This is a genomic window from Conservatibacter flavescens, from assembly GCF_002795425.1.
Taxonomy (GTDB): domain Bacteria; phylum Pseudomonadota; class Gammaproteobacteria; order Enterobacterales; family Pasteurellaceae; genus Conservatibacter; species Conservatibacter flavescens.
The window spans coordinates 1-115,343 of the sequence record NZ_PHHA01000002.1 but is presented as its reverse complement, the minus strand read 5'-3'; the positions used below and the strand labels follow the sequence as shown (position 1 = coordinate 115,343).

Sequence of the window (115,343 nt, the reverse complement as noted above, 5' to 3'; positions counted from 1 at the left end):
ACAGATGCAAAACCGTTTTGAAGCCTTAAAAGTATTCTGTTCGCTTGCCGAAACTCTGCAATTTAAAGAAACCGCAAACCGTCTGGCGGTGTCGCCTCCGGTAGTCAGCCGTTTGATTGCCGAGCTGGAAAATTATCTGGGCGAGTCCTTATTTATACGCAACACAAGGCAGGTGAAGCTCACTGATTTCGGGCAGGCGTTTTTGCCCAAAGCCGAGCGGCTGCTTGCCGACAGCGAAGCGCTGTTTGTGCCTAGCCGAGCACGCATGGCGGATGAGATGACAGGCGTGGTGCGGATCAGCGTGCCGCATTTGCCAGGTGAGACGGCGGTGATAGAAGCGGTTGCCAAACGGCTGGCGGCGTATCCTGATTTGGTATTGGATTGGGGCAAAGACACGCAGCGGCTCAATGTGGTAGAACATCAGATTGATTTGGGCGTGCGGATTGGCACGGTGCAAAACAACCGCTTTATCGTGAAAGTTGTTGGCGAAACACAGGAAAAACTCATCGCTACCCCTGAATTTTTAGCCGCCCACGGCACACCGAAACGGTGGCGGGATGTGTCGGATTTTCCGCTGGTTGCCCATATCGACCGCAATACGGGGCGGGCTGAAAACTGGTATTTGGGCGGAGATATTCAAATTACCCCAACCAAACCTGCCGTCATCACAAACGACTATCAGGCGGTGCTGCCCTTTGTGCGGGCGGGATTGGGCATTGGTTTTGTGCTGGACGGTATGTGTAAAGCGGACTTGCAAGCGGGCAGATTGGTCGAACTTTTTGCCGACCTGCCCCGCCCAAGCTGGCAGATTTATGTGTACCGCCCGCAAAGACTGGTTACGCCGCTTAGGGTGAAAGTGGTGTTTGATGTGCTGGTGGAGGTGCTTAAAACACATATTTAAAAACAACACCGCCCCCCTTTTTTTTAAACGATGTTGTTTTTATCATCATAAACTGAACGCTTAATTCAGCCCCTTCGCCTTCACATTCTGCCAATTACCATTATTCAAAATCTCGGCATTTTGCCCTGCGAACACTTGGCGAGCCTGATTATCACCGTTTAAAGTGTACAAAAACCACGCCGTCATATAGCCGTTTGGTTGCCACAGCATAGAGCCGTGGTCTGCCGCCACTCGTTGGGCGACAACTGCTGCGCCTGAAGTTTTGGCAAAATTTTCGTTCAGCGACATAATCGGCGCAATGCCTTTGCTGTAGTCCTTGCCGTCGCCTGCGTCAGATTCGTGCGCACCTGCGTTCATAAAATACGGCACACGGACTTTGGAGACATCATAAGGCCATTTTAACAATTCCGCCAAGCCGTGCTTGGTGGTGCTGGCGGTATAGACGGATTTGACGGCAGGCGTTTGGGCGGCAAGGTTAATCGCTCCCACGCCGCCTTGCGAATGCCCTGCCACGCCGATTTTTTCTGCGTTGATTTTGTCAAACAGTACGCTGCCTTGCGTGCGGTTTTGTGTCAAAGCAAAATTCAGCGATTTGCCCGCCCCTTGTCCGCTCCATGAATTTTCTTCTTCTGAGCCAATCACCACAAAGCCCCAGCTTGCCAAGTGTTTGAGCACCGCTTCGTATTTAGAAGTTGCCATGCCTGTGCCGTTTACCATCACCACCAGCGGATAATTACCGCCGCCTGCAGGATAATAGACGGTATAAGTTTTTAACTCTTTATCCTGTGCGTCAAATTTTTGCACCGCCACGGCATATTGCCCCATTTGGCTGTATTTTTTCTCAAGGGGTGCAGTAGTTTGCACTTGGGCGATTTTTTGCTCGGTGATGGCAAGCGCTTGCTCGATGGCTTTGCCAATACCAGCACAAGCTGTTACACCGATGGCGGTACTGATTGCCAGAATGATTAAAGATTTTTTCATAAAAATTTCCTGTTTGGGTTGATTAAAATTGAGATTGAACATCAGTTGCGTGGCAATTGTTTAATCCAGTTGCCGATATACGCCTCTGCGGTGGCGACATAGGCGGACTGCTCGCTATCGCCATCAGGGGCGAATTCTTCCATAAAGGCGTGGCGAGCTTTATCCATTTCCAGCGCCGAGACATTCACGCCTTTTTGAGCCAAAAGCGCATAATAAGGACGAATGCCTTTAGAAATCGGATCTTTATTTTCGGTAAAAACAAACAGCGTATTGGTCAGTTTTTGCGACTGCGGCGGCAAGGCGTTGTAGCGTTCTAAGGCGTCTTTGATAAAGCCATACGCAATCACCTGCCCCCACACGCTTTGCCCTTGGGTAGCGAGCTTTAGCGTAGAAGCTGCCACCACATAGCCGCCTGACGAATAGCCCAGCAGGATAATTTTATCAGGATCAATGTTGTATTGATTGGCGTGTTGCTTAAAATACAAAACCGTATCGGTGAGCTCATCAACTTGTACTTGTACCAATTTTTCACCGTCTTTGCCAAACAACTTCAGTGCCGGCACCAAGGTGTAATCCAAATTATAAACAGCCGCTCGCCAATGCGTCTGCTTTGAGCGTCCAAGTCGGTCGCACTGCCTTTGACAAATGCGCCGCCATGCACATTGATAATCAGGGGCGATTTTTGAGATTTGGCGGTAATATTGGGGTAATAAATACCTTTAATTTGCGGTTTGCCTGCACGGTCAATATTCAGCCATTGCCCTTGGATATTGGCGCTTTGCTTACTTGTGCTTGTAGTGCTGTTGCAAGCAGCAATACCGCCAAGGGTCAGTACGCCAAGCATAATGGCAAGGGTGAGTTTTTTCATTAAGTTTCCTGTTTTGTTAAAAAGATTTTTAAGCGATTATCCGCCTTTCACAGGCATATATTTCGCCAAATATTCGTTTAACTTCGCCACATACAGTTTTTGCTTATCCTTATCACGGTGCATACCATGCCCTGATTTTTCAAAGATAATCACATCGTGCGGCACATTATGCGCCGCCAATGCCGTCTGAAAAGGCTTGGTGCTAAACGGCATAACTTTATCCAGTGCCCCAAAAGCTGCCAGCGTAGGCACGCTGTTTTCGTCCACCCAGCGGTAGGCCTCAATCGGTTTGATTTTATCTTGGTAGTCGCCACTTTTAAGCATTTCTACACTAATCGCCTCGCCTGACAATGCCGATAACATCGCCGCCGCTTCAGCGCTTGGCTCGGTGGGTGCGCCATCCATCTCAAAACTTGTCGGCCCGACCATGCCAAAGGTAAAGGCAATCGGCACAGGGGCGGTTTTGCCGTCTCTAAAGGCATAAATCGCCGCCAGACCATGCCCTGCCGAGCCGCCGCCGACCGCCATTTTGTCAATCGGATAGCCAAGTTCTTTTGCTTTGGCAACGACAATCGGCATTGCCGTCTTGATTTCGTCCGACATAGATTTGACCGAGGCGGTGGGATTTTGCTCGGATAACAGCGTGTAGCCAATGCCTGCGCCCACATAGCCTTGGGCGGCAAACCATTTTAAAATCTCGGTGTCGTCCGTCTTATCGCCTGCGGTAAATCCGCCTGCGTGCAGATACACGACCAGCCCGTAATGCGCGCGTGATTTGTCCGCCGGCAGATACAAATCAAACTTCTGCGCCGCCTGATCGCCATAGGCAAAATCACGGCTGACGGTACCAATCTCATCGCTCCAGTTGCGGGCTGTCATGGACGTATCACGGCTCATCACCAAATCAAGCGAAAAACCTGCGGCAAAACTTACCGCAAATGCAGACGCATACAGGGCAAAGGTTTTTAAAAATTTCATCAAAACATACTCCCGCCAAGCAATAAATCCAAGGCGAAATCTTTGATATTAAACCCAATAATAAAGGCGATGATGATAATGGCTGTTAGGCCGATTTTGTGGCGGTTTGGGGTGGTTTTCATTTGTGTAAATTAGAGTTCCTAAAAAGTAGTACACGCAATTTTTCATGAAAAATATAAATAAAAGCGATTACCAGCGTCTTACAAAAATCAGACTTAATAAAAAGCCTAGAACAAGTCCTAAACAGCTACCTATTGCTCCCCAGTAAAGCATATTTGGCATAGCGGGTTGCAAAAATGTAGGGCCTTCAACGATACGATAAGCGCTTAGTTGATCATCAAGTGGCTGAACAGACATCATCATCTGCAATTTTCCCTTCCAAAGATCCCCTAAATTATTGTCTGCTGCATTTTTGACTTGTTGAAATAAATTTCGCCATTTCCCAATTAAATCAGCATATAACAATGTTTTAGTCTGCTCACCCGCTGCACGAAGTAACCCTTTTATCATGTCTTCAGACACAGATATATTATTCGTCAAATTCTTGAGATAAATCGTCGTCACATTCGCATGCGTTTCTACATGAAATAATGCAGATACATTTTGTACCTCTTGATCTGTCGAGTTACCTGTAACTTTTGTTAGTACCTCAATAAAATCATGCTCACGTAAATAATTCTTTAATAGCTCTGATGAATTGAGTTGCTTTAGGAACTCCTGATAGACAAATTCGCTCACGGCTTCATCACTCATTTTGGCATCATCATTGACTAAACGGTATGTACTAAATAACGAAAAATAATTATTTAAATCTGCAATACGCGGCGCCTCAATTTTAGCTTCAGTCATTCCTTTGTTAGGGTGCAAATACCCAAATCCGCCCCCCACTATTCCACCTAGTAATATGAATAATACAATGAATAAACTTCGCATTCCCCAAGGCGCTTTGGCTTTAGTTTGTATGTTTTCGTTGCTTTCAATTTCTGACATAAACTTCCCTACTTTGTTGATTGTTGTGCATATTGGCGACGTAAAGATCGGCGTTTAAGTCGACGTATCCAGCGTGTTACTCGCCAAGCATGCACAATAGAATATGAATACATAAAGAATAAACCAATAAATAAGCTAAACATCACCCATTGATTAATATAATAAACTTCGCCTAATATCCCAAACCCTGCACATAATGCGGCAAAAAATGTAATCACAAAAAATGCTTGGCGATGAGAAAGACCCGCTCTTACCATTAAGTGATGAATATGCAAACGATCTGGACGAAACGGACTTTTGCCTTTTTTCAATCGACGGAAAATAATTGCGACCATATCAATCAATGGAATAGCGATAACCCATAGCGCAGTAACAGGATTCATAGGGTGTCCTTGCCCTTGAGTACTCAATAACAAGATCCAAATCATAGTAAAGCCAATTAACGTACTGCCTGAGTCCCCCATAAATACTTTACGCGCCACGCCAAAAACACTCAGGTTAAACAGCGCATAAGGCAAAATCGCCAAAATTAGGGCAAAACACCAAACCGCGAGATCGATTTGATTATCTCGAAGCATTAAAATACCAATAGCGGCAAAAGAAACACTAGACAGCCCACCTAATAGCCCGTCTATTCCATCAATCATATTAAATGCATTAATGACTGCGATGGTGGCGAAAATGGTAATAATAATCCCGATAAATCCTAGTTGCACCTGAAACGGCCCAATAACTTGCCCGAGATTATTTAAATAGATATCGCCCCAGTAGATCATTAAAATCGCTAATCCCGCTTGAATCCCTGCTCGCAAAAACGGACTGATGTCAAAACGATCATCTAGTACACCGATAACCAATAGCACAAAGATACAAAACAAATATAAATAAGGTAAACGCGTTTGTTCCCATTCCAATAAATAGAAACATAAATTACCAATAAATAATGAAATACCGCCAATTAACGGAATCGCCCCTTGATGGCGTTTGCGGTAATTAGGCTTATCAACTAGCCCAACTTTAATTGCCAAAGGTCTTATTACAATTAAAGCTAAGAATGCACATACAAAGGTCAAAATTAAGCTTAGCCACATATTCATGCCTTATATATAAAAATAATCTTGCAAAGGATACCATTAAAGATAAATAGGATCATAATTTTTTTATTAAAGAAGATGATTTTTCATTAACAATCATTCAAGTAGAGGAAAAGCAGAATGCTCGATTTGAAATCCATAAATGAATAAAGGACAACATATTTGTTGTCCCTAAATTCACATTAGCCTTGTTGATGAATATGCTTATTCTTCATTCAACAATTTAAGTTCACGCGCACGAACTTGTTTTTTCAGAATTTCAACAAATTCATCCACATCAATGGCTCCAAGATCCGCCCCTTTACGGGTACGCACGGCGATTTTGCCCGCTTCGATTTCTTTGTCGCCACAAACTAACATATATGGCACACGGCGTAAGGTATGTTCACGGATTTTGAAACCGATTTTTTCATTACGTAAATCGGATTTCACTCGTAAGCCTGCATCGGATAATTTTTTCACCACGCGGTTAACATAGTCCGATTGGCTGTCAGTAATATTCATGACTACCGCTTGTACTGGCGCCAACCATGCAGGGAAGAAGCCCGCGTATTCTTCGGTAATAATACCGATAAAACGCTCAATAGATCCCAAAATCGCACGGTGAATCATCACTGGCGTTTTACGATCGTTATCTTCTGCTACATAAGAGGCATTTAAACGCCCTGGTAACGCAAAGTCTAATTGAATCGTACCGCATTGCCATTCACGATCTAAACAATCACGCAAAGCAAATTCAATTTTTGGTCCATAGAATGCCCCTTCGCCCTCTTGGATTTCATATTCCAAGCCGTTATGTTTTAAGGCATTCGCTAAACCTTCTTCAGCGCGATCCCACATTTCGTCCGCACCGATACGTTTTTCTGGGCGAGTAGATAATTTCACTTGGATATTTTCAAAGCCGAAAGTGCTGTAAATATCATAAACCATACGGATACAGCTGGTTACTTCGCTTTCGATTTGATCTTCGGTACAGAAAATATGCGCATCATCTTGAGTGAAACCACGCACACGCATTAAACCATGCAAAGAACCTGACGGCTCATTGCGATGACAAGAACCGAATTCAGCCATACGAATCGGCAAATCACGATATGATTTCAACCCTTGATTAAAAATTTGTACATGACCCGGACAATTCATTGGTTTAATGGCATATTCACGGTTCTCTGATGAGGTAGTAAACATGAGATCACCATAATTTTGCCAGTGTCCTGTCCGCTCCCACAGTACACGATCCATCATAAACGGCCCTTTCACTTCCTGATAATCATACTCTTTTAACTTGGTACGCACAAAAGTTTCAAGCTCACGGAAAATAGTCCAACCGTCATTATGCCAGAACACCATGCCCGGTGCTTCTTCCTGCATATGATATAAATCAAGCGCTTTACCGATTTTACGATGATCCCGTTTTGCCGCTTCTTCTAAACGTTGTAAATAGTCGGCAAGTTGTTTTTTATCTGCCCACGCTGTACCGTAAATACGCTGTAACATTTTATTTTTCGCATCACCACGCCAATACGCGCCAGCAATTTTTTGTAGTTTAAAATGATGACAAAAACGCATATTCGGTACGTGCGGTCCACGACACATATCCACATATTCTTCATGATGATACAAAGCTGGTGTCGCTGTTTTCTCGATATTTTCATCAAGAATAGCCATTTTGTACGGCTCGCCACGTTGTTCAAAAGTATCGCGTGCCTCTTGCCAGCTTACCACTTTTTTCACGACGTCATAATTGGTTTTTGCCAATTCCAACATGCGCTTCTCTAAAGCCTCAATATCTTCTTGAGTCAAAGAACGATCTAAATCCACATCATAATAAAAGCCATTTTCAATGGTCGGCCCAATAGCCATTTTCACATCTGGGAATAATTGTTTAATAGCATGTCCTAATAAGTGAGCACATGAATGGCGAATAATCTCCAAACCGTCTTCGTCTTTGGCGGTAATAATTTCAAGAGTGCTATCTTCTGTAATGAGGTCGCAAGCATCTTTGCGCACACCATTAACACGTCCAGCAATCGTTGCTTTAGCTAAACCTGCACCGATATTTTGCGCAACTTCTAATACGGAGATTGGATTATCGAATTGACGTTGTGAACCGTCGGGTAAAGTAATAATTGGCATAATTTGTCCTTTTACAGTGGTCGCCCATACGCAAGGCAACTTGTGATTAATTGAATATAAACATCAAAAAATCCTACCGCACTTTTGTTACGTACTGTGCAACAAAGAAAGTGCGGTAGAAATTGACAAATATTTTAACATAATCTCATATAAAACCCCAAAATTTTGAACTAAATCACGTTATTTTTTTGCAAATTCCTTTATGATAAAGCCAATCCTTAATGCACAAACTAAGGGGGCGATTATGTGGAAAGCGATTTCTCAAGTATTAGCAGATCAATTTGGTGCCTATTACAACATCAAGCAAAAAACGCCAGTTTTGTCTGGAGAAACCCATGAAGCATGGATTATTGATGATGGTATTCAACCTGTTTTTGTGAAAGTAAATGAAAAATCCTATCGTTCGATGTTTCGTGCAGAGGCAGATCAACTAGACTTACTCGCCAAAAGCCACACCATACATGTACCTCGTGTTTATGGTATTGGCTGCTCAACTACTCATGCTTTTTTATTACTTGAAGCGTTTACATTTCAAACCTCACCTCTTTCTAGTGATATGACAGAGTTTGGAGAAAAAATTGCTCAATTACATCAATGGAAACAGCAAGATAAATATGGGTTAGATTTTGACACATGGCTTGGCAAAGTACATCAGCCTAATGAATGGAAAACTAACTGGGCCACTTTTTTCAGCGAACAGCGCATCGGTTGGCAGCTACAACTTTGCAAAGAAAAAAACATTGAATTTGGTGATGTTACCCATATTACTCAAGCAATTGCCGCTCAACTGGCTAAACATAATCCCTCCCCTGCTTTGCTACATGGCGATTTATGGGCAAAAAACTATGGTGCGACAAATCAGGGCATTATTGTTTATGATCCGGCTTGTTATTGGGGGGATCGAGAATGTGACATCGCTTTTAGTGAATTATTTTCTCCATTTTCACCGCACTTTTATGAAGCCTATCATCGAGTTTATCCCCTTGATGAAGGGTATGCGCAGCGTAAACCTATTTATCAACTTTACTATTTGCTCAATTTCAGCCATCGCTATCAAGGTGAATATATCGAAAAAGCACAACAAATTATTGATTTATTTCTTTGAATCCTCCATTATCTGTACATGCGAGTCTAAAGTGCTTACATTAGCTTAACTCGGCAATATGTCGAGAGCCGAGTTTATAACTAAAGGATTATCCGCCCATGTATATTACCGATGTATTTTTTCGTTATAACAATACCCATGCTTCCTTGTTAGCTAATCAAGCTTATTTAATTAACCAAATTATTGAGCAATGGCGTTATAATGGGCAAATTATCGGACGTGAAATTCCGCTGTTTTATGCTGAGCAAGAAGGCGAACACGGCTTTGCCGTCAGAGTCATTTGCCCTGAGCAAAATAGTTTATTACCTGACTATAATAATATCGAGGTAGATCTTGTTTTAGAACAAGCAGAGCATGCTGGATTATTATTTGATAGTTTTCAAATTGTCGCTGATGATTTTAATTCCGATACAACTTATCGTGGTAATCAATCTAGCTGGCAGATTTTATACACTACTTATTTACAATCTTGTTCCCCCTTGCACAGTGGCGATGATTTTCTCCCTATTCCTCTCTATAAAAAATTAAAAAATCAACCGCACTTAAGTATGGATATAATTAAGTGGCAAGAAAATTGGCAAGCCTGTGATCAATTACAAATGAATGGTGCAGTATTAGAACAACAAGCGCTATATGAAATTTCTCATCCTGACAGCAATTTGTTTAAACATGGCTACTATCTTGCACAAGCGATAGAAAAGCATACCAATACACCGACATACTATTATCTATATCGAGTAGGAGGCGAAAATTTACACACTGAACAACAACGCCGTTGCCCCATTTGTCAGGGGAATTGGCGTTTAGAAAAACCACTTTTTGACCTTTTTCATTTTAAATGCGACCATTGTCGCCTTGTTTCGAATCTATCTTGGCATTATCAAAAATGAATTATCACTCTCAATCCTTGTCTTATTTAACCTTAGGACAACAAACTACATATACTGAATTCTACGATGCAACATTATTACAAGCTGTTCCTCGTGCCCTCAATCGTGAACAACTGGATATTATCCAAATTCAACCTTTTACTATTGGGGCTGATATTTGGACAGCTTATGAAATCTCTTGGTTAAACCCTAAAGGACTGCCTCAAGTGGCCATCGCCGATGTAGAAATTGATCATCAAAGTGAAAATCTGATTGAATCTAAAAGTTTTAAACTTTATTTAAACAGCTTTAATCAAACCCCTTTTGCAGACATGGCCACCGTCGAACGCACTATCGCGCAAGATTTAGCACAATGTGCCAAAGGTAAAGTAAAAGTGCGGTTACATTCTCTCGATTTTTTTGATCAACACCCGATTCACCGTTTACAAGGTGAATGTATCGATCAGCAAGATATCCAAATTCAAGATTACAACTTTAATCCCGAGTTACTCACAAATTGTACTTTTGATGATCGTACAGAAGAATGGTTAGTCAGCCATTTGCTGAAATCAAATTGTCTTATTACCAGCCAACCAGACTGGGGGAGCTTGCAAATTCATTATGTAGGTCAACGAATTGATCGAGAAAAATTATTACGCTATATCGTTGCGTTTCGTCAGCATAATGAATTTCATGAACAATGTGTCGAACGCATTTTTTGCGATTTAATGCGATTTGCTAAACCGGATAAACTCACAGTTTATGCGCGTTATACACGACGTGGCGGCTTGGATATTAATCCTTATCGTTCCAATTTTGAACCAATCCCAGTAAACTTACGCTTAGCCAGACAATAAATTCATTAAGGAGTACTATGTCTATACATTATGTGAATCCCAAAGGCAGCATGGATCAGCTTTCTCATTTAGAAGTAGAGCAATTAACTAAAAAAGCAAAATCAGAACTTTATACGTTATATCGTAACTGCTCTTTAGCAGTATTAAATTCAGGCGCTGTCACTGATGATAGTCGTGAATTATTGGGTAAGTACCCTGATTTTGATGTACATCTTATCGCGCGCGAACGCGGAGTAAGCCTTGAATTACATAATCCTCCCGCAGATGCTTTTGTGGACAATCAAATTATCCGCAATATTCAATATCATCTTTTTGCCGTGTTGCGTGATATTTTATTTGTAAACGTCCTCACTCAGCGTATGAATCCTTGTAATTTACAAGACTCCAAATTTATCACCAACCAAGTTTTTTCTATTTTACGCAATGCAAAAGCGTTGATTGTCGGTGAACATCCTAATTTAGTCGTATGTTGGGGTGGGCACTCTATCAACCAAATTGAATATCAATACTGCCGTGCTGTTGGTTTGGAGTTAGGTTTACGTGAATTAAATATTATTACAGGCTGTGGACCCGGCGTCATGGAAGCCCCAATGAAAGGCGCGGCTATCGGTCATGCTAACCAACGCTATAAAAATAGTCGCTTTATCGGTATTACAGAGCCGTCCATTATAGCCTCTGAACCACCAAATCCTATTGTGACCGAATTAGTGATTATGCCTGATATTGAAAAGCGCCTTGAAGCGTTTGTTCGTATGGGACATGGTATAGTGATTTTTCCTGGTGGTCCAGGCACGTTTGAAGAGTTTTTATATATTTTGGGCATTAAACTGGATCCTGCAAATAAAGGACAAAGTATCCCCTTAATTCTTACCGGACCAAAAGAAAGCGAAGCTTATTTTGACACTATTCATCGTTTTATTGGCGAGGTATTTGGTCAGGAAGTGCAAGATTTATATGAAATTATTATTGATGACCCTGTCACTGTTGCCCGTAAAATGCGTAAGTCTATCAGTGAGATCAAACACCAAAGAGCTGAAAATCATGATTCTTACGGTTTTAATTGGTCACTAAAAATTGATCAAGAATTTCAACAGCCTTTTATCCCGACTCACGATAATATGGCCAATCTCGACCTACATTTAGAACAACCAGCTATGCATTTACTTGCCAATTTACGTCGTGTTTTTTCAGGCATTGTAGCCGGCAATATTAAACCGGATGCGATGGATAAGATTGAAAAACTTGGACCATTCAAATTACATGGCGATCCTGTGTTAATGACGAAAATTGATCGGGTTTTACGTGATTTCGTTGAACAACATCGCATGAAACTGCCTGGCGGCGATGCTTATGTGCCATGTTATGAAATAGTAAAATAACCCAAGCTATCTTCTACTCTGCCCCTCAAAAACTAAATTTAGTCTGAGGGGCTATTTTTATACCTAACTTAAGCAGGCGATCGCTTCCACATAATTAGGTTCAGATTTAATCTCTGGTACTAATTCACTGTGTAGCACAACATTATTTTCATCCAACACAATCACCGCTCGCGCTAATAAGCCGGTTAATGGGCCAGAAGTAATCGCCACGCCTAATTTTTCAGCGATATCACCATGACGAAAACTGGATAAGGTTGAAACATTTTCAATGCCTTCAGCACCACAGAAACGCGCTTGAGCAAAAGGCAAATCAGCTGAAATACAAAGCACAACCGTATTACTTAGATTGGCAGCCTGTTCATTAAATTTACGTACAGACGTTGCGCAAACCGACGTATCAATACTTGGAAAAATATTGAGTACTTTGCGTTTTCCTGCAAAGGTATTTAATGAAACATCTTCTAAATTATTTTGGGTGAATGCCAATTCTGTGACAACGTCCCCTTTTTGTGGAAAAACACCTTGAATTTCAATTGGATTACCTGCTAATGTGACACTCATATTTACCTCACTTTATAAAAAATATTTATTTAAATGTCGCCCAAATTGGCGCGTGATCCGATGGTTTTTCCATCCCTCGAATGTGTAAATCAATGCCGGCATCCACACAACGTGTTGCCAAGCTCTGATTTACCAAAATATGATCAATCCTCAACCCTCGATTATCGTCAAAGCCTTTTGAACGATAATCAAACCATGAAAATTGATTATTCACTGTTGGATTTAATGCACGAAATGTATCTACTAAACCGTAATCATACAAGCGTTGATACCATTCTCTTTCTTCTGGCAAAAAGGAACATTTGCCTGTTTTAAGCCAACGTTTGCGATTTTCCTCGCCAATGCCAATATCTAAATCTGATGGGCTGATATTCATATCCCCCATAACAATCACATTTTTTCCAAGTAATTCTTGTATTAAATATTGCTGCAAATCTTCATAAAACTTGGCCTTTGCTGGGAATTTAGTGGCATGATCACGGCTTTCACCTTGTGGAAAATAACCATTAATCACTGTAAACTCGCCAAACTCACCCTCAAAATCCGCCATAATAATCCGTTTTTGCGCATCAGAATCATCTGTTGGAAAACCCTTACGCACCGCCTTTGGCTCTTGTTTGGTTAACAATGCCACGCCATAATGCGCTTTTTGCCCATGATGAAAAATATGATAGCCCAAATTTTCAACTAAATTATAAGGAAAAGCGTCATCATCTACTTTGATTTCTTGCAAACCGATTATATCCGGTTGGTGTTGCGCAACGATTTCATGTAATTGATGTGGCCTTGCACGCAATCCATTAATATTAAAAGAAATTACTTTCATTCTTTAAACCTCTGTTATGTCCATAACGCCATTATAACAGATAATAAACGTTTGATTTATTTCAAATATACAATATCCGTAAAACCAATATACTCCCCTTTTTTAACTGGGTAAAGTGCGGTCATTATGACAAATCTTTTTCTAGAAAACGATTTTATTCTGTGTTGCCAATAAGCGATTAAATATTACTTGTTTTTTTCATTGAGATCCCGTATCTTCATGACGTTCATTTTTTATCAATGAACAAATCTCAACACGCTAACATGTTAGCGCCTTTAAAATTTGGAGAAAATATGAAAAAAATGTTTGCAAGTTTTGCGACAGGTTTTACTGCATTGAGTGTTCTACTTAGCCCAGCAACTTCTCTCGCGAATACTACCTTTAAGATTAGTGCCATTCCTGATTATAATGCGACCGAAATGACCCGCTCATTTGATAGCTTCGCAGATTATCTAAGTAAAGAAACCGGATTAACCGTCCAATATGTGCCAGTGACTGACTATGCCGCTGTGGTTACGGCATTTCGTCGTGGTGAAATTGATCTAGTTTGGTTCGGCGGGTTAACTGGAGTACAAGCACGCGCTAGAGTTGAGGGGTCTTCTGCTATCGCTCAACGCCCACAAGATGAAAAATTTCAATCTGTTTTCATCAAACAGGCGAATTTAGATGATGTGAAAGATATTCAAGATGTCAAAGGGCATTCTCTTGCATTCGGTAGCGAAAGCTCTACATCTGGTCATTTAATGCCACGTTTCTTTTTATCTCAAGCAGGTATTGTGCCTGAAAAAGATTTAGAAGCTCAACCAATTTATAGTGGCTCACATGATAAAACCTATGCTTTAGTTGAAGCTGGTACTGTTCAGATTGGTGCAGTAAATAAGCAATATTGGGATAAAATGGTAAAAGAAGGTAAAGTGAACAATGACAAAGTGGTTTCATTTTACACTACCCCTGAATATTATGATTATAACTGGACAATTAATTTAGTAGATAACAAATTTGGTGCCGGTACAAAAGAGAAAGTCAAAGCCGCTTTATTGAAAGCTGACCGTTCAAGTTCTGAAGTCATGAACTTACTGTCTGCCGAGAAATTTATCGAAACCAATAATGATAACTACAACGATATTGAGCAAGTCGCCAAAGAGTTGAAATTAATTAAATAATAATTTATCAGGGTTGGTTTTGGGGGAATTACGCCTATTAGATTCCACTCAAACCGCCCTTATTTTCTAAGGTTATTTATGTCTCAACATATCCTTTCCTTGCACAATGTTTCCAAGCGTTTTAATGAAAAACTCGTATTAGATCGTGTTTCATTGAATATTCAGTCGGGAGAAATTATTGCTTTAGTGGGCCCAAGTGGTTCAGGCAAATCCACCCTTATGAATGCGATTATGCGCACACTCCCCCTCTCAGAAGGGACTATTTTGCTTGATCAAACAAATATTCTTGATTATCACAATAATAAAGTCTATGCGCAAAAAGTAGGCATGCTGCATCAGCAGTATGATTTAGTCAAACAACTTGAAGTCGTACACAACGTCTTAGCTGGACGATTAAACCGTTGGGGAATATGGCGATCGTTATTATCGCTATTTAAACCGCAAGAGATCCCATTGGCTCAATCCGCCCTTACCGCTGTAGGATTAAGTGACAAAATCTATCGACCTACCACTGAATTATCCGGTGGCGAGCAACAACGCGTTGCTATCGCTCGTTTACTCGTACAAAATCCGATGTTGATTTTAGCTGACGAGCCGGTTTCAGCTCTAGATCCGGTAAATGCCCACAATGTTTTAACATTACTGACCAAATTAGTGCGAGAACATAACAAAACCCTAATAGCAAGTATGCATTCGGTGGAATATGCAAAAACCTATTTTGATCGAATGATCGGCATTAAGGCTGGCAAAATTCTCTTTGATCTCCAAACTGATCAAGTGACTCAACAACAACTGAATACCTTATACAAATGAGTACAAGATGAAAACCTCTTTGAATGAACGCCGCCATATTTTAACCCTAATACTCTTGTTGGTATTCTTATTTAGCTTATTTGCCATTGATCATGAAAAAGGTATTATGCATTCAGGTGGCTGGGCAACTTTACAGCGTTTATTCACCAGTCTACTTCAGCCCGATTTTTCCCCTGCATTATTAAAATTGGCATTCAAATCAAGTTTGTTAACCTTTGCCTATGCCTTACTCACCATTTCTTTAGCCTTAATAAGTGGTTTTATTCTTGCTATTTTTGCTTCAGGCGTGCTATTTCCCTCTAAGTTATTACAAACCACTGCACGAGCAATACTTGGTTTTTTACGCGCTATTCATGAATTAATTTGGGCATGGTTTTTTGTCGCAGCCGTAGGACTAAACCCTATTGGCGCGATATTTTCTCTCGCGATTCCTTATTCTGGCTATCTAGGTAAAATTTTCGCAGATACCCTGCAAACCGTGTCTTATAAGCCAATTGCAACCTTAACTGAAAATGGTGCAACCCCCTTGCAATTATTGATTTATGGCTATTTACCACAGGCTTTCCCTATGATGTTGAGTTATACCATGTACCGCCTTGAATGTGCGATTCGCTCTTCCTCTGTTCTGTCCTTTGTTGGACTGGGCGGTATTGGTATGCAGATTCAGCTTTCCTTGCAAGATTTAAGATATGATCAAGTGTGGACCTTTTTAATTTTTCTCGTTGCGATGATTATATTTATTGATCGCTGGAGTTACGCCGTCAGAAAGAGGGTGAAATAATGCATAAATTACTACAACACATCGATCGTTATTTTATTAAATATTCCTTTTGGCTTGTTTTATTATTGCTGATTTGGTCTTGGTTATATATTTTAAATGAGCAACCCAATGCTTTTTCCGATCTCTTTCAAGCAAAAAATGTCAATTATTTGATGGAATTTATAGAGGGCATGTTAGGCCTAGACGAAGCAATACCGGCTTACCTCGATCCTGAAATGTGGAAAAAAGCTTTATGGTTAACATGGGAAACCTTTGTCATGAGTATTTTAGCAACAGGGATTGCGGCTATTTCCATGTTTATTTTGGTGTTACCTTCCGCTCGTAATGTTGCACAAGGAAAATTAGGTTTTCAGGCTGGTTGGCCTCATAAAATCGCTTATCATTGTAGCCGTTTCTTATTTTTATTTAGCCGTGCAGTGCCGGAATTAATGTGGGCGATGATTTTGGTCTTTATCTTTAAACCGGGTATTGTGCCAGGTGCATTAGCGCTTGCTATTCATAATCTTGGGGTATTGGGTAAATTATGTGGCGAAGTCATCGAAGATATGGACGAAAGGCCTATCCGTTATTTAGCTCAAAATGGTGCTTCACAAACACAAATTCTGTTTTATGGGATTTATCCTACTGTCATGCATGCCTTTTTGAACTATATATTATACCGTATGGAAAATATTATTCGTGCCACTCTCATTGTGGGCTTTGTGGGAGCAGGCGGATTAGGTATGCAATTTAAATTAGCCATGAGTTTCTTTCATTATTCCGAAATAACATTGTATTTATTATGCTATCTCATGCTCGTCTATCTCACTGATTTATTATCCACTTGGGCAAAACGTTATATTACCACGCGAGATTAATCATCATGTCAGTCATAATGTTTAACCACATATGTTTTATGTGGTTATTCATGCTTCTATACGTTTTCTTTCTCAAAAAAATTGCAAAAATTCACCGCACTTTTATTTTCTTTCAGATTTACGATTCAGCTCTCATTTTTCACTTATCCATCATATTGCTAAACGAAGAAAAATCCAGATAATTGAGAACAATTCTCTTTTGCATAATTTAAGGATAATTCTATGGCAAAAAAACTGATTACAGCCGTGTCTGTCGCGACACTTTCCACTCCATTTGTGTCTGCAAATGAAAGCCAATTTGTCGATAATGCCCTTGATACGATTTATGTCAGTGGTGATTTTATTGCGAATGCCGAACAGCGTTTAAATGCCGACACTATTGCTCGCAAACCCAAAGGCAACGGCAGCATTACAGGATTATTAAAAGGCAATCCTGCGGTGCAATTTTCTGATACGGCGAATAATTCTACCAAAGGGGGAGAAATTGCGCCTGAAATTATTACTATCCATGGTGAACCCTATTATAACAATCAATTTATTCTAGACGGTTTATCTAATAATGACATTATGAATCCCGGAGCAAGCAATGGCGGCTATAAATCCGAAAAAGATTATGAAAATCCAGCGAGAATGACCTTAGCGCCTGGCTCACCTGAAGCATTCTATGTAGATTCATCTCTGCTCAAAAACTTAACCGTATACGATAGCAATGTTCCCGCAAAATTTAGCCATTTTACCGGTGGTGTATTGGAAGCTGAATTAAAAGAGGCAGATCCGACTCGCGTTAGCGGCATGATAAGCTATCGGACCACACGGGATAGTTGGACAAAGTTTCAATTAAGCGACAAAGAACAAGACGAGGGGTTTTATGAGGCGGATGCTATCCATGATATGCAGCCCAAATTTGTTAAACATATTTTTAATTTCACTTATAATCAGCCTCTTTCCGCAGAAAGTGCCGCTCTATTTAGCTATAACCGTACTCAATCCAAGATGCCTGAATATCATAAAAGTTTGCAAAAGCGACAAAAAGAACGTCGTTTGAACGAAACCTTTATGCTCAAACTCTCCCATCAACTTACAGAGAATCATCTTCTATCCGCGACAACTATGTATTCCCCCCATAGCGCCACATTCTTTCTAGATAACGTGCGTAATGGTCGCTACCAAACTGACGGGGGCGGTTGGCGCTTCAATTTAGATTCCAAATTGCAGTTAGATTGGGGGCAAATTCATTCTATCATCGGCTATCAGTATCAGCGCAACCGTATTAAATACGATGGTGGCTATCAATATCATAATTGGCAAGCACAAAATATGGATTTTGACTGGTGTACGACCTATAACAATAACACTGGCAAATGTACTTGGGCGCGAGAAGGCGGGTTAGGCGAGCTCTCATCTCAAACACAAACGAGCAGTCTTAAGCAAGATTATGATCTCAATAGCCTCACTTGGGGGACTGTCGACCATAATATTGATTTTGGTTGGCAAGCAGATATTATCCGAGCTAAAGCACAACGCCCACAAGATCTCTATTATTTCTCCGCCACCACAGCCAATGCTTATAAAAATGTTGCAACAAATTGTACTGATTGTATTGCCGGTAAACAATATGCCAATAACCTTATGCTTTATCCTGCGTATGGGGCAAAAGTCAACGTCTATAATTACAGCGCTTATGTTGCAGATGATATTTTTTGGAAACGGTTAAAATTAACACCTGGTGTGAATATTAGTTATGACAGTTTCTTAAAAAATCTCAATATCGCACCGCGCTTTGCATTTAATCTTGATGTATTCAATGATAATAAAGTTCACCTCACCGGTGGCGCAAATCGCTATTATGCCGGTAATATGCTTGCCTATGCTTTGCGTGCTAATATTGCCTGCAATCAATCTTACCGACGCACTAGCAGTACTGCCGACTGGCTAAACGGTAACTGCTCAAACCATACTTCATGGGCAAACAGTGATTCTCTTAAAACGCCACACAGTGATGAAGTGAATCTTGGATTTAGCTATCAATTAGCGGACAATATTTTGAGCTTTAATTGGGTGCGCCGTGATAGTCGCAATCAATTTACCCCTGTTAAAATCAAAAAAGCGAATAATGAAACAGAACGTACCATGAGTAATAATGGTCAAGGTACAACCAATACATTCACCTTAGATCTACGTACAATCCGACCATACCAAGTGGGATTGCTGGAATTAGGCTATCGCTTTGGCCTACGTTATCAGCACCGTAAAACTAACTATCATGGTAATTATGATGACAGTTTGATCCAAGAACTCACTACAACCACACCTTATCGCTATTACTTATTCGAAGGTAATCGTTATGATTCCATTAATGATTTTCCACCGATTAACTTCAATCGCCCGTGGGAAGGCTATCTAGAATTACAAACAGATATTCCAAGTTGGCATTTAAAATGGTCACATGCCATAAACTACAAAACAGGCTATAAGCGTTATCTACGTTATCAAGTCCAAAACTGCCTAGAATCTAGCCAACCACAAGCCTGTGGTGATTACAAAGGGGGTGTTTGGGATTATCGCCTAACTAAATACAGTGATAAAGCCACATTAGATTGGCACTTTATTTGGTCACCACCGATTAACGGTAGACAACAACTTGAGTTAAGTTTAGATGTATTAAATGTATTTAATAGTCGTGTCCCAACAAGTAGTGCAAATTCATCTTATCTTGGTGGCTCCGAAAACCAAAGTTTTGTCAGCTACGAAACGGGTAGACAATTTTGGGCAGGCATCGCCTATAAATTTTAAATAAAAACAAACCGCACTTATTATTAAAGTGCGGTCTATTTTTTATTATTTTTCTGGCTTATTTGGTGTTGTGATAAACAAACGTTGATTTTCATTACTGTAGAGCTGAGTAGCCAGTTTTTTCAAATCCTGCAATGTCACCTGCTCCAATAAATCATTCACCTCAGTCAAATAACGAGGATCCTGAAATTGATTTTCACTGTAAATCAACCAATTAAGCCATAATTCCGGCGTATTGCGTAAATTATCCTCTGTTTGCTTATAATACGCTTTTGCAGTATCCAAATCGGCTTGACTAATGGAATCCGGTAACGCCACAAGTACATCTTTAGCCATGTTAATCAAATTTTGAGTCATGGCCGGATTAGCAGAAAAAGTTAACGTTGTTTGCAATCGGTTGACTTCCGGCACTAAACGCGTATTAAAACGCTGCCCATAAATACCTAACGTTTCATCGCGCATTTTATAGCTTAATTTCTCTGATGCGATAGCACTCAAAAGCTCTGTTGCAAAAGCCTCTTTAGCGGTCCATGTATAAGGCGTATACATCGCCAAATAAACGTTATCTTTTTCTTCTTGATTAGCCGCAAACTGATCGTGTTCGTTACCTGGTAAAATCAGTAAGTGCGGTGTTTTTTCTGTCAGTTTTTGTCGTTTAATGGCACTCAGATTTTGTACTACAAGCTGTTTAACATCAGCCTCAGCCATGTCATTTACCAAAAAGAACGTTACTGGAAAATCTTTAATTATTTGCCATTGCTGTAGCAATGCTTCAATACTAATGGTATTAAGCTGCTCCGCTGTGGGCTGTGGATTTAACAATCTCCCGTAAACAAATTGTTCCCATGCTTGGTTACGCTTGTAATCAATAGATTTTTCCTGCACAGCTAAACGATGAAGAATATCATTTTTAACTTTATCAAATTCTTCTTTAATTCCCGTCTCTTGTTGATTTGCATAATAAAAACGCAATAAATCTGCTAATTTACGGTTTTCAACCGTACTTAAAATATTTAATTTTTCAAACCCTTGTCGCATAACTAATGGAATTGCATTTTGTTCTTTCCATTCAATCATTTGATTACGTGTTCGATCTAAAGGTGCATTCATTCCAATCAGCTGTAACGCCAATTTACCTTGCCAGCTTTTCACGCCTTTCCCATTAGAACCGGCCTCACTTTGTGCCACAAAATAGGTTTTATCTTTCGCCACTGGTGTTTTTAACCATACCACTTTATCACCATTAGATAAGGTCCAATATACGACATTTTGAGCCTCAAAACGCTGCTCTTCTACAATACTACCTTGCTCTAACAATGCAGGAAGTTGCATAGCCTGCAAATTGGTTTGTGCCGGTTTAGGTTGGTCAGCTTGCGTCGCCTGTTGCTGCCATTTTACAACAAGATCAGGGCTGATCGGCTCTACTTGCTCCGTTAATGGCGGCATATATTGTACAATTTGATCTCCGCTAGCCAACCAATGCTGAATACGCTGATTCACCATATCCAAACTGATCTGCGGCAAATTTTCTTTAACCAATTCTTCCACTTTAGCTTGAGGATAAAACGTTTTATCATTCAAAACGGTATTAATCATTTCCTGTACCCACTCATCAAAACTATAACGAGTTTGTACATTGCGATCGTTATCCAGTTGAGCCAATATTTTTGCCTTTTGCTTTTCCAATTCTACTTCGGTCATAGGATAGCGTTTTAAACGCTCTGTTTGAGCAATCATATATTGTAAGGCTTGATGGTGAGATTGTTTTTCCACATTCGCACTCAACATAAATACAGATGTCGTTTTGCCAATAGTGTATTTTCTACCACCTAATGAACTAATCATTGAAGGTAATTGAGATTTTTCATCTTGGAAACGCTGATTAATTAAAGCGGTCGCTAAGTTATCAATTAATCGTTGATAAAATCCTTCGTCAGTTTGCTCCTGGCTAGCTGTATCATCAAAACGCCATATATAGGCCACTTGGCTATTATTATTTTGTGGATCGCTAAGTTTATCCACCTGAATACGTGTTTTCAGTGTAGGCTCATAATAATCACGAGTTGGTAAAGGCTGAAATTTCAAATCGCCAAAAAAAGAGCGGATCATATCTTCAACTTTTTTGACATCAAAATCGCCTACCAATAATAATTGCATATTATTCGGCACATACCATTGGCGATAATAATCTTGCAATTCCTTAACCGGCATAGTGGTAATACTCTGTTCTGTCCCGATCACTGGACGATTAGCATAACGCGAATCTGTGCGGGTTGAACTTTGTCTTTGTTCATATAAACGCCGTCTCGCACTGTCACGTGAACGCCATTCCTCTAACACTATTTTGCGCTCATCTTCCCAATCCTGCTCAGTGATTTGAGCCTCAAATAGCATTTGTTTAACCACATCTAAAGTTTGCGCTAAACTAAAATGTTGTGGAGGCATATAGAGGTAAGTGGTGTGATCTTGATTAGTAAACGCATTGTAATTTTTTCCACGCAGCCAGCCTTGCTCATGTAAATAAGGCATCACGCCATTTGGATATTTTTCACTAGCACGAAAAGCCAAATGCTCAACCATATGCGCACCGCCACTTTGTTGCATGGTTTCATCAATACCACCGGCATACACACGCATAATCACATCAATACGCCCTTTCTGTTTATCCAAAGGCAACAGAGTATAGCGTAGTCCATTATCCAGCTTCCCCTGAATTGGAACGGGCTGTTGTGCAAAACTTACAGATGTCAAAAAAATAATAAATAGAGAAACAATTATACGCATTGATTATTAGGCACTTTTGAATATGTACCGCGAATCCTAAAGTCGCCAACTCCTTGTTGAGAAATAAAAAGGAAAGGGCGAATATTATCCGCCCCATAATGAAAAATATTTTCTATTTTTTCACCGCACTTTCAAGCTCTTTGACCATATTCTCAGTTGCTTCTAAGCCACCGAAAGCCAAATACCAATTAGCCGGATCAAGATAAACAATATGATCAGATTTTGCGGCTTGCGTTTGTTTGACAATCGCGTTATCTAATACTTTTTGTGCGTTATTGGTTTTATTTGTTACCGCAGCAGAACGATCAATCACTAACAAATAATCTGGATTCTGCTCCAACACATATTCAAAACCTACTTTTTGCCCATGGGTTGAACTTTTAATATGCTTATCCACAGGGGTAAAACCAAATTTTTGATAAACCATTGCATAACGAGAAGTATCGCCATAAGCACTTAAATTACTTTCATTAACCAATAATACTAATGCATTTTTTCCTGCGACACTCGCTTGCAAATGAGAAATTTGCTTATCGAGTGCAGCTAGTTTTTCTTTGGCTTGCGCTTCACGATCAAAAATTTTTCCAAGCGCCAACACATTTTGTTCTAATCCTGCATATTGATCATGATAATCAAATGTAAATTTATACACAGGTGCGATTTCTTGCAAACGCCCCCAAAGCTGTTCTTGGCGTGTTGCTGCAATAATTAAATCTGGCTTTAACTCATTAATTTTTTCAAAATCAGCTTCTTTCGGTGAGCCAATATTTTCATATTGAGCATCTTTAAATTCTGCTAAGTATTGAGGAAGCACACCACTTTTAGTTACGCCTACCACTGTGGATTTTTCACCTAGTGCTCGGATAATATCTAAGGCAGCAAAATCCAATACCACAACTCGTTTTGGCTGTTGTGGCACTGTTTGTTCACCGGAAGGGGTATGAACGTTAATTTCCGCTGCATTAAGTGTTTGTGTACTGAATAATCCCATCAATGCCAAAGCCATGGTGAGTACGCTTTTTTTCATGTTATGCTCCTTTTAATTTAATTTCTAAAGTAAATCGCTATACGCTGTTGTTCTATTTCCTGAATCGGGATAGGCATATTATAAATCTCTTGTAAGATGTCACTTCTCATCATATCCGCAACGCAACCTTGCTGTACGAGTTTTCCGTCTTTCATAGCAATAATATAATCTGAATAACAAGAGGCAAAATTAATATCATGAATCACTATCACGACCGTTTTATTTAGCTCTGTCACGAGTTGACGCAGTACTTTCATAATTTGCACTGAATGTTTCATATCTAAATTATTAAGTGGTTCATCTAATAATATATAGTCCGTATCTTGCGCCAAAGTCATTGCAATATAAGCACGTTGTCGCTGTCCACCACTTAAATTTTCAATATACTGATGGCGAAGTTCATCTAAACCCATATAAGCAATTGCGTTATCAATAAAAGTGCGGTCTATTTTGGTTAAATTTCCTTTGGAATAAGGAAAACGCCCAAATGCCACTAAATCTTCAACAGTTAAACGCAAGTTGATATGGTTGGATTGCTTCAGTATTGCTAATTGTTTTGCAATATCTGCACTTTTTTGTTGCTTCAATGTTTGACCATTTAAAAACACATCGCCACTATCTGCACTCAATAGACGACTAATAATCGCAAGCAGCGTACTTTTTCCTGCGCCATTTGGCCCAATAAAAGACGTAATAGCACCTTTAGGGATCGTCACAGATACATTATCCACTACTTTCTTATCCCCATAAGATTTATTAATTGCTTTAATTTCTATTGCCATTTTTTATTTGTTCTCAATAGTAAATAAATAAAATATATTCCACCGACAAAATTCACAATAATGCTTAATGTCGTATTAAAACTAAAAATGTGTGTCACTAAAAATTGTCCAATAATCAGGGCAATAATCGCGATACACATTGCTGCAGGAATCAGTACACTATGGCGATAAGTACGAATGAATTCAAAGGTGACATTCATCACCAATAAGCCTAAAAATGTCATTGGCCCAACTAATGCTGTCGATACAGAAGTTAATATTGCAACAATAATTAATAATCGCCATGTTAGCTGATGGTATGCAATACCTAAATTAATTGCTGAGTCTCGCCCTAATGCTAATACATCAAAATAACGCATATATTTTAGTGTATATAATATGGTGATAACCAAAATACCTAAGGCATACCATAAAATCTGTGTATTGATACGGCTAAAGCTAGCAAATCCAATATCTTGTGCCACTTGAAATTCATTTGGATCAATTAATACTTCCATAAAAGTCGTTAAACTTTGAAAAAACGTACCAAAAACAATGCCCACTAAAAGTAAAAAGAAAATATTTTGCTGTTCCTTTTTAAACAAGAACATATAAAGCCCTAGCGCAAATAACACCATCAATCCTGTGGATATAAAAAAAAGCAACACAGAATTCATAGACAATAATGTTTTTGCACCAAAACCAAAGATAATCGTCGTTTGAATTAATAAATATAATGAGTCCAAACCTAATATAGCGGGTGTTAAAATACGATTATTCACAATAGTTTGGAAAATCATTGTCCCTAGTGCGATCGCGGCGCCTGTAATCACAATCGCAATAAGGCTTAAACCTCGATGATATAGGGCATATTCCCAACGATTAGGCAGGTTATAACCTAAATATAATGCGATGGAAATGACAACACATAATAATAAAATAAGGAGCTGGGAAGCGGTGCTTTTTTTCTTAGACATTGCGGTACCTTTTTAATAATAAATATAAAAAAATACCACAGCCGACTACCCCGACAACCGCGTTAATGGATATTTCATAAGGATAAATCAGCGTGCGCCCTAAAATATCACAAGCTAAAACAAACACCGCCCCTAAAATAGCAGTATGAGATAAAATCTTTTTCAAATTATCGCCTAAATACAAAGTCACTAAGTTTGGAATAATCAGACCTAAAAATGGAATTACACCCACAGAAACAATAATAATCGCAGACACTGTCGCAACAATTGCCAATCCTAAGTAGAGTATTTTCTTATAATGAAGCCCTAAATTCGTCGCAAAATCCTCCCCCATTCCCACAATAGAAAAACGGTTGGCGAATAGATAAGCGATAACTAATGCTGGCAAGCTTAAATACAATATTTCATAACGTCCACTCATGACTAATGAAAAGTCGCCTTGTAACCACCCCGCAAGGTTTTGTAGTAGATCTTGTTGATAGGCAATAAATGCGGTAATAGAACTGATAATATTGCCAAACATTATCCCCACTAACGGTACGAAAATTGTGTCTTTAAATTTAAGTCGAGACAAAATTGCCATAAACAATAACGTACCCAAAAATGCTACGATCACCGCGATCCCGGTTTTCAGTAGTATGGACGCTGAGGGGAATAATAATATAGCAATTAATACGCCAAGGCGCGCCGAATCCATTGTGCCAGCAGTTGTAGGAGAAACAAAACGATTACGACTGAGTTGTTGCATGACTAAACCGCAAATACTCAAAGCCGCACCCGCAATTAAAATACTCACTAGGCGTGGAACACGACTAATGAGAAAAATTTGCCATTGGCTTGCATCAAAATTTAACAATCCTTGCAAATTTACCGTACTCACCCCTAAAAACAACGATGTGATCGATAATAAAATTAATAAAATGAATAAATAACGCCGCTTAATCATCCGACAAATTAGGCCAATAATTAAAATGAGAATAATTCCTATAACTATGTAATATAACAGTCTTGCGGCATGATGTAAATGTTGTTGTCAACGAGCAAATAAAGCGGCTCCACCACTCAAGGGCAAAGTGGTTCCATATAATAAACTAGCAGCGAAAAAGATCAGTACAATACCGGCTAAAAATTTACCCATTCCTTGATATTTTTGATCTACTGTGGAGTGCAGATACCATTGCCCTAAATTCACTGCGACCTTTCGAGCATATTGCACTAACAACGCAAATCCAGATAATGTCATTCCTGTTCCTAATGACATTAATAATGTTGCGCCAATTCCCCAAAGATATAAATCCAACATATAAGATAAAAACAAGATAAACACCGCGCCAGTGCAAGGTCGCAAACCGATACTCAAAATGACTAAACACTGAGATTTCCAATCTTGGACTTGTGCAAGCTGGCTTTTCGTCGGAATATGTTGATGACCACAACCGCAATCAGCCCCATGTTGATGAAAAACTTGGGGATTTTTTACCGCACTTTGTGAGGGTTGAGCATGAGAGAACGCCGGAGAATTCAAAGAAATTTTCTTAATTTTCAGTCGTTTTTTTATCTGATTACGCTTTCTCCACCATACACGCATACTCTGCCAACACCAATACAAACCAAGCAGCATCAGTAAACCAAAAGCTGCCCGTTCAAGCCAAAGCTGGCTGAGTTTAAAATATGCCGAAGAAAGGTTTAGCCCCGCAACAAGGATAGATGTCGCCAAAATAGCAACCATACCTTGTGTCAACGATGAAAGAAATGTTAAGCGCATACCGATTTTTAGCTGTGTTTGGTGAGTGGATAAATAGCTTGCGATGATAAACTTACCATGTCCCGGTCCTAGAGCATGAAACACCCCATACGCAAAACTGATCCCCATTAACCAAAATCCCGCACTATTATTTTCTTTAAGTTGGTGCAAATAGCCAGACATCAACTGATTAATATATTTTTGCCACACGGCTACTTGAGTAAATAGCCATGGGAATAAATACACGATACACAATATTAGTACAATCAATAATAAAATGTGGCTTAATTGTTTCAAGTTAGACATCTTCATGAACATACAATAACCACTTTTTGAGCAAATTGGGCCCCTAAAGAATCATCAACATTCCGTTGTGAACGATCTAAGGATTGCGCATAAACAGCAAGCTGTTCACTCACATTTGGTTCAATTATTGTGCCTGAACACCCCTTAGGCAGAGCAGAAAAATCCACTGCGTTTTTACTCGTTGCATCTTGAGGTGAATCATAGTACATCGACACATAATAAGTGGGATCGTAAGTCATTAAAGTAAATTGATTTTTTTCCAATGTTTGTGGCTGGCTCAATAAAAACTCAAAATAATATGAAATTTTTGACCCTTCCGCTTTCAAACCATAATGGCGTGGTTTTGACGTGTATTTTATTTTATGTTGTGCCTGATCATAGAGGTAGCTGAAATAATGCTCACCAACAATATTCTTCATCATTTCGTCTGCTAATTTACGCTGAGCCTGCTTATCTTCACCGGCCAACGCTAAATCGTATAACATTTCCGAAGAACTGGCTTCATCTAAAACCCAATTCATTGAGAAACCCACTAATTGATTATTTTCAACTAAAATTTTATTTTTCATTTCCACAAAAGCATGGGGATGTGCGTTTACTGCAAATGATAAACTGCTTAACGCGCCGAAAAAGAGAATATAACGCCCTATTTTCACAACCTATCCTACCGTAGTCATTTCTATTTATGAATCTCATATTATCATAAACAGATGAAGATAATCATTATCATCTTTCTCGTTTACCTATTTTTTAATCGAAAAATTTCAGCCTAACACAACTTAAAATAAGTCCATGTTTTGTGAATTTTAAAATAATAGATGTAAATTTAATCATAAAAATATCAATTATGTGATCTGCGTCAAACTTTTATCATATAGTTATTTCACATCGAAAATTAATTAGATACTATACGCGCCACTAAGCAGATGCTTGGTATTCATAAAGTTCCTAAATAAAATAATTATAATATAGCTAAACTACTTTCCTGCCCTCCTTCTCGGAGGGTTTTTTTTCGCTAGTGAAAGTCTTACAACTTCCTAAAAATTCAAGTAAAATAAACCGCACTTTTTTGACCATGATAGGATTAATTATGTCATCACAATTTGTTTATACGATGCACCGAGTGGGGAAAGTTGTCCCACCGAAGCGTCATATTCTTAAAGACATTTCTTTAAGTTTCTTCCCTGGTGCAAAAATCGGGGTGCTCGGCTTAAACGGCGCGGGTAAATCTACCTTGTTACGCATTATGGCAGGCGTGGATAAAGAGTTTGAAGGCGAAGCTCGTCCACAACCAGGGATTAAAATCGGCTATCTTCCACAAGAACCAAAGCTTGAACCACAACAAACTGTGCGTGAAGCAGTGGAAGAAGCGGTCGCCGAAGTAAAAAATGCCCTGACACGTTTAGATGAAGTCTATGGGCTTTATGCTGATCCTGATGCTGATTTTGATAAGTTAGCCGCAGAGCAAGCCGAACTTGAAGCAATTATCCAAGCTCACGATGGGCATAATTTGGATAATCAATTAGAGCGTGCCGCAGATGCGTTACGTTTACCCGATTGGGATGCCAAAATTGAGCATTTATCAGGGGGAGAACGCCGCCGTGTGGCACTTTGCCGTTTATTGCTTGAAAAGCCAGATATGCTGTTATTAGACGAACCAACCAACCACTTAGATGCGGAGTCAGTTGCGTGGTTAGAGCGTTTCTTACACGACTACGAAGGGACTGTGGTGGCAATTACCCACGACCGTTACTTCTTAGATAACGTAGCAGGTTGGATCTTAGAGCTTGACCGTGGTGAGGGTATTCCTTGGGAGGGTAACTATTCTTCTTGGTTAGAGCAAAAAGAGAAACGTTTAGAGCAGGAACAAGCGGCAGAGTCGGCTCGTCAAAAATCCATTGCTAAAGAATTGGAGTGGGTACGCCAAAATCCGAAAGGGCGTCAGGCGAAAAGTAAAGCGCGTATGGCTCGCTTTGAAGAACTTAATTCAGGCGAATACCAAAAACGTAACGAAACCAACGAACTCTTTATTCCACCAGGTCCTCGCTTAGGGGATAAAGTGATCGAAGTGCAAAACTTAACCAAATCTTACGGTGATCGCACTTTAATTGATGATCTCTCATTCAGCATTCCAAAAGGGGCGATTGTGGGGATTATCGGGGCAAATGGTGCAGGTAAATCGACCTTATTCCGTATGCTTTCAGGCAAAGAACAGCCAGATGCAGGCTCAATTACCTTAGGTGAAACGGTGGTATTAGCTTCTGTTGATCAGTTCCGTGATGCAATGAACGACAGCAAAACCGTATGGGAAGAAGTCTCGAATGGACAAGATATTTTAACCATTGGTAACTTTGAAATCCCAAGCCGTGCTTATGTAGGACGTTTCAACTTTAAAGGGGTTGATCAACAAAAACGTGTGGGCGAATTATCAGGTGGTGAGCGTGGACGTTTACACTTAGCAAAACTCCTGCAACGTGGTGGTAACGTGCTACTATTAGACGAACCGACCAATGATCTTGACGTAGAAACCCTGCGTGCATTGGAAAATGCGATCTTAGAATTCCCAGGTTGTGCGATGGTGATTTCCCACGACCGCTGGTTCTTAGACCGTATCGCAACGCATATCCTTGATTACGGCGATGAAGGTAAAGTAACCTTCTACGAAGGCAACTTCTCTGACTACGAAGAGTGGAAGAAGAAAACATTAGGGGCAGAAGCTGTCCAGCCTCATCGAATTAAATATAAGCGAATTACGAAGTAAAAATGATTTAAAAGTAAGGCGGAAATTTTATTTTTCCGCCTTTTACGTTATTTAACTAAAAACAATGCTGCTGCACCACGTACGCCACCAGAATCGCCATATTTCGCTTTTTTGATCAACGGCACATTCGCACTACGCATTAAATGAGCGGGTAAGGCTTTTGGCAAGGCTTCGTATAAATGATCAAAATTCGACAAACCTCCGCCTAATACAATAACATGTGGATCTAAGGCCGTAATAATATTCCCAATTGAAATCGCTGCGAGTTCCACAAAAAGTTCAACAAATTCGACCGCACTTTGTTCACTAGCATAAAAACGTTGAATAATCTCTTTGGCTGATAAGTTTTCACCTTTTAAATCACGGTATAACATCTCAAATCCTCGCCCAGACAGATATGTATCTAAACAAGCTCTGTTACCACAACCGCAGGAATAAATCGGCGCATTATCCCAACCAAGTAATTTTAAAGCGTGATAGTTAAGCTGTAAATGGCCTAACTCCCCTGCCATACCGGTTTGTCCTGAATGAACTTTACCATTGAATACCAGACCGCCACCAAAACCTGTACCTAAAATAAGCCCAAGTACACAAGGGTATTGTTGATTTTCGCTGTCCCATGCTTCTGATAATGCGAAACAATTTGCATCATTTTCAGCGCGTACTTCTCGCCCCAGTCGTTCTGACAAATCTCTTAAAATAGGTTGATTATCTGCCGCAGGAATATTCGTAATTTCAGCAATACCGGTCTCATGATTAACAAAACCTGGCACACCTAATCCAACTGTTCCTTTACAGCCAAATTTCTCATCCGCTTTTTCAACTAATTGAACAATTGCATTTAGCCATTGTTCATAATTTTCTTTCGGCGTGTCTACTCGCTCACTATATTGCTTCTCTAATTTTTCATTAAATACTGCTAGCTCAATTTTGGTTCCACCAATATCAAATCCGTATAACACCGTTCACCTCGTTTATCAATAAGAAAAATAAATTTATTATAACCGCACTTTATTCCAATTAGGTTGCACTTTGTCTTTTTTCAAGCCAATAAAAAATGATGCTATGTATAATAAATGCAATTAAAACACTGGCCAGCAAGTCTATCGGATAATGCATGCCCAATCGTACTCGGCTGATGGACATGCATAATGCCCAAACTGCCATAAGCGGTACCAAAACACGAGATTTTTGCCCGTACAAAGTAGAAAACCCCACAAATAGCATTAACCAAGTCGCAGCAAAAATCGTATGTCCAGAAGGAAAAGAATAACCGACTTCACTTTTTCGATGTTCAGCTAGCCAAGTAGGGACAATTGGGTTTTCTAAATAAAAATTCTCCACTATTTCTGCCCGCTCTTTTCGTGACTGTTGGTAAAAATCTGTCGGCAATGTATTGCTCAGTAATGCCAGTTCTGTCACATAAGGACGAGGCTCAGTATAAGTTTCCTTTAGTATGCTTTTCACGCCTTGTGTTAACAATAACGAACAGATACAGACGATAGAAATCCGTTTCCATTGGTGTGGTTGGCTAACAGACACACATAAAATAAATAACAAAATAACCGAAAAGCCAATACCATAAGGCATACTACCTGTCTCTGTAATCCAATACAGGATATAATCCCATTGCACTAATTCCGTTGCAGGAGTAAAAATCCAAAGAAAAAAAGGTACAAGACAAAGCAACAAAGTATATAATGATAATCTTTTTAGCATAGTTAATAACAAAAAAATAACAACAGGCGCTAATTCTAGCATGATTTACAAGGATTCTATATGCCTAAAATTCAACTTGTTACTCAAGCAAATCTCCCGACCAAATTTGGTCTATTTCGTATAGTCGGTTTTCAATTTCCCGATAGCAAAAAAGAACATGTCGCTCTCATTTACGGCGATATCAGTAATAGTGATGAACCTGTTTTAGCTCGTATTCATTCTGAATGCTTAACCGGCGATGCCTTACATAGCTTAAAATGTGATTGTGGATTTCAACTCGAAACCGCATTACGTCAAATTAGCCAAGCTGGTCGAGGTGTCTTAATTTACCATCGTGAAGAAGGGCGAGGCATTGGCTTAATTAACAAAATTCGCGCTTATGCGTTACAAGATCAAGGTATGGATACCATTGAAGCTAATCTCGCTTTAGGGTTTGCTGCTGATGAACGTAATTTCAGCGTATGTGCAGATATGTTCGATTTATTAGGAGTGAAAAAAGTTCGACTCCTCACTAACAATCCAAACAAAATTGATACCATGAAAAAAGCAGGTATCAACGTCGTTGAACGCGTTCCTTTAAATGTGGGTGAGAACCGTTATAATACGGAATATTTAGATACTAAAGCTAAAAAAATGGGACATTTTATTGTACATAATAATGAAAAACACCGTCTTCAGTGTCCCCATTGCCAAGAAGAAATTCCTCAATCCAAATAAACCTGACGACAGAGCGCATACCCTGCGCTCTTTTCTGATTATCTACAATAACAAGCCCGTCACTTATGTTTAAAAATGAATAAAACACGAAAGTATTCGCTACTTTTTAATATTCTCCAGTCGCCAATAAGCGCCATGCTCAGGGGAGATGTGGTGTAATAACTCTTGATTAGCTCGATCTATATCATTATTCTCAAGATAAACAATCATATTTTCGTGTTGCTTGTATCCTCTTTGGATATGTGAGACATCATTTTTTAAATAAGTCAAAATGGCCGCCATTCGAGCATTAATCAAGTTATAAGACTCAATATAATAACTATTATTTGAATGGGTAATAATTGTATTATGAAATTGATAATCTAAATTTATATATTCATTAATTTGAGCGTTTTCATAGCAGACTATCATTTTGTCAAAAATTAATCTTAATTGTTGAACGAGTACTTTTGTATTATGATTTTTATGTACTAATTTTAAGGCGTTACTTTCTAAACAATAACGAAAATCCAGCAACTCCTCGAGCTCTTTTTGATTAATTGTAAAAACAAAAGTCCCACTTTTCGGTTTTCTTATGAGTAACTTCTCTGCCTCCAATTTCTTTATAGCATCTCGAATCGGTGATTTTGTCGCATTTAATTTCTCCATCAAAAAAGATTCGGATATTTTACTGCCCATAGGGAGTACACCTGTAATAATCATATGGTGAATGCGATGGTAGATTATATCTTTTAGTAATATTATATTGTTCATACTTTTCTCATTATTAAATAGCGCAATCTAACAGAGTTCCCACTCTGTTAGATTATAATGAGAAAAATTATACCGTAACTGCCTTACTTAATTAATAAGTGAAGGTAAAAATAATGATAGCTGAGGAATATAAGTAACAAGGAAGAGCATTATAATCATTGATATTAAGTATGGGATAATGGATTTAACTAACTGCTCTAATGATACATTTGCAATCCCCGTCGCAATAAATAGATTTGCACCTAGTGGAGGGGTACAAAAACCAATTGCCAAATTCACGGTCATGATTACCCCAAAGTGAATAGGATCTATCCCCAGTTGCTGAGTAATCGGTAATAAAATCGGGGTAAGTATGATAATAGAAGCAATGGTTTCCATAAACATACCAACAATAAGTAACATAATATTGATAAGCAAAAGCACCATCAAAGGGTTATTAGATAAATCAATAATAAAATTCGCAACATCTACCGGTACTTTTTGCAATGTGAGTAGTCTTCCAAAAGAAGAAGCCATAACGACCATGACCAATACAGTCGCAGAAGTAATGCCTGCTTTAAGAAAGACATGACCTAAATCTTTATATTTCAAGTCTCGATAAATCCATAAACTCACAATTAGGGCATACACTACTGCCACGCCAGCCGCCTCTGTTGGGGTAAACACGCCCCCGTAAATTCCGCCTAAAATAATGATCGGAGTAATTAATGCCCAAAAAGAATATTGTCTCCATCCTGTTGGTTTTTCTTTATTAATCACCGGCTCTATGCTATTAGTTGCCCGGCTTATCGTGATTAAATTACGATTAATCGTTAGTTTCGAAACGAACATATAACCGATTCCAAATAATATTCCCGGAATCACACCCGCAAGAAAAAGTTTCCCTATAGAAACATTGGCTGTAACGCCATAAATAATTAATGGAATGGAAGGAGGGATCATCACTCCCGTAATGCCTGCCGCTGCAGTAATTGCTGCAGAATACGCGCGTTTATATCCTTTTTTCTCCATTTCAGGAATCATATTAGAACCGATAGCTGCCACAGTTGCTGGCGATGATCCCGAAATAGCAGCAAAAAACATACTAGCAAGTATATTAACATAGGCAAGGCCCGCTTTTGCATTTCCTACTAAAACATATGAGGCACTAACTATACGAGCAGATAATCCGCCACGCTGCATAATTTCACCAGCTAATACGAATAGAGGGACCGCCACTAAAGGAAATGAATTACCAGCCATAACCGCACTTTTTGCTAATAGAGAAATACTTGGCGTACCTGGCAAATATTCTAAAACGATCAGAGAAGAGACACCCAAACAAATAGCAATAGGTGCACCAAGTAGAACCAATAAAATAAATACACCAAATAATGTTGCAATAATCATAAGATCCCCCCTTTTTTAAAGGTTTGAATATCATCATAGATATTTTGCAATAATCGGAAAGCACTTAAAAAAGCACCAACGACTAATGAAATATATAACCATTTCACTCCGACTCGTATTTCTGTAAATGGATAATACAACACCACAGACTGTTGTTTCGCGACAATTGGGGTTAAAATCTGCTCATAGCCGTAAATGGTAAATTTCACCATACACCAAAAAACAATAAGGTTAATCAAAATATGAATGATTTTCTGTGCTTTAACAGGAAGTAAATTGACGAATACAGTGACAGAAATATGTGCTTTAGTTTTAAAACCGTAACTCACGCCTATCCATATAAACCAAATAAAGCACCAACGTACAAATTCTTCACTCCAAGATAACGAATTATTAAACACATAGCGTAATATCACTTGTAAAAAGACCCAAAAGACAATATTGGCTAAAAACACGTTAATTAGCCATATTTCTATTTTTTCATTTAATACTTTTAGAAATTTCATCATTCGCCTCCAAAAGCAAAAGTGTAATCATCATGACAACCACACCTTTGCTATGTATTTGGGAATATTGACAGACTATTTAGCTTTATTAAGACTTTCAATTAAACTTGGATCTGCAGACTTCAAGTATTTTTCTCTCACTGGAGCCACTGCTTTTTGAAAAGCCAGGGATTGCTCTGGTGTGAGTTCTGTAACCGTAACGCCTGCATTTCTAATAGCATTAATTTGTTCTTGCTCTTCATTAGCAATAACGTTTTGTTGATAATCAATGGCTTGTTTTAAGGCGGTTTTAATAATTTCCTTATTTTTATCACTTAATTGATTAAAAAATTCAGAATTAGCTAACACAATATGCGTTGAATAAACGTGATTTGATAATGTTACGCATTTTTGTACCTCATAAAATCTAGCAGAATAAATATGACCTAGAGGATTTTCTTGAGCATCAATGACACCTTGCTGCAACGCCGAGTATACTTCATTAAAAGACATCGGTGTCGGTGTTGCCCCTAGTGCCTTGAAAGCATCAATATGGGCATCAACTTGCATGGTGCGAATCTTTACCCCTTTTAAATTTTCAGGTTGGTTAACTGGGCAATTTCTGTTACTTGTTATATTACGAATCCCCGTTTCCATCCACCCCAATCCAACTAAACCAAACTCTTCGACTTTCTTAAGTAACTGATCTCCAAATTCACCATAGAGTGCTTTTAATGCTTCCTCTCTGTTTTGAAACATATAAGGCAATCCAGGTACAGAGAATGCCGAATCCCAACCAGACATCACTTCAGCTGTGGGACTGGTCATTTCAATAATTCCTGATTGTGTACTTTCGATCAACTCCAGATCACCACCAATTTGTCCATTAGGAAAAATATCTACAGTGATCTCATTATTTGATTCTTTTTCTACAATTTCTTTAAATTTTATCCATGCTTTGTGCATATGGAATGAATCGGTTGCTCCGTGACCAACTCGAATGTTAGTTTTTGCAAAAGAGAAATTAACCGATGAACTAATCGCTAATAAAAGTAAAGTATTAAGTAGCATCTTTTTCATATTCAACCCCTTATCAAGTTTAAATTAACATGTAAGTTTTTTGAGCATAATATTAGTTTAATATAAATTTTAAAAGTGAATTAGATCACATTTTTAACAAAAAATTATAAAATTTAACCAAATCAATTAAATTATATGATACAAATCACAAATATAGAAAAACACATCTTGAACAACAGAAACCAGTCAGATAACCTCTAATAAAACTAACATTTCAGAAAAGGAAAGAAGTTATGAAGAAAATAGTCATTATTGAACCTGGCTACCTGCATTATCAAGAGGAAAAAAGCGTTCTAGCTAAATACGATGTCAACTTTGTAACAGTGCCTATTAACAGTTCTTTGGAAAATACATTGAAGGAAGTTAAAGATGCAGATGCTGTAATGGTACGGGATACACCAATAAGAAAGGATATTATCACTGGAATGAAACGGTGCAAAATCATTGTTCGTTATGGTGTGGGTGTTGATAATGTAGACTTAGAAGCCGCAAAACAGCAAAAGATTTATGTGGCAAATGTCCCTGATTATGGTGCTGAAGATGTGGCAGAACATGCATTAGCACTGCTACTTGCTGCAACAAGACGCCTTGTTCAAAGAGATAGAGATATTCGAGTTAATGGTAAATGGGGAGTTGGACAGTTAGAACCAATGACTCGTCTTGAAGGTAAAATACTCGGTATCATTGGTTTTGGGCGTATTGCCAAAGAATTATTAAGAAAATCCAAAGGTATCGGGTTTAGCCAAACTTTAGTTGCGGATCCATTATTAACTCATGATCAAGCTAATGAGTTCGGCGTAGTGAAAGTAGAAATTGACGAACTGTGCCGTCAATCTGATTTTATCTCTCTACATGTACCACTATTGCCAACTACTCGACACATTATCAATGCCCAGCGGTTAGCACTAATGAAACCTACTACAGTATTAGTTAATTGTGGGCGTGGTGGCCTAATCGATGAACAAGCTCTAGCTCATGCCCTATCTAAAGGACATTTATTTGCAGCGGGTATTGATACTTTTGAAACTGAACCAGTACCAAAAGATAATCCATTGCTAAAATTAGATAATACCATTTGTACCGATCATACCGCTTGGTTTACCACAGAATCAGTGGTTGATTTGCAACGTAAAGCCGCAGAAGAAATATTACGCGTATTCGATGGTTTTGAGCCAAAACATTGGGTAAATAAATAGCTCCATAACCCAATGGTAAACAAAATGTGATAAAGGGCAGTTCAACCACTGCCCCTTTCTATGTTGCCTGTATTTTGCTGTTTCCTTATGAGGATTTACTACAACTTATAATTTTTCCATTTTTTCAAATGGACGTTGTTTCTCTCCAGTATACAACTGACGTGGACGAACAATTTTAAATCCGCCTTGATTATACATTTCTTTCCAATGCGCAATCCAGCCAACTGTTCTCGCTAAAGCGAACATAACCGTAAACATAGAAACAGGAATGCCGATGGCTTTTAAGATAATTCCAGAATAAAAATCCACATTCGGATAAAGTTTATGCTCAATGAAATACGGGTCATTTAAAGCAATACGTTCTAATTCCATTGCGACTTCAAGCAATGGGGTGTTTACCCCTAACTCACTTAATACCTCATGACAAGTTTCACGCATCACTTTTGCACGCGGATCATAATTTTTGTACACTCGGTGGCCAAAGCCCATTAAACGGAATGGATCATTTTTGTCTTTTGCTCGTGCAATAAATTCAGGTATACGATCTACTGTACCGATCTCTTCCAACATATTGATACAGGCCTCATTTGCCCCACCATGTGCTGGCCCCCATAAAGAAGCGATTCCTGCTGCAATACAAGCGAACGGATTTGCCCCTGATGATGCAGCGGTTCTTACAGTCGATGTTGACGCATTCTGCTCATGATCAGCATGTAAGATAAAGATTTTATCCATTGCTCGTTCTAATACAGGATTGACGACGTAAGGCTCACATGGTGTTGCAAACATCATATACAAGAAATTGCCAGAATAAGACAAATGATTCTGTGGGAACATAAATGGTTGACCCGTTGAATATTTATAACACATTGCGGCAAGCGTTGGCATTTTGGCTAATAAACGAATCGCTGTAATTTCACGGTGAGATTGATTTGTCACATCAATAGAATCATGGTAGAACGCTGCGAGTGCGCCACTTACACCACACATCACAGCCATTGGATGTGAATCTCGGCGGAAGCCTTGGAAAAATCGAGTTAATTGCTCATGGACTAAAGTATGATTTTTAATTAATTTAGTAAAATCTCTATGCTGCTCTGGTGTTGGTCTTTCGCCAAACAATAAAAGATAAGCCACTTCTAAATAATCAGCATTCTCAGCCAGTTCATCAATTGGATAACCGCGATGTAATAAAACCCCTTCATCTCCATCAATATAAGTAATCGCTGATTCACAAGATGCGGTGGACATAAATCCAGGATCATAAGTAAATAGTTTATTCTTAACTAAAGGTTGCACATCAATAGCATCATAACCTAATGTGCCTTGGTGAACAGAAAGCTCATATTGACGGCCGTCATTAAGAGAGAGAGTCGCTTTTAAATCTGACATAGCGTATTCCTTATGTTTATTTTAAGAGTAGATTGAATTCCGATAAAATCCAATATAGACGACGATAGCTGAATTTTCGCCAATCTATTTCCATTGTTTGCAACTTTTTTTTAACAATATGAATCTAAGCTACCACCTCTTTAGAAAAAATAGAAGTTTTTTTTGTTTAAAATTAGAGCTTGATCAAAAAATTTATAAAATTTAAGAAATGATGTTAGTTTTTTGTAAAAAATTAGGGGTACGTCACATTATCTATTTCATTTTTGGTGCATAATAGCATTATGTAGAAATCATTGAGTATAATGATGTATCAATATTATGCTATGATTTAGTCACTAGATCATAGGAGTTATTGGGTGATTAATCAATAAGGTTAGGTAATTATGCAACAAAATCAGCTTATGAGCGAGTGGTTGGCTTCAACAGCATTAGGCGGGGCAAATCAATCTTATGTCGAAGATATTTATGAACAATACTTAGCAGACCCTCAAAGTGTCGATGCCAGTTGGCAAGAAATCTTTAATACTTTTCCAAAACTTTCTGTTTCTGAACAACCCCATTCTCAAGTACGTGATTATTTTCGACGTTTAGCCCGTGACAACTCACCACAAGGTGTCACCGTAATTGATCCTGATGCTGGTGCGAAGCAAGTTCGTTTATTGCAATGGGTAAATGCCTACCGTTTCCGTGGCCATTTAGAAGCCACCCTTGATCCACTTAATTATTATCGTTGGAAACGCTCTACCGTTCCTGAATTAGATTACCGCAATCATGGTTTTACTGATGAGGACTTAAACGAAACCTTTAATATTGGTCGTTATGTCTTTGATAAAGAGACCATGACACTTAAAGAATTAGCGCAATCCCTTAAAGAAACTTACTGCGGCAATATCGGTCTTGAATTTATGCATGTTTCCGATATTGAACAAAAACGTTGGTTACAAGCTAAAATTGAAAGCAGCTTAAATAAACCGCTATTCTCAAAAGAAGAAAAAGTCCGTTTCCTTAAAGAACTTACGGCTGCCGATGGTTTAGAGCGCTACTTAGGCGCAAAATTCCCAGGTGCAAAACGTTTTTCATTGGAAGGTTCTGATGCCTTTATTCCAATGATGAAAGAAATTATTCGACACTCTGCCAAACAAGGTGTCACTGATGTTGTCATGGGAATGGCGCACCGCGGTCGCTTAAATATGTTAGTTAATGTGCTCGGTAAAAAACCAGCAGAATTATTTGATGAATTTGCGGGTAAACATTCTGGCAATCGTACTGGTGATGTGAAATACCATCAAGGTTTTTCATCTGATTTTGCAACGGAGCATGGCAATGTGCATCTTGCCCTTGCGTTTAACCCTTCCCACTTAGAAATTGTGAGTCCCGTTGTGATTGGTTCTGTGCGTGCAAGACAAAACCGTATTCACGATAAAGACTATTCAAAAGTCCTTGCAGTAACAGTTCATGGTGATTCTGCAGTAGCTGGTCAAGGGGTGGTTCAAGAAACCTTAAACATGTCTGATGCGCGTGGCTATACTGTGGGCGGTTCTATCCGTATTGTTATTAACAACCAAATAGGCTTTACCACTTCTAACCCAAATGATACCCGTTCAACAGAATATTGCACAGATATTGCTAAAATGATCCAAGCGCCGATTATTCACGTCAATGGAGATGATCCTGAAGCTGTCGCATTTGCGGCACAAATGGCGGTCGAATATCGTACACTTTTCAAACAAGATATTTTTATTGATTTAATCTCTTATCGTCGTCATGGTCACAATGAAGCAGATGAACCATTAGCCACTCAACCGATGATGTATAGCATTATTAAAAAACACCCGACACCTCGTAAAGTATATGCGGATCGTTTAATTCAAGAAGGTATCATCAGCGGTGAACAAGAAATTGAAATGATCAATTTATATCGTGATGCGCTAGATAACGGTGAATGCGTGGTTCAAGAATTCCGTGAAATGGATATGACCAAAGTAGACTGGTTACAATACTTAGATCAGGATTGGAATTCACCATATCAAGCTCACTTTGCCCAAGATCGTTTTGTTGCCTTAGCAAAACGTGTTTCAACCTATCCAGAAAATCATAAGCCACACTCACGCGTTGAAAAAATCTATAATGATCGCCTCGAAATGGCTAACGGAAATAAGTTACTTGATTGGGGAATGGCTGAAACGATGGCTTATGCCACTTTACTTGATGAAGGCGTACATGTTCGCTTATCTGGTGAAGATGCTGGACGTGGAACCTTCTTCCATCGTCATGCGGTTATCCATAACCAAAACGATGGAACGGGATATATTCCACTTGTCAATTTACATGCTCAACAAGGACGGTTTGAAGTTTGGGATTCCGTACTTTCCGAAGAAGCAGTACTTGCTTTTGAATATGGTTATGCAGTAACAGATCCGAAAACCCTTACCATTTGGGAAGCGCAATTCGGTGATTTCGCTAATGGTGCGCAAGTTGTTATCGACCAATTTATCAGCTCCGGTGAGCAAAAATGGGGGCGTATGTGTGGTTTAGTCTTGTTACTTCCACATGGCTATGAAGGTCAAGGCCCAGAACACTCTTCTGCTCGCCTAGAACGCTATTTGCAGCTATGCGCTGAGCAAAATATGCAAGTCTGCATTCCATCAACACCGGCACAGGTTTATCATATGTTGCGTCGACAAGCATTACGTAAAATGCGTCGCCCATTAGTCGCCATTTCGCCTAAATCACTATTACGTCACCCATTGGCCGTATCCTCTTTGGAAGAATTAACCGAAGGAGAATTCCAAAACGTGATCGGTGAAATTGATAATCTTGATCCAAAACAAGTTAAACGTGTGATTTTATGTTCTGGCAAAGTATATTACGACTTATTAGAGCAGCGTCGAGCAAATAATCAACAAGATATCGCGATTATCCGTTTAGAGCAACTTTATCCATATCCACATGAAGAAGTTAAAGCAATCTTAGCGCCTTATGCCCATGTGACAGATTATGTTTGGTGCCAAGAAGAGCCACAAAATCAAGGCGCCTGGTATTGTAGCAAGCATAATTTTGAAGCTTCGATTCCTGAACAAGCAAAATTGCGTTACGCAGGCCGTCCAGCTTCCGCTTCTCCTGCAGTTGGATATATGTCATTGCATACTAAACAACAAAAAGCATTAGTCGATGATGCATTAAATTAAGAGATTCTTTTTAATTAAAAAATAATAAAGTGCGGTAGGTTTTAAAAATTTTTTCAAAAATAACCGCACTTTAGTCAGAAGGAAAATAATATGACCATTGAAATTTTAGTTCCAGATCTCCCTGAATCCGTTGCTGACGCTACTGTTGCCACTTGGCATAAAAAAGTCGGTGATCGTGTCACTCGTGATGAAGTTATCGTCGAAATAGAAACAGACAAAGTGGTGTTAGAAGTGCCTGCAGCAATTGATGGTGTGTTACAAGAAATACAACATGAAGAAGGGGCAACTGTCACAAGTAAACAGGTATTGGGTCTCTTACAACCAGCTTCAGCGGAAGGAACATTAACTAAAGAAAGTGTTCAAAATAATGAAGCCACTCCAGCAGATCGCCACACTGCCGCATTAGAACATGATGACCGTAATGCAGACGATCAAAGTCCTGCTATTCGCCGTTTATTGGCGGAACATGGGATTGATGGCAGCCAAATTAAGGGCACTGGTGTTGGTGGCCGTTTAACCCGTGAAGATGTCGAAAGCTATATTGCTCAAAACAAAAATGCTGTTGCAGAGAAAAATGAAACAAACTCAACTGCGACATCGCCAGCGAATAATGTTTATCGCAGTGAAAAACGTGTGCCGATGACACGTTTACGTAAGCGTATTGCAGAACGCTTACTTGAAGCTAAAAACACTACTGCAATGCTAACAACATTCAACGAAGTCGATATGCAACCTATCATGCAATTGCGCAAAACTTATGGTGAAAAATTTGAAAAGCAGCATGGTACTCGTTTAGGTTTTATGTCGTTCTATATAAAAGCTGTTGTGGAAGCGTTAAAACGTTATCCTGAAGTTAATGCATCTATTGACGGAGACGATGTTGTTTATCATAACTACTTCGATATTAGTATTGCTGTGTCTACTCCACGTGGTTTAGTCACTCCGGTATTACGTGATTGCGATAAACTGAGCATGGCTGATATTGAAAAAGCGATCAAAGCCTTTGCTGAAAAAGGACGTGACGGCAAATTAACCGTAGAAGATCTCACCGGAGGCAATTTTACTATTACTAACGGCGGAGTATTTGGCTCTTTAATGTCAACGCCTATTATCAACCCACCACAAAGTGCAATACTCGGCATGCATGCAATTAAAGATCGCCCTGTTGCAATCAACGGTCAAGTGGAAATTCGTCCAATGATGTATTTAGCACTCTCCTATGATCATCGTTTAATTGACGGTCGTGAGTCTGTTGGTTTCTTGGTCACAATCAAAGAATTACTTGAAGACCCAACTCGCTTATTATTAGAAATTTAATCTTCTTTTGGGAGGCAAATTGCCTCCTTTAACCCTTAATACTTGATAAAAAACATAGAAGGACAAACAATGAACCTACATGAGTATCAAAGTAAACAAATCTTTGCTTCTTATAAATTACCAGTAAGCAAAGGCATTCCTTGCCAATCGGCTGACGAAGCAGCAGAGGCTATCAAGCAACTTGCCGGCGATTTATGGGTCGCAAAATGTCAAGTACATGCGGGCGGTCGTGGTAAAGCGGGTGGCGTAAAACTGGTGCGTAACGAAGAAGAAATCCGTGCATTTGCAAATCAATGGCTAGGCCAACGTTTAGTCACATTTCAAACCGATGCAAACGGTCAACCAGTTAATACCATCTATGTGGAAGAAGGATCCAATATTGAACGAGAACTCTATTTAGGTGCTGTACTTGACCGCGCAAGCCAGCGTGTTGTTTTCATGGTGTCCACCGAAGGCGGTGTCAATATTGAAGAAGTTGCTGAAAAAACACCGCACTTATTACATAAAATGGCCATTGATCCTCTCACAGGCGGCATGCCTTATCAAGGACGAGAACTCGCCTTTAAATTAGGTTTAAAAGGTGATCAAATCAAACAATTTGCCCATATCTTTACTCAAATGGCAAAAATGTTTGTCGAAAAAGACTTGTCTTTATTAGAAGTGAATCCTCTTGTTGTAACAAAAGAGGGAAATTTACTCTGTTTAGATGCCAAAATCGTCGTAGACAGTAACGCTCTTTATCGCCAGCCTGATTTAGTTGCTATGCAAGATCCGAGCCAAGACGATCCCCGTGAAGCATTAGCTGAATCTCATCAGCTCAATTACGTTGCTTTAGAAGGCAATATCGGTTGTATGGTCAACGGTGCTGGGCTTGCGATGGGAACAATGGATATCGTGAAACTACACGGTGGCCAACCGGCTAACTTCCTTGATGTGGGTGGTGGTGCAACCAAAGAACGCGTAGCCGAAGCATTCAAGATTATTCTATCTGATAGCGCGGTCAAAGCCGTTTTAGTCAATATTTTCGGTGGTATCGTTCGCTGTGATCTTATTGCTGAAGGCATTATCGCTGCCGTGAATGAGGTTGGAGTGAATGTGCCTGTAGTCGTACGTCTTGAAGGAAATAATGCGCCACTCGGTCGCGAAATCTTAGCTAAAAGTGGTTTAAATATTATTGCTGCCACTACCCTAACTGATGCAGCGGTTCAAGCAGTGAAAGCGGCCGCATAATAGACAAATAGCAAGGAGAAAACAATGTCAATTTTAATTAACAAAGATACTAAAGTTATTTGTCAGGGTTTTACTGGAGGTCAAGGCACATTCCATAGTGAACAAGCTTTAGCCTATGGTACCCAATTAGTTGGAGGTGTTTCACCGGGTAAAGGCGGTACAACCCATTTGGGTTTGCCCGTGTTTAATACGGTGCGTGAAGCGGTAGAAGCAACTGGTGCGACTGCAACTGTTATTTATGTACCCGCGCCAGGTTGTAAAGATGCCATTTTAGAAGCTATCGATGCGGGCATTCAATTAGTTATCTGTATCACTGAAGGTATCCCGACTTTAGATATGTTACAAGTGAAACAACGCTTAAATCAGACTGGCGTACGTATGATCGGGCCAAACTGTCCAGGCGTAATCACTCCGGAAGAATGTAAAATCGGAATCATGCCGGGTCATATTCATAAAAAAGGTAAAATCGGGATCGTATCTCGTTCAGGAACATTAACTTATGAAGCCGTTAAACAAACCACAGACGAGGGTTTTGGTCAATCTACCTGTGTCGGTATCGGAGGCGATCCTATTCCAGGCTCAAACTTTATTGATATTTTAAAATTGTTCCAAGATGATCCCCAAACCGAAGCCATTGTTATGATCGGAGAAATTGGTGGATCAGCAGAAGAAGAAGCGGCCGCTTTTATCAAAGAATATGTCACCAAACCTGTTGTGAGTTATATTGCGGGAGTCACAGCGCCAAAAGGTAAACGCATGGGACATGCTGGTGCAATTATTAGTGGAGGCAAAGGCACGGCTGATGAAAAATTTGCAGCACTTGAAGCTGCAGGCGTGAAAACTGTTCGTAGCTTAGCGGAAATTGGATCTGCCCTAAAATCAGTCCTGAAATAACGCCATACTGTCAGTATTGTGCAACATTCATGCTGATAATGCTTTAAAGAACAGAAGATCAGAAAAAATCTGATCTTCTGTTTATCGCATTTACACTTCTCTATTTATTCATCCATCTTTTTATCAAATCCATAACCCAATCTTAATTGTGAACGGGCTTGGCTAACTTGGCGACATGGATAACTCACTTCGACTGCATGGCGCGCATTAAATCCTTTCGCAGCCTGACGTTTATCAAAGCACATATTGTAATCCGCCTTAAGTTTTTCATAATTTTCCACATAGGCCTTAACCACTTCTTTTTCTTTTGTATTAAGCACTTTTTGCCATGTTAGACAAGCGGGATGGTTATAATTTTTACCGTTATCTTGGCAAAATTGCGCTTGTTGCTCATATAACGTACCAAATTCTATTTTCATTAACTCTGATTCACCTAATTCTTTTACCGCATCGCCCCATACGCTACATGTCGAACCCGGACGTTGATCTTTCGCACAAAATTGCTGTCTTTGTTCTATCAGCTCTAAAAATGGTGTCTTTTTCAATTCATTTTTTGCTGTGGCAACATTTTCATCATAAATGGCTTTTGCGGCTAAGCATGCATAATCTGATTGGCCGATAAACATTTTATTACATTCCGAGTTCACGTATTTTGTCACCGCTTCTTGCCAAGTTAAATTTTTATACTCAGCCATGATCTGCTCTTTGGCTTTTTCTAACTCCGCTTTTATCTTAGCTTCACGCTCTTGACGTTCACGCTCCATTTCTTGCCGACGCAGTTCTTTTATTGCGGCATCTGCCCCATTACATTCCACATCTGACTGAAGTTTTTTGAATTTTGCTTCATCTTTATTTTTAATAGCCGCTATAGCTTCCGCTTCGCATTGTGCCATTTTTTCTTTGGCTTTATCAGGATTAGATAAGTAATACGCCTGATCTTTCTCACCACAGGCCGCTAATAATAAAACTGAACTCACCAACATTGTCAAAGTTAACTTTTTCATTTTTCCTCCATTACTCAATATTTGTATCAGTCTTAAAGTTATGTAAATATGCCATTTCGTCTCAAATTATTCAACAGATTTTTCTTCTGTTTCAACTTTTTATTTTTCCCTTAATTCCTTATACTATAGGCATTTATTTGAGTAGGAAAATCATCATGCAAAAATCATTCATTATTGATGTCACAGAACAAAATATCACGGAAGTCTTACAAAACTCACAACAAATGCCTTTAGTCTGTGTTTTCTATGCCCCAAGTCACGAAAGTTCGGAAAAATTCACCGCACTTCTAGAACAAACAGCTGAAAAACAATCCTCGTTCATGTTAGCCAAAGTCAACTGTGAAACGCAACGCATGCTCACCGCTCAATTTCAAATTCAAGCGTTACCGACTACCTATTTATTCAAAGATGGACAAGCCCTTGATGCTTTTCAAGGTGCGTTATCGGAAGAAGAATTACAAAACCGTCTGAGTGTGATTTTACCCAAAGAAGAGGAAATAAAATTTAACCTAGCACTTGATTTATTGGCCTTAGAAGATTACGAAGCTGCTTTACCATTACTAAAAGAAGCATGGAATGCCTCAGAAAATAAAAACAGTGATATCGCGTTGCTCTATGCAGAAACCTATATTGCGATGAAAAAAATCGAACCGGCTCAAGACATTTTAAATCAAATCCCGATTCAAGATCGAGATAGTCGCTGGCAAGGATTACAAGCTCAAATAGAGTTATTAATTAAAGCGGCAGATACACCTGAAATTCAACAGCTACAAGCCGACTTTGCCAATAACCCGAGTGCTGAAATTGCATTAAAATTAGCGGTACAATTACATCAAGCCAATCGAAATGAAGAAGCTTTACAATTGTTATTTGATATTCTCAAACGTGATTTAGGTGCTGCAAATGGTGAGGTAAAAAAAGAATTTTTATCCATCTTAGCGGCTATCGGGAATAACGATCCTATTACCAATAAATACCGTCGCTTAATGTATTCATTGTTATATTAACTATTAAAACAATTAGTAGCGCCACAAGGCGCTGTTCTCTATAATAGAGCCAATTCAGAAGAAGGAGAAAACAATGAGCGAGATTAAACATAGTCAATTATTAATTTTAGGCTCTGGCCCAGCGGGTTACACAGCGGCTATTTATGCGGCTCGTGCTAACTTAAAACCTGTGTTAGTAACAGGTATGCAACAAGGGGGGCAGCTAACCACCACTGACGAAATTGAAAACTGGCCTGGCGATTTTGAACACACCACAGGACCCGGTTTAATGGATCGTATGTTACAACATGCTGAAAAATTTGATACCGAAATTGTCTTTGACCATATTAATCGTGTTGATTTGTCTTCCCGCCCATTTAAATTATATGGAGATGTGAACACGTTTAGTTGTGATGCGTTAATTATCGCAACAGGAGCTTCCGCAAAATATTTAGGTCTCCCTTCTGAAGAAGCTTATAAAGGACGTGGCGTTTCTGCCTGTGCCACTTGTGATGGTTTTTTCTATCGTAATAAACCGGTTGCAGTTGTCGGTGGTGGTAATACCGCTGTCGAGGAAGCATTATATCTTGCCAATATTGCGTCACAAGTGCATTTAATCCATCGTAGAGATAGCTTTCGAGCAGAAAAAATTCTCATCGATCGCTTATATAAAAAAGTAGAAGAAGGAAAAATTATTTTACATACTGACCGCACTTTAGAGGAAGTATTAGGCGATGATATGGGCGTAACGGGTGTATGCTTAAAAGATACACGCTCAGAAAATACCGAAGAAATTCAACTTGATGGTGTCTTTATTGCTATTGGTCACGCTCCAAATACCGATATTTTTGCAGAACAACTTACCCTCAATAATGGTTATATCGTTGTAAAATCGGGCTTAGATGGTAATGCAACAGCAACAAGTGTTGAGGGCGTATTTGCTGCAGGTGATGTGATGGATCATAACTATCGACAAGCGATTACTTCCGCAGGGACGGGTTGTATGGCCGCCCTTGATGCTGAACGTTTTTTAGATGCACAAGCATAATATTTTATCGATCATATGGGCGGTACTCTACCGCCCTAGCTAACCCTATCGTATGCAATAATTAAATAATGAATAAAACTCGCCAAAAATATTTACAAAGATGGCTTCGAGAACAACAAAAGCCAATCAAGAAACTATTAAATCTCAATGTATTACTGGCAAGTCTTTCCGCTGTAATACTTGTTGGACAAACATGGTTACTCGCCACTCTCCTACATAGTCTGATCATACTTGATACGCCCCGTGGAGAACTCATTCCCTATTTTATCGGCCTAATTTTAACTTTTGCTATTCGTGGAGCAATTTTGGCTATACGTGAGCGAATTGGCTTTAAGTGCGGTCAATTTTTACGCAGTTTTATGCGTAAACAAATTTTGGCGAAAATCAATCAAGTTGGCCCTGCTACCATCAATAATAAACCCGCTGGCGCGTGGGCGACAATCATGCTAGAACAAGTCGAAAATCTGCATAACTTCTATGCTCGCTACGTACCTCAACAAAGACTTTCGGCCATTGTGCCCATTATTTTATTAATTGCTATTTTCCCATTAAATTGGGTAGCTGGGGCCATTTTATTGATCACTGCCCCTCTAATTCCCATTTTTATGATCTTAGTTGGACTTGCAGCCGCTGAAAGTAGCCAACGTAACATGGAAACCCTTGCTCGCTTAAGCGCTCAGTTTTTGGATCGTTTACGTGGCCTAGAAACGTTACGCCTTTTCAACCGCACTTCTCAACAAACAAAGCACATTGAAGAAAGCACTGAAGATTTTCGTGAAACCACCATGAGCGTGCTTAAAATGGCGTTTTTATCGTCTGCAGTATTAGAATTTTTTACCTCGATTTCCATTGCTATTATGGCGGTTTATTTTGGTTTTAGTAATTTAGGCCAATTAGATTTTGGTACTTATGGAACCGGAATCACGCTTTTTGCTGGTTTCTTCTGTTTAATTCTTGCACCTGAATTTTATCAACCGCTACGCGATCTCGGTACTTATTATCATGATCGCGCAGCGGGAATTGGTGCAGCTGATGCCATTGTAGAATTTTTAGAAACCGATTTTGTTACAGCACAAAACACCATTCAACAACCTGTTGATATACAAAGTGCGGTCGAAATTCAAGCAGAAAATTTAGTCGTACTTTCTCCACAAGGTACGCCTCTGACCGCACCGTTAAATTTCACCCTCCCCGCTCAAAGCCATACCGCATTAGTCGGACAAAGTGGCGCGGGCAAAACCTCTTTAATGAATGTATTACTTGGTTTTCTTGCATATGAAGGTAGCCTAAAAATCAATGGCCAAGAACTCAACCAACTTAACCTCACACAATGGAGACAACACATTGCTTGGGTGGGGCAAAATCCATTGCTTTTACAAGGTTCAATCAAAGATAATTTACTACTCGGCAATATTCAAAGTACAGATGATGAAATTCAACGTGCATTAGAACAAGCGTTAGCCAAAGAATTTACCGATAAACTTGGGCTAAATAGTGAGATTAAAGATGGAGGCTTAGGCATATCTGTTGGGCAAGCACAGCGCCTTGCTATTACTCGCGCGCTCTTGCGTAAAGGTAAATTATTATTACTTGATGAACCCACAGCAAGCTTAGATGCTCAATCAGAAAATCAGGTATTACAAGCATTAAGCCAAATTAGTCAACAACAAACTACCTTGCTCATCACCCATCGCATTGAAGATCTCAAACAATGCGATAATATTTTGGTTATGCAACAAGGTCACATTATTCAACAAGGCACCTTTGATCAATTACAAAATCAAGGCTTTTTTGCCGAATTATTAGCTGAACGAAATTTGGAAATTCATTGATATGCGCGCACTACTCCCTTTTTTAACGTTATTTAAACACGCTAAATTCCATTTGATTTTAGGTATTGTGCTTATGCTCGCAGGAATGATCGCAAGTATCGGCCTTATGACCTTATCGGGTTGGTTTTTAGCCGCCACCGCTATCGCAGGTATCGGCACCCTATTTAATTATTTCTATCCTTCGGCGAGTGTAAGAGGACTGGCTATTGGGCGTACCGCCGCGCGTTATGTGGAAAAAATTGTTACTCACGATGCGACCTTTCGCGTACTCGCTAAGTTACGCGTGCAAATTTTCAGTAGAATTATTCCTTTGTCTCCCGGTGTATTAAATCAATACCGTAATAGTGATTTACTTAACCGTTTAGTCGCTGATGTCGATACCTTAGATAGTTTATATCTGCGTTTAGTCGCACCATTCATTACAGCCCTTTCTATCATTGTGATCATGACCATTGGTTTAAGCTTTGTTAATGTTGGGCTTGCGCTATTTATTGGGATAAGTTTACTCGTTTTGTTATCAGTTATCCCCACGCTATTTTATCAGCTAGGAAAACGATTCGGAGCGCAATTAACACAAGCGCGTTCTCTATATCGAGTTCAATTCGTAGAATTTATCCAAGCCCAAGCAGAATTATTACTATTTAATGCCCAAAACCAAGCACAAAAAAAGCTAGAGCATATTGAAGCGCAATGGCAAAACTATCAGCAAAAAGAAGCAAATTTATCCGGATTATCTACCGCACTTCTTGTGTTTTTCAACGGATTACTTGTTGTTGCAGTATTATGGTTCGTCTCTGAAGCAGATCTCGGTACCGGTTTATATAAAGCCGCGATGATAGCCCTTTTCACGTTCTGTGCTTTGGCTTCTTTCGAAATGCTAATGCCAATTGGTGCAGCATTTCTCCATATCGGGCAAGTGATTGCCTCTGCAGAACGAGTAAGTGAGATTACTCAACAAACGCCTATGGTAAAATTTACCGGTACTCAAGAACTGTTTTTGAATAGCCAACCCCTTATTCAAGCAGAAAATATCACTTTTCAGTATCCAAATCGTTCGGATCTTGCGCTTAATCAGTTAAATTTAACTATTTTCTCAGGACAAAAAACCGCGATATTAGGCAAAACCGGAAGTGGAAAATCCACATTATTACAATTATTAGTACGGAATTATGATGCTCTGCAAGGTCAACTCTTATTAGCGGGAAAATCTATTGAACATTATACAGAATGTTCTTTACGAAAAAATATCTGTTTTCTGACTCAGCGAGTGCATGTATTTAGCGACACTTTGCGTAATAACTTGCAAATTGCAAATGAAAACACCATTGATGATCAACGTATGCAATACATTGTAGAGCAAGTTGGTTTGGGTAAGTTATTGCAAGATCAAGGGCTTGATTTATGGCTTGGTGACGGTGGTCGCCCATTATCAGGAGGAGAACAACGCCGTTTAGGTTTGGCGCGTATTTTACTCAATGACGCCCCTATTTTATTACTAGATGAACCGACCGAAGGTTTGGATCGTGAAACGGAACGACATATCCTCAATCTGATTTTACAACATGCTCAGAATAAAACATTAATTATGGTCACCCATCGCCTTACTGCTTTAGCGCAATTTGATTTATTATGTGTTATGGATAATGCGAAGTTGATTGAACAAGGATCTTATTCTGAACTATTAAATCAGGAATCAGGATTTTTCAAACGATTAGTAGAACGAATCTAACATAACAGGGACAGTTGGGTGGAAACCCTCCCAGCTGAATCTCGGCACACAAACATTCTGACTTTGGCTGCTTTCTTCCGAACCTGACCGAGTAAACCAGATGTTGTTGCGAGGAACCAAGAGGGCTTCCATTGAAATCGCCTCAGCGATGGGTGTAATTATGCTATAGTGCTGAGAAGATTGCAAAAGGTTTCATTTTAAATTAATTTTAATTGGTCGATTTTTGACAAAATAAAGGAAAAATCTCATGTCCACCGCTTTAACACAGTTAATTTCATTGCTTCAACTCGAAAAACTTGATGATTTTTTATTTCGTGGCGATAGTCAAGATCTTGGATTACGTCAAGTTTTTGGCGGACAAGTTGTGGCACAAGCTATTTCTGCTGCAATACAAGTTGCCCCAAGTGATCGTCTATTACACTCCTGTCATGCTTATTTCTTAGCACCTGGTGATGCTCAGTATCCTATAATTTATGATGTGGAAATACTAAGAGAAGGCCATAATTTTACTGCGCTACGTGTGAAAGCCATTCAGCATAATCAGTCTATTTGCCATGTCACAGCTTCTTTTCAAGTGCCTGAAGCAGGATTCGACCACCAAAGTGTTATGCCACAAGTAGGCTCTCCAGAAGATTTTTCAGCAGAAAATGAAGTATTACAAAAAATGGCACCGCTGCTGCCTGAGGCTATTCGCGCACAATTTACCGCAGAGCGCCCTTTCCATATTCGGACAAAACACCTAAACAACCCTTTCAATGGAACCTTATTACCACCGGAACAATTTGCTTGGGTAAAAGCCAATGGCGAAGCGCCACTTGATACTAAAATTCAGCAATGTCTGCTTGCCTATTTCTCTGATTTTCATTGTATTTTGACCGCACTTCACCCCCATTCTAAAGGTTTTTTACAACAGGGAATGAAAGTCGCAACAATCGATCATTCTATTTGGTTTCACCGTGAATTTGATCTCAATGACTGGTTACTCTACGCAGTAGAAAGTAATAATGCCTATGGCGCGCGTGGTTTGGCAAGAGGACAAATCTTTGATCGTCAAGGACGTTTAATTGCAACCACTCAACAAGAAGGATTAATGCGTTATTTAGCCACATAAGCCTTCTTCAATCAATCCTCTATCTCAGAAGTATAGAGGATTATTGTTTCAAAAAACCTTGCTTTTTCAGCTCTTTACTAATACGAATAGCGGTTTCTGTTTCACAACCAGAATACTCTGCAATTTCACGATATGTCCAAGGATAATTCGGATAATACTGGGTTAAATGGGTAATACTCTCCATTACACGGTCTAAACTACGCATATAAGCCGCTTTCGCTAGCCTTTGTTCTGAAAACTGCAGTTCTTCTGATAGTTGGTGTAATAGGTATTGGATCATCTGTGGGTTTGCTTGAATAAACTCCGACACATTATGTGGAGATATTCGCACGATTTCTGCCGGCAATAATACTTTCGCAGTACAATGATAAATTTGTGTCCCAAATACGGTACGAAAACCAAAATAATCTTGACTGGAATAAATTCGCAATAAACTTTCTTTGCCATTTTCTAACACATGATATAGGCCGATCAAACCGCTTTCAACATAATAAAATTCATTTGCCTTATCGCCTTGTGAATAGATGACGGTTCCCTTTTCCAATTTATGTAATCGCGTTATATGGCTATGAATCAATTGTTCTGGCTTAATTAATATCATGTTATGCATAAATGCTCTCCTTTTCATTTTATGCAAGCATATCAATACGACATATAGAATGCTATGGTGAATGCGCAATTTTGTGATCAACGAATACATTTTTATAAAAATTACTTTTCTTTATGATAGCGATCATAAGTATTTTTTCCAATAACCGCCAAAATACTCACAATAAAATTCAAATAAGGAAAAATAAATGAGCCTATCCATTATCGTTATACTCATTTTTTGTGGTGCGATTTGTAATGTGATATCTGCTATTTTTGGGATTGGCGGTGGTGTTTTAATTGTACCAGTCCTTAAAACGTTATTTCCTAATTACCCTATTCAAATGATTGCAGCAACATCATTAACGATTGTGATGGGAACAGCACTGATCAATCTTATTTTATTACGCCACCAACATATCCAAATTAATGTGAAAAATCTTCTCTTTTGGTCTGTAGGCATGATTATCGGTGTACAACTTGGTTTTCAGTGGAGTTTCTTATTACCTGAAAAATGGATTAGCCTACTCTTTATTACCACACTTTTAGTACTTGCAATCAAAACCCTGATTGCTTCTCATAATGAAAAAAAAGTTTCCCCTAGCCCTAAAAATGAATATATAAAAGGCCTATTAATTTGTCTGTTTGGCGGAAATATTGCTGGAATTACGGGTATCGGAGGCGGTTCTATTATGGCACCATTAATTAATCAGCTACATTCCGTTAAGGCCTCTCAAATTGCGCTTTATACCAATGCAATGATGGTAATTGGTGGTTTAGGCAACTTATATGGTTACTTAAGTAAGGTTCCTCCACATACCCTACATTCATGGCAGATTGGCTATGTTGATTTTATGATCGTAGGGATTATGGTGTGCAGCTCTTTTGTGATGAGTTTTTTCTCTATGAAATGCCGAGCCGTTTTATCACCTGCAATGATCAAAAAATCACTGGCTTTTATTTTACTGTTCATCGCAGGCTATATGTTTACGATTAGTTTTATTGGATAACGGAATCAATCAATACTTTATTTCTCAATAATCCGTACCGCGATACTTTCCCCTTGCGCCAATAAGCGAGAAAGACGAGCGGTCTCGACACACAGCATCGTTTGATAACCCGTATTGCTCATACCGCTCGTAGTCGTATGCCATGGGTTCCAAAAGACAATCTCACTCGCATTATTATGTACAATATCAATACTGCGTTTAAAACCAGGATCAACGATGGTTTGAATTGGATATTCTGCTTGATAAATACAATCTACATGCTCAAACACTTTACGAGGGCTTTCTACATTATCTGTTTGTTGGGTTAAAGAATTAAAACACTCCGTTGGTAAATTTTCTACCCAAATGTCCGCAATATTACTCACATTAAAATAGCTATGTAACGCAACTTGTGCCGGTGTTTCTCCATAATGCGTAAAACGAATTTCACAACTAGTCGTAAAATGGAATTGTATTTTGGCTTCCATTTGTTGCTTCTCATTTAACAATGCTAATTCAATCAACACCGCTTCATCAGAAATATCTTGCCCACTGAGTTCCCATAATCGCAAGCGAGCCGTGCCATGTGCTGGCTCTTTTACTTTACCAAACCAAGGGTAGCAAATAGGTACTCCGCCACGAATCGCATTGCCTAATTTAAAAGGTTCCACCTCACTTAGCCATAACAGATCTTGCTTAGCATTCGCTGGTTTCCAACTAAGTAACTGTCCACCTTGCAAACTGATTTTTGCTGAACCAACAGAATGTTCAAGCACTAATACTGGAATATCTTGATATTGCACGAGTTTCAAGTGCGGTGAAAAAAACGGAAGTTTTTGTGTAGTCATTACATATCCTCAAAATAAACAATTTTATCCAATAATACCCTATAAAATTCTATTCACACCAGTAAAATAAGCGATAACGTTTGAAATAATAACTAGACTCCCTGCCGAATTCTCTCTTCTGCGTTTCGCATAAATTCAGCAGTATGTTGAAAAAAGTAACGATAAGAAGCACATAAATAGTTGTGTTTGAATGGGCTCTGTTCGATTTCCATAATACGATGTTTGGGGCAACCACCATGGCATAGGGAGCGATATTCGCACTGTTGGCAAATCGTGCTAAGTTGCGTATATTTTGCTAAACCAAAATCTCGTTGCTGTTTAGAAAGCACTAAATCATCTAGAGGTTGTTGATTGAGATTGCCAATTTTGTATTCTGGAAAAACGAAATGATCACAAGAATAGACATCACCATTCGCCTCCACAATGAGTGATTTACCACAACTTTTTTGAAACACACAGCTACTTGAGGGATAGCCGAGATATTGCCCTAGTAGATTATCAAATTCAAGAATGAATATCTTACCCTGATCTGCGATTTTCCATTCATTAAATACATCAACTAAAAAGCATCCATAACCTTCAGACGGCACAGAGAAAGCGGTTATTTTTCCGTGAGAAGTTTCCACCACGGGAATAAATTGCATAAAAGTCGAACCAAGCTCTTTTAAGGCTTGATAAGTCGCTTTGCCCTTATCCCAATTCTGATCATTAACAACGGTCAGCGTATTAAAATTCACTTGATAGGTTTTCAATAATTCTAATGCTTTCAGTACACGCTCAAAAGTTGGCTGGCCATTGCTATTAATTCGGTAACGATTATGTACCGCACTTAGTCCATCAATTGATAGCCCGACTAAAAATTGATGTTGTTTGAAAAATGTTGCCCACTGACGATTTAATGCAATGCCGTTAGTTTGAAAAGCATTGGTGATCGTTTTGCCATTGGCAAATTGTTGCTGAAATTCGACCGCTCTTTTAAAGAAATCTAATCCTAATAAGGTTGGTTCTCCGCCTTGCCACGCAAATTCTACTAGGTTGGAGGCGGTGGATTGGATATAATTTTTGATATAGTTTTTTAATGTGTCTTGCGACATAAACGCACGCTGTCCAAAATCCTGCTCTTTATCCAAATAAAAGCAGTATTCACACTGAATATTACAGTGAAAACTGCTTGGCTTTGCCATAAGGTGAAAATGCGGTTTGAACATAAAACATCCCTGCTTTATTTGAGGCTATGCCCTAAAATAACCGCTAACAGGTTGTTAGCGGTTAATATTTAAATTTCATCAATAATCCGATAAACCCAGTTTTCGAGTGGATCGTTAAGACGTTTCATCTCAACACGCATTTCTTCTAGCATTTCTTTTTTGATTGCGGTATAGCGTTCGTCATAAAAAAGATTATGCATTTCTTCTGGGTCATTAACAATATCATAAAGCTCGCATACATCTGTCGCATTGAACACAAGTTTGTAATCTTTTCGCCGCCACATTCGTTGCTCAAAATAGACAAAATGTCCAGCCAGTTGCCCTAATATGCCTTTACGTTGATTAGCATAATTTTCTCGGACAATGGGTAAGATACTTTCCCCCTCAAAACGATTTGGAATGGGTTGGTTAGCAATATCATAAACCGTTGAGGTAAGGTCGTGTAGATAGACAAGGTTGTCATCTTGTTGATTTTTGCGGTTTGAGCGGGGATCTTTAATAATCATTGGGATATTATAGGTGGTGTCAAACATAAACTCACCTTTTTCAATCATTCGATGAGCCCCCATTGCATCACCGTGATCGGCTGTGGCAACCATAAAGGTATTGTCATAGAGATTGTTTTCTTCAAGATAAGCAAAGAGTTCGCCAATGGCATCATCAATTAAGGTGATATATCCCCAGAATTTTGTAATTACCTCTTTCCAATGATCTTCACTTGCCTCCCACATTCCCCACATTTTTGAAATCGTACGAAAATGGTTAGGTTTACCCTCCAACGGAGTGAAAAAACTTTTATCTAATACGACATCTTCTTTGTTATACATTGAATAATAAGGCTCTGGCACAATGCAAGGAGTATGGGGTCCCCAGAAATTGATCCAAGTAAAAAACGGTTTTTGCTCGTTAAGAGATTGCCCGATAAATTTTTTTGCCTCATCAATAATAAAGTAAGGAATAGTCTGTTCTTTAGTGCCAGACAACTTTCCACAAAGTTCTTGTACGCGTAGGTGAGGATTATCCCCAAAATAGGCATTACTCACTTCTGGAATGTCATAGCCTTTTTCGATTAGCCATTCGTGATAGCGATTGGAATGTGTTGGAGGCTGGTTGAACACTAGATTTTTATAAACACCACTACCAGGATAGCCATAGCCATCAAAATTATGTCCTTGAATGCCATAATCCTCTGGCACAGATTTTGTCCCAACGTGCCATTTACCTACTACATAGGTATTATAGCCAGCTAATTTACCGATATTCGGAGCGGCTTGACTAATTTCGCCCGAACCACCTTTTTCCCCATTTTTAATAATACCGTGTGTGGAAGGCATCAATCCAGTAAACAAAGAGGTGCGAGCTGGTCCACAGACAGAGGCTGGAGTAAAAGCATTGTTAAAGCGAATACCATCTTTAGCTAAGCGATCGATATTCGGTGTTTTAACGATTTGATGCCCATAGGCACCCAACATATCTTTGCGGATTTGATCGAGTAAAATGTAGATAATATTCATTATTCTATCCTTATTACAACCTATGCAAATTTTTTGCAAAATCTCACCGCTCTTAGGTAAGCGGTGAGAAATTACGCTTATTTTGCAATCGTGGCTTTATGGCGAAACACAATCAGTACAATCACTTGTAATACCGCCCAGATACCTAGCACAATACTAGGATTACCATCAGCAGATGCAATGCCGAGTGGAGAGAGGAACGCATGTACCGTGATTAAACCAAGTACCAGAGAAGCAACGGTTACTTTTGCGTGTTCCCAATAAGTTAAATCGACATTTGATTTATTCTCTTTGTTCTCCACATAAGGTTCACGTTTAAGAAATTGGCCAAGCAGTAACATCAACAAGACATCAAATACAAACAACGCACCCATCACATAAACAAAGTTAATTTTAACTTGGAATACCCATACAATACAGAAATAAAGTACCACATGAGCGAATAACGCAATACGAGCTGCCAAACCTGATACCGTGCGGTTAAATAATCCGACAGCAAATAAAGCAACGATTGGGATATTCATAAAACCAGCAAAACGTTTGGTTAATAGGAAGATACCATCTGAACCGAACATTAGCATTGGTCCCATAATCATCGTGATAATCGCAAACCAAGTAGATACTTTTTTCGCATAAATAATCAACTCTTGATCGGTACGCTGTTTCTTGCTGAATGCTGGCAATAAGTCTTTACAGAAAATAGTGGCTGCAGAATTTAAAAATGAGTTAAAGGTACTTAAAATCGCACCAAACAATGCGGCAATAAAGAAACCTTGTAACCAACTTGGCAGCACCGTATTAACTAACATAGGATAAGATGCATCCGTAGGTTTAATGCCATCACCTAAAATATGGAAACTCAATAAACCCGGTAGATTAAGAATAATCGGCAGAGTAAGTAAGAATAACGCTGCAATTAAAATTCCTTTTTGACCCGCTTTCAGATCTCTCGCACCTAATGCACGTTGTACAATGGCTTGGTTAGTTGTCCAATAAAAGAAGTTCACAATTAAGATCCCTGTAAACATCGCAGGCCAAGGCACCGCATCTGTGGCAGAGCCAATTGCATTGAATTTCTCTATATGCGTGGTGGTAATCGTTTTCAAGCCTGCTGAAAAACTACCATCACCCAAATGGGCTAACGCAAAAATCGGGACTAATAAAGCACCAATCACTAGTAATACCGCATTGAGGGTATCAGACACTGCTACGGCTTTTAAACCACCGAAGATCGCATAAATCGCCCCAACTACGCCAATTGCGATAACGGTATAAACAATCGCCTCGCCATAGCTTAGCCCAAAAATCACTTCAAGGTTGAAAATCTTATTAAAGGCAATCGCCCCAGTGTAAAGTGCGGTAGGGATAACGATAAAGAGATAAAACACTAAGAAAAATACCGACATAATCAAACGTGTTTGACGGTCGAAACGTGCTTCAAAAAATTCTGGGATCGTGGTGTAACCGTTACGAATATATTTAGGTAACAAGTATAATGCCAGGAAACAGAGTGGAATGACCGATTGTACTGTCCAAGCAATAATCGAGAAATTACCAGTGTAGGACACTGCATTTACCCCAATTAACTGTTCAGTGGAAAGTGATGTTAGCACCATTGAACAACCGATTACCAATCCGCCTAAGCCACGACCAGCTAAGAAGTAGCCTTTTGATGTTGAAAGGTCATCATTTTTAGTTTTGAGGTATGAGATGTATGCTACGATCCCAGTCACCACCAGGAAACTTATGATAGTAAGAAACATATATCCTCCAAAATATTAAATATGCAAGATAAACTTTTCACTATAAGCATAGTACAGGCGGTATAAGAAACTTTATGACCTTTGTCATAATTAGACTGTGAAGTTGATCACAAGTTTAATGGAAATTTCATCACTTATAAAAAAAACCTGTGACAATCATCACAGGTTTAAAAAAAACGCTTAGCTATACGCAACAGACCGAGATCGGCGCTCAATTCGGCGTGTTGCTCAAAAGTGCGGTTCTTTTACAGAAAATTTTTAAACATTAAAGCGGAAATGCATTACATCGCCATCTTGCACCACGTAATCTTTTCCTTCTAAACGCCATTTTCCTGCTTCTTTTGCCCCGTTTTCACCTTTGTATTGAATAAAATCATCATAGGCAATCACTTCCGCTCGGATAAAACCTTTTTCAAAATCGGTGTGAATAACAGCTGCAGCTTTCGGGGCCGTAGCGCCAACAGAAACGGTCCACGCACGCACTTCTTTAACACCCGCAGTGAAATAGGTTTGCAGATTTAATAAGGCATAGCCCGCACGGATAACACGGTTTAAGCCCGGTTCTTCAATCCCTAAATCTTGTAAAAATTCTACTTTTTCATCATCGTCTAATTCAGCAATTTCCGATTCAATCGCCGCGCAAACCGGCACAACCACCGCCCCTTCTTTTTCCGCAATTTCACGTACTCTGTCAAGATACGGGTTGTTTTCAAAGCCATCTTCATTCACGTTTGCAATATACATAGTCGGCTTTAAGGTTAAAAAGTTATAACCTTTGATGGCATGTAATTCTTCTTTATCCAAACCGATTGAGCGAATCATACCCGCATTTTCCAATACTGGCAGGATTTTCTCCATAATAGATAATTCAAATTTTGCCTCTTTATCGCCACCTTTTGCCCGTTTAGTTAAACGCTGGATCGCTTTTTCACAGCTGTCCAAATCCGCCAGTGCCAATTCTGTATTAATCGTATCAATATCTTCTGCTGGATCAATTTTACCTGCTACGTGAACAATATCGTCATTTTCAAAACAACGCACCACATGCCCGATAGCATCGGTTTCACGGATATTGGCTAAAAATTTATTACCTAAACCTTCCCCTTTGCTCGCGCCAGCCACCAAACCAGCAATATCCACAAATTCCATTGTGGTCGGTAATACACGCTCAGGTTTGACAATCTCCGCCAACGCGTCTAAGCGCGGATCCGGCATGGGCACCACGCCGGTATTCGGTTCGATAGTACAAAACGGATAGTTAGCCGCTTCAATTCCTGCTTTGGTTAATGCATTAAAAAGGGTTGATTTTCCTACATTGGGTAGCCCCACAATGCCACATTTAAATCCCATTTTTTATTCCTTCTTTAATATTTATATATATGGACAGGGCATTCCGTCCCTACGATTCATTAATTCTGCGCCTTAAATCCATTCAACCGATTGGTTGCTTTGGTGATCCCGTCTTTAAACAACAGCTCCACACAATCCACTGCTTCATCTAAGGCTTTATCAATCAAAGTCCAATCTGTCGGCGAGGGTTTGCCTAATACATAAGCCGACACTAAATTTTTATCACCGGGATGTCCGATACCGATACGCAAACGGTAAAAATTTTTATTGTTGCCCAATTGCGCAATGCTATCTTTCAAACCGTTATGTCCGCCGTGTCCGCCACCCTGTTTCAATTTAGCCACACCGGGTGGTAAATCCAACTCATCGTGAATAATCAAGATTTCTTCCGGCTTAATGCGATAAAAAGTCGCTAACGCCCCCACCGCTTTGCCGCTTAAATTCATAAAAGTAGTTGGGATCAAAAAACGCACTTCCTGTCCGTTAATCAAAGTGCGGGCGGTTTTTCCAAAGAATTTTGCTTCGTCTTTTAAACTAAAATTCAATCGGCGAGCCAAGCGCTCAATCAGCCATTCTCCGGCATTGTGGCGCGTGTCGGTATATTTTTCACCGGGATTCCCAAGCCCGACGATTAATTTAATTTCAGCCATAATTTACTCATTTATCTTAAAATGGTCGGCCATTATAGCAAAAGTGCGGGGGATTTTTAGTAATTTTTTCGCTTATAATGCTAATACTAACACGCCTGCTACAATGAGACTTGCACCAATTATCAGCTTCCAACTGATTGGCTCCCCAAGAATCACTATCCCCAATATAATAGCGATCACCACACTCAGTTTATCAATGGGGGCAACCCATGAAGCTGGTGCAAGTTGTAAGGCACGATAATATAATAACCAGGATAATCCGGTCGCCACGCCGGATAAAATCAAAAAAGTCAGCGGTTTGGCGGCGATATGCTGTGGTAATTGCCATTCATTGCGTGCGGTAATAATGCCACCGGCAACCAATAGGACAATAATCGTGCGAATAAAGGTCGCTACATTGCTATTCATGCCCTCCACACCCAATTTACCGAAAATTGCCGTTAATCCGGCAAAAAATGCCGAACCTAAGGCAAACCAAAGCCAGTTTATTGATTGAAACATTTTTTTCCCTTAATTTTAACCGCACTTTTGCATATAATAGCCGAAATTGATCTTGAAAGATAAACAAAAATGCCACAAATTAACCAATCCGCTTTAGTACCCTATAGTGCAAAACAAATGTATCAACTCGTAAACGATTATGAACGTTATCCTGAGTTTTTACCCGGTTGCATCGCGAGCCGAACGCTACAACAAAATGAATATGAAATGGTTGGCGAACTTACTATCAGAAAAGCCGGCATTCGTCAGACCTTTGCCACGCAAAATACCCTATCGCCCGCTCAATCTATCGAGATGAAATTAGTCAAAGGGCCTTTTCGTTTTTTACAAGGTCGATGGGATTTTGAAGAACTTGATGAAAAGAGTTGCAAAATTAGCTTGCAATTGGAATTTGAATTTACCAACCCAATCATTCAATTTGCTTTTGGTAAAATTTTCACAGAGTTAACCGCCAAGATGATTGAAGCATTTAAAAAGCGTGCAAAAGAGGTATATCATGGCGCAAATTAATATTGAAATTGCCTATGCTTTTCCCCATAAATATTATTTAAAAGCCTTTAAAGTAGAGGAAGGAACGACTATTCAGAGCGCTATTTTACAGTCTAATATATTACAACAATATACAGAGATTGATTTACGTGAAAATAAAGTCGGTATTTTTAGTCGCCCTGCAAAATTAACAGATGTGCTTTCCGATGGAGACCGAATTGAGATTTATCGACCGTTACTGGCAGATCCCAAAGAGATTCGTCGCAAACGTGCAGAAGAACAAGCGCGAGAAGCAGAAGCGAAAAAACAGCAGCAAAAACAAAACTAACTACCACATTAGGATCCTATATGACACCTTGTTTACCTGATCACATTACTCCTGAAATTTTTCTGCGTGACTATTGGCAAAAAAAGCCGCTGCTTATCCGTAACGGCTTACCTGAAATTATTGGACAATTTAGGCCAGATGATATTATTGAGCTTGCTCAAAATGAAGGTGTTACCGCGCGCTTGATCAAGCAATATTCAGAAGATAACTGGCAATTGGAAACCAGTCCTTTATGCATGCAAGATTTTTCCGATCTTCCTACGTATTGGTCTGTACTCGTGCAAAATATGGAACAATGGTCCACACAATTAGGCAATTTATGGCAAAAGTTCAACTTTATTCCTCAATGGCAGCGCGATGACATTATGGTATCTTACGCACCTAAAGGCGGATCAGTGGGAAAACATTATGATGAGTATGATGTATTTTTGGTTCAAGGTTATGGCCATCGTCGTTGGCAATTAGGCAAATGGTGCGATCCAAGTACTGAGTTTAAACCTGATCAACCTATTCGCATTTTTGATGACATGGGCGAACTCATTTTTGATGAAGTACTGGCGCCTGGAGATGTGTTGTATGTTCCGTCTCGTCTTTCCCATTATGGTGTCGCACAGGATGATTGTCTCACGTTTTCTTTCGGTTTACGTTATCCAAATATTAGTGATTTATTGGACAATATTAACAACATATTTTGCCGACAAGATCTTGATTTAAACCTCACACCTTTTAATTTGCCACTACGCTTATCTCCAACACCGCAACAAACCGGAAAATTGGATCAGCAAATGGTGACTACCATGAAAGAGCAATTGCTAAATGTCTTGGCTAACAGTCCAGAGTTTGAGCGCCTCTTTCAACATGCCGTAGCCACAACGGTCAGCACACGGCGTTACGAGTTGCTCGTTCCCGAAGATATGTCAGATCCTGATGAAGTGCGGTCGCTTTTAGAAGAAAATTTTGTATTACAACAAGATAATAATTGCAAATTGCTCTACACAGAAAATCCATTACAAATTTATGCTAATGGTGAGTGGCTAGACGAACTAACCCTGCTCGAAGCCGAAATTTTAAAACATTTAGCTGATGGAAAAATCTTAAACCTGAAAGATTTAGACATCTTAGTTCAGCATACAGAAGATCCTGATACCACATGGCAACTATTGTTAGATAGCCTATGTAACTGGATTGATGACGGCTGGATTTTATTAAATCAAATGTAAAAATGAAAAGGACTGTAACCATTTCCATGACTCAAAATCCGTTACAGTCCTCATTATGCTAAGTTACCCGCCTTCAATCTAAGTTTTCATGTTTAGAAATTTGGCCTGAACTTATGATTTCTTAAATACTTTCACATTAACAAATCCATTGTCTTTTAAGTATAACGCTTGTAATTTACTCATTACACCACGCTCGCAATAAAGCAAATAATCCTTAGTTTGATCTAATTGGCTGAATTGTGAAGACAGTTTGTAAAATGGCAAATGAATAACGTCCTGATTTTCAATATAGAGTGGATTTTCATCAGCTTCTTCAGGGCTACGAATATCTAAAATAACGTCATTTTCACCTAACACAGATACAGCTTCAATTTCCTGTACCTCTTGTTCCGTTTGTTTTGCAATGTCACGAATATCTAAATATTGCGCATTGTCGACAGCATGATCCAACACAGAAAAATCAAAATGCCCTTCTTCCTGTTCGATCTTGGCTTTCACCGCTTTTACTGTTGGGTTTTTAGATATTACCCCACAAAATTCAGGCATAGATTTTGCAATGTCATCTGTTCCAATTTCTTTAGCCAATGAAATAATTTGTTCCTTATCGTGGCTAATCAATGGGCGTAACACGAGTGTCTCTGCGGCCTCATCAATTAAGCGAAGATTGGTTAAAGTCTGACTCGAAACCTGACCTAGCGCCTCTCCAGTCACAATGGCTTGAATACCAAAACGCTCTGCTACTCTGCTTGCTGCTCGAACCATCATACGCTTTAACACTACGCCCATTTGACCATTATCTACTTTTTCTAAAATCTCACCGACCACATTTTCAAAATTAATTGCCACAAAACGAACTTTATGGGATCCACTATAACGCTGCCAAATATGGTATGCCATTTGTTTAACCCCAATTTCATGCGCAGCACCGCCTAAATTAAAAAAGCAATAATGCACACGACAACCACGACGAATGAGCATAAAACTTGAGACACCGGAGTCAAATCCTCCCGAGATCAAAGATAACACATCTTCTTGCGTACCAATAGGATAACCACCAATGCCTTCATAACGGCCTTTTACTAACATCATATGATCGTTATCAATATCAATACGTACCGTGACATCAGGGTGCGTTAATTTCACTTTTGCTGACTCAATATGTTGATTTAACCCACCTCCGACATAACGTTCTACATCTAAAGAACTAAATGAATGCTTCCCTTTACGGCGCACTCGCACGCAAAAAGTTTTATGGGCAAGCTGTGTTTTTACACTGGCAAGCGTTTGTTCAAAAATATCATGTAAATCACTAAAAGGCTTTTCTTCTACTTCTAAAAAATGATGAATTCCCGGAATACGCTTCAACAAGTCAATTAAGTGCGGTCGATTTTCAGTATTTTTTGACCGCACTTCAATATAATCCCAATGTTTTACTACCGCGACACTGTCATCATATTTATTCAACACATTACGAATATTGCCTGTTAAAATTTTAACAAAACGCTTGCGTACTGATTCACTTTTAATCATGATCTCAGGGAAAAGTTTAATAATAAATTTCATAAATTTAGTTCAGAGATTAAGTCTTATCAAAAACACACATTGTACCGAATATTCACACTGAGCGAAAGCGAGATAAAATCAACCACAGATATGTCGCCACTTTTCTTCTCAGAAATGCAGATATAGTACAATATTTGTATTAATCTAATACAAAATGAACAAATTATCAGCTTTCGATAAAAAAAAATAAAAAATTTAATTTACTCAACACATAAACTATATTATATTTCGCTCTGTCAAAACTGCTGCGGAGGAATGGTCGAGTGGTTGAAGGCACCGGTCTTGAAAACCGGCGAGGGTTTACGCCCTCCGTGAGTTCGAATCTCACTTCCTCCGCCACTTCAATAATTTTCTTAAAACGCTATTAAAACACACTCATTTTCATCAAATTATCTACTTTTATTGAATCCTCGAAATAATGTCAATACTGTCAAATAATCCCCTATTGATATACTATAATTTAAAAATTAATGTTTGACTTTTTTATAATGACACATTAACTTATCATCTATATTTTTCTCGTTACATATTATTCACATTTTACAGGAGAATCTTATGCAACCTCGTATTGTCGTTGATAGTAGAGAGCATTCCACATCATTACTTAGCACGCATAAAGTTTTGCGTAATACTTATTTTTTATTAGCATTAACACTGGCTTTTTCCGCGTTAACCGCTTTTGCTTCCATGAGCTTTAATCTACCGCGTCCGGGATTAATTATCATGTTAGCTGGTTTTTATGGATTACTTTTTTTAACTTATTCTCTCGCTAATAGCGCTTGGGGTATTTTATCTACATTTGCTTTTACAGGTTTTCTTGGATATACAACAGGCCCGATTCTTAATGCTTACATCGGCAACGGATTAGGCGATATTGTTGTACTCGCTTTTGGTGGAACAGCGGCTGTATTTTTTGCTTGTTCAGCTTATGTATTAACTACAAAGAAAGACATGTCATTCCTATCAGGCATGATGTTTGCACTATTCATCGTACTTGTTGTCGGCATGATCGCAAGCTTCTTCTTTAATTATCCAGCATTACACGTTGCACTTAGCGCATTATTTGTTGTCTTTTCTGCTGGTGCGATTCTTTATGAAACCAGTAATATTATTCACGGTGGGGAAACTAACTATATCCGTGCAACAGTGAGTATCTTTGTCTCACTATATAACTTATTTATCAGCTTGCTTAATCTTCTTTCTCTTAATCGTGACTAATTACGTATATAGATTAAGTCAATAAAGTGATATCATATGCCCCATATATGGGGCATTTTTTGTATAATTTAACTATGCTTAAAGTCAATAATATTTATCTAGACACCGATCCTTTTGGTTACTTAACCGACCATACACAATGGTCTCCCGATGTCGCTAAAGCCATCGCACAACAAGAAAACCTCACATTAACAGAGGCTCATTGGGAAGTCATTTATTTTGTACGTGAATTCTATCAGGAATACCAAACTTCGCCTGCAATACGTATGCTAGTGAAAGCTATGCAGCAAAAACTGGGAGAAGAAAAAGGCAATAGTCGCTATCTACAACGTCTTTTTCCTGATGGCCCTGCAAAACAAGCGACAAAGCTTGCGGGTTTGCCTAAACCTGCAAAATGTTTGTAAAGTCTTAAAAAAAGTGTGTCTTTTTTCATGCTTTTATTTGATAATCATTATCATTTAATGTATTATTCTCCTACGACTTTTAACTAACTTAGAGGAGAAAATTATGCGTCGTATATTTACCGTGATTAGCTTGTTATTAATCAGTATGTTCTATTCACAAGCTCATGCAAAATTTAAAGTCATCACAACATTTACCGTGATCCAAGATATTGCCCAAAATGTTGCAGGCGATGCCGCAATTGTTGAATCCATTACCAAACCAGGTGCTGAAATTCATGATTATCAGCCAACACCAAAAGACATTGTAAAAGCACAATCCGCAGATTTAATCTTATGGAATGGCTTAAATCTTGAACGTTGGTTTGAACGCTTTTTTCAAAATATCAAAGAAAAACCTGCCGTTGTGGTAACTGAGGGAATTACGCCAATTTCGATTTATGAAGGACCTTATAAGAATGCGCCAAACCCACATGCTTGGATGTCGACAAGTAATGCGCTTATCTATATTGAGAACATAAAAAACGCGCTCATGAAATATGATCCGCAAAATGCGGCAATATATGCCAAAAACGCTGCGGACTATGCTGAAAAAATTCAAAATTTAGACCGCCCTTTACGTGAAAAACTCACACAAATTCCAGAAGCACAGCGTTGGTTAGTAACAAGTGAAGGCGCATTTAGCTATTTAGCTCATGATTACGGATTTAAAGAAGCTTATTTATGGCCAATTAATGCTGAACAGCAAGGCACCCCACAGCAAGTCCGCGAAGTCATTGAGATTGTAAAGCAACATAATATCCCTGTTGTATTCAGCGAAAGTACAATTTCACCAAAACCTGCGCAACAAGTTGCAAAAGAAAGTGGCGCAAAATACGGTGGTGTATTATATGTTGACTCCTTATCTGCTGCGAATGGAGCTGTGCCAACTTATATTGATTTAATTAACACTACTGTTACTACTATTGTAAAAGGATTTGAAAAATAATGACTGCAGATAAAACTGCCTCAATCCAAGTGGAAGATGTCACCGTACGTTACAATAACGGACATCTTGCGATCTACGATGTTTCATTTGAACTTACAGGTGGCACAACATGTGCCCTTGTTGGCGTGAATGGGAGTGGGAAATCCACTCTCTTCAAAAGCTTAATGGGATTAGTTAAACCACAACAAGGAAAAATTCATCTTTGTGGCTACCCTATCCAGCAAGCGCTAAAACGTAATTTAATTGCTTACGTACCACAAAGTGAAGAAGTAGACTGGCAATTCCCTGTTTCAGTTTATGATGTCGTCATGATGGGGCGCTATGGCTATATGAATTTTTTGCGTATTCCTAGTGCTATTGATAAGCAAAAAGTGCTGCAAGCTATGCAACGTGTCAATATTGAACATCTCGCCCATCGCCAAATTGGTGAATTATCTGGAGGGCAAAAAAAACGCGTTTTTCTTGCTCGCGCCCTTGCGCAACAAAGCAAAGTCATTTTACTTGATGAGCCTTTTACTGGCGTTGATGTGCAAACTGAAAACGCTATCATAGAATTACTCGGGCAACTTCGCCTTGAAGGTCATTTAATTTTAGTCTCAACTCACAATCTTGGCAGCGTACCCGATTTCTGTGATCAAGTAGTCATGATTAATCGTACCATAATCGCCACAGGCCCAACAGAAACGACCTTTAATCAGCATAATTTAGAAAAGGTCTTTGGTGGGGTATTGCGCCATATTAAATTGCTCGGTCGTGATTTACATGATGATGAAGACAACCGCTCAGTTACTGTACTAACAGATGACGAGCGTCCAGCTGTTTTTTATGGACAAACTAAAAATGATCCACCCGCCCCTATCGTAAAAAACTGCTGTTTAGAAGGTTCTTGCAAAAAAGGAAATGAATCATGCTAACGCTCTTGTTGGAACCTTTTCAATATCAATATATGCTTAAAGCGATCTTAATTAGTACAGCTGTCGGGGGTATCTGTGCCTTTTTATCTGCTTACCTAATGTTAAAAGGCTGGTCACTCATTGGAGATGCGCTATCTCATTCCGTTGTACCAGGTGTCGCCATTGCTTATGCCTTTACCCTGCCTTATGCAATTGGTGCATTTTTTTCAGGGATTTTAGCCGCACTTTCAATTCTCTGGATAAAATCCATCACCAAATTACGTGAAGATGCGGTGATCGGCTTCATTTTCACAACATTTTTTGCTATTGGATTATTCATTATTTCTTTAAATCCAACCGCAGTAGATGTACAAGCTATTGTCTTAGGCAATATTCTCGGTATTGCCGACGAAGATATTATACAAATTGCCATTATCATCACTATTAGCTTGATTTTCCTCTTATTATTTTGGAAAGATTTACTTCTAGTCTTCTTTGATGAAAGTCATGCGGTTTCAGTTGGATTATCTCCTTTAAAGTATAAAATTCTTTTTTTTACTTTACTCAGTGCCTGCGTAGTAGCAGCCCTACAAACTGTTGGTGCAATTTTAGTGATTGCAATGGTCATTACACCCGGCGCAACAGCCTATTTACTCACGGATCGCTTTGGAAAATTAATTATTATTGCGGTGACGTTAGGTATTTTTACAAGTGGTGTGGGTGCATACATCAGTTATTTCCTAGATGGTGCCACAGGGGGAATCATCGTTTGCCTACAAACAGTTCTGTTTCTTATGGCTTTCTTTTTTGCCCCTAAATATGGGGTTTTCCGTCGAACATCTCACCCTAATACACAGGAGAAAGCTCATGTGGACTTGGATTAGTGAACCTTTCAGTTTTCCTTTTATGCAACATGCGCTATTTACTGCGCTAATTGTTGCTATTGTATGCGCTATTCTTTCTTGTTATCTCGTGCTAAAAGGCTGGTCGTTAATGGGAGATGCAATTTCTCACGCGATTCTACCCGGTATTGTCATTGCTTTTTGGGTAGGCATTCCTTTAGCAATTGGTGCTTTTTTATCTGGTATTTTCTGTGCAGTAAGTGTTGGCTATTTAAAAGAAAATAGCCGTATCAAAGAAGATACTGTCATGGGGATTGTATTTTCTGGCATGTTTGCTTTTGGATTGGTTTTATTCACAAAAATCGAAACTAATGAGCATTTATCACATATTTTATTCGGCGATTTACTCGGTATAAGTCGAGCAGAATTAATACAAACATTAATTATTTCCAGCATAATTTTTATCATCATTGTATTAAAACGCCGTGACTTTTTGCTCTATTGCTTTGATCCGAGCCATGCCCGAGTAGCAGGATTAAATATAAAACGCTTGCATTATAGCTTACTGATTTTACTTGCCTTAACAATTGTAAGCGCCATGCAAGTTGTGGGCGTTATTCTCGTCATTGCTATGTTAATTTCACCAGGCATTACCGCCTATTTACTCACTAAGCGCTTTGACACAATGATACTCATTGCTCTATTCACATCTGTCTCAGCCACACTTATAGGAACATTATTAAGTTATCATATCGATGCTGCCACAGGACCTTGTATAATTATTCTACAAGGGATTTTCTTCCTATTGGCTTTGATTTGGTCAAAAATTCGATTACGTTTTCAAAAAAATACATATAGCGCTCTCAGTACCGAATCTCAAACGTCGTAAATACCCGTTCCTCATCATAATGCTGCTCTAAAACACGTTCTACATGAGCTGTTTTAGGGCCTTCCTCTAGCCAATGCCTAAACTGTGCTAATTGTTCTTGTGTGCCTTGAACAAGAATAGACACGCTACCATCAGATAAATTACGCACAAAACCTTTTAGATCCAGCTGTTGTGCTTTTTTCCAAGTAAAATAACGAAAACCTACACCTTGCACCCGTCCATAAACATTATATTGCCGAATTAACATAACAACCCCTTGTTTTGTAAAAAATCAAAAATTTTTTGTTTTGTATAGCTTCAACTATTTCAATTTTAACGAATTTAGACTAGGATATGCCATACACTTTCAAACATAAAGTGTATGTATTGATAAATTAAAAATTCTTAGGAGTTAGCATGAAACTTCGTCATGTGGCATTAACTGTTGCAACCCTGCTTGCAAGTTCAACCGCCTTCGCAGGCGTCGTAACTAGTTCTTCTAACATTGATTTCTTAGCAATCGATGGACAAAAAACCAGTAAATCTCTATTAAAAGACACCAACTCTTTTAATGCAACGGCAGGACAAAAACATCAAGTTGTAGTTCGTGTTTCAGAAATTGTACGACTAGGCTCTGATCGTTCATTATTTGAATCCGATCCGATTATTGTAACATTCCAAGGTACACAAGAAGATTTAGTGATTTCAGCACCTCGTCTTGATAATGAACGTGATGTAGAAACCTTTAAAAAAGATCCACAAATCACGTTAAAAACAACCTCTGGCAAAACAATTTCATCTCAACAAGATCGTTTGAAACAAGAAGGCTTTTTACCAAATGCCAACTTGGAAGAAAATCTTGCACAATATAATGCCTCTGGAGCAGTTGCTGCTATCCCTGCACTCGTTTCAACGGCAATGCCTGCTGCAGTACCCGGTTTTGCGAAAGCACAAAAAGGGAAAATCATTGTTCAAGGTGAAAATGTTGCTGAACAACAATTACAATATTGGTTCCAACAAGCAGATAAAGAAACTCAAACGCGTTTCTTAAATTGGGCCAAAAAACAATAATTTTCTATTCATCATATGAGCGATTTATTTTTAGTCTCATAGAATATTGAATTAAAGTCACGTTTTTAGCTTGAAGATATTCAAGCTAAAAACAATGGTATAAGCTGCACAATTTATATCTCACTTAAGTTTTAATCTGTTTATTTTTCTACAAATACGCTTAAGGAATTAGAATGAATACTACCTTGCGTCATCTTCAAGCTCATAAGCGCATTGCCCTTGTTGCTCACGACCATTGCAAGCAAGAACTCATAAAGTGGTGTAAAGTCCATCGTACAGCTCTATCTCAACATTCACTGTATGCAACCGGCACAACAGGCCATCTTATTCATCAACAAACGGATTTAACCATTACTAGCTTGCTAAGTGGCCCGATGGGGGGAGATCAACAAATAGGCGCGTTAATTGCTGAAGGAAAAATTGATATTTTAATTTTCTTTTGGGATCCCATGAATGCCGTTCCTCATGATCCCGATGTGAAAGCTTTAATGCGCGTTGCAACTGTTTGGAATATTCCTGTTGCGATGAATGCTTCAACTGCTAACTTATTAATTCAATCGCCAGCATTTATTAAAGAATACGATATCGATGTGCCAGATTATGATGGTTATTTAGCTGAGCGCTTGAAATAAATATCCTAGCCCATATTTAGGGATTAATGACTTAATATTGAAGGAAATATAACAATGAGTTTAATTTTAAATATCCTTAATTTTGTTTTAGGTGGTTTTGTCACGACATTAGGTTGGTTATTAGCGACAGTAATCAGTGCAGTTTTAGTTGTCACCTTGCCATATAGCCGCAGTTGTTGGGAAATCACAAAAATGTCTTTTGTACCTTTCGGTAATGATATTATTCACGTTAAATATCTTGAGCCCACACATCCAGTGAGTAATGGGCTTGGCACAGTATTGAATATTTTTTGGTTTATTTTCTTTGGTTGGTGGCTATGTATCAGCCATATCCTCACAGGGATTGCACAATGTGTGACGATCATTGGTATACCAACAGGATTAGCCCATTTTAAACTTGCTGGCATTTCTCTTTTCCCTGTAGGACAACGCGTAGTTCCTAAAGAAGTGGCCCAAATTGCGCGCCAAAATGCTGCTGCTCAACAATTTGAAAAATAAACTTTTTACTTATAACATATTAAATATATCATGAATCGTACTTGGCTTAATGCCAATGTCATCAATACATTACCCATCTTTATTGCCGTCAACTTGGCGGCAATTTTCGTATGGTTTTTGCATATTTCTCAACAAAGTATGCCTCTCATTTTAGGCAGCATTGCAGGTGGTTTAGTCGATCTTGATAATCGTTTAACTGGACGCCTAAAAAATATATTTTATACACTTATCGCTTTCTCTATTTCTTCTCTTGCCGCCCAATTAGGGATAATACACGGTTATTATTTCATTTTTATTATGACTGCCATGACATTCATCTTTACTATGTTAGGCGCGGTTGGACAACGCTATAGCACTATCGCTTTTGGCACGCTCGTTGTCGCATTATATACAACCCTCACCTATCTACCTGAAACGGCATGGTATTTAAATCCTCTCATGATTTTAGCGGGCACACTTTTGTACAGTGTTATGGCTATCTGTATCCATCTTATTTTTCCTCATCGCCCCGTTCAAGAAAACTTAGCCAAATCCTTTACCGCATTAGCGCAATATCTTGATGCAAAATCAGTCTTTTTCGACCCTGATGAAATATCCCTATTAGAAAGTAAACAAATACAGTTGGCGATGAAAAGTGGCCAAGTTATCCAAGCATTTAACCATTGTCGCACCGCTTTATTTTATCGCCTCACTGGGCAAAATCGCCATACTCATACAAACAACATGATGCGCTATTATTTCACCGCGCAAGAAATTCATGAAAAAATTAACTCTAGCCACTTCAATTATCAATATCTTGCTGAACAGCTAAAAAACACCGATCTCTTATTTCGAATACAACGATTATTGGAATTACAAGCCCAAGCTTGTCGTGACATTGCCTATAGCTTGCAGCAAAATAAAGCTTATGAGCATCCACCACGCCTTGATCGTGCATTACTAGGTATTCAACAATCGTTTGAACATTTTATGGCGCAGCAAAATAATCCTTATCTTATTTTGCATTTAAAAAGCCTCATTGAGAATTTGCAAAATGTCACTTGGCAATTACGCCATCTTGATGGTCAACAATATGCTATCCATTCTCAAAAACAAACTGAGCGTAGAAAAATTCATGCAGAGAATATCACGGGATTACGTAACATTTTTTATTCAATAAAAAACCATTGCACATTTGAATCCCAGCTTTTCCGACACGCCGTTCGTTTGTCTATCGTTGTCTTTATTTGTTGCACAATTGTTCCATTATTTCACTTAGATAGGGGTTATTGGATTCTGTTAACTGCCGTTTTTGTGTGTCAACCCAATTACTCCGCCACAAAACTGCGCTTAAAACAACGTATTATTGGCACGATATTAGGTGTAGTAGTTGGTTCTTTGCTTCCTTATTTTACAGCGACTCTAGAGGCTAAGTTAGGTTTGGTTGTCTTATCAAGTACCCTATTTTATTTTTTCCGCAGTAATAACTATAGCTTTTCCACTTTTTTTATTACAATCCAAGTATTAATTAGTTTTGACATTATCGGTTTTGACATTTACACAGCCATGAGCGCCCGAATCATTGACACCCTTATCGGCGCAGTGATTGCATGGTTTGCGGTGTCTTATTTATGGCCAGATTGGAAATTTTTAAATTTAGGCAAAGCAAGCCGTCAAGCAATTAAACATGATGCACGCTATTTATTATACGTAATTAGCCAATTGCAATTTGGTCGAGGTGATGATTTAAAATACCGCTTAGCCCGTCGCACCGCCCACGATAGCGCGACAGAGCTAAGCACAATGATGTCAAATATGAATAATGAGCCACAAAAATACCAAAAATATTTACAAAATGGCTTCCAATTCTTGAAAATTAATTATTCTTTATTAAGTCATATTGCTGCATTAGGTGCTTATCGCTCTCACATGAACCAACTACAGCAAAGTACAGTTTTTTTAGCTCAATTCTATCCTATTGCTAAAAAAGTCATTACGCTATTAGAAAATCTCCATCAACTGACAGAGGAACAATTCAATACCGCAGCTTTAAATATTGAATATCATCTAAAACAATATATGGCCGAATATGCCGAAGAAAATTTAAATCAAACTGAATTTAGCGTACCAATGCAACAACTTAATATGATCAATCAGCTGTTGCCGCCTCTGTACAAGTGCTTACATCAGATTGATGAAAAATCCCTACACTGAATGACACAAATCGCAATCCTAGCTTTCTGGCAATATACTTTCTTCAAGTTCATCAGCCATTGCAGATAAGATATCTCTTGTCAATTGTGCCAATGCACGATAAAAAGGCAAAGTCGCATGGGCTTCAACTTTTCCTAAAAAACGCCCTGCACAAAGTAATAAAATGTTTCAAAACATTCCCTTTGAGCCTCTAAAGAATCAAGATTATCCTCAATCCAAGAGGTTGTTAATAAAACTAAACCAAAATGATCCGCACTTTCGACTTCTGGCATAGCTCGCATAATACGAAATTGTGAAAATGCAGCTGCATCAATATCATAAGCAGATAAACTATTAGGCACTGCCCCAGTATTTATCTGAAATAATTGCTGATATTCTTGTTCTAACTCTGTTAAGTTAGGAACATTTTGTAATACTTGTAATGCTTGTTCACTTTGCCCATCAACCACTAACGGCCAAACCTGTGTTAATCCCCCTTGTTCTAACCAATTAAACACACCACTTAAAATAGGGTCTGAAGGTGAACGATAAAACAAGTTACCAAATAAACGACTAATTAAAGAAAAATGATTAATTAATGCCTCTGATGACAAATAAGAATTGGCCATAATATTCCCCAAAGCTCACAAAATTATACTTTATTTCAAAAAATAACAATAATCCCAAATTAATACTGGTTATTATAGCGAAATTAAAGTATTATCGACAAAGTTTTGCGTTTTATATTCAAAAATTTTCTACTTTTTATATTGAATCATTATGTTAAAAAAGCTATTAATTATTACAGGGCTACTTAGCCTGACGGCTTGTTCAAGCAATTCGTCAACTTCAGAATACGCCCCCCAACAACGTGACGATGTCAAATTGACACAATTTATTCAGGATTTACGTACAAATAAACCATATAATGACGAAGTGGTTTATTCCCCTGCTACTAGCAAAAAATTAAATAGTATCTATCGTGAATGGGCTGGAACGCGTTATCGTTTAGGCGGTACAACCAAAAGCGGGATTGATTGCTCCGCCTTTATGCAAACAACTTTTATCAAAACTTATGGATTAGCGCTGCCGCGCACAACTTCAGAACAACAACACGTTGGAAAGCGCATTAATAAATCTGAATTAAAACAAGGTGACTTAGTCTTTTTCCGTAAAAATCGACACGTTGGTGTCTATATTGGTAATGGGCAATTTATGCATGCGAGTTCAAGTCAAGGCGTCACCATTAGTTCATTAAATGAAAGCTATTGGTCAAGAAATTATACCCAATCACGCCGCGTATTATAACGTTTATATAAAGGCATATTTTGATCATAATATGCCTTTATTTTTATCCTATAAAAAATTTTCTAATTTTATACCGCACTTTCCTGTTTTATATATCGCTTCCTACTGAGTATACATTACTTGTTTCTTAGGTTTTATTTGATGAATGGTATTTGTTACTGTGCCAACAATGGGTAAGTTTTGCCAATCTTGGGTAACAATGTTATCCACTTTGGAGTCTAATGCCATTAATACATATTCATTATTACGATGCGCAAAAAACTCATATAAACGGAATTCTTGCTGTTCTTCAAGTACAACTAAATCACCAACTTGTAACGCCTCTTTTTTCTCTACTACCAACATGTCATCTTCTTCAATCCCCCACGCTAACATATTCGGATTAGTCACACGGATAAAACAAGTTTGTTGTGGGCGTTTGATACAATAAAGGTTCAAATCTAATTTATACTTAACCATGCCTTTACTATTTATGCTTCCCATATAACTATCATCATAGAAAGGTAAAGGTTGATAAGAAAAATCATGCTCAGTTGTCATTTTTATTTTTTGCATAGTATGTTCCTCAGAAGTAAGGCAATTCTGTTTCAGTGATGCATATATTTTCACACTGTTATTTCATACAGTAAATATACTGTTTTAAAATACAGTGTGTCAAATAAAATTTAAACTTTTTTGCTCTTTTTTCACGAAGATATTTTATTTATACGCAATTTACGTTAATCTCTCAACACCAAACCTAAGGGGAATTGTTGATAAAAACGATTCATTGATTAACTTATGGCTTTTTTGCCTATAACAACTTATTAACATTATGAATACTTCACGTTTATTTTCATTATTTTTTCATGGTAGCTTAATAAAGCGTATCACTATCGGTTTAATACTGGGGATTATCGTTGCATTAGTTTCTCCTCTATTAGCAGGAATATTGGGATTTGACCTTGCTGATAAAGTAGGTATTTTAGGGCAAATCTTTGTGCACTCCTTACGTGCCGTCGCGCCAATTTTGGTCTTTGTCCTTGTTATCGCTGCAATTGCCAATAAAAAAGTCGGTGAGCAAAGCAATATGAAATCCATTATTATTTTGTATGCTATCGGTACTTTTTTAGCCTCATTAACCGCTGTAGTTGCTAGCTTTTTCTTCCCTAGTACTATTGCATTAGTTACTCAAGATGCCGAGCTTTCCCCTCCTGGTGCGGTGTCTGAAGTACTTAAAGCCGTTTTATTTAATGCTTTAGATAATCCACTAAGCGCTTTATTTAACGCGAATTTTATTGGTATTTTGACTTGGGCGGTTGGATTAGGCATCGCGCTACGTCATGCCTCTGATACTACGAAAAACGTGTTGAATGATTTCTCCGAAGGTATCGCCAAAATCGTTCACTTTGTGATTTCTCTTGCGCCAATCGGTGTATTTGGATTAGTTGCAGAAACCCTCGCAGACAAAGGCTTTAGTTCGTTATTAGGCTATGCCCATCTTCTCGTCGTATTACTTGGTTCGATGTTATTCGTTGCATTTGTAATTAACCCAATTTTAGTCTATTGGAAAATTCGCCGTAATCCTTATCCTCTCGTATGGACTTGTGTACGTGAGAGTGGCTTAACCGCTTTCTTAACACGTAGTTCTGCTGCGAATATTCCAGTGAATATGGCATTAGCAAAACGTTTGAATCTTGATGAAAAAACCTATTCAGTTTCAATTCCATTGGGCGCAACAATCAATATGGCCGGTGCTGCGATCACTGTTGCGGTTCTCACGCTTGCAGCGGTACACACTCTAAATATTGAAGTGTCACTTCCGAGTGCTTTACTATTAAGTGTCGTTGCTGCTGTATGTGGCGCAGGCGCTTCAGGTGTTGCTGGTGGCTCATTGCTTCTCATTCCATTAGCATGTAGCTTATTTGGTATTCCAAATGATATTGCCGCACAAGTGATCGGAGTGGGCTTTATTATCAGTGTATTGCAAGACTCAACGGAAACTGCGCTCAACTCATCAACAGACGTGTTATTTACCGCAGCCGTATGTATTGCTGAGGATAAAACTCAAGCTTAATGTTATATTGGGGCAAATATATTTGCCCCTCAATTAAGGAGAAATAATGACCGAACTTTCCACCTATCAAGCTCAATTTCAACGCCACTCCCTCCCCAACCTGTATATTCCTCAACTCACCATTCGAAAGCATGATTATTGGGTTGTGGTTGGCTATAACGGTAGTGGAAAATCTGCACTTTCTCTAGCGTTACAAAATAAACTTTCACTCATTAGTGGCGAATATACAAATACTTTTCAAAAAATTACCGCACTTTCCTTTGAAAAACAACAACACATACTTGAACAAACTTTCCGCGATCGCAACAACGACGAAAGCCCTGACAATTTTGGTTTAACTGCCCGTCAATTAATTTTAAAGGCACATAACGATCCCCAATTATGCGATGAATACGCTGAAAAATTAAACATATCACACTTACTCCATCGGCCTTTTATGCAACTCTCTACTGGAGAAAGTCGTAAAGTCTTATTGTGTCAAATATTAGTTTCACAACCCGACCTGTTAATCTTAGATGAACCTTTTGAAGGATTAGATCAACAATCCGTCATTCAATGGCAACAGTTGTTTTCCACATTATTACCCCAAATGGCACTCGTGCTCATCATTAATCGCCTTAATGATTTACCTCAACAAGCGACCCATATTGCCTTACTTGATCAAGGCGAAGTATTATTGGCTGGTTCACGTCATGAATTAGAGCAGCAAAGTATTTTTCAACAATTATGTTATGCGGAACAAGCTATTAATACTCCGTTACCAGATTGTGCAATGCCTAAAATTCACCTCCCAAATGATCAAGCTGTTTTCGAGCTTCAAAATGTCACCATTCAATATGGTGAACACAAAATTTTAGACAACTTAAATTGGACGGTTAAACCTAATCAGCATTGGTGGATTAAAGGCCCTAATGGTGCAGGCAAGTCCACCCTATTATCCGTACTGACGGGGGATCATCCTCAATCCTATGCCAATCATGTCATATTATTTGGTCAACAACGTGGTTCCGGTGAAACTATTTGGGAAATTAAACAAAAAATAGGTTATATCAGTAGCCAGTTACATATGGATTATCGAATCAACTGTTCTGCGCTTGATGTCATTTTATCTGGCTTTTTTGACTCCATTGGTATATATCAACAAGTCCCCGATGCATTACGTCTTAAAGCTAAAGAGTGGATTTCTCGTATTAATCTGACCGCACTTGCCAATAAACCTTTTCGTTCTCTATCTTGGGGGCAACAGCGCTTGTTACTTATTACGCGAGCGATGGTCAAATACCCTCCCGTATTAATTCTTGATGAACCTTTACAAGGATTAGATGGGTTAAATCGTAAATTAGTTTTAAATTTTATCGATCAGCTAGTCAATCATAGCCAAACTCAGCTTTTATTTGTCTCTCATCAAGATCTTGATGCCCCTAGTTGTATCACCCATCAGCTTGAGTTTGTTAAACAAGTAGATAAATATCATTATCGAATCAGTGCGGTTTAAAGCGGTCTATGCTACACTCTAATCACCACATTTATTTTTAAGGAGAATATATGGAATATTTAGATGGTTTACCTACGGTAGCAATTTTCTTTGTTGTACTGATTATTGTCATCTTAGCCTCCACACTTAAAACAGTCCCACAAGGATATCATTGGACTATCGAGCGTTTTGGCCGCTACATGCGCACCCTTACTCCAGGCCTCAATTTTGTCGTTCCTTTTGTTGATCGTGTGGGGCGAAAAATTAACATGATGGAACAAGTGCTTGATATTCCTTCCCAAGAAGTTATCTCAAAAGATAATGCGAATGTATCCATTGATGCCGTTTGTTTTGTCCAAGTCATTGATGCGCGTAACGCAGCCTATGAAGTAAATCATCTAGAACAAGCCATTATTAATTTAACAATGACCAATATCCGAACGGTATTAGGTTCAATGGAATTAGATGAAATGTTGTCTCAGCGTGATTCTATCAACAGTCGCCTTTTATCTATCGTTGACGAAGCAACAAACCCTTGGGGGATTAAAGTAACACGTATTGAGATTCGTGATGTCCGCCCACCTCAAGAACTGATTGCTGCAATGAATGCACAAATGAAAGCCGAACGAAATAAACGCGCAGATATTTTAGAAGCTGAAGGTGTGCGTCAAGCAGAGATTTTACGTGCAGAAGGAGAAAAACAATCTCGCATTCTAAAAGCAGAAGGGGAACGCCAAGAAGCATTTCTACAAGCGGAAGCGCGTGAACGTGCTGCTGAAGCTGAAGCGCGCGCCACTCAAATGGTTTCTGACGCTATTGCAAACGGCGATACCAAAGCAATTAACTACTTTATTGCTCAAAAATACACCGAGGCAATTAAAGAAATTGGTGGCTCAAATAATAGCAAAGTTGTCCTTATGCCACTTGAAGCAGGAAATCTCATTGGTTCGATTTCCGGTATCGCAGAATTACTTAAAGGCAATAAAAACCCATAGTGAGGAAATTATGGAATGGTTTAATACATGGTCTGTTTGGCATTGGCTAGCTTTAGGCTTTATTTTACTCATTGCCGAAATTCTTATACCGGGTGTTTTTTTACTGTGGTGGGGGTTAGCCGCCCTAATTGTCTCTGGGATAGTATTGTGCTTCCCTACGCTCTCCATCACGGCTATGGTTGTCATCTATGCTATTTTAGCGATTATGCTCAGCCTAATATGGTGGAAGTATCAGCACGGCAAAGACCGTCAAGACCAATCACGTACAAACTTAAACCAACGGGATCATGCTATGCTCGGGAAAATCGGACGCGTAGAAAGCATTGATCCTAGCGGTATTGGACGTGGACATTTTGCGGATACGACTTGGCGTATTAAAGGTTCAGGATTACAACCTCACGATATCATTCAAGTCACCCATGTGGAAGGCATTACGTTATTTGTGCGTAAACTAGAGGAGAAACAATGAATCATCTCATCATTTTCGCTCACCCAAACACACACAGTTTTAATCGAGCGATTGTAGAATCCATCGCAGAAAGTAGCCAAAAGCTACCCGGTGTAAATGTTCAAATACGTGATCTTTATGCCCTTAACTTTAATCCTGTTTTATCATGGGAAGAGCTTAATGCCGCAGGACAAGGTATTGTGCCAGCAGATATTCGTTATGAACAATCTCTTATTACTCAGGCAAATCTCATTACGCTAGTCTATCCATTATGGTGGATGGGATTTCCGGCCATTTTAAAAGGCTATCTCGATCGAGTATTAAGTCATGGTTTCGCCTATAAAACAGAAAATGGCACTTCTGTTGGCTTGATTCACCATAAGAAAATGCAACAATTCATTACACTTGGAAGCAATGTTGTGGACTATCAAGCATTGGGCTGGGATAAATCCCTTGATGTTTGTTTAATCAACGGATTATTTAATTATTGTGGCATTACTGACATTGATTATCAGCTATTTGGCGATATACACTTAATTAATGAAAAAGAACGTCAACAAATACTGGCACAAGTGGCAACAAAAACAACGGAAAATTTGACCGCTCTTTTATCTCCTTAATTACTTTCACTCTTAAAAAACGAAGGTGGCCATATAGCCACCTTAATGCGAATAAATCTATGATTAAGCTTGAGGATATTTCTCTGCTGTTGCCTTTAATAAGGTCTGTAATTCCCCTTGTTGGAACATTTCCAAAATAATATCACAGCCCCCAACTAACTCGCCATCAACCCATAATTGTGGGAAAGTTGGCCAGTTAGCATATTTTGGCAACTCTGCGCGAATATCCGGATGTTGTAAAATATCCACATAGCCAAATGGCACTTGGCAATTAATTAATGCTTCCACTGCACGTGCTGAAAAGCCACATGATGGAAATTTTGGCGATCCCTTCATATAAAGTAAAATAGGATTTTCGCTAATTTGTTGTTTAATTTTATCTAAAGTTTCCATTATTTAACCTCAATTCAAAAAATGTACTAAAATTGTAACATAAGCCACATAGATAGAACAATAACCCTATCATTACCAGCTCCCTCCAGCGCCTCCCCCACCGAAGCTACCGCCGCCGAAGCCACCACCGGAACTTCCACCACCTCCGAAGCCACCAAATCCTCCGCCAATACCGCTACCATAACCTGCACGACGGCTACGGTGACGAATGCCTTGACGCAAAATTTGCTCTGCTGAGTGATTATTTGTCGGGCTAATATAAGGTCTACGTCGAGCACTTATTTCCCCAAATATGACAATCAAAATAAAAATGCCAATCATAATGAAGGGAATAATGTCCTCAAATGAGTGCTCATCTTCTGCTTCTAATGCCGCATACTCCCCTTGACTCGCTGCCATAATCGCACTTAATCCATTTGCAATACCTTGTGCATATTGGTCCTGCGCAAAATATGGTGTGATTTTTTGTCGAATTAGCTGAGATAAAAACGCATCGGGTAATACCCCTTCTAGCCCTTGCCCTGTCGCAATAAAAATTTTACGATCATTTTTGGCTATCAGCATCAGCACCCCATTATTCAATTGCTTACGCCCTATCCCCCACTTATCTCCCAGTTCAAAGGTATACTGAGCAATATCATATTCTCCAACCGTTGGGATTATGACGACTGCAATCTGCGAACTCGTTTCCTGTCCATATTGAGTAAGCGCTTGTTCTAATGTATTTTTATCTGCTGTAGAAAGCGTATTGGTATAATCATTAATATAACGAAAAGGCTGTGGCGCTGTAGGGAATTCAGCCGCCCAACTTCCGCCAACAATAAAAAAAACGCAAAAAAATACCGCACTTTTCAACCAACGCCACTTATTCATTGATAATCACCTCATTTGGTAGTTCATCGACATCATCTTCTTGACGCGGAAAATATTGTGCAAGCTCTCTGCCAATACACTCAATCGCTTTTACAATTCCGTCAGTATAGGCTTCGTGCTTAAAGTTTTTAATCATAATTTCATGCACTTCTTGCCAAAAAATATCTCCCACATGAGCGTGAATGCCTTCGTCCCCTAATACACAACAGGCATGATCTTTAAATGCAACATAAATCAATACACCATTACGCGCCACTGTTTGATCCATCTCTAACTGTTCAAACACCTCAAAAGTGCGGTCAAAAACATTCACATTTTTTGGCATGTGTCGTTCTACATAAACACGTAATTCTGCAGAACTTTGCTGTTCTAGTGTGATGATAGCTTGCTCAATACGGGATTTATCAATGGGAATACGAGAAAATAGTGCCATTATTTTGCCTTAATTGGGAACCGTTAAACTTGCAAAGAATATTCCCTTTGTCTGATGGACAAAGGGAGGATATAAGTAATTAATTAAAATTTACTGTTGGAGCGTTTTGGCTGCCTTCCGCAGATTTGAAATAAGGTTTTTCATTAAAACCAAAAATCATGGCGGCTAGCTTTGTCGGAAATGTACGCACTTTTTGATTATAAATACGCGCTGCTTCATTGAAATTATTACGCGCAACATTAATACGATTTTCCGTTCCTTCTAATTGCGCTTGCAGATTCATAAAGCCATCATGTGCTTTTAATTCAGGATAACGCTCAACGGTCACTAATAAACGTGATAATGCCGAGCCAACTTGATTTTGTGCTTGTTGGAACTCTGCTAATTGCGCCTCAGTCATATTACTCGGATCAATTTGTGTTTGAGTGGCTTTTGAACGCGCTTCAATCACACCCGTTAATGTTTCCTGTTCAAAGTTTGCCTGTCCTTTTACTGTATTGACTAAATTTGGAATTAAATCCGCGCGACGTTGATAAGCGGATTCAACATTTGCCCAAACAGAATCAATTTCTTCTTCCGCTTTGACTAAACCATTATAACTTGTCATAAGGGTAAATCCTGCTACCACGGCAACAAGAATAATAAGTAACCATTTTTTCATTTAAAACCTCTATAATAAAGATAAAAGAAGCGCACTATAACATAAAATCATTAAAGTGTGTCATTCAAAAAACGTTGTATCCATTGCAAAAAAGGCGTAGCCTCTAAAAAGCCCGTAATTCGAGAACGCGGAATTTCTTTACCGCTTTGATCATAGAAAATGATAGTTGGCAATCCAATCACATTCAGTTTCTGCATCAATTCCCGATTTTGTTCAGAATTTTTTGTCATATCAATTTGCAACAATAATACATCGTTAAATGCTTGTTGTACCTGTTTATCACTAAATGTGTACTTTTCAAATTCTTTACATGCCACACACCAATCGGCATATAAATCCAACATCGCAATTTTCTTTGGATTTGCTGCCAGTTGGGTTTGTAATTCTTCATAGCTATTAACCTGCTGAAAAGAAACATGTTCAACAGATTGACTGCTCACCTCAGAAGAAGGGCTTTTCCATATCCAGTCTTGCAAAGGCTTAGCGCATATTACAGCCATCACTAAGCATAGCACTCGGCTAAATTTTCCCCACTTTGAATAATTATGCATTTGAAAAGCAAGCCAAAAGAAAAAGCTTGTGCCTAATAATGCCCACAAACGCGGTTCCCATTCAAATGCCAACACTCTTGACAATAAAAAAATAGGCACCGCCAACATGACAAAACCAAAGGCTATTTTTACATTCTCTAACCAAGCCCCTGACTTAGGTAAAATACGATTGCCAAATACTGTAATCAACAATAATGGTAATCCCATGCCTAATGCCAATAAATATAACGTGACGGCTCCTTTTATCATATCGCCACTTTGTGCCACATACAGTAATACACCGGATAATGGCGCGGTGATACACGGAGAAGCAACGAGCCCCGCAATCATGCCCATCACAAACACACCACCAAAAGCACCTTGTTTTTGCTGTTGACTGATTTGGGTTAATTTATTCTGCCAACTATTTGGAAGTTGTAACGTAAATACTCCAAACATAGATAGCGCGAGGGCAATAAAAATAATAGATAATACAACTAAAACATAAGGACTTTGTAGCGCGACCTGAAAAGGCAAGCCTATCGCGGCCACAGTTAGGCCTAAAATAGTATAGGTTAATGCCATTCCCTGCACATAGACAAAACTTAGCGCTAAAGCCCGTCCCGTTGACGGGCGATGATTTCCCATTACAATTGCTGAAAGTAATGGCAACATAGGCAATACACAAGGTGTGAAGGCTAAACCTATACCAAATAAAAAGAACCAAAATACAGTATAAATATGTTGAGAAAGCAACTGCGCTAAACGATCTTGTTCAGGTAGAAGTGCGGTGTCTTTTTCCGGATTTTTTTCAAACTCGTCATTTCCTTGATTGGACATCACCCTATTTTCAGTATCAACGCTTTGCCCCAAAGAGACAGTTTGCGTTTCAGGGGGATAACAAAACCCTTTAGTGCATCCTTGATAAGTCACTGTCAATACAGCATTTTGTCCAATACCTGACACAGGTACTGAAAGCGCCAATTGTTGACGAAAAATATCCACGTCACCAAAAAACTCATCATGATAACGCTCACTAGGTGGAAAATTTAGGGAACCTACAGTGACATTTTCACCATCAACCTGAATTTCTTTTTTATATAAATAATACCCATCAGCAATCGACCAATGGAGTTCAACACGATCTTGTGCTTGTTTAGCAGTAAATATAAATGCTTGCTCTGCCCGCAAAAATTGTGGCTTATTGCCAAATAAATTCGCTTGCCCCCCAACAGAAAGGGAAAGCAAAAAACAACATAATAAAACCCATCGAGTAAAAAAATTCACCATAATACCAACTAAAACTTATTTCTCTTTATTCTCTAGTTTCCACTTTTAAACTGCTTCAAACGCTGTAAATGCTGGGAGATCTTTTTAAATTTATGGGTTTCAATTTCATCCCAAACAACCTCATAAAATGGCGACAAAATATCGGCACTACGTTGAGAGTCTAAAATACCATCTTCTTTTGACAAAAAAACAAGGCATTTATTCTGGTTTTTTTCTCGAAAATTCTCTACACATTTCGTCGCAATATCCTCATACTCTTCAGGACGATCAATTTTTCCTATCATATTTTCCTGAGGAAATAAATTGGGGTTAAACACCGCCTGTCGAATACCACATAAAAAACCTATACGTTCCGCCCAAAAACCGCCTAAACCTACTCCGCAAATTAAAGGGGAAGGATCACGAGACTCACGAACTAATTTATGTACTTCATTTAATAAAAACTGCATATCGTGGCGTGGATGAAGTGTACTGTAGTTAATAAAACGAACATCATCATCAATGAATTTCAGTTGCATGACTTTCTCATGATTACCTGGACTGCTAGAGTCAAAACCATGTAAATAAATAATCATACTTTCCCCCTCACATCTAAAAACTCACAGAAATTCTACCGCACTTTTTTATAGAATGCGATGTTTAAGGCAAAAAATAAGGCGAACTCTTGTGATGTTCGCCTTAATCGGTTAATACATATAATTAACTTTCTAACTCTGCTTCTTGCGCTTTATCTAATGGTTTTAATAAAGTAAAGAATGCGACTGTAATTAAAGCGGTTAACCCAACAGCCACCCAAACAGAAGTATTATAATCTAAACCAAAACCAATTTGCGCATACGCGAGGAAAGTTGTACATACCATTGTCATGAAAATCGCCGGAATAGTACATACCCAGTGGAATTTTTGATAACGGTATAAATAAGCTGCAGCAGTCCATAACATCACCATCGCGGTTGTTTGGTTTGCCCAACCGAAATAACGCCACAATACTTGGAAATCCACTTTTGATACGATAAAACCAACGACAAATAATGGCACTGCAATCATTAAACGTTTAGCAAGATTACGCTGATCAAATTTCAAGAAATCCGCGATAAGCAAGCGTGCTGCACGGAATGCTGTGTCTCCGGATGTAATAGGTAATACAACAACACCTAATACAGCTAAAATACCGCCAACGAAACCAAGCATACCAATTGCTGATTCATACACTACCTGTGATGGTGTACCTTTTAACGCGGTTGAAATGGCTTCTGGACTTTCATAGAAACTTAACCCAACCATACACCAAATTAATGCAATAACCCCTTCTGCAATCATTGCACCATAGAATATGAAACGCCCCTCTTTCTCATTTTGTGCACAACGCGCCATGAGTGGAGTTTGAGTTGCGTGAAAGCCTGAAATAGCACCACAAGCAATAGTAATAAAAACCATTGGCCAAATTGGTAAACCAGACGTATTCATATTTTTAAAGAAATCGCCTAATGCAACTTCTGTTCCCCAAAATCCGACTTCAGGGAATAATGTTCTGAAAAATGGAATACCGTTAATTAAGAAACCGGCAAACATACCAAATGTCATAAATAATAACAGCGCCCCAAAAATCGGATAAATACGACCAATAATTTTATCAATAGGCACTAAAGTCGCAATAATATAATAAGCAAAAATAATCGCAGTCCAAATCACTAGAATGTTGCTAGAACCTTTTGTTACCTCTTCATTCACTGCACTTGAACTAATATTGCCACCATTCATGACTTCCACAGTAATACTGCTTAACAAATTAGCTGGACTTGCCACAAATACAACGCCAACTAAAAGTAATAATACCACTGCAAAGATGTTCATAAAATGTTTTGCTGGCGCCCCAATATATTTTCCTGCTAAAAATGGAATATTTGCACCTTTATTACGAATACTCATCATTCCACAGAAATAATCGTGAACCGCGCCTGCAAAAATACAGCCAAATACAATCCAAAGCATCGCAACCGGACCATACAATGCCCCAAGAATAGGACCAAAAATAGGGCCTGTTCCTGCGATATTTAATAATTGAATTAGCCAAATTTTCTTTTTAGACATTGGCACATAATCTACTCCATCTCCCATAGCATGAGCAGGAGTAACACGCGAAGGATTGATCTTAAAGATTTTTTCGATTAATGCCCCATAAAAGAAATAGCCAGCTAGAAGCAAACCGACACAAAGTAAAAACCATAACATAATAAGCACCTTTAAAATGACTTCACATTGAAGTGCGCGTATTGTAACAGGTTGTGAAGTTCTGTAAATAAAAGGTTACTCAATTAAGACAAGTTTTCATCAGAAATGTGATCAACTCCTAATAATTACTCGCCCGCATAAAAACAAAAAGGGCAAACAGCCATATATGCTATTTGCCCTTTAACAATCTTCGTCAGATTATTTTTTCAAAACGAGTACCACAGACTCACCTGCGACAACTTGACCTGATTTTTTCTCAACATGGCTAATTTCGTCCATATTAGAAATCACAATAGGTGTTAAAACTGATTTTGCTTTTGATTCAAGTAATGGTAAATCAAAACCAATAACCGCATCACCGCGTTTCACAGTCTGCCCTTCTTGAGCAATACGATGGAAACCTTCACCTTTTAGTTCTACTGTATCAATACCGAAGTGAACGAATAATTCAACTCCTTCTTTTGATTCCATAGAGAAAGCATGATTTGTTTCAAAAATTTTACCGATAACTCCATCTACCGGAGCAACAATCGTGTTTCCTGTTGGACGAATCGCAACACCATCACCAACAATTTTCTCAGAGAAAACCACATCTGGTACATCTTCAATATTCACGATCTCGCCAGATAAAGGTGCATAAACCTCTACCTCAACAGCTTTGTTTTCTTTTGAACCAAATAATTTGTCAAATAAACCCATTTTCATAATCTCCTAGTACATAACCTTTTCTTGCATTCTATCGCAAAAAATATCATTTGTATCTAATTTAATGCTTTTTCTGATAAAAAATCTGACACTAATTGCTCAATTTCAGCTGCTGTCGGCAATGCTAGCGCTTTTTCTGCAAGCAATTTCGCTTCCGCAAATTCCACATTACGAATTAATTTTTTGATACGTGGTACAGAAATAGCACTCATACTGAATTCATCTAGCCCCATTCCTAATAGTAAAAGTGTTGCTTTTTCATCACCCGCTAACTCACCACACATACCGGTCCATTTTCCTTCTGCGTGAGAAGCATCAATCACTTGTTTAATTAAGCTTAATACTGACGGAGTCATTGGATTATAGAGATGTGAAATTAACTCGTTACCACGATCTACCGCAAGGGTATACTGCGTTAAATCATTCGTACCAATACTAAAGAAATCCACCTCTTTGGCTAAGAATTTTGCATTGACTGCCGCAGACGGTGTTTCCACCATAACACCAATTTGGATATTTTGATCGAATGCTTTTCCTTCAGCTTCCAACTCTTGTTTTAAAGTTTCAATCACGGCTTTTAATTCACGAATCTCTTCTACTGAAATAATCATCGGGAACATAACCGCTAATTTACCGAACGCCGAAGCACGTAATACTGCGCGCAATTGATCTCGTAAAATTTCACGACGATCGAAAGCAATACGAATCGCACGCCAACCTAAGAATGGATTCATTTCTTTTGGCAAATCCAAATACGGTAAATCTTTGTCTCCACCAATATCCATAGTTCGTAAGACAACTAAACGACCATTCATCGCTTCAACCACTTCTTTATACGCGATAAATTGTTCTTCTTCGCTTGGTAATTGATCACGATCCATAAATAAAAATTCTGTACGGTATAAGCCCACGCCTTCCGCACCATTACGATCTGCACCTTCACAATCACGGATAGTGCCAATATTGGCAACGACTTCAACACGATGGCCATCTAAGGTTAATGCAGGCAAATCCTTTAATTTCGCTAACTCCGCTTTTTCTTCCGCAATTTGCGCTTCTAAAGCTCTTAAACGATCGATTTCCTCTTGATTAGGGTTGATATAAACTGCATTATTTACAGCATCAAGAATTAAATAATCCCCAGAGTTAACTTTTGCGGTAATATTGTTTGTTCCCACAATAGCCGGTAACTCTAATGAACGTGCCATAATAGAAGTATGTGATGTTCTACCGCCAATATCGGTGATAAAGCCAAGTACTTTATCTAAATTTAGCTGTGCCGTTTCAGAGGGAGTTAAATCATAAGCCACCAAAATAGCTTCTTCATTAATTTCACCTAAATCAACAATCTTCATACCAAGAATATTCTTAATTAAGCGATTTCCAATATCACGAATATCGCCTGCACGCTCTTTCAAATATTCATCATCAATTTCTGATAGCATTTCCACTTGCTGATCAATAATTTTGCTTGCGGCAACGCCCGCATTCACTTTATGTGAGCGTAAGTAATCTAAGATTTCTTCTTCAAGCTCCTCATCTTCTAAAATCATTAAGTGGCCTTCAAAAATGGCTTCTTTTTCTTCACCTAATGTCTTACGAGCACGTTCTTTAATCGCGGTCAACTGCTCTACTGCAGCTTGACGACCGGCGTAAAAACGCTCAACCTCAGTATCAATTTGATCTTCACTAATTTTTTGTAAATCCAGTACAATTTTTTCTTCTTTTAATACTAAGGCTTTACCAAAAACAATGCCCGGAGAGGCTAAAATACCTGAAATCATTATGCGACCCTTTTAATAACATTCACTATGAAATAAAAGCTTAAATACAAAAAAGCCACAAAATTATTTTTGTGGCAGATAAAATTATTCTAAAGTTGGAATTAACGCCACTAAATGTTCAACAGCTTTTTCCTCATCTTCCCCTTCAGCAGAAATAGTAATTACTGTACCTTGCGTTAAACCTAATGTTTGTAGTTTAAATAAACTCTTCGCACTGGCGGTTTTCCCACCGGAAGTTACTGTAACTTCGGAAGCAAATGCTTTTGCTTCTTTCACAAATTGCGCCGCTGGGCGAGTGTGTAATCCGTTTGGTGCTGTAATTTCAACATCTTTTGAGTACATAGTCATTTCCTCTGAAAGTAATAAAAATATAAAACAGAAAAACAATACCTTCTCTTCTTTATGAAGATCCGATGTAATATTTCCCATTTATTTTAACGATTAAAATAAATCTTGTAAGTAGTATCATATTTATAAAAAAATAATCAAGTCTATTACAGTAAAATTTTGACCTAACGCACAAAAAATACAACAAATAGATTGTTTTTTAGACAAAATAACGATAAAACAAGCTATTTTAATCCGTCAAAAAATGACGTTGTGATTTTGTTTCCGCTAAACTGGCAATTAAACGATGATAATTCTCAAAACGTTCTGCATGAATTTTACCTTCTTCAACCGCTTGTCTTAAAGCACAACCCGGATCGTCAAGGTGTTTACAATCCCTAAACTTGCATGTTCCTAACACATATTGGAATTCTCTATATCCTTTCGTGATCTGTTCTCGTTCGAGGTGCCATAATCCAAACTCTCGAATTCCTGGTGAGTCAATCAATGCTCCACCTTTTGGCAAATGATATAAACGAGAAGCAGTCGTTGTATGCTGCCCTAATCCTGAAATTTCACTCACGGCATTCGTCGGCGTATTCACTTCAGGCAAAATCCCATTAACTAAACTTGATTTACCTACACCTGATTGCCCGACAAAAATCGATGTGCCATGAGACAAAAGTGCGGTAAAATTTTCCATATTTTCACCGCTCTTTGCGGATAGCATCATGGTTTGATAACCTATATTTTCATAAATCTCAAGCTGCTTCTCCACCATCTTACGTTCTGTATCATTCAGCAAATCAACTTTATTTATCACTAACACTGCGGGAATATTTGCCGTTTCACAAATCACCAAATAGCGATCAATAATATTTAACGATAAAGTCGGCACTACTGCAGATACGATCACAATACGATCAATGTTTGCCGCCATGACTTTTAAACCATCATAATAATCAGGACGAGACAATGTATTCATACGGGGTTGTACCGCCTCCACGACACCGCTAATACCATGTAAATTTTCATGTCCTTGTCGCCAAATGACATGATCGCCTACAACAAGACTGGAAAGAGTGCGACGCAAATTACAGCGAAACACTTGCCCTTGAATATCTTCAATATCCGCATGGGCCGAATAACGCGCAACCACTAATCCTTCTTGAGATTCTCCTAGCAATTCATCTTCCCATTCAAAATCCCGTTGAGACTTGTGGGTATGGCGAGATAAACTTTTTGCTTTATTTTGCTGAATTCGACGCTTTTGATTTTGAGTTAATCTACGTTTTGTCATACATTTAATTTAATCTTAATGGTTTTAAAATCCCGTTGTTCATTCACAACATCAGCCCCACAACAAATCCGCATAAAAAATAATGTTGTGATTTTTGCTTTATTCTTACGAAATTCGTTAAAATAGATAAAAATTCAAATAAGGATACACTATGTCACAAAATAAACAAAACTTGATTTGGATCGATTTGGAAATGACGGGGCTTGACCCTGAAAAAGAACGCATTATTGAAATTGCGACGATTGTTACAGATAAAGATCTGAATATTCTTGCTGAAGGCCCTGTTTTAGCAATCAAACAATCGGAGATATTGCTCAATAATATGAGTGAATGGTGTATGAAAACCCATTCAAAAAATGGTTTAATACAACGCGTTCAGCAAAGCACGCTCAATGAACGAGCAGCTGAGTTGCAAACCTTAGACTTTCTAAAAAAATGGCTACCTAAGGGGGCTTCGCCTATTTGTGGTAACAGTGTTGCACAAGATAAACGGTTTTTATTCAAATACATGCCTGAATTAGCGGATTACTTTCATTATCGTCACTTAGATGTCAGCACATTAAAAGAACTTGCAAGCCGCTGGAAGCCCGAAATATTAAAAGGTTTCGAAAAGAAAAATACCCACCTTGCCCTTGATGATATTAGGGAGTCTATCGCTGAATTAGCCTATTATCGCGAACACTTTATCAACTTAAACTGACGAAGAACTAAGCAAGCTCACTTTTTTTCATGATTTGGGCTTGCACCTTAAAAAAATAATCGTATAATGCCATCTCACAACTTCTGTTGTATGCGGGAATAGCTCAGTTGGTAGAGCACGACCTTGCCAAGGTCGGGGTCGCGAGTTCGAGCCTCGTTTCCCGCTCCAATCTTATACTTCATTCTACGCGGGAATAGCTCAGTTGGTAGAGCACGACCTTGCCAAGGTCGGGGTCGCGAGTTCGAGCCTCGTTTCCCGCTCCATTTTTCAAATACACCATCACCTCACAAGATTGATTTTCTATTGTTTCAAAAGTGCGGTACAATTTTTTTTAACTTTTAATGAACTTGGCGTTAATGATATGAATACATTTTCTGAATATCATCAATATATTGTAGACGAAAACGCAATGTGTCACTTTGGGCAACAGCTCATTAAGCATATTGACTCACTAAATACATTAAATGGCGTTGTGCTATACCTCAATGGTGAACTTGGGGCGGGTAAAACCACATTAAGTCGAGGAATGATTCAAGGCTTGGGTTATCACGGGAATGTAAAAAGCCCCACCTATACCCTAGTAGAAGAATATCACCTTGCAAATAAAACCATTTACCACTTTGATTTATATCGGCTTAGTGATCCTGAAGAACTTGAATTTATGGGAATTAGAGACTATTTTGCTCATAATACCATCTGTCTGTTGGAATGGGCTGAAAAAGGGCAAGGATTATTGCCACCTCCAGATCTCTTTATTAATATTACTTATGCACAAGAAGCACGAGATATTCAATTAATTGCCAATTCCTCACAAGGCGAGCAAATTATTCAGCGATTAAAACAAGACATGCCTTAACCTATTGCGTATCAGCATGTCTCGAAAAAAGTTAATAAAATTAGTTGGTTCCACCAACAGTCATTTTTTCAATTTTTAGGGCTGGCTGTCCGACTCCGACAGGTACGCTTTGCCCTTCTTTGCCACAAACACCGATACCATGATCCAATTCACTATTATCTCCTACCATGGAAATATTTTGCATTACTTCGATCCCACTACCGATCAAGGTTGCGCCTTTAACAGGTTTTGTAATCTTCCCTTTTTCGATCAAATAGGCTTCTGAAGCAGAAAAAACAAACTTACCAGATGTAATATCCACTTGCCCGCCCCCAAAATGTGGCGCATAAATACCCTGGCTAACTGAAGAAATTAAATCCTCAAATTTACTTTTACCCGCTAACATATATGTATTTGTCATACGAGGCATCGGCAAATGCGCATAAGATTCACGACGTCCATTTCCTGTAGGTGACATCCCCATCAAACGAGCATTCATCTTATCTTGCAAATACCCTTTTAATACCCCATATTCAATCAACATTGTACGTTGGGTTGGAACGCCCTCATCATCAATGGTTAATGAGCCTCGACGATCCTGCAATGTTCCATCATCAACTATCGTACACAGTGGCGATGTCACTAATTGCCCAATTTTATCCGTAAAACATGAGCTCTCTTTACGATTAAAATCCCCTTCTAACCCATGTCCAACCGCCTCATGTAACAATACGCCCGGCCAACCTGCGGCCAATACTACCGGCATCATGCCTGATGGTGCAGCAACAGCATTCAGGTTAACTAAGGCCTGACGCACGGCCTCTTTCGCAAAATACACAGCCCGAACTTCTCCCTTAAATGGTTCAAAGAACCAATCTAGAGCGACTCTTCCCCCTGCGCCTGCGCTACCGCGTTCACGCTTACCGTCTTGTTCGACTAATACAGAAATAGATAAACGCACTAAAGGGCGTATATCGGCCGCCAAAGTGCCATCTGTCGCAACGACCAACACTTCCTCGTACAAAGCATTAAGGCTTGCTGATACTCTCGACACTCTCGGATCTTCTGCACGCGCAGTACGATCGATTAAACGCAACAACTCAATCTTTTGTTCTTTACTCATTGCAAGTGGATTAATGGCTTGATAACGTAAGATAGCTTGAGTTTCCTTCAAAGTAGGACGGTGAATAATATCCGTTTTTTCTTCCAAACCAATAATTTTTGCCGTACTTGCACATTGCATTAAACTGGCCAAGCTAATTTGATCAGAATATGCAAATCCTGTTTTTTCACCACTCACCGCGCGCACACCTACACCACGATCAATATGAAAACTCCCCTCTTTGATAATGCCATCTTCTAAGCTCCAACTTTCATCTTGGCTCAATTGAAAATAAAGATCACCATAGTCAATATTGCGATGGGAAAATTGATCGAAGACGTTATTCAATTGCTCAATAGACACATTACTTTGTGTCAACAAACTTTCTGTTACTTGTTTTAACATAATTTTCTCATATTTCGATTTTTCATTTGGGGATAGAGTTAAATTGTAGGGAAAATTTACTCTGTTTGCCACAAACAATAGCAAAATATACCGAATTTGAAAAGCACTAAGCAAACTTCTAGACACATCAGAGATCTTCATAATGCATATTATTAGACAAAGCAAAATATCCTACTCTATAATAAAACTATCTTGCATTTTTATGTCTACATTTATGTATGAAAATTTATATTATCAACCGTAACATCACCCTTGAGCATAATAACCAAACGTCTCTACTTTCGACTTTAGAAAAAAATGGCATATCTCATGAATACCAATGCCGCAGCGGTTATTGTGGTTCTTGTCGAGTAAAACTCAAAAAAGGGAAAGTATCCTATCCGGAACCTCCTCTTGCCTTTTTACAACGTGATGAAATTCTCCTTTGTTGTTGTCGAGTAGAAGAAGATCTCGAAATTGAAATATAAACGAGCTTGCCGACTGATTTCAATCAATTATCCACTTAAGGTTATTTATTCAAACTGCACTCCCTGTAACAAATAAAAGAACCCAAAATCCAACCTTATCTCACCACACTTTCTTCAAGAGAAAATCCCAAAATACCCTTTTCATTTCTGCTAGAATCCCTATAATGTAAGTCTTATTTTGATAAATAGATTTAGGAAAATCGATGACTGATATAAACACAGTTCTCGCGGAACTCAAGCGCGGTGTAGATGAAATTCTTTCAGAAGCAGATTTAATTGAAAAACTTAAAGAAAATCGCCCATTGAAAGTAAAACTCGGTGCAGACCCTACCGCTCCGGATATTCACTTAGGTCATACCGTCGTATTAAATAAGTTACGTCAATTCCAACAATTTGGCCACGAAGTCATTTTCTTAATTGGTGACTTTACGGGTATGGTTGGCGATCCTTCAGGTAAAAATACTACTCGTCCTCCACTAAGTCGCGAAGATGTGCTACGTAATGCGGAAACTTATAAACAACAAATTTTCAAAATTTTAGATCCGCAAAAAACACGTATTGTGTTCAACTCAGATTGGTTAGGGAAATTAGGAACCGAAGGTATGATTCGTCTTGCAAGTAATTATACTGTTGCGAGAATGCTAGAACGTGATGATTTCAAAAAACGTTTTTCAAGTAATCAGCCAATCGCAATTCATGAATTTATTTATCCTTTATTACAAGGCCATGATTCAGTAGCATTGGAAGCTGATGTGGAATTAGGCGGCACAGATCAAAAATTTAATTTGTTAGTCGGACGTGAACTACAAAAATCAGCCGGTCAAAAACCACAAGTCGCCATCACTATGCCATTACTTGTTGGGTTAGATGGTGAGAAAAAAATGTCTAAATCCTTAGGTAACTATGTGGGTATCACGGATTCCCCATCAGAAATGTTTGGTAAAATCATGTCGATTTCGGATGATCTCATGTGGGATTGGTATAATTTACTTTCATTCCGTCCATTAAGCGACATTGCTCAATTAAAAACCGATGTAGCAAACGGAAAAAATCCACGTGATATAAAAATTTTATTAGCAAAAGAAATTATTGCTCGTTTTCACAGCGATGCGGATGCCGATGCTGCAGAACAAGAATTTATCAATCGTTTCCAAAAAGGCGCAATGCCTGATGAGATGCCGGAATTGACCTTTGAAGGAGATATTGGGATCGCTACGCTACTAAAAGAAGCCGGCTTAGTGGCTTCTACTTCTGAAGCGATTCGCTCAGCACAAGGTGGTGGCGTGAAAATTAACGGTGAAAAGGTTGAAGATGTAAAAGGCAATGCCGCAAAAGGTACTGCAGTTTATCAAGTAGGCAAACGTAAATTCGCTAGAATAACGGTCAAATAATTATGTATTTATAGGGGCGTTCTTCGCCCCTTGTCTTTTGGAGAATGTTATGAAGAAAATTTGGGTCACTGGCGATGCTGTCGTTGATTTAATTCCTGATGGTGAAAACCACTATCTACGTTGCGCAGGTGGCGCGCCTGCTAATGTTGCCGTTGGAGTTGCTCGACTTGGTGTTAAGGCTGGCTTTATTGGGCGTGTCGGAAAAGATCCGTTGGGTGAGTTTATGCAACAAACCCTACAAGCAGAAAAGATCGATACGGATCATATGATTCTTGATCCACAGCAGCGCACATCTACCGTTGTAGTTGGCTTAGATAATGGCGAACGCAGTTTTACCTTTATGGTTAACCCAAGTGCGGATCAATTTTTACAAATTTCTGATTTACCTGATTTTCATCAAGGGGAATGGCTCCACTGCTGTTCTATTGCCCTCATCAATAATCCATCTCGTGAAACCACTTTTGAGGCTATCCATCGCGTTAAAATGGCTGGCGGTTTCTTTTCATTTGATCCAAATTTACGCGAAAGTTTATGGCCAAATGTGGAAGAAATGAAAACCGTAGTTAATCAAGCTATCGCTTTAGCAGATGTGTTAAAATTTTCAGAAGAAGAACTTACCCTTCTCACGGATACTCATACATTAGAAAAATCGTTTGAAAAAATCACCGCACTTTATCCACAAAAATTGATTATCATCACAATGGGAAAAGACGGTGCGCTTTATCACTTAAATGGCCAAAGTGCCACAATTAAAGGTAAAGCGTTAAAGCCTGTAGATACGACGGGGGCCGGTGATGCTTTTGTCAGTGGTTTACTCGCAGGATTAGCTGCTCACTCAGAAGATTGGCAACACATTTCCATATTAGAGAAAATTATTCATCAAGCAAATGCTTGTGGCGCACTCGCTTGTACCGCTAAAGGCGCTATGGCAGCATTACCTAATCAAACTGAATTAGATATGTTTTTATCCAATTAGTTGAGGACATTTCATGATCATCTTTAATAATGGCAAATATAAAAGCTTACTAGCTGCTGAAAGCAATGAATTAGCGCAAATCAAAAGCATCGTGGATTCTGATCAAGACTTTCGTCCCGTTTATCATCTCGCGCCACCAACGGGCTTACTGAATGATCCTAACGGACTTATCTTCGATGGTGAAAAGTATCATATTTTCTATCAATGGTTTCCCTTTGATGCGATACATGGCATGAAACATTGGAAACACTATATCACTGAAGATTTTATCCATTATCAGTCTGCTGAAACCTTAATACCAACGGAACTATTTGAAAGTCATGGTTGTTATTCTGGAGGCGCATTGCCTATAGATGAACAACATTTTGCCGTATTTTATACTGGTAATACTCGGCGTTCATCTGATAATCAACGCATACCTTTTCAAAATTTAGCTATTTTCAATAAAAAAGGGGAACTGCAACACAAACGCCCTCTTATTGAACAAGCACCTGAAGGTTATACGGAACACGTGCGAGATCCCAAGCCATTTTATACGCCTGACGGAAAAATTCGTTTCGTCTGTGGCGCACAACGTCAAGATTTAACTGGCACAGTACTTTTATTTGAAATGGATAACCTTGAAGCCAAACCTCGTTTATTAGGCGAAATCGCTTTGCCACAATTTGATAATAGTCATGTGTTTATGTGGGAATGTCCTGATCTATTCAAACTCGGTGATAAAGATGTATTTATCTGGTCACCACAAGGTAAACCAAGAGAATCTCTCCAATTTCAAAATAATTACCATGCAACATATGCTATTGGTAAACTCGAAGGACTCATCTTTAAAGCTGAGTATATTGCAGAATTAGATCAAGGTTTTGACTTTTATGCGCCACAAACTTTCGCAGGGCTGAGTAACAAAGAAGAAACTATCATGTATGGTTGGGTTGGTTTGCCTGATTTAGACTATCCAACAGATGAATATAAATGGCATTCTATGCTTACTCTACCACGTCAAATACGTTTAAAAAATGGCAAACTTTCCCAACACCCAGCTAAAAATATTTATGAAAATTTGACCGCACTTCAACGCATAAACATAGAAAATCAGGTTGAAATCGCGAATTTAGATCAAGCCTATCTCAAATTTAATGCTGACAATCGTCCATTTAAATTAGAGCTATTCCATAATGAGGCAGGACAAAAGCTCGGTTTAAGCTATGATGGTAAAGTATTCTCAATTGATCGTTCACATACCAAACAAACCGAACGCATGTCACAATTTGGCTGCCAACGTTTTTGTGAAATCGGACATTTACAAGATGTTGAGATTTTCCTTGATCGATCAATAATGGAAATATTTCTGAATCACGGAGAAAAAGCACTGACCTCACGCTTTTTTATCCCAAATCGGAAAAATACGCTCTATACAGACCGTTCACTGCAACTTGAAGTCGCTTACCCAAGCAAAATTTCACTATAACATAAAAAAGGCAATGTATTCATTACATTGCCTTTTAACTTTGTCAACAATTAGAAGTAAATACGTGCGCCGACACCAAATTTATTATCTTTAAACGTATTATTATTCAAATCGGTTGCATTAACAGAGCCATTACCTTTTACACGTGAATGCGCATATTCGGTATAAAGCACGACATTTTTATTCAATTCGTAGTCCACACCAGCAATGATAACATTCTCAGTTAATTTTTGTCCTTTTGTCACTGCTAAAGGATAATGTACTTCGGTTAAGAAAGTGAAATCGTTGCCATAGGTCTGAGCGCTTTCACCACGAACTTGGTTACGTTCCCAAGCAACATAAATAGATGAATTATCAAGTACTTGATATTTTCCAGCCACTTCTATGTAATAACCTTTTGCAGTGGTTTCACCTTGATTTTTGAATCGGCTTTGACCATATTCTGCACCAAATTTTGCAGGACCATAACTGAATTCAGAAGCAAGACGCCATGCAGTTTTCTCCGCTCCAGCCGCAGAAGTTGACGCTTGTTTCTCATATTTATCATGAGACGCACCCGCATTAAAACGAACGCCTAAACCATTGAAGTCTCCACGATAAAATAAGATACCGCTGTAACCGTATTTATACTCAGCATTATCTGCTTTGTTTGCATCACCAAACAAATAATCAAGACCAAAACCAATATGTTGATTATTAGCAAAAGCATAATCTAAGCTACGGAAAGAAACCACTTTATCTCCGCCAGTGGTTAAATTATTATTGCCACCGAAAATATAAGCACGGTCATTCATTTGCAAGCTATCAACATTTGTATCTTGTTTACCGAAAGTTAAACGACCAATATCATCATGCTGAAAACCTGCCCATAATTTATTTGTTGTTGGTGAGTTAAATGATGAACCAGTATCCCAACGATCCGCATTAGATTGACCGTTTAAGCCATTAAAGCGAAGACGCCAGTACGCTAACGCTTTAAATCCTTCAGAAATTTTTTGCTCAACTTGGATTTCAACGCGCGACTCATTGTTACGTAAATCACCACGCTCATCTTTATTGAACTTACCTACCATGACATCTACACGACCACCTAAAGCAACCTTAGTGTCATCACTTTCGTATACTACTGCCGCTTGTGCAGCTGTTGCAGTCATTGCTGCAACAGTTAAAGCAATAAGAGTCTTTTTCATCAGAGTGTCCTCATAAACAAATACTTCAAAAAGAAAGAATAATTATTTATTTTTATAAAATAAATGCCCACTGAAAATAATCTAAAAGCTGAAAGGTGTCAAGTTTTGTAAACAATCCATGACGACTATTTTTTATAATTGTGATAATAATCACATTTTTTGCAAGGATATATAAAATATAGATACTTGTCCCCTGTACATTACGCAAATAAAGAGACATCACGTAAATAATAATTTACCGAATTGATACCGCTCTTCTCTAAATGCCTTTTTTACATATAAACATTTATTGATTACTCACTACTATCTTCTGACAAATTTTGTTACAATAGCAAATCTATTTTAGCTAAAAGTTTATGAATACATGTCTACAATTTGTTTAAATATGATCGTCAAAAATGAAGCGACGATTATTGAAGAAACGCTAGCAAATATCCTTGAACAGGTTCCGCTCACCTATTGGGTGATTGCCGATACAGGTTCAAGCGATGATACCCCTGAACGCATTAAGCGCTTCTTTGCTGAGCGAGGAATCAACGGCGAACTACTCCACCACGAATGGAAACATTTCGGGCATAACCGCCAGTTAGCATTAGATGCCGCTAAAGGCAAAGCCGATTATCTGTTTTTGTTTGATGCAGATGATAGAATTTGTGGCGATCTTGGGTTAAATGCTGATACCGAACTTAATGCCGGCGCCTATTTTCTAAAAATGCGTGGTCAACGTGATAACTCACGCTTTTACACCCGTCGTTTAATGATTAAAAATAATTTGCCGTGGCAATGGCGCGGTGCTGTACATGAACAACTCCACCTACCAAAATCAGTGTCACAATCAATCACCCAGTCATTAGTAAGTGGTGATTATTACATCATCTCTGGGCGCTTTGGTGCACGCAGTCAAAATCCGCAGAAATACTATGATGACGCACTGATGTTAGAGCGTTATTTTGACGAAAATGACGAGAAAGAATTATGTGCCCAAAATGCATTTTTCTGTGGCCAATCCTACCGTGATGCCAAAATGTACGACAAAGCCGCGCAATGGTACCAGAAAAGTGTAGATTATAGTAAAAAAGGCAGCGAGCAACGGCGCTACGCTTTGATGATGCTCGCCGAACAATATAAAAACTTAGAACAACCGGAAAAAGCGGTTTACCAATGGCTTTTGGCTTATAACAATTCACCACACAATGCTGAAGCCCTAGTCTGTCTTGCTGAGCACTTTTTAAGTCGACAAGCCTACTCAATTGCATGGGAATATGCCGAAAAAAGCTTATCGCTATCGGAACCTAGTCTCTTACAAGTTATCGTTGTAAACGAAGCAGTTCACCGCTACGGCCGTCATAATGCTTATCTACGCGCTGCCATTGCTTTGGGTAAATATGAACAAGGCTATACCGCTTATAAATATCTGCTTAAATTGCCTAAGATTCATACGGCATTAAACGGCTACCTGCTGAAAGTCACCCTACTTGACTCTATACAGGCATTAATCAATCAAGACGAACCATCAGAGCAAGAAAATATTTATCAGCAAATTGCGATGATGACTGAGTTAAAAGATAATGATAAAGCCATACAGCAACAAATTCTGAGCCGATTAGCGAAATAACCCCGCTAAGCATCCAAAAAAGGTGTAATGGACAACATATTTATCCATTACACCTAGATAGGCTAATTATGATAAAAATATACCGCTTGATAAGGTTTTAAGTACAAAACCTCTTGTAACTCAACGGTGTGTTGATCATTATTTAGCAAAATTTCCCATGAATGAGAGAGTAATTCAGAGGTAAGTGTTACTTTCTGCTCCTCTCCGCTTAAATTTGCTAACACCAATAATTGCTCATTGTCCTTGCTGCGTATATATTGCCAAGTGCAATCGGTTTTCGGCGCTAAATCATAATAATCGCCATCGGTGAAAATAGCATATTGCTTACGCAATTTAATCAATGTTTGATAAAGATAAAATACCGAGTTTTTATCTTTTAATGCATTTTCTACATTGATTTTATGATAATTACTCGCTACGTTAATCCAAGGTTGAGCGTTGGAAAAGCCGGCATTTGGTAAACTATTCCATTGCATAGGGGTACGGCTGTTATCACGGGATTTTTGTGCGAGAATGTTTAAAATTTCCGTTGTATTTTTACCCTTAGCTTGCAGAATTTTATACATATTCAGACTTTCCACATCGCGATAATGCTCAATAGAATCAAAATCAGGGTTGGTCATACCGATTTCTTCACCTTGATAAATATAAGGCGTGCCTTGCATACCGTGCAATACCATTGCCCATAATTTTGCTGCTGTCGGGCTATTATCACCGAAGCGAGAAACAATGCGTGGCTGATCGTGATTACACCAAAATAGCGCATTCCAAGCCTTACCGTGCATACCTTGTTGCCAGTAGTTAAATATGGATTTGAGTTCCACAAAATCTGGAGAGGCATAAGTCCATTTATCTCCATTTGGATAATCCACTTTTAAATGGTGAAAATTAAAGGTCATCGAGAGTTCTCGACCGTCTAAGGCAGCATATTGCTGACAATTTTCAAGGCTGGTTGAAGACATTTCGCCTACAGTCATAAGATTATTCGGTTTAAAACTGCGTAGGCTAAGTTCTTGTAGAAATTCGTGAATGCGTGGACCGTCTGTATAGAAACGGCGACCATCGCCTTTATCATCATTCGGAAAATCCTGATTTTTGGAAATGAGGTTGATGACATCTAAACGTAGTCCATCTACACCTTTTTTTGCCCAAAATTGGCAAATTTCTGCCGCTTGTTGTCGTACTTTTGGATTTTCCCAGTTTAAATCAGCTTGTTCAGTCGCAAATAAATGCAAATAATATTTTCCTGCTTTATCTGACCATTTCCAAGCTGTACCACCAAATTTGGATTGCCAGTTATTAGGTAATGCTTCTGGTGTGCCTTCTTTCCAAATATAGTAATCGTGGTATTCATTGTTAGGATCTTGTCCTTGTTGAAACCATTGATGTTCGGTGGAGGTGTGATTTAACACCATATCCATAATGACTTTAATATCTCGTTTGTGAGCTTCCGCCGTGAGGCATTCAAAATCTTCCATTGTGCCGTAACTCGGATCGATATTGAAATAATCAGCGATATCATAGCCGTTATCATATTGCGGAGATACATACATCGGCGTAATCCAAATGCCCGCAACACCGAGTTCTTTTAGGTAATCTAAACGGGAGATAATGCCTTGAATATCTCCTGTACCCGACCCCGTACTATCCTGAAAGCTTTTTGGGTATATTTGATAAATAACGCCATTTTTCCACCACTGTGTTGTTTCTTGCATAATAAGTTCTCTTGTTAAAATCTATTTAAAGATATAACTTGGGGAAAGTGCGGTGCATTTTCCCCAAGTTTTGATTAATTTTCCAATTTACCGGCTTTTTCCCAACGTTTATACATAACGATAGTTAAGAGCAATGGAACGATGATTGCCACTACCATAGCAACAGCAAAGGTAGCCCAGAATGGTAATTGGATAGAAAGGATACCCGGTAAACCACCAACACCGATAGAGCTTGCCAATACACCATTAAATCCACAAATAAGTGCAGCTAAAGCTGAACCGATCATCGCACACAACATCGGGAAACGGTATTTCATATTGATACCGTACATCGCAGGTTCTGTTACACCTAAGTAAGCAGAGATTGCCGCTGGTACGGAAATTTCACGTTCGTTCGCTTTTTTGCTGATAATGACAATACCGAGAACGGCGGAGGCTTGAGCAATATTAGAAAGAGCAATAAGTGGCCAAACAGGTGTACCACCGATGTTTTGGATCATTTGCATATCAATCGCTAAGGTAGTTTGGTGTACACCAGTAATCACTAACGGTGCATAGAGAAAGCCGAAAATCGCTGACCCGATAGGAGCGAAATCGCCTGTCATAGAATGGCGAACGACAAACGCAACACCATTACCGATTTCACGTCCAATAGGACCGATAATTGTATGGGCTAAAAAAACTGCAATGATGATCGAGGTTACCGGTACGATCACCAAATTTAAATAATTCGGTATAATTTTAGTCAGAAAACGTTCGATATAAGACAAGGCTAAACCTGCCATAATTGCTGGGATAACCTGTGCTTGATAGCCAACTTTTTCAATTTTTAACCAATCAAAATCCCACGCTTCTGGAATTTGTGAACCTAAAGCGTAAGAATTCATTAATTGTGGGGAAACCAATGTGATACCAAGTACAATCCCCAAAATCGGCGAAGTCCCCATTTTACGAGCGATTGACCAACAAATACCAACAGGTAAAAAGTGGAAAATAGCTTCACCAATTAGCCATAAGAAATTATGAATACTTGCCCAGAAAAGACTCATTTGTACTAAGGTTTTAGTGCCATTATCAAACATAGCAATATCACCAATAACATTGCGGAAGCCTAAAATTAAACCACCGCTAATCAATGCAGGTAATAATGGGATAAAAATATCCGCCATATGAGAAATAAGCTGTTCATACCACTTTTGATTCTGACGAGCTGCCGCTTTTACCTGCTCTTTATCCGCACTCGCTAAACCTGTCTTTTTTAGGAGTAACTGGTAATATTCCGTTACCTCCTGACCGATAACAACTTGGTATTGTCCGCCAGTAGATATAACAGCTTTCACCATAGGAAGATTTTCAATCGCTTTAGTTTGTGCTTTTGCTTCATCATTGAGTACAAATCGCAGACGGGTAATGCAATGTGTAACCGTTGAGATATTCTCACGACCGCCAATTAATTCAATTAGGTTGTCAATATTTTGAGGATCGATTTTCTTTGACATAGGAGAGACCTTAATTTGTGTGTAAATAAGATGATTCCTATCATAACAGAGAACCGATATCCTTCAATGGGAACGTTCCCAAAATTAAAATAATTTTTTCATTTTGTGATGATGATCACAATTTATTCAAAATTACTGGGGATACAACAATGTGTTTTTTGTCCTGTCGCGAGTAAATTTATTAATAATTCGACCGCACTTTGACCCGCACGAAACAAACCAAAATTAATTGATATATTCTGTGGAAATAGAAATTTAAGTAACGGATTATTTCCTACACTGCAGACCTGAATATCATCACGTTGTTGCTCTTGTAAAAATTTATTCACACCGAAAGCAAGGCTATCGGTAGCACATACAATGGCATCTGTATTAGGCTGTTGCAGTATTTCAGCAGTTAAGGCATAACCAGTGAGGTAATTGAGTTCTCCCAAGCAGGCGTTAGGGGAGAGTTGATGGGCTGCACAAAAATCCATATAGGACTGGTAGCGTAAATATCCCGTTGTGTAGTCTTGCTTATGGATACCGATATAACCGATATGTCGGTAATTTTCCTGATACAACCGTTCCAACAGTAAACGGATAGCACCTTGATCATCGTAATAAATGGAGGTTAGAGCTGGGTAATACTGTGCGATCGCCACTAGCTTACTGGAATAAGGTTGTAAAATCTTTTGTCCTAATCCACTGAATCCAAAGACAATAATCCCATCAATTTGACGTTGTTCAAAAGAATAAAGATGTTCTTGCACTAACTCAATATCAAATCGGCTTTCTGTAATAAAATGTTCGTATCCAAGCTCCTCCAGTCGGTTTAGAATACCGCGTAATACACGATTTTCCGACGAAGAATCTAAACGAGTTACAATAATACCGATAACTTTATTTTCTATGCCTCGCATAGCTCTTGCAGAACGAGAAGGTTTGAAATTATACTGTTTAATTACCGCCAATACGTGCTGTTTCGTTTTTTCACTGACCTTAGGATCATTATTCAACACCCGAGAAACGGTGGATTTTCCGACCCCACAAAGCTTGGCAATATCGTTAATAGTAAGTTTATTCATTGAAAAAGCAATAAAAAATGATTTAACCATATCTTATCACAGGTTAAACCATTTTATGTTCTATCTTTCATACAACCACACATGGCGGTCATCATATAATATCTTTTAGAAGCTAATAAGATCTGGCAATCAGAAGATTTAATCATTACAAATAAATTAAATCATCAAACCCTATTGCACTTTTTTATCTTGTTGAATTAAACGTTGAGGACGTATCACATTGTCTTCACCGATCATCGCCACACCTAAAAACTGCGATAAGTAAAATAACCTTACTAACCCATTCAAAGCACTCGGGTTATCAAATTTTACTCGCTGACCAAAATTCACTGCCCGAGCTTGTTCCGACGTTAAGGATAAAACAGGTAATTTACTTACTGCTGAATCTACTGGCAATAACTGTTGCTCTAGTGTCGCAAGATCATCTTGTTCCGCTAACTGCTGTAAAGCCTCCCAAGTCATCATGCTTGATGTAGGATAATCCGCTACCGCTGTACGTCGCAACTTCGTAACATGTGCACCACAACCTAAATATTCACCTAAATCATCAATCAAAGTTCGAATATATGTGCCTTTCGAGCAGTGTACCTCTAAGGTTAAAAACGGTGCTTGATATTCGATAAATTTTAATTCAAAAATTGTGATAGGCCGTGCTTCACGTTCTACCTCTATACCTGCACGCGCATATTCATATAAGGGTTTACCTTGATATTTAAGTGCAGAATACATGGTCGGAACTTGCATAAGTTCTCCACGAAAATGCGGAAGAGCGGTCAAAATTTCTGAAGTTTTTATTGAAACATCTCGAGTTTGTACAATTTTCCCGTCCGCATCAGACGTATCAGTCCGCTCGCCTAATTTTGCAGTTACTAAATATCGCTTATCTGCATCCAATAAAAATTGCGAAAATTTTGTGGCCTCTCCTAAGCAAATCGGTAACATACCTGTTGCTAATGGATCTAATGCGCCGGTATGTCCTGCTTTATTCGCTTGAAACAAACGCTTAACTTTTTGCATGATATCATTAGAGCTCACACCCTGTGGTTTATCAAGTAAAAATACACCATGAATATCACGCCCACGCTTACGCGGTTTTGACATAGATCGCCTCGTTTTTATTCTTCATCAACATGACGTTCCTGATCTTTACGAACGACGTTTGTCACTAAATTTGACATACGCATTCCATCAATCAATGAACTGTCATAAACAAAACGCAATTCTGGAACAATGCGCAAACGCATAGCTTTACCTAATAATGTACGAATATAAGGCGCGGCTTTTTCTAAACCTTTCATGCCTTGACGTACGACTTCTTCATCTGAATCAAATAAAAAAGTGACAAATATTTTTGCATAAGCGAGATCACTGGACACTTCAACATCAGACACTGTTACCATACCAATGCGAGGATCTTTTACCTCACGTTGTAAAATCACTGCCACCTCTTTTTGCAGTTCTTGTGCAACACGGTCGCTACGTTTAAATTCTCTTGCCATAATATCCTCTCATAATAGAAAGGCGATAATTTTATCGCCTTATAATTTATGAAAACTATTCCATAATTCGATCGCTTTTAACATAAAGAGCGGTCGATTTTTTGACTAAATTGAACGTTTAACCTCAACGACTTCAAATACCTCAATTTGGTCGCCTACTTTTACGTCGTTATAGTTTTTCACGCCAATACCACACTCCATGCCATTACGAACTTCGGATACGTCATCTTTAAAACGACGTAAGGATTCTAATTCTCCCTCGAAAATCACAACATTGTCGCGTAATACTCGGATTGGGTTATTACGTTTCACAATCCCTTCAGTCACCATACAACCTGCAATTGCACCAAATTTCGGATGTCTAAATACATCACGTACTTCAGCTAAACCAATGATTTCTTGTTTAAACTCAGGCGCTAACATACCACTCATTGCAGCCTTGATTTCGTTTAACAACTCATAAATTATTGAGTAATAACGTAAATCAATATTTTCAGCTTCAATAACTCGGCGAGCTGAAGCATCAGCACGAACATTAAAGCCTACTACAATTGCGTTAGAAGCTGCAGCTAATGTCGCATCAGTTTCTGTAATTCCCCCTACTCCAGAGCCAATAATTTTCACTTTGACTTCATTCGTAGACAGCTCCATTAATGATTGGCAAATTGCCTCTACAGAACCTTGAACATCAGCTTTCACAACAATATTCAATTCAGATATATCGCCTTCTGCCATATTGCTGAACATATTTTCCAGTTTGGCTTTTTGCTGACGTGCTAGCTTCACTTCACGGAATTTACCCTGACGATATAACGCAACTTCTCGAGCTTTTTTCTCATCTCGTACAACTGTTGCTTCATCCCCTGCCGCAGGAACGCCTGAAAGCCCTAATACTTCAACAGGAATAGACGGCCCAGCTTCCGAAATGTCTTTGCCATTTTCATCACGCATTGCTCTAACGCGTCCATATTCAAACCCACAAAGAACAATATCACCTTTATTTAAGGTACCTGATTGCACTAAAATAGTTGCCACAGGGCCACGACCTTTATCAAGATAGGACTCGATTACAACACCGCTTGCCATACCATCTTTAACAGCCGTCAATTCAAGTACTTCAGATTGTAATAAAATCGCATCAAGCAATTCATCAACACCCGTACCTTTCTTAGCTGAAACATATACAAACTGTACATCACCACCAAATTTCTCTGCAACAACATCATATTGCAATAATTCTTGTTCTACACGATCAGGGTTAGCTTCCGGCTTATCAATTTTATTTACCGCTACAACAATTGGTACACTAGCCGCTTTCGCGTGCTGAATAGCTTCAATAGTCTGTGGCATAACACCATCATCAGCTGCAACCACTAATACCACAATATCGGTTGCTTTCGCACCACGAGCTCGCATAGACGTAAAGGCCGCATGTCCTGGAGTATCTAAAAAGGTAATCATTTTACCATTTGTTTCCACATGATATGCACCGATATGCTGGGTGATTCCTCCAGCTTCGCCAGCTGCAACCTTAGCTTTACGAATATAATCAAGCAATGAGGTTTTACCGTGATCCACATGTCCCATTATAGTGACTACTGGTGCTCGCGTGACCATTTCAGCATGAATATCACGATCGCTCATTAATGCTTCTTCTAGCTCATTTTCTTTACGAACAATAACCTTATGTCCCATTTCTTCTGCAACAAGTTGTGCAGTTTCTTGATCAATGACTTGGTTAATGGTTACCATTTCTCCCATCTTCATCATGGTTTTAATGATTTCGGTTGCTTTGATAGCCATTTTATCCGCAAGATCTTTTACTGTGATCGTCTCGCCAATGACAACATCACGGTTAACTACCTGAGCAGGTTTAGTAAATGCTTGTTGTAATGCACTACTTCCTTTCTTAGCATGTTTACCTTTACCGCCTTTAAAATCTTTTTGATTACGACGGTTAGACTCTCGCTCATTTTTATTATTTTCATCATCACGTCCGCCTTTTTTGGCTTTGGCGACTTTATTTTTACCCGTACGTCCACGCCCTTCATTGCGACGCTCTTCTTCACTTTCCGCTTCCAAAGCATAACTTGACGTCAGATGATAATCTGCAAAATCATCAGCTTCATCTTCATCATTGTTTTCTTCGGCCAAAGCCGCCAAACGTTTAGCTTCTTCTGCAGCTTTACGCGCTTGCTCTTCTGCTTTTTGGCGTGCAAGTTCATCCGCCTTACGACGTAATTCAGCCTCTTCTGCCTTACGCTTATCTTTCTCTTGCTTTTGTGCAGAAGAAACAACTTCTTCAGCCTTAACTTCTTTAGCTTGTTCAGCCTTTTGTGCTGCGAGGCGAGCTTTTTCTGCTTCCGCCTCTGCTTTCGCTTTCTTCTCTGCCTCAGCTTTTGCTTGAGCTTCCGCTTCTAAACGTGCTTTTTCTGCTTCAATTTCCGCTTGTTTAGCTTCTTCTGCTAACGCTGTATTTACCACGCGTTTTTTGCGGACCTCAACTTGCACTTCTTTACTTTTACCCATTGAACCCTGCACTTTCAATGTACTACGTTCTTTGCGTTGTAAAGTTAATTTTTTCGGTGCTAGTACTTTTTCCTCTCCGCTTAATGAAGCCAATAGCTTTGCTTCTTCCTCTGCTGTAACCAAAGAATCTGCTGATTTTTTAATACCGGCATCAGCAAATTGATTAATTAATTGCTCAAGCGGTGTATGAATTTCATTTGCCAATTGGGTTATGCTCTTATCACTCATAATTTTTTACCTAATCTGCTTATGCCTCACCACCAAACCAACAAATATTACGAGCAGCCATAATTAAGTCTGCCGCTTTTTCTTGGCTTAATTCCTCAATATCTTCTAGATCATCAACACTTTGTTCCGCAAGTTCTTCTAACGAAGTTATATTTTTCGCAGCGAGTTTTACGGCTAAATGGCGATCCATTCCTTCTAAGTTTAATAATGCTTCTTCAATATCTGCTTGCGATAAAGTTTCTTGTTCAGCCAATGCAATAGTCGTCAAGGCATTTTTAGCACGTGTGCGTAATTCCTCTGCTAATTCTTCATCAAAGCCCTCAATATCAAGCAACTCTTCTGTTGGAACATATGCCAATTGCTCTAAGCTGTTAAAACCTTCTTCAACAAGTAATTGCGCAAATTCTTCATCAAGATCCAAATGCGCAATAAAGAAATCCAATACTTTACTATTTTCAGCTTGATGTTTATTTTTTAGCTCTTCTGTTGTCATTACGTTTAATGTCCAACCCGTCAATTGAGTTGCTAAACGAACGTTCTGACCATTACGTCCAATAGCTTGCGCTAATGCACTCGCTTCTACGGCGATATCCATAGAATGACTGTCTTCATCCACAACAATAGATGTTACATCAGCTGGAGCCATTGCATTAATCACAAATTGGGCTGGATTATCATCCCACAACACAATATCAACACGCTCACCACCTAATTCATTGGTGATTGCCTGTACTCGCGCACCTCTCATTCCAACACAAGCACCGACTGGATCGATACGTTTGTCATTACTTTTCACTGCAATTTTTGCTCTAGAACCAGGATCCCTTGCAGCCCCACGAATTTCAATCATTTCTTCGCCAATTTCCGGTACTTCTAAACGGAATAGCTCAACGATCATTTCAGGTTTTGCTCGAGTCACAAATAATTGTGCGCCTTTAGCTTCTGGATTGACTTTATATAATACGCCACGTACTCTATCACCAGGACGGAAGTTTTCACGTGGTAACATATCTTCACGTAATACCACAGCTTCAGCTTGATTACCTAAATCTAACAGAATATTATCACGATTTACTTTCTTCACTGTCCCCGTGACAATTTCACCTTCTTGAGAACGAAATTGCTCTACAATTTTGTTACGCTCAGCTTCACGAATTTTTGTACTAATCACTTGACGAACGGTTTGCATTGTAATTCTATCAAATGCGATAGAGTCAATTTGATCTTCAACAAAATCACCTACTTGCAGTTCAGGGTTATCGAACTGAGCTGCCTCAAGCGTAATTTCTTTTGTTGGATTACTCACTTCATCAACAACTAACCAACGACGAAAAGTATCAAATTCCCCTGTTTTTTTATCAATCACTACTCGAACATCAATATCTTGTTCATATTTCTTCTTAGTAGAGAGCGCTAATGCACTTTCTAAGGCTTCAAAAATCTTTTCACGTGGTAATAATTTTTCATTCGATACCGCTTCAGCAGCCAATAGAATTTCTTTACTCATGCTTATTTGCCTCTTTTGTCTTCACACAAATTAAAATTTAGGAATAATGTTGGCTTTCTGAATATTGCCAAATACAAATGTTTGCTCTTGCCCATCAACAAGCAAGCTAATCATATCACCTTCTACGCGCACTAACTTACCTTGCCATTTACGACGATCTCCCAGTGCGATCCGTAAATGCACAACGATATCTTCTCCAATAAAACGCTCATAATGCCCTAAAGTAAACAATGGTCTATCTAATCCAGGAGAAGAAACTTCAAGATTATATTTATCCGCAATAGGATCTTCTACATCTAATACAGCGCTAACTTGACGACTAACATCTGCACAATCATCAATGGTTACACCGCCTTCTTTATCAATAAATAAACGAACTGTTAAAGTTCGCCCTACACGTTGGCATTCAATGCCTACAAGCTCACAACCTAAATCTTCAACAGAATCATTTAATAATTCTTCCAATTTTTGTTCTAGCGTTGCCAAATGAACCTCCAAAATTCGGATATAAAAAAAGGGCCTAACGCCCACTTTATTCTCATCAAATTGTTACATAAAAAAAGCCCTATAGGGCCATTCTTATAAAGTGGTTGCGGGGGCCGGATTTGAACCGACGGCCTTCGGGTTATGAGCCCGACGAGCTACCAAGCTGCTCCACCCCGCGTCCGAAATATGTATAATATTATACATTAATTTAATTAAATAGCAAGATTTTCTCTGTATTAATATAAAATATAACTTAATTAAAAACGAATACCTGTTCCAATACCAATACTAGTTCCAACACCATTGCTCCCACCGCTCGCATTCCAACCAACCGCACAAGCACTCAATAAGCAAATACAACTTAAAATAATAATAATCTTTTTCACTAAAACCTCTTATTATGTCTAAAATATTCAAACAAACGAATCACAGCTAACAAATCCATTCCTGCCACAGATCTAAATGGCCTCACTAAATAATAAATCCAATAAAATTTATTCACAATCCCCAGCATTTTTTGCCAAATCACAGGATCACAGTATTGTCCATATAAATCAGCAGCCTCTTTTGCCTGTTCTTGAGTTAAAACTTTTGCGCGAAATAATCCATGTATAAAAACCAAACTATCACGTATTTTATTTTTGGTGAGATTCTCACTTCGAGAAGTGCTTTCTATATCAACAAACTTGATAACACCATCTTTCCACGCAATATCTCTTAATGCTGGACGTCCGTGCACGAGATCTTTTCGATGCAAATCAGTTAAGGCTTTCACACAATCTTTTAAAATAAGGTTCTCTTTTTCAACAGATGTGCCTGGATCTTCTATCCATAAATTAACCGTTCTCCCCACATCCTCTAAAACCAAATAATTTTCAGTATGGGTAATTAATTCAGGTACAGCTGCTTTTAAAATATTTAACCTTTGCAAATTTTCAATTTCGTTCTTAAAAGCTAAGTTTGCACTAGGTTTTAATATTCTCCAAATACCACGCAACTTCTCTGGCTGTTTTAACCAAAATTTTTTTCCATTATATTCAAATTGACAAATGCGCTTCCCTTGATTTTGTAAATACACATCATGAACAAAGGTATTAAATTCAACTGATTCACTGCTCGACATATTCTTTTATATTTCCACTCAGGTACAGGCATTCATTATATGCGTTTTGCATTAAAATGTATTTAACTATATAAGACAAAACACATGGTAATTTAAATATAAAATTATTTCTAAACAAAAAAGCCCCGACCAAAGT

107 protein-coding genes, 4 tRNA genes, 1 other RNA gene and 1 pseudogene are annotated in these 115,343 nt (G+C 38.8%); 52 read left to right on the top strand and 61 right to left on the bottom strand.

Annotation, left to right across the window (positions count from 1 at the left end):
- Positions 1-4 precede the first annotated feature (4 nt).
- Positions 5-901 (top strand): LysR family transcriptional regulator, encoded by an 897-nt coding sequence (locus CVP05_RS00560; protein WP_100287615.1) that lies wholly within the window; start codon positions 5-7, stop codon positions 899-901.
- 60 nt (positions 902-961) lie between these two features.
- Here CVP05_RS00560 and CVP05_RS00555 read toward each other — a convergent pair whose 3' ends face one another.
- From CVP05_RS00555 to thrS, 7 genes are all read right to left on the bottom strand, one after another.
- Complete coding sequence (locus CVP05_RS00555; protein ID WP_165773100.1) at positions 962-1,882, bottom strand: poly(ethylene terephthalate) hydrolase family protein; 921 nt, start codon at positions 1,880-1,882, stop codon at positions 962-964.
- 41 nt (positions 1,883-1,923) lie between these two features.
- The gene (locus CVP05_RS00550) at positions 1,924-2,460 is read right to left on the bottom strand and encodes an alpha/beta hydrolase (RefSeq protein ID WP_165773099.1); all 537 of its coding nucleotides are present in this window, start codon (positions 2,458-2,460) and stop codon (positions 1,924-1,926) included.
- Entirely contained in the window at positions 2,433-2,750 is a 318-nt protein-coding gene (locus CVP05_RS12545) for a hypothetical protein (protein ID WP_165773098.1), read from the bottom strand. The genes CVP05_RS00550 and CVP05_RS12545 overlap by 28 nt, the downstream gene beginning before the upstream one ends.
- A 36-nt stretch (positions 2,751-2,786) precedes the next feature.
- Positions 2,787-3,728, bottom strand: a complete 942-nt coding sequence (locus CVP05_RS00545) for an alpha/beta hydrolase (protein ID WP_100287612.1) — start codon at positions 3,726-3,728, stop codon at positions 2,787-2,789.
- A 189-nt stretch (positions 3,729-3,917) separates the two neighbouring features.
- On the bottom strand, positions 3,918-4,718 hold the full coding sequence (locus CVP05_RS00540) for a hypothetical protein (RefSeq protein ID WP_100287611.1): 801 nt from the start codon (positions 4,716-4,718) through the stop codon (positions 3,918-3,920).
- 8 nt (positions 4,719-4,726) lie between these two features.
- Positions 4,727-5,809, bottom strand: a complete 1,083-nt coding sequence (gene wecA / locus CVP05_RS00535) for a UDP-N-acetylglucosamine--undecaprenyl-phosphate N-acetylglucosaminephosphotransferase (protein ID WP_100287610.1) — start codon at positions 5,807-5,809, stop codon at positions 4,727-4,729.
- Between the two features lie 207 nt (positions 5,810-6,016).
- Positions 6,017-7,948 carry a threonine--tRNA ligase gene (gene thrS / locus CVP05_RS00530; protein WP_100287609.1) on the bottom strand — a complete coding sequence of 644 codons (1,932 nt, stop codon included), beginning with the start codon at positions 7,946-7,948 and terminating at the stop codon, positions 6,017-6,019.
- A 244-nt stretch (positions 7,949-8,192) separates the two neighbouring features.
- Here thrS and CVP05_RS00525 point away from each other — a divergent pair, with 244 nt between their 5' ends.
- The 4 genes from CVP05_RS00525 to ppnN all read left to right on the top strand — a co-directional run bounded on the left by CVP05_RS00525 (position 8,193) and on the right by ppnN (position 12,158).
- On the top strand, positions 8,193-9,053 hold the full coding sequence (locus tag CVP05_RS00525) for a fructosamine kinase family protein (protein WP_100287608.1): 861 nt from the start codon (positions 8,193-8,195) through the stop codon (positions 9,051-9,053).
- A 98-nt stretch (positions 9,054-9,151) separates the two neighbouring features.
- Complete coding sequence (locus CVP05_RS00520) at positions 9,152-9,943, top strand: Zn-ribbon-containing protein (protein ID WP_100287607.1); 792 nt, start codon at positions 9,152-9,154, stop codon at positions 9,941-9,943.
- Positions 9,940-10,779 carry an NADPH-dependent 7-cyano-7-deazaguanine reductase QueF gene (gene queF / locus CVP05_RS00515; RefSeq protein ID WP_100287606.1) on the top strand — a complete coding sequence of 280 codons (840 nt, stop codon included), beginning with the start codon at positions 9,940-9,942 and terminating at the stop codon, positions 10,777-10,779. Before CVP05_RS00520 ends, queF begins: the two co-directional genes overlap by 4 nt.
- A 17-nt stretch (positions 10,780-10,796) precedes the next feature.
- A complete protein-coding gene (gene ppnN / locus CVP05_RS00510) occupies positions 10,797-12,158 on the top strand; it encodes a nucleotide 5'-monophosphate nucleosidase PpnN (RefSeq protein ID WP_100287605.1) in 1,362 nt (453 codons plus the stop codon).
- A gap of 63 nt (positions 12,159-12,221) precedes the next feature.
- Here the strand turns inward: ppnN and tpx are convergent, their stop codons facing one another.
- Together tpx and xthA are read right to left on the bottom strand one after the other, a co-directional pair.
- The gene (gene tpx, locus CVP05_RS00505; RefSeq protein ID WP_100287604.1) at positions 12,222-12,719 is read right to left on the bottom strand and encodes a thiol peroxidase; all 498 of its coding nucleotides are present in this window, start codon (positions 12,717-12,719) and stop codon (positions 12,222-12,224) included.
- A 25-nt stretch (positions 12,720-12,744) separates the two neighbouring features.
- Positions 12,745-13,545: an exodeoxyribonuclease III gene (xthA, locus tag CVP05_RS00500; protein WP_100287603.1), complete on the bottom strand. Its 801-nt coding sequence runs from the start codon at positions 13,543-13,545 to the stop codon at positions 12,745-12,747.
- A gap of 293 nt (positions 13,546-13,838) precedes the next feature.
- On the opposite strand from xthA, the gene CVP05_RS00495 reads away from it, so the two are divergent.
- The 5 genes from CVP05_RS00495 to CVP05_RS00475 all read left to right on the top strand — a co-directional run bounded on the left by CVP05_RS00495 (position 13,839) and on the right by CVP05_RS00475 (position 19,952).
- Complete coding sequence (locus CVP05_RS00495) at positions 13,839-14,708, top strand: putative selenate ABC transporter substrate-binding protein (protein ID WP_100287884.1); 870 nt, start codon at positions 13,839-13,841, stop codon at positions 14,706-14,708.
- Between the two features lie 78 nt (positions 14,709-14,786).
- Positions 14,787-15,521, top strand: a complete 735-nt coding sequence (locus tag CVP05_RS00490; RefSeq protein ID WP_100287602.1) for a phosphonate ABC transporter ATP-binding protein — start codon at positions 14,787-14,789, stop codon at positions 15,519-15,521.
- 7 nt (positions 15,522-15,528) lie between these two features.
- A complete protein-coding gene (locus tag CVP05_RS00485; RefSeq protein WP_100287601.1) occupies positions 15,529-16,302 on the top strand; it encodes a PhnE/PtxC family ABC transporter permease in 774 nt (257 codons plus the stop codon).
- Complete coding sequence (locus CVP05_RS00480) at positions 16,302-17,159, top strand: PhnE/PtxC family ABC transporter permease (protein WP_100287600.1); 858 nt, start codon at positions 16,302-16,304, stop codon at positions 17,157-17,159. Before CVP05_RS00485 ends, CVP05_RS00480 begins: the two co-directional genes overlap by 1 nt.
- 222 nt (positions 17,160-17,381) lie before the next feature.
- Positions 17,382-19,952, top strand: a complete 2,571-nt coding sequence (locus CVP05_RS00475) for a TonB-dependent receptor (RefSeq protein ID WP_100287599.1) — start codon at positions 17,382-17,384, stop codon at positions 19,950-19,952.
- A gap of 45 nt (positions 19,953-19,997) precedes the next feature.
- On the opposite strand, the gene CVP05_RS00470 is transcribed toward CVP05_RS00475, so the two are convergent.
- The 7 genes from CVP05_RS00470 to zevA all read right to left on the bottom strand — a co-directional run bounded on the left by CVP05_RS00470 (position 19,998) and on the right by zevA (position 28,201).
- Positions 19,998-22,736, bottom strand: coding sequence for a M16 family metallopeptidase (locus tag CVP05_RS00470; protein WP_100287598.1), 2,739 nt, complete (start codon positions 22,734-22,736; stop codon positions 19,998-20,000).
- A 112-nt stretch (positions 22,737-22,848) separates the two neighbouring features.
- Positions 22,849-23,763 (bottom strand): siderophore ABC transporter substrate-binding protein, encoded by a 915-nt coding sequence (locus CVP05_RS00465; RefSeq protein ID WP_100287597.1) that lies wholly within the window; start codon positions 23,761-23,763, stop codon positions 22,849-22,851.
- A 17-nt stretch (positions 23,764-23,780) separates the two neighbouring features.
- Positions 23,781-24,545 (bottom strand): iron ABC transporter ATP-binding protein, encoded by a 765-nt coding sequence (locus CVP05_RS00460; RefSeq protein ID WP_100287596.1) that lies wholly within the window; start codon positions 24,543-24,545, stop codon positions 23,781-23,783.
- The gene (locus CVP05_RS00455; protein WP_100287595.1) at positions 24,536-25,501 is read right to left on the bottom strand and encodes an iron chelate uptake ABC transporter family permease subunit; all 966 of its coding nucleotides are present in this window, start codon (positions 25,499-25,501) and stop codon (positions 24,536-24,538) included. The genes CVP05_RS00460 and CVP05_RS00455 overlap by 10 nt, the downstream gene beginning before the upstream one ends.
- Complete coding sequence (locus CVP05_RS00450) at positions 25,494-26,447, bottom strand: ABC transporter permease (RefSeq protein WP_100287594.1); 954 nt, start codon at positions 26,445-26,447, stop codon at positions 25,494-25,496. The genes CVP05_RS00455 and CVP05_RS00450 overlap by 8 nt, the downstream gene beginning before the upstream one ends.
- 87 nt (positions 26,448-26,534) lie before the next feature.
- Entirely contained in the window at positions 26,535-27,563 is a 1,029-nt protein-coding gene (zevB, locus tag CVP05_RS00445) for a zinc transporter permease subunit ZevB (RefSeq protein WP_279324770.1), read from the bottom strand.
- Positions 27,554-28,201 carry a zinc transporter binding subunit ZevA gene (zevA, locus tag CVP05_RS00440; protein WP_279324772.1) on the bottom strand — a complete coding sequence of 216 codons (648 nt, stop codon included), beginning with the start codon at positions 28,199-28,201 and terminating at the stop codon, positions 27,554-27,556. The genes zevB and zevA overlap by 10 nt, the downstream gene beginning before the upstream one ends.
- Before the next feature lie 440 nt (positions 28,202-28,641).
- Here zevA and ettA point away from each other — a divergent pair, with 440 nt between their 5' ends.
- Complete coding sequence (gene ettA, locus CVP05_RS00435; protein WP_100287592.1) at positions 28,642-30,312, top strand: energy-dependent translational throttle protein EttA; 1,671 nt, start codon at positions 28,642-28,644, stop codon at positions 30,310-30,312.
- Between the two features lie 47 nt (positions 30,313-30,359).
- On the opposite strand, the gene nagK is transcribed toward ettA, so the two are convergent.
- Positions 30,360-31,274 carry an N-acetylglucosamine kinase gene (gene nagK, locus CVP05_RS00430; RefSeq protein WP_100287591.1) on the bottom strand — a complete coding sequence of 305 codons (915 nt, stop codon included), beginning with the start codon at positions 31,272-31,274 and terminating at the stop codon, positions 30,360-30,362.
- Between the two features lie 58 nt (positions 31,275-31,332).
- The gene (locus tag CVP05_RS00425) at positions 31,333-32,031 is read right to left on the bottom strand and encodes a phosphatase PAP2 family protein (protein ID WP_100287882.1); all 699 of its coding nucleotides are present in this window, start codon (positions 32,029-32,031) and stop codon (positions 31,333-31,335) included.
- Positions 32,032-32,091: 60 nt separating this feature from the next.
- Between CVP05_RS00425 and ribA the strand changes: the two genes are divergently transcribed.
- The gene (ribA, locus tag CVP05_RS00420; RefSeq protein WP_100287590.1) at positions 32,092-32,748 is read left to right on the top strand and encodes a GTP cyclohydrolase II; all 657 of its coding nucleotides are present in this window, start codon (positions 32,092-32,094) and stop codon (positions 32,746-32,748) included.
- Positions 32,749-32,847: 99 nt separating this feature from the next.
- Here ribA and CVP05_RS00415 read toward each other — a convergent pair whose 3' ends face one another.
- The 4 genes from CVP05_RS00415 to CVP05_RS00400 all read right to left on the bottom strand — a co-directional run bounded on the left by CVP05_RS00415 (position 32,848) and on the right by CVP05_RS00400 (position 36,455).
- Complete coding sequence (locus CVP05_RS00415) at positions 32,848-33,501, bottom strand: GntR family transcriptional regulator (RefSeq protein WP_100287589.1); 654 nt, start codon at positions 33,499-33,501, stop codon at positions 32,848-32,850.
- Between the two features lie 87 nt (positions 33,502-33,588).
- A complete protein-coding gene (locus tag CVP05_RS00410; protein WP_100287588.1) occupies positions 33,589-34,890 on the bottom strand; it encodes a TRAP transporter large permease in 1,302 nt (433 codons plus the stop codon).
- On the bottom strand, positions 34,887-35,399 hold the full coding sequence (locus tag CVP05_RS00405; RefSeq protein WP_207761332.1) for a TRAP transporter small permease: 513 nt from the start codon (positions 35,397-35,399) through the stop codon (positions 34,887-34,889). Before CVP05_RS00405 ends, CVP05_RS00410 begins: the two co-directional genes overlap by 4 nt.
- Positions 35,400-35,471: 72 nt before the next feature.
- Positions 35,472-36,455, bottom strand: a complete 984-nt coding sequence (locus tag CVP05_RS00400) for a TRAP transporter substrate-binding protein (protein WP_207761331.1) — start codon at positions 36,453-36,455, stop codon at positions 35,472-35,474.
- Positions 36,456-36,688: 233 nt separating this feature from the next.
- Here CVP05_RS00400 and CVP05_RS00395 point away from each other — a divergent pair, with 233 nt between their 5' ends.
- Complete coding sequence (locus CVP05_RS00395; protein WP_100287586.1) at positions 36,689-37,651, top strand: C-terminal binding protein; 963 nt, start codon at positions 36,689-36,691, stop codon at positions 37,649-37,651.
- A 105-nt stretch (positions 37,652-37,756) separates the two neighbouring features.
- On the opposite strand, the gene CVP05_RS00390 is transcribed toward CVP05_RS00395, so the two are convergent.
- Positions 37,757-39,043 carry a citrate synthase gene (locus CVP05_RS00390; RefSeq protein WP_100287585.1) on the bottom strand — a complete coding sequence of 429 codons (1,287 nt, stop codon included), beginning with the start codon at positions 39,041-39,043 and terminating at the stop codon, positions 37,757-37,759.
- A gap of 383 nt (positions 39,044-39,426) precedes the next feature.
- On the opposite strand from CVP05_RS00390, the gene sucA reads away from it, so the two are divergent.
- From sucA to sucD, 4 genes are all read left to right on the top strand, one after another.
- Positions 39,427-42,231, top strand: a complete 2,805-nt coding sequence (gene sucA / locus CVP05_RS00385) for a 2-oxoglutarate dehydrogenase E1 component (RefSeq protein ID WP_100287584.1) — start codon at positions 39,427-39,429, stop codon at positions 42,229-42,231.
- Between the two features lie 90 nt (positions 42,232-42,321).
- Positions 42,322-43,548 carry a 2-oxoglutarate dehydrogenase complex dihydrolipoyllysine-residue succinyltransferase gene (gene odhB / locus CVP05_RS00380; protein WP_100287583.1) on the top strand — a complete coding sequence of 409 codons (1,227 nt, stop codon included), beginning with the start codon at positions 42,322-42,324 and terminating at the stop codon, positions 43,546-43,548.
- A 69-nt stretch (positions 43,549-43,617) separates the two neighbouring features.
- Positions 43,618-44,778 carry an ADP-forming succinate--CoA ligase subunit beta gene (sucC, locus tag CVP05_RS00375; RefSeq protein WP_100287582.1) on the top strand — a complete coding sequence of 387 codons (1,161 nt, stop codon included), beginning with the start codon at positions 43,618-43,620 and terminating at the stop codon, positions 44,776-44,778.
- A 24-nt stretch (positions 44,779-44,802) separates the two neighbouring features.
- The gene (sucD, locus tag CVP05_RS00370) at positions 44,803-45,672 is read left to right on the top strand and encodes a succinate--CoA ligase subunit alpha (protein ID WP_100287581.1); all 870 of its coding nucleotides are present in this window, start codon (positions 44,803-44,805) and stop codon (positions 45,670-45,672) included.
- 104 nt (positions 45,673-45,776) lie between these two features.
- On the opposite strand, the gene CVP05_RS00365 is transcribed toward sucD, so the two are convergent.
- Positions 45,777-46,676 (bottom strand): EexN family lipoprotein, encoded by a 900-nt coding sequence (locus CVP05_RS00365; protein ID WP_100287580.1) that lies wholly within the window; start codon positions 46,674-46,676, stop codon positions 45,777-45,779.
- 155 nt (positions 46,677-46,831) lie between these two features.
- On the opposite strand from CVP05_RS00365, the gene CVP05_RS00360 reads away from it, so the two are divergent.
- The 4 genes from CVP05_RS00360 (at position 46,832) to cydC (ending at position 52,271) form a co-directional block, all read left to right on the top strand.
- Complete coding sequence (locus tag CVP05_RS00360) at positions 46,832-47,683, top strand: co-chaperone YbbN (protein ID WP_100287579.1); 852 nt, start codon at positions 46,832-46,834, stop codon at positions 47,681-47,683.
- 73 nt (positions 47,684-47,756) lie between these two features.
- Positions 47,757-48,710, top strand: a complete 954-nt coding sequence (gene trxB / locus CVP05_RS00355) for a thioredoxin-disulfide reductase (RefSeq protein ID WP_100287578.1) — start codon at positions 47,757-47,759, stop codon at positions 48,708-48,710.
- A 68-nt stretch (positions 48,711-48,778) separates the two neighbouring features.
- Positions 48,779-50,542 carry a heme ABC transporter permease/ATP-binding protein CydD gene (gene cydD / locus CVP05_RS00350; protein ID WP_100287577.1) on the top strand — a complete coding sequence of 588 codons (1,764 nt, stop codon included), beginning with the start codon at positions 48,779-48,781 and terminating at the stop codon, positions 50,540-50,542.
- A 1-nt stretch (position 50,543) separates the two neighbouring features.
- Entirely contained in the window at positions 50,544-52,271 is a 1,728-nt protein-coding gene (gene cydC / locus CVP05_RS00345; RefSeq protein WP_100287576.1) for a heme ABC transporter ATP-binding protein/permease CydC, read from the top strand.
- 24 nt (positions 52,272-52,295) lie between these two features.
- Here the strand turns inward: cydC and ffs are convergent.
- An RNA gene (ffs, locus tag CVP05_RS00340) (signal recognition particle sRNA small type) lies at positions 52,296-52,394 on the bottom strand.
- Between the two features lie 124 nt (positions 52,395-52,518).
- Here ffs and tesB point away from each other — a divergent pair.
- Positions 52,519-53,382, top strand: a complete 864-nt coding sequence (tesB, locus tag CVP05_RS00335) for an acyl-CoA thioesterase II (protein WP_100287575.1) — start codon at positions 52,519-52,521, stop codon at positions 53,380-53,382.
- 40 nt (positions 53,383-53,422) lie between these two features.
- Here the strand turns inward: tesB and CVP05_RS00330 are convergent, their stop codons facing one another.
- Entirely contained in the window at positions 53,423-53,992 is a 570-nt protein-coding gene (locus tag CVP05_RS00330; RefSeq protein ID WP_423739116.1) for a Crp/Fnr family transcriptional regulator, read from the bottom strand.
- 187 nt (positions 53,993-54,179) lie between these two features.
- On the opposite strand from CVP05_RS00330, the gene CVP05_RS00325 reads away from it, so the two are divergent.
- Positions 54,180-54,980 (top strand): sulfite exporter TauE/SafE family protein, encoded by an 801-nt coding sequence (locus tag CVP05_RS00325; RefSeq protein ID WP_100287574.1) that lies wholly within the window; start codon positions 54,180-54,182, stop codon positions 54,978-54,980.
- 17 nt (positions 54,981-54,997) lie between these two features.
- Here CVP05_RS00325 and CVP05_RS00320 read toward each other — a convergent pair whose 3' ends face one another.
- The 7 genes from CVP05_RS00320 to CVP05_RS00290 form a co-directional block, all read right to left on the bottom strand.
- Positions 54,998-55,807 (bottom strand): D-hexose-6-phosphate mutarotase, encoded by an 810-nt coding sequence (locus CVP05_RS00320; protein ID WP_100287573.1) that lies wholly within the window; start codon positions 55,805-55,807, stop codon positions 54,998-55,000.
- A gap of 92 nt (positions 55,808-55,899) precedes the next feature.
- Complete coding sequence (locus CVP05_RS00315) at positions 55,900-57,015, bottom strand: anaerobic sulfatase maturase (RefSeq protein ID WP_100287572.1); 1,116 nt, start codon at positions 57,013-57,015, stop codon at positions 55,900-55,902.
- Positions 57,016-57,083: 68 nt separating this feature from the next.
- Positions 57,084-58,529 (bottom strand): sulfatase family protein, encoded by a 1,446-nt coding sequence (locus CVP05_RS00310; RefSeq protein ID WP_100287571.1) that lies wholly within the window; start codon positions 58,527-58,529, stop codon positions 57,084-57,086.
- 77 nt (positions 58,530-58,606) lie between these two features.
- Positions 58,607-60,292 (bottom strand): solute:sodium symporter family transporter, encoded by a 1,686-nt coding sequence (locus tag CVP05_RS00305; RefSeq protein ID WP_100287570.1) that lies wholly within the window; start codon positions 60,290-60,292, stop codon positions 58,607-58,609.
- Between the two features lie 258 nt (positions 60,293-60,550).
- The gene (gene ychF, locus CVP05_RS00300) at positions 60,551-61,642 is read right to left on the bottom strand and encodes a redox-regulated ATPase YchF (protein WP_100287569.1); all 1,092 of its coding nucleotides are present in this window, start codon (positions 61,640-61,642) and stop codon (positions 60,551-60,553) included.
- 59 nt (positions 61,643-61,701) lie between these two features.
- Complete coding sequence (gene pth, locus CVP05_RS00295; protein WP_100287568.1) at positions 61,702-62,292, bottom strand: aminoacyl-tRNA hydrolase; 591 nt, start codon at positions 62,290-62,292, stop codon at positions 61,702-61,704.
- Positions 62,293-62,364: 72 nt separating this feature from the next.
- A complete protein-coding gene (locus tag CVP05_RS00290; RefSeq protein ID WP_100287879.1) occupies positions 62,365-62,781 on the bottom strand; it encodes an EamA family transporter in 417 nt (138 codons plus the stop codon).
- 81 nt (positions 62,782-62,862) lie between these two features.
- Here CVP05_RS00290 and CVP05_RS00285 point away from each other — a divergent pair, with 81 nt between their 5' ends.
- From CVP05_RS00285 to CVP05_RS00275, 3 genes are read left to right on the top strand one after another with little or no spacing between them, the layout of a single operon-like run.
- Positions 62,863-63,303 (top strand): type II toxin-antitoxin system RatA family toxin, encoded by a 441-nt coding sequence (locus CVP05_RS00285; protein ID WP_100287567.1) that lies wholly within the window; start codon positions 62,863-62,865, stop codon positions 63,301-63,303.
- Positions 63,290-63,610, top strand: coding sequence for an RnfH family protein (locus CVP05_RS00280; protein WP_100287566.1), 321 nt, complete (start codon positions 63,290-63,292; stop codon positions 63,608-63,610). The genes CVP05_RS00285 and CVP05_RS00280 overlap by 14 nt, the downstream gene beginning before the upstream one ends.
- Positions 63,611-63,630: 20 nt before the next feature.
- A complete protein-coding gene (locus CVP05_RS00275) occupies positions 63,631-64,830 on the top strand; it encodes a ribosomal protein uL16 3-hydroxylase (RefSeq protein ID WP_100287565.1) in 1,200 nt (399 codons plus the stop codon).
- Between the two features lie 111 nt (positions 64,831-64,941).
- On the opposite strand, the gene thiI is transcribed toward CVP05_RS00275, so the two are convergent.
- Positions 64,942-66,393 carry a tRNA uracil 4-sulfurtransferase ThiI gene (gene thiI, locus CVP05_RS00270; protein WP_100287564.1) on the bottom strand — a complete coding sequence of 484 codons (1,452 nt, stop codon included), beginning with the start codon at positions 66,391-66,393 and terminating at the stop codon, positions 64,942-64,944.
- Between the two features lie 249 nt (positions 66,394-66,642).
- Here thiI and CVP05_RS00265 point away from each other — a divergent pair.
- The 7 genes from CVP05_RS00265 to CVP05_RS00235 all read left to right on the top strand — a co-directional run bounded on the left by CVP05_RS00265 (position 66,643) and on the right by CVP05_RS00235 (position 71,624).
- Positions 66,643-66,732, top strand: a tRNA-Ser gene (locus CVP05_RS00265).
- 216 nt (positions 66,733-66,948) lie between these two features.
- Positions 66,949-67,611, top strand: coding sequence for a Bax inhibitor-1 family protein (locus tag CVP05_RS00260; protein WP_100287563.1), 663 nt, complete (start codon positions 66,949-66,951; stop codon positions 67,609-67,611).
- 74 nt (positions 67,612-67,685) lie between these two features.
- Positions 67,686-68,015 (top strand): TusE/DsrC/DsvC family sulfur relay protein, encoded by a 330-nt coding sequence (locus CVP05_RS00255; protein WP_100287878.1) that lies wholly within the window; start codon positions 67,686-67,688, stop codon positions 68,013-68,015.
- 103 nt (positions 68,016-68,118) lie between these two features.
- Positions 68,119-69,000, top strand: coding sequence for a metal ABC transporter substrate-binding protein (locus CVP05_RS00250; RefSeq protein WP_100287562.1), 882 nt, complete (start codon positions 68,119-68,121; stop codon positions 68,998-69,000).
- Positions 69,000-69,914, top strand: a complete 915-nt coding sequence (locus tag CVP05_RS00245; protein ID WP_100287561.1) for an ATP-binding cassette domain-containing protein — start codon at positions 69,000-69,002, stop codon at positions 69,912-69,914. The genes CVP05_RS00250 and CVP05_RS00245 overlap by 1 nt, the downstream gene beginning before the upstream one ends.
- On the top strand, positions 69,908-70,777 hold the full coding sequence (locus CVP05_RS00240; protein WP_100287560.1) for a metal ABC transporter permease: 870 nt from the start codon (positions 69,908-69,910) through the stop codon (positions 70,775-70,777). Before CVP05_RS00245 ends, CVP05_RS00240 begins: the two co-directional genes overlap by 7 nt.
- Positions 70,761-71,624, top strand: a complete 864-nt coding sequence (locus CVP05_RS00235; RefSeq protein ID WP_100287559.1) for a metal ABC transporter permease — start codon at positions 70,761-70,763, stop codon at positions 71,622-71,624. The genes CVP05_RS00240 and CVP05_RS00235 overlap by 17 nt, the downstream gene beginning before the upstream one ends.
- Here CVP05_RS00235 and CVP05_RS00230 read toward each other — a convergent pair.
- On the bottom strand, positions 71,599-71,871 hold the full coding sequence (locus tag CVP05_RS00230; RefSeq protein ID WP_100287558.1) for an acylphosphatase: 273 nt from the start codon (positions 71,869-71,871) through the stop codon (positions 71,599-71,601). The genes CVP05_RS00235 and CVP05_RS00230 overlap by 26 nt on opposite strands.
- A gap of 149 nt (positions 71,872-72,020) precedes the next feature.
- On the opposite strand from CVP05_RS00230, the gene CVP05_RS00225 reads away from it, so the two are divergent.
- From CVP05_RS00225 to yccS, 4 genes are all read left to right on the top strand, one after another.
- Positions 72,021-72,674, top strand: coding sequence for a curli polymerization inhibitor CsgI-related protein (locus CVP05_RS00225; RefSeq protein WP_100287557.1), 654 nt, complete (start codon positions 72,021-72,023; stop codon positions 72,672-72,674).
- Positions 72,675-72,847: 173 nt separating this feature from the next.
- Positions 72,848-73,306 (top strand): methylglyoxal synthase, encoded by a 459-nt coding sequence (locus tag CVP05_RS00220; RefSeq protein ID WP_100287556.1) that lies wholly within the window; start codon positions 72,848-72,850, stop codon positions 73,304-73,306.
- A 54-nt stretch (positions 73,307-73,360) separates the two neighbouring features.
- The gene (locus tag CVP05_RS00215; protein WP_100287555.1) at positions 73,361-73,804 is read left to right on the top strand and encodes a YccF domain-containing protein; all 444 of its coding nucleotides are present in this window, start codon (positions 73,361-73,363) and stop codon (positions 73,802-73,804) included.
- A gap of 30 nt (positions 73,805-73,834) precedes the next feature.
- Positions 73,835-75,997 (top strand): YccS family putative transporter, encoded by a 2,163-nt coding sequence (gene yccS, locus CVP05_RS00210; RefSeq protein ID WP_100287554.1) that lies wholly within the window; start codon positions 73,835-73,837, stop codon positions 75,995-75,997.
- Between the two features lie 18 nt (positions 75,998-76,015).
- On the opposite strand, the pseudogene CVP05_RS00205 reads toward yccS, so the two are convergent.
- Positions 76,016-76,605 (bottom strand): annotated as a pseudogene (locus tag CVP05_RS00205) (TorD/DmsD family molecular chaperone).
- Positions 76,606-76,756: 151 nt separating this feature from the next.
- On the opposite strand from CVP05_RS00205, the gene CVP05_RS00200 reads away from it, so the two are divergent.
- The gene (locus CVP05_RS00200; RefSeq protein ID WP_100287553.1) at positions 76,757-77,284 is read left to right on the top strand and encodes an NlpC/P60 family protein; all 528 of its coding nucleotides are present in this window, start codon (positions 76,757-76,759) and stop codon (positions 77,282-77,284) included.
- A 102-nt stretch (positions 77,285-77,386) separates the two neighbouring features.
- On the opposite strand, the gene CVP05_RS00195 is transcribed toward CVP05_RS00200, so the two are convergent.
- Complete coding sequence (locus tag CVP05_RS00195) at positions 77,387-77,839, bottom strand: LexA family protein (protein ID WP_100287552.1); 453 nt, start codon at positions 77,837-77,839, stop codon at positions 77,387-77,389.
- Positions 77,840-78,098: 259 nt separating this feature from the next.
- Here CVP05_RS00195 and sstT point away from each other — a divergent pair, with 259 nt between their 5' ends.
- Genes sstT through CVP05_RS00170 form a run of 5 tightly spaced genes read left to right on the top strand, consistent with a single transcriptional unit; the run spans position 78,099 to position 82,877 of the window.
- Positions 78,099-79,340: a serine/threonine transporter SstT gene (sstT, locus tag CVP05_RS00190; protein WP_100287551.1), complete on the top strand. Its 1,242-nt coding sequence runs from the start codon at positions 78,099-78,101 to the stop codon at positions 79,338-79,340.
- A 46-nt stretch (positions 79,341-79,386) separates the two neighbouring features.
- A complete protein-coding gene (gene modF / locus CVP05_RS00185) occupies positions 79,387-80,835 on the top strand; it encodes a molybdate ABC transporter ATP-binding protein ModF (protein WP_100287550.1) in 1,449 nt (482 codons plus the stop codon).
- Between the two features lie 50 nt (positions 80,836-80,885).
- Complete coding sequence (locus tag CVP05_RS00180; protein ID WP_100287549.1) at positions 80,886-81,809, top strand: SPFH domain-containing protein; 924 nt, start codon at positions 80,886-80,888, stop codon at positions 81,807-81,809.
- A 10-nt stretch (positions 81,810-81,819) separates the two neighbouring features.
- Positions 81,820-82,278 carry an NfeD family protein gene (locus CVP05_RS00175; RefSeq protein WP_100287548.1) on the top strand — a complete coding sequence of 153 codons (459 nt, stop codon included), beginning with the start codon at positions 81,820-81,822 and terminating at the stop codon, positions 82,276-82,278.
- On the top strand, positions 82,275-82,877 hold the full coding sequence (locus CVP05_RS00170; RefSeq protein WP_100287547.1) for an NAD(P)H-dependent oxidoreductase: 603 nt from the start codon (positions 82,275-82,277) through the stop codon (positions 82,875-82,877). Before CVP05_RS00175 ends, CVP05_RS00170 begins: the two co-directional genes overlap by 4 nt.
- A gap of 63 nt (positions 82,878-82,940) precedes the next feature.
- Here the strand turns inward: CVP05_RS00170 and grxD are convergent, their stop codons facing one another.
- From grxD to rsgA, 11 genes are all read right to left on the bottom strand, one after another.
- Positions 82,941-83,270 carry a Grx4 family monothiol glutaredoxin gene (grxD, locus tag CVP05_RS00165; protein WP_100287546.1) on the bottom strand — a complete coding sequence of 110 codons (330 nt, stop codon included), beginning with the start codon at positions 83,268-83,270 and terminating at the stop codon, positions 82,941-82,943.
- A 72-nt stretch (positions 83,271-83,342) separates the two neighbouring features.
- Positions 83,343-84,143: a TPM domain-containing protein gene (locus tag CVP05_RS00160; protein ID WP_100287545.1), complete on the bottom strand. Its 801-nt coding sequence runs from the start codon at positions 84,141-84,143 to the stop codon at positions 83,343-83,345.
- Entirely contained in the window at positions 84,136-84,576 is a 441-nt protein-coding gene (locus CVP05_RS00155; RefSeq protein WP_100287544.1) for a TPM domain-containing protein, read from the bottom strand. The genes CVP05_RS00160 and CVP05_RS00155 overlap by 8 nt, the downstream gene beginning before the upstream one ends.
- A gap of 79 nt (positions 84,577-84,655) precedes the next feature.
- Entirely contained in the window at positions 84,656-85,237 is a 582-nt protein-coding gene (locus tag CVP05_RS00150; RefSeq protein ID WP_100287543.1) for a LemA family protein, read from the bottom strand.
- A 50-nt stretch (positions 85,238-85,287) separates the two neighbouring features.
- The gene (locus CVP05_RS00145) at positions 85,288-87,057 is read right to left on the bottom strand and encodes a protein-disulfide reductase DsbD (RefSeq protein ID WP_100287542.1); all 1,770 of its coding nucleotides are present in this window, start codon (positions 87,055-87,057) and stop codon (positions 85,288-85,290) included.
- Positions 87,058-87,089: 32 nt separating this feature from the next.
- Positions 87,090-87,632 carry an alpha/beta hydrolase YcfP gene (gene ycfP, locus CVP05_RS00140; RefSeq protein ID WP_100287541.1) on the bottom strand — a complete coding sequence of 181 codons (543 nt, stop codon included), beginning with the start codon at positions 87,630-87,632 and terminating at the stop codon, positions 87,090-87,092.
- 124 nt (positions 87,633-87,756) lie between these two features.
- Entirely contained in the window at positions 87,757-89,289 is a 1,533-nt protein-coding gene (locus tag CVP05_RS00135; protein ID WP_100287540.1) for a carbon starvation CstA family protein, read from the bottom strand.
- Between the two features lie 198 nt (positions 89,290-89,487).
- Positions 89,488-89,988 carry a PTS glucose transporter subunit IIA gene (gene crr / locus CVP05_RS00130; RefSeq protein ID WP_100287877.1) on the bottom strand — a complete coding sequence of 167 codons (501 nt, stop codon included), beginning with the start codon at positions 89,986-89,988 and terminating at the stop codon, positions 89,488-89,490.
- A 62-nt stretch (positions 89,989-90,050) separates the two neighbouring features.
- A complete protein-coding gene (gene ptsI / locus CVP05_RS00125) occupies positions 90,051-91,778 on the bottom strand; it encodes a phosphoenolpyruvate-protein phosphotransferase PtsI (RefSeq protein WP_100287539.1) in 1,728 nt (575 codons plus the stop codon).
- Between the two features lie 84 nt (positions 91,779-91,862).
- Positions 91,863-92,120 (bottom strand): phosphocarrier protein Hpr, encoded by a 258-nt coding sequence (gene ptsH / locus CVP05_RS00120; protein ID WP_100287538.1) that lies wholly within the window; start codon positions 92,118-92,120, stop codon positions 91,863-91,865.
- 235 nt (positions 92,121-92,355) lie between these two features.
- Entirely contained in the window at positions 92,356-93,405 is a 1,050-nt protein-coding gene (gene rsgA, locus CVP05_RS00115) for a small ribosomal subunit biogenesis GTPase RsgA (RefSeq protein ID WP_100287537.1), read from the bottom strand.
- Positions 93,406-93,556: 151 nt separating this feature from the next.
- Here rsgA and orn point away from each other — a divergent pair, with 151 nt between their 5' ends.
- The 4 genes from orn (at position 93,557) to tsaE (ending at position 94,961) form a co-directional block, all read left to right on the top strand.
- Positions 93,557-94,105 (top strand): oligoribonuclease, encoded by a 549-nt coding sequence (orn, locus tag CVP05_RS00110; RefSeq protein WP_100287536.1) that lies wholly within the window; start codon positions 93,557-93,559, stop codon positions 94,103-94,105.
- A gap of 92 nt (positions 94,106-94,197) precedes the next feature.
- A tRNA-Gly gene (locus tag CVP05_RS00105) sits at positions 94,198-94,273 on the top strand.
- A gap of 19 nt (positions 94,274-94,292) precedes the next feature.
- Positions 94,293-94,368: transfer RNA gene (locus tag CVP05_RS00100), tRNA-Gly, on the top strand.
- A 98-nt stretch (positions 94,369-94,466) separates the two neighbouring features.
- Positions 94,467-94,961, top strand: a complete 495-nt coding sequence (tsaE, locus tag CVP05_RS00095; RefSeq protein WP_100287535.1) for a tRNA (adenosine(37)-N6)-threonylcarbamoyltransferase complex ATPase subunit type 1 TsaE — start codon at positions 94,467-94,469, stop codon at positions 94,959-94,961.
- A 40-nt stretch (positions 94,962-95,001) separates the two neighbouring features.
- Here the strand turns inward: tsaE and tldD are convergent, their stop codons facing one another.
- Positions 95,002-96,447 (bottom strand): metalloprotease TldD, encoded by a 1,446-nt coding sequence (gene tldD / locus CVP05_RS00090; protein ID WP_100287534.1) that lies wholly within the window; start codon positions 96,445-96,447, stop codon positions 95,002-95,004.
- A 218-nt stretch (positions 96,448-96,665) separates the two neighbouring features.
- Here tldD and yfaE point away from each other — a divergent pair, with 218 nt between their 5' ends.
- The 4 genes from yfaE (at position 96,666) to CVP05_RS00070 (ending at position 100,749) form a co-directional block, all read left to right on the top strand.
- Positions 96,666-96,914 carry a class I ribonucleotide reductase maintenance protein YfaE gene (gene yfaE, locus CVP05_RS00085; RefSeq protein ID WP_100287533.1) on the top strand — a complete coding sequence of 83 codons (249 nt, stop codon included), beginning with the start codon at positions 96,666-96,668 and terminating at the stop codon, positions 96,912-96,914.
- A gap of 203 nt (positions 96,915-97,117) precedes the next feature.
- Entirely contained in the window at positions 97,118-98,305 is a 1,188-nt protein-coding gene (gene tyrS / locus CVP05_RS00080) for a tyrosine--tRNA ligase (protein WP_100287532.1), read from the top strand.
- A 49-nt stretch (positions 98,306-98,354) separates the two neighbouring features.
- Positions 98,355-99,281, top strand: coding sequence for an aminoimidazole riboside kinase (locus CVP05_RS00075; protein WP_100287531.1), 927 nt, complete (start codon positions 98,355-98,357; stop codon positions 99,279-99,281).
- A 13-nt stretch (positions 99,282-99,294) separates the two neighbouring features.
- Complete coding sequence (locus CVP05_RS00070; RefSeq protein WP_100287530.1) at positions 99,295-100,749, top strand: glycoside hydrolase family 32 protein; 1,455 nt, start codon at positions 99,295-99,297, stop codon at positions 100,747-100,749.
- A gap of 50 nt (positions 100,750-100,799) precedes the next feature.
- Here CVP05_RS00070 and CVP05_RS00065 read toward each other — a convergent pair whose 3' ends face one another.
- Positions 100,800-101,939: a porin gene (locus tag CVP05_RS00065; protein WP_100287529.1), complete on the bottom strand. Its 1,140-nt coding sequence runs from the start codon at positions 101,937-101,939 to the stop codon at positions 100,800-100,802.
- Positions 101,940-102,303: 364 nt separating this feature from the next.
- Between CVP05_RS00065 and CVP05_RS00060 the strand changes: the two genes are divergently transcribed.
- Positions 102,304-103,554, top strand: coding sequence for a glycosyltransferase (locus CVP05_RS00060; RefSeq protein ID WP_100287528.1), 1,251 nt, complete (start codon positions 102,304-102,306; stop codon positions 103,552-103,554).
- A 62-nt stretch (positions 103,555-103,616) separates the two neighbouring features.
- Here CVP05_RS00060 and treC read toward each other — a convergent pair whose 3' ends face one another.
- The 11 genes from treC to CVP05_RS00010 all read right to left on the bottom strand — a co-directional run bounded on the left by treC (position 103,617) and on the right by CVP05_RS00010 (position 115,162).
- Entirely contained in the window at positions 103,617-105,269 is a 1,653-nt protein-coding gene (treC, locus tag CVP05_RS00055; RefSeq protein ID WP_100287527.1) for an alpha,alpha-phosphotrehalase, read from the bottom strand.
- A gap of 74 nt (positions 105,270-105,343) precedes the next feature.
- A complete protein-coding gene (treB, locus tag CVP05_RS00050; protein ID WP_100287526.1) occupies positions 105,344-106,768 on the bottom strand; it encodes a PTS trehalose transporter subunit IIBC in 1,425 nt (474 codons plus the stop codon).
- Between the two features lie 122 nt (positions 106,769-106,890).
- Positions 106,891-107,835, bottom strand: coding sequence for a trehalose operon repressor TreR (gene treR / locus CVP05_RS00045; protein WP_100287876.1), 945 nt, complete (start codon positions 107,833-107,835; stop codon positions 106,891-106,893).
- 171 nt (positions 107,836-108,006) lie between these two features.
- Positions 108,007-108,936 carry a tRNA pseudouridine(55) synthase TruB gene (gene truB, locus CVP05_RS00040; protein ID WP_100287525.1) on the bottom strand — a complete coding sequence of 310 codons (930 nt, stop codon included), beginning with the start codon at positions 108,934-108,936 and terminating at the stop codon, positions 108,007-108,009.
- A gap of 14 nt (positions 108,937-108,950) precedes the next feature.
- Entirely contained in the window at positions 108,951-109,334 is a 384-nt protein-coding gene (rbfA, locus tag CVP05_RS00035) for a 30S ribosome-binding factor RbfA (protein WP_100287524.1), read from the bottom strand.
- A gap of 105 nt (positions 109,335-109,439) precedes the next feature.
- Entirely contained in the window at positions 109,440-112,091 is a 2,652-nt protein-coding gene (infB, locus tag CVP05_RS00030; protein ID WP_100287523.1) for a translation initiation factor IF-2, read from the bottom strand.
- A 19-nt stretch (positions 112,092-112,110) separates the two neighbouring features.
- Positions 112,111-113,598, bottom strand: coding sequence for a transcription termination factor NusA (nusA, locus tag CVP05_RS00025; RefSeq protein WP_100287522.1), 1,488 nt, complete (start codon positions 113,596-113,598; stop codon positions 112,111-112,113).
- Between the two features lie 30 nt (positions 113,599-113,628).
- Entirely contained in the window at positions 113,629-114,084 is a 456-nt protein-coding gene (gene rimP / locus CVP05_RS00020; RefSeq protein ID WP_100287521.1) for a ribosome maturation factor RimP, read from the bottom strand.
- Positions 114,085-114,185: 101 nt separating this feature from the next.
- A tRNA-Met gene (locus CVP05_RS00015) sits at positions 114,186-114,262 on the bottom strand.
- 79 nt (positions 114,263-114,341) lie between these two features.
- Positions 114,342-114,470 (bottom strand): hypothetical protein, encoded by a 129-nt coding sequence (locus CVP05_RS12815; RefSeq protein WP_279324769.1) that lies wholly within the window; start codon positions 114,468-114,470, stop codon positions 114,342-114,344.
- Complete coding sequence (locus tag CVP05_RS00010) at positions 114,470-115,162, bottom strand: BUD32 family EKC/KEOPS complex subunit (protein ID WP_165773097.1); 693 nt, start codon at positions 115,160-115,162, stop codon at positions 114,470-114,472. The genes CVP05_RS12815 and CVP05_RS00010 overlap by 1 nt, the downstream gene beginning before the upstream one ends.
- Positions 115,163-115,343 lie beyond the last annotated feature (181 nt).

Coding starts and splice junctions, on each gene's coding strand:
- CVP05_RS00255 (WP_100287878.1), top strand. CDS start 67,686: ATGCTTAAAGTCAATAATATTTATCTAGACACCGATCCTTTTGGTTAC.
- CVP05_RS00275 (WP_100287565.1), top strand. CDS start 63,631: ATGACACCTTGTTTACCTGATCACATTACTCCTGAAATTTTTCTGCGT.
- CVP05_RS00305 (WP_100287570.1), bottom strand. CDS start 60,292: ATGTTTCTTACTATCATAAGTTTCCTGGTGGTGACTGGGATCGTAGCA.
- CVP05_RS00070 (WP_100287530.1), top strand. CDS start 99,295: ATGATCATCTTTAATAATGGCAAATATAAAAGCTTACTAGCTGCTGAA.
- sucA (WP_100287584.1), top strand. CDS start 39,427: ATGCAACAAAATCAGCTTATGAGCGAGTGGTTGGCTTCAACAGCATTA.
- CVP05_RS00160 (WP_100287545.1), bottom strand. CDS start 84,143: ATGAATAAGTGGCGTTGGTTGAAAAGTGCGGTATTTTTTTGCGTTTTT.
- nusA (WP_100287522.1), bottom strand. CDS start 113,598: ATGAGTAAAGAAATTCTATTGGCTGCTGAAGCGGTATCGAATGAAAAA.
- treB (WP_100287526.1), bottom strand. CDS start 106,768: ATGTCAAAGAAAATCGATCCTCAAAATATTGACAACCTAATTGAATTA.
- cydC (WP_100287576.1), top strand. CDS start 50,544: ATGCGCGCACTACTCCCTTTTTTAACGTTATTTAAACACGCTAAATTC.
- yccS (WP_100287554.1), top strand. CDS start 73,835: ATGAATCGTACTTGGCTTAATGCCAATGTCATCAATACATTACCCATC.
- sucD (WP_100287581.1), top strand. CDS start 44,803: ATGTCAATTTTAATTAACAAAGATACTAAAGTTATTTGTCAGGGTTTT.
- CVP05_RS00555 (WP_165773100.1), bottom strand. CDS start 1,882: ATGAAAAAATCTTTAATCATTCTGGCAATCAGTACCGCCATCGGTGTA.
- CVP05_RS00480 (WP_100287600.1), top strand. CDS start 16,302: ATGCATAAATTACTACAACACATCGATCGTTATTTTATTAAATATTCC.
- CVP05_RS00155 (WP_100287544.1), bottom strand. CDS start 84,576: ATGGCACTATTTTCTCGTATTCCCATTGATAAATCCCGTATTGAGCAA.
- CVP05_RS00060 (WP_100287528.1), top strand. CDS start 102,304: ATGTCTACAATTTGTTTAAATATGATCGTCAAAAATGAAGCGACGATT.
- ptsH (WP_100287538.1), bottom strand. CDS start 92,120: ATGTACTCAAAAGATGTTGAAATTACAGCACCAAACGGATTACACACT.
- CVP05_RS00145 (WP_100287542.1), bottom strand. CDS start 87,057: ATGGTGAATTTTTTTACTCGATGGGTTTTATTATGTTGTTTTTTGCTT.
- sstT (WP_100287551.1), top strand. CDS start 78,099: ATGAATACTTCACGTTTATTTTCATTATTTTTTCATGGTAGCTTAATA.
- CVP05_RS00225 (WP_100287557.1), top strand. CDS start 72,021: ATGAAACTTCGTCATGTGGCATTAACTGTTGCAACCCTGCTTGCAAGT.
- CVP05_RS00540 (WP_100287611.1), bottom strand. CDS start 4,718: ATGTCAGAAATTGAAAGCAACGAAAACATACAAACTAAAGCCAAAGCG.
- CVP05_RS00485 (WP_100287601.1), top strand. CDS start 15,529: ATGAAAACCTCTTTGAATGAACGCCGCCATATTTTAACCCTAATACTC.
- CVP05_RS00330 (WP_423739116.1), bottom strand. CDS start 53,992: ATGCATAACATGATATTAATTAAGCCAGAACAATTGATTCATAGCCAT.
- CVP05_RS00415 (WP_100287589.1), bottom strand. CDS start 33,501: ATGAACAATATAATATTACTAAAAGATATAATCTACCATCGCATTCAC.
- CVP05_RS00425 (WP_100287882.1), bottom strand. CDS start 32,031: ATGCTAAAAAGATTATCATTATATACTTTGTTGCTTTGTCTTGTACCT.
- CVP05_RS00405 (WP_207761332.1), bottom strand. CDS start 35,399: ATGATGAAATTTCTAAAAGTATTAAATGAAAAAATAGAAATATGGCTA.
- wecA (WP_100287610.1), bottom strand. CDS start 5,809: ATGTGGCTAAGCTTAATTTTGACCTTTGTATGTGCATTCTTAGCTTTA.
- CVP05_RS00455 (WP_100287595.1), bottom strand. CDS start 25,501: ATGTCTAAGAAAAAAAGCACCGCTTCCCAGCTCCTTATTTTATTATTA.
- CVP05_RS00360 (WP_100287579.1), top strand. CDS start 46,832: ATGCAAAAATCATTCATTATTGATGTCACAGAACAAAATATCACGGAA.
- CVP05_RS00135 (WP_100287540.1), bottom strand. CDS start 89,289: ATGTTATGGTTTTTACTTTGTGTCGGTTTGCTTCTAGCTGGCTATTTC.
- rsgA (WP_100287537.1), bottom strand. CDS start 93,405: ATGACAAAACGTAGATTAACTCAAAATCAAAAGCGTCGAATTCAGCAA.
- CVP05_RS00390 (WP_100287585.1), bottom strand. CDS start 39,043: ATGTCAGATTTAAAAGCGACTCTCTCTCTTAATGACGGCCGTCAATAT.
- ptsI (WP_100287539.1), bottom strand. CDS start 91,778: ATGATTTCAGGTATTTTAGCCTCTCCGGGCATTGTTTTTGGTAAAGCC.
- pth (WP_100287568.1), bottom strand. CDS start 62,292: ATGGCTGAAATTAAATTAATCGTCGGGCTTGGGAATCCCGGTGAAAAA.
- CVP05_RS00490 (WP_100287602.1), top strand. CDS start 14,787: ATGTCTCAACATATCCTTTCCTTGCACAATGTTTCCAAGCGTTTTAAT.
- CVP05_RS00560 (WP_100287615.1), top strand. CDS start 5: ATGCAAAACCGTTTTGAAGCCTTAAAAGTATTCTGTTCGCTTGCCGAA.
- cydD (WP_100287577.1), top strand. CDS start 48,779: ATGAATAAAACTCGCCAAAAATATTTACAAAGATGGCTTCGAGAACAA.
- CVP05_RS00310 (WP_100287571.1), bottom strand. CDS start 58,529: ATGAATATTATCTACATTTTACTCGATCAAATCCGCAAAGATATGTTG.
- ettA (WP_100287592.1), top strand. CDS start 28,642: ATGTCATCACAATTTGTTTATACGATGCACCGAGTGGGGAAAGTTGTC.
- CVP05_RS00475 (WP_100287599.1), top strand. CDS start 17,382: ATGGCAAAAAAACTGATTACAGCCGTGTCTGTCGCGACACTTTCCACT.
- trxB (WP_100287578.1), top strand. CDS start 47,757: ATGAGCGAGATTAAACATAGTCAATTATTAATTTTAGGCTCTGGCCCA.
- xthA (WP_100287603.1), bottom strand. CDS start 13,545: ATGAAAGTAATTTCTTTTAATATTAATGGATTGCGTGCAAGGCCACAT.
- odhB (WP_100287583.1), top strand. CDS start 42,322: ATGACCATTGAAATTTTAGTTCCAGATCTCCCTGAATCCGTTGCTGAC.
- CVP05_RS00400 (WP_207761331.1), bottom strand. CDS start 36,455: ATGAAAAAGATGCTACTTAATACTTTACTTTTATTAGCGATTAGTTCA.
- yfaE (WP_100287533.1), top strand. CDS start 96,666: ATGAAAATTTATATTATCAACCGTAACATCACCCTTGAGCATAATAAC.
- CVP05_RS00495 (WP_100287884.1), top strand. CDS start 13,839: ATGAAAAAAATGTTTGCAAGTTTTGCGACAGGTTTTACTGCATTGAGT.
- thrS (WP_100287609.1), bottom strand. CDS start 7,948: ATGCCAATTATTACTTTACCCGACGGTTCACAACGTCAATTCGATAAT.
- grxD (WP_100287546.1), bottom strand. CDS start 83,270: ATGGAAACTTTAGATAAAATTAAACAACAAATTAGCGAAAATCCTATT.
- CVP05_RS00200 (WP_100287553.1), top strand. CDS start 76,757: ATGTTAAAAAAGCTATTAATTATTACAGGGCTACTTAGCCTGACGGCT.
- CVP05_RS00250 (WP_100287562.1), top strand. CDS start 68,119: ATGCGTCGTATATTTACCGTGATTAGCTTGTTATTAATCAGTATGTTC.
- CVP05_RS00365 (WP_100287580.1), bottom strand. CDS start 46,676: ATGAAAAAGTTAACTTTGACAATGTTGGTGAGTTCAGTTTTATTATTA.
- treR (WP_100287876.1), bottom strand. CDS start 107,835: ATGAATAAACTTACTATTAACGATATTGCCAAGCTTTGTGGGGTCGGA.
- CVP05_RS00280 (WP_100287566.1), top strand. CDS start 63,290: ATGGCGCAAATTAATATTGAAATTGCCTATGCTTTTCCCCATAAATAT.
- zevB (WP_279324770.1), bottom strand. CDS start 27,563: ATGTTCATGAAGATGTCTAACTTGAAACAATTAAGCCACATTTTATTA.
- CVP05_RS00170 (WP_100287547.1), top strand. CDS start 82,275: ATGAATCATCTCATCATTTTCGCTCACCCAAACACACACAGTTTTAAT.
- rbfA (WP_100287524.1), bottom strand. CDS start 109,334: ATGGCAAGAGAATTTAAACGTAGCGACCGTGTTGCACAAGAACTGCAA.
- queF (WP_100287606.1), top strand. CDS start 9,940: ATGAATTATCACTCTCAATCCTTGTCTTATTTAACCTTAGGACAACAA.
- CVP05_RS00075 (WP_100287531.1), top strand. CDS start 98,355: ATGAAGAAAATTTGGGTCACTGGCGATGCTGTCGTTGATTTAATTCCT.
- CVP05_RS00470 (WP_100287598.1), bottom strand. CDS start 22,736: ATGCGTATAATTGTTTCTCTATTTATTATTTTTTTGACATCTGTAAGT.
- CVP05_RS00315 (WP_100287572.1), bottom strand. CDS start 57,015: ATGTTCAAACCGCATTTTCACCTTATGGCAAAGCCAAGCAGTTTTCAC.
- CVP05_RS00180 (WP_100287549.1), top strand. CDS start 80,886: ATGGAATATTTAGATGGTTTACCTACGGTAGCAATTTTCTTTGTTGTA.
- CVP05_RS00460 (WP_100287596.1), bottom strand. CDS start 24,545: ATGGCAATAGAAATTAAAGCAATTAATAAATCTTATGGGGATAAGAAA.
- tesB (WP_100287575.1), top strand. CDS start 52,519: ATGTCCACCGCTTTAACACAGTTAATTTCATTGCTTCAACTCGAAAAA.
- CVP05_RS00545 (WP_100287612.1), bottom strand. CDS start 3,728: ATGAAATTTTTAAAAACCTTTGCCCTGTATGCGTCTGCATTTGCGGTA.
- CVP05_RS00520 (WP_100287607.1), top strand. CDS start 9,152: ATGTATATTACCGATGTATTTTTTCGTTATAACAATACCCATGCTTCC.
- modF (WP_100287550.1), top strand. CDS start 79,387: ATGACCGAACTTTCCACCTATCAAGCTCAATTTCAACGCCACTCCCTC.
- CVP05_RS00525 (WP_100287608.1), top strand. CDS start 8,193: ATGTGGAAAGCGATTTCTCAAGTATTAGCAGATCAATTTGGTGCCTAT.
- tyrS (WP_100287532.1), top strand. CDS start 97,118: ATGACTGATATAAACACAGTTCTCGCGGAACTCAAGCGCGGTGTAGAT.
- tpx (WP_100287604.1), bottom strand. CDS start 12,719: ATGAGTGTCACATTAGCAGGTAATCCAATTGAAATTCAAGGTGTTTTT.
- CVP05_RS00260 (WP_100287563.1), top strand. CDS start 66,949: ATGCAACCTCGTATTGTCGTTGATAGTAGAGAGCATTCCACATCATTA.
- crr (WP_100287877.1), bottom strand. CDS start 89,988: ATGGGTTTATTTGACAAATTATTTGGTTCAAAAGAAAACAAAGCTGTT.
- CVP05_RS00220 (WP_100287556.1), top strand. CDS start 72,848: ATGAATACTACCTTGCGTCATCTTCAAGCTCATAAGCGCATTGCCCTT.
- ycfP (WP_100287541.1), bottom strand. CDS start 87,632: ATGATTATTTATTTACATGGTTTTGACTCTAGCAGTCCAGGTAATCAT.
- ppnN (WP_100287605.1), top strand. CDS start 10,797: ATGTCTATACATTATGTGAATCCCAAAGGCAGCATGGATCAGCTTTCT.
- CVP05_RS00240 (WP_100287560.1), top strand. CDS start 69,908: ATGCTAACGCTCTTGTTGGAACCTTTTCAATATCAATATATGCTTAAA.
- sucC (WP_100287582.1), top strand. CDS start 43,618: ATGAACCTACATGAGTATCAAAGTAAACAAATCTTTGCTTCTTATAAA.
- CVP05_RS00195 (WP_100287552.1), bottom strand. CDS start 77,839: ATGCAAAAAATAAAAATGACAACTGAGCATGATTTTTCTTATCAACCT.
- CVP05_RS00450 (WP_100287594.1), bottom strand. CDS start 26,447: ATGATTAAGCGGCGTTATTTATTCATTTTATTAATTTTATTATCGATC.
- tldD (WP_100287534.1), bottom strand. CDS start 96,447: ATGTTAAAACAAGTAACAGAAAGTTTGTTGACACAAAGTAATGTGTCT.
- CVP05_RS12545 (WP_165773098.1), bottom strand. CDS start 2,750: ATGAAAAAACTCACCCTTGCCATTATGCTTGGCGTACTGACCCTTGGC.
- tsaE (WP_100287535.1), top strand. CDS start 94,467: ATGAATACATTTTCTGAATATCATCAATATATTGTAGACGAAAACGCA.
- CVP05_RS00065 (WP_100287529.1), bottom strand. CDS start 101,939: ATGAAAAAGACTCTTATTGCTTTAACTGTTGCAGCAATGACTGCAACA.
- CVP05_RS00230 (WP_100287558.1), bottom strand. CDS start 71,871: ATGTTAATTCGGCAATATAATGTTTATGGACGGGTGCAAGGTGTAGGT.
- CVP05_RS00245 (WP_100287561.1), top strand. CDS start 69,000: ATGACTGCAGATAAAACTGCCTCAATCCAAGTGGAAGATGTCACCGTA.
- treC (WP_100287527.1), bottom strand. CDS start 105,269: ATGCAAGAAACAACACAGTGGTGGAAAAATGGCGTTATTTATCAAATA.
- infB (WP_100287523.1), bottom strand. CDS start 112,091: ATGAGTGATAAGAGCATAACCCAATTGGCAAATGAAATTCATACACCG.
- orn (WP_100287536.1), top strand. CDS start 93,557: ATGTCACAAAATAAACAAAACTTGATTTGGATCGATTTGGAAATGACG.
- ychF (WP_100287569.1), bottom strand. CDS start 61,642: ATGGGATTTAAATGTGGCATTGTGGGGCTACCCAATGTAGGAAAATCA.
- ribA (WP_100287590.1), top strand. CDS start 32,092: ATGCCTAAAATTCAACTTGTTACTCAAGCAAATCTCCCGACCAAATTT.
- CVP05_RS00320 (WP_100287573.1), bottom strand. CDS start 55,807: ATGACTACACAAAAACTTCCGTTTTTTTCACCGCACTTGAAACTCGTG.
- CVP05_RS00325 (WP_100287574.1), top strand. CDS start 54,180: ATGAGCCTATCCATTATCGTTATACTCATTTTTTGTGGTGCGATTTGT.
- CVP05_RS00235 (WP_100287559.1), top strand. CDS start 70,761: ATGTGGACTTGGATTAGTGAACCTTTCAGTTTTCCTTTTATGCAACAT.
- CVP05_RS00215 (WP_100287555.1), top strand. CDS start 73,361: ATGAGTTTAATTTTAAATATCCTTAATTTTGTTTTAGGTGGTTTTGTC.
- CVP05_RS00410 (WP_100287588.1), bottom strand. CDS start 34,890: ATGATTATTGCAACATTATTTGGTGTATTTATTTTATTGGTTCTACTT.
- thiI (WP_100287564.1), bottom strand. CDS start 66,393: ATGAAATTTATTATTAAACTTTTCCCTGAGATCATGATTAAAAGTGAA.
- truB (WP_100287525.1), bottom strand. CDS start 108,936: ATGTCAAAACCGCGTAAGCGTGGGCGTGATATTCATGGTGTATTTTTA.
- CVP05_RS00395 (WP_100287586.1), top strand. CDS start 36,689: ATGAAGAAAATAGTCATTATTGAACCTGGCTACCTGCATTATCAAGAG.
- CVP05_RS00285 (WP_100287567.1), top strand. CDS start 62,863: ATGCCACAAATTAACCAATCCGCTTTAGTACCCTATAGTGCAAAACAA.
- CVP05_RS00150 (WP_100287543.1), bottom strand. CDS start 85,237: ATGAAAAAATGGTTACTTATTATTCTTGTTGCCGTGGTAGCAGGATTT.
- CVP05_RS00465 (WP_100287597.1), bottom strand. CDS start 23,763: ATGAAAAAAAGCGTACTCACCATGGCTTTGGCATTGATGGGATTATTC.
- CVP05_RS00175 (WP_100287548.1), top strand. CDS start 81,820: ATGGAATGGTTTAATACATGGTCTGTTTGGCATTGGCTAGCTTTAGGC.